Source organism: Halomicrobium sp. HArcel3 (assembly GCF_058933135.1).
On record NZ_JBZYDN010000001.1, the window covers coordinates 996104 to 1107277 of the forward strand.

Annotated in this window: 115 protein-coding genes, 2 tRNA genes and 1 pseudogene (1 of these 118 running past the window's edge); 64 read left to right on the forward strand and 54 right to left on the reverse strand. The window is 65.0% G+C overall.

What is annotated here, in order from left to right; all coding sequences use genetic code 11:
* Window positions 1–105: 105 nt before the first annotated feature.
* Both AC5FRV_RS05105 and AC5FRV_RS05110 read left to right on the forward strand, forming a co-directional pair.
* Window positions 106–240, forward strand: coding sequence for a DUF8066 domain-containing protein (locus AC5FRV_RS05105; RefSeq protein ID WP_493560155.1), 135 nt, complete (start codon window positions 106–108; stop codon window positions 238–240).
* A 66-nt stretch (window positions 241–306) separates the two neighbouring features.
* A complete protein-coding gene (locus AC5FRV_RS05110) occupies window positions 307–1296 on the forward strand; it encodes a J domain-containing protein (protein ID WP_493560011.1) in 990 nt (329 codons plus the stop codon).
* A gap of 24 nt (window positions 1297–1320) precedes the next feature.
* Here AC5FRV_RS05110 and menD read toward each other — a convergent pair whose 3' ends face one another.
* A complete protein-coding gene (gene menD / locus AC5FRV_RS05115; RefSeq protein WP_493560012.1) occupies window positions 1321–3102 on the reverse strand; it encodes a 2-succinyl-5-enolpyruvyl-6-hydroxy-3-cyclohexene-1-carboxylic-acid synthase in 1782 nt (593 codons plus the stop codon).
* Window positions 3099–4433 (reverse strand): isochorismate synthase, encoded by a 1335-nt coding sequence (locus AC5FRV_RS05120; protein ID WP_493560013.1) that lies wholly within the window; start codon window positions 4431–4433, stop codon window positions 3099–3101. Before AC5FRV_RS05120 ends, menD begins: the two co-directional genes overlap by 4 nt.
* 283 nt (window positions 4434–4716) lie before the next feature.
* On the opposite strand from AC5FRV_RS05120, the gene AC5FRV_RS05125 reads away from it, so the two are divergent.
* Together AC5FRV_RS05125 and AC5FRV_RS05130 are read left to right on the forward strand one after the other, a co-directional pair.
* Entirely contained in the window at window positions 4717–4932 is a 216-nt protein-coding gene (locus AC5FRV_RS05125; RefSeq protein ID WP_089817548.1) for a ribbon-helix-helix domain-containing protein, read from the forward strand.
* An 87-nt stretch (window positions 4933–5019) separates the two neighbouring features.
* On the forward strand, window positions 5020–5301 hold the full coding sequence (locus AC5FRV_RS05130) for a UPF0058 family protein (protein ID WP_089817549.1): 282 nt from the start codon (window positions 5020–5022) through the stop codon (window positions 5299–5301).
* Between the two features lie 17 nt (window positions 5302–5318).
* Here the strand turns inward: AC5FRV_RS05130 and AC5FRV_RS05135 are convergent, their stop codons facing one another.
* Together AC5FRV_RS05135 and AC5FRV_RS05140 are read right to left on the reverse strand one after the other, a co-directional pair.
* On the reverse strand, window positions 5319–5831 hold the full coding sequence (locus tag AC5FRV_RS05135; RefSeq protein ID WP_493560014.1) for an Lrp/AsnC family transcriptional regulator: 513 nt from the start codon (window positions 5829–5831) through the stop codon (window positions 5319–5321).
* Window positions 5832–5918: 87 nt separating this feature from the next.
* The gene (locus AC5FRV_RS05140) at window positions 5919–6710 is read right to left on the reverse strand and encodes an enoyl-CoA hydratase/isomerase family protein (protein ID WP_493560015.1); all 792 of its coding nucleotides are present in this window, start codon (window positions 6708–6710) and stop codon (window positions 5919–5921) included.
* 96 nt (window positions 6711–6806) lie between these two features.
* Here AC5FRV_RS05140 and AC5FRV_RS05145 point away from each other — a divergent pair, with 96 nt between their 5' ends.
* The 4 genes from AC5FRV_RS05145 (at window position 6807) to AC5FRV_RS05160 (ending at window position 10107) form a co-directional block, all read left to right on the forward strand.
* The gene (locus AC5FRV_RS05145; protein ID WP_493560016.1) at window positions 6807–8213 is read left to right on the forward strand and encodes a cryptochrome/photolyase family protein; all 1407 of its coding nucleotides are present in this window, start codon (window positions 6807–6809) and stop codon (window positions 8211–8213) included.
* 113 nt (window positions 8214–8326) lie between these two features.
* Entirely contained in the window at window positions 8327–8938 is a 612-nt protein-coding gene (sod, locus tag AC5FRV_RS05150) for a superoxide dismutase [Mn] (protein ID WP_493560017.1), read from the forward strand.
* 95 nt (window positions 8939–9033) lie between these two features.
* Window positions 9034–9297, forward strand: coding sequence for a DUF5827 family protein (locus AC5FRV_RS05155; protein ID WP_493560018.1), 264 nt, complete (start codon window positions 9034–9036; stop codon window positions 9295–9297).
* Window positions 9298–10107, forward strand: coding sequence for an ATPase (locus AC5FRV_RS05160; protein WP_493560019.1), 810 nt, complete (start codon window positions 9298–9300; stop codon window positions 10105–10107).
* 31 nt (window positions 10108–10138) lie between these two features.
* Here AC5FRV_RS05160 and AC5FRV_RS05165 read toward each other — a convergent pair whose 3' ends face one another.
* From AC5FRV_RS05165 to cyaB, 5 genes are all read right to left on the reverse strand, one after another.
* Entirely contained in the window at window positions 10139–10615 is a 477-nt protein-coding gene (locus AC5FRV_RS05165) for a DUF5804 family protein (protein WP_493560020.1), read from the reverse strand.
* Between the two features lie 48 nt (window positions 10616–10663).
* Window positions 10664–11854, reverse strand: coding sequence for a tRNA sulfurtransferase (locus AC5FRV_RS05170; protein ID WP_493560021.1), 1191 nt, complete (start codon window positions 11852–11854; stop codon window positions 10664–10666).
* 65 nt (window positions 11855–11919) lie between these two features.
* Window positions 11920–12390 carry a hypothetical protein gene (locus AC5FRV_RS05175; RefSeq protein WP_493560022.1) on the reverse strand — a complete coding sequence of 157 codons (471 nt, stop codon included), beginning with the start codon at window positions 12388–12390 and terminating at the stop codon, window positions 11920–11922.
* A gap of 145 nt (window positions 12391–12535) precedes the next feature.
* Entirely contained in the window at window positions 12536–13738 is a 1203-nt protein-coding gene (locus tag AC5FRV_RS05180) for a methionine adenosyltransferase (RefSeq protein ID WP_493560023.1), read from the reverse strand.
* A gap of 59 nt (window positions 13739–13797) precedes the next feature.
* Window positions 13798–14337 carry a class IV adenylate cyclase gene (gene cyaB / locus AC5FRV_RS05185; RefSeq protein WP_493560024.1) on the reverse strand — a complete coding sequence of 180 codons (540 nt, stop codon included), beginning with the start codon at window positions 14335–14337 and terminating at the stop codon, window positions 13798–13800.
* A 260-nt stretch (window positions 14338–14597) separates the two neighbouring features.
* Here cyaB and AC5FRV_RS05190 point away from each other — a divergent pair, with 260 nt between their 5' ends.
* Window positions 14598–14840: a hypothetical protein gene (locus tag AC5FRV_RS05190; RefSeq protein ID WP_493560025.1), complete on the forward strand. Its 243-nt coding sequence runs from the start codon at window positions 14598–14600 to the stop codon at window positions 14838–14840.
* A 105-nt stretch (window positions 14841–14945) separates the two neighbouring features.
* Entirely contained in the window at window positions 14946–15962 is a 1017-nt protein-coding gene (locus AC5FRV_RS05195; protein ID WP_493560026.1) for an FKBP-type peptidyl-prolyl cis-trans isomerase, read from the forward strand.
* 263 nt (window positions 15963–16225) lie between these two features.
* Here AC5FRV_RS05195 and AC5FRV_RS05200 read toward each other — a convergent pair whose 3' ends face one another.
* Together AC5FRV_RS05200 and AC5FRV_RS05205 are read right to left on the reverse strand one after the other, a co-directional pair.
* A complete protein-coding gene (locus AC5FRV_RS05200) occupies window positions 16226–16855 on the reverse strand; it encodes an RAD55 family ATPase (RefSeq protein ID WP_089817579.1) in 630 nt (209 codons plus the stop codon).
* 29 nt (window positions 16856–16884) lie between these two features.
* Window positions 16885–17511 carry a MinD/ParA family ATP-binding protein gene (locus tag AC5FRV_RS05205; protein WP_493560027.1) on the reverse strand — a complete coding sequence of 209 codons (627 nt, stop codon included), beginning with the start codon at window positions 17509–17511 and terminating at the stop codon, window positions 16885–16887.
* Between the two features lie 82 nt (window positions 17512–17593).
* Between AC5FRV_RS05205 and pyrB the strand changes: the two genes are divergently transcribed.
* The 5 genes from pyrB to AC5FRV_RS05230 all read left to right on the forward strand — a co-directional run bounded on the left by pyrB (window position 17594) and on the right by AC5FRV_RS05230 (window position 22261).
* Complete coding sequence (pyrB, locus tag AC5FRV_RS05210) at window positions 17594–18508, forward strand: aspartate carbamoyltransferase (RefSeq protein WP_493560028.1); 915 nt, start codon at window positions 17594–17596, stop codon at window positions 18506–18508.
* Window positions 18505–18966, forward strand: coding sequence for an aspartate carbamoyltransferase regulatory subunit (gene pyrI, locus AC5FRV_RS05215; RefSeq protein ID WP_089817574.1), 462 nt, complete (start codon window positions 18505–18507; stop codon window positions 18964–18966). The genes pyrB and pyrI overlap by 4 nt, the downstream gene beginning before the upstream one ends.
* Window positions 18967–19263: 297 nt before the next feature.
* A complete protein-coding gene (gene thiC, locus AC5FRV_RS05220; protein ID WP_493560029.1) occupies window positions 19264–20754 on the forward strand; it encodes a phosphomethylpyrimidine synthase ThiC in 1491 nt (496 codons plus the stop codon).
* Window positions 20755–21217: 463 nt separating this feature from the next.
* Window positions 21218–22042: a hypothetical protein gene (locus tag AC5FRV_RS05225; RefSeq protein ID WP_493560030.1), complete on the forward strand. Its 825-nt coding sequence runs from the start codon at window positions 21218–21220 to the stop codon at window positions 22040–22042.
* A gap of 63 nt (window positions 22043–22105) precedes the next feature.
* On the forward strand, window positions 22106–22261 hold the full coding sequence (locus AC5FRV_RS05230; protein WP_493560031.1) for a hypothetical protein: 156 nt from the start codon (window positions 22106–22108) through the stop codon (window positions 22259–22261).
* A 49-nt stretch (window positions 22262–22310) separates the two neighbouring features.
* On the opposite strand, the gene AC5FRV_RS05235 is transcribed toward AC5FRV_RS05230, so the two are convergent.
* Complete coding sequence (locus AC5FRV_RS05235) at window positions 22311–22874, reverse strand: NUDIX hydrolase (RefSeq protein ID WP_493560032.1); 564 nt, start codon at window positions 22872–22874, stop codon at window positions 22311–22313.
* 179 nt (window positions 22875–23053) lie between these two features.
* Between AC5FRV_RS05235 and AC5FRV_RS05240 the strand changes: the two genes are divergently transcribed.
* The 8 genes from AC5FRV_RS05240 to AC5FRV_RS05275 all read left to right on the forward strand — a co-directional run bounded on the left by AC5FRV_RS05240 (window position 23054) and on the right by AC5FRV_RS05275 (window position 27285).
* Window positions 23054–23239 carry a DUF1918 domain-containing protein gene (locus AC5FRV_RS05240; RefSeq protein WP_493560033.1) on the forward strand — a complete coding sequence of 62 codons (186 nt, stop codon included), beginning with the start codon at window positions 23054–23056 and terminating at the stop codon, window positions 23237–23239.
* Window positions 23240–23250: 11 nt separating this feature from the next.
* Complete coding sequence (locus AC5FRV_RS05245) at window positions 23251–23676, forward strand: RNA-binding protein (protein WP_493560034.1); 426 nt, start codon at window positions 23251–23253, stop codon at window positions 23674–23676.
* Complete coding sequence (locus AC5FRV_RS05250; protein WP_493560035.1) at window positions 23673–24401, forward strand: RNase P subunit p30 family protein; 729 nt, start codon at window positions 23673–23675, stop codon at window positions 24399–24401. Before AC5FRV_RS05245 ends, AC5FRV_RS05250 begins: the two co-directional genes overlap by 4 nt.
* A gap of 68 nt (window positions 24402–24469) precedes the next feature.
* Complete coding sequence (locus AC5FRV_RS05255) at window positions 24470–24889, forward strand: hypothetical protein (RefSeq protein ID WP_493560036.1); 420 nt, start codon at window positions 24470–24472, stop codon at window positions 24887–24889.
* 115 nt (window positions 24890–25004) lie between these two features.
* On the forward strand, window positions 25005–25643 hold the full coding sequence (locus AC5FRV_RS05260) for a class I SAM-dependent methyltransferase (RefSeq protein WP_493560037.1): 639 nt from the start codon (window positions 25005–25007) through the stop codon (window positions 25641–25643).
* Window positions 25640–26119 carry an Rpp14/Pop5 family protein gene (locus AC5FRV_RS05265; RefSeq protein ID WP_493560038.1) on the forward strand — a complete coding sequence of 160 codons (480 nt, stop codon included), beginning with the start codon at window positions 25640–25642 and terminating at the stop codon, window positions 26117–26119. Before AC5FRV_RS05260 ends, AC5FRV_RS05265 begins: the two co-directional genes overlap by 4 nt.
* Window positions 26120–26121: 2 nt before the next feature.
* Complete coding sequence (psmA, locus tag AC5FRV_RS05270) at window positions 26122–26934, forward strand: archaeal proteasome endopeptidase complex subunit alpha (RefSeq protein ID WP_493560039.1); 813 nt, start codon at window positions 26122–26124, stop codon at window positions 26932–26934.
* A gap of 156 nt (window positions 26935–27090) precedes the next feature.
* Window positions 27091–27285: a hypothetical protein gene (locus AC5FRV_RS05275; protein WP_493560040.1), complete on the forward strand. Its 195-nt coding sequence runs from the start codon at window positions 27091–27093 to the stop codon at window positions 27283–27285.
* 13 nt (window positions 27286–27298) lie between these two features.
* On the opposite strand, the gene AC5FRV_RS05280 is transcribed toward AC5FRV_RS05275, so the two are convergent.
* The 3 genes from AC5FRV_RS05280 to AC5FRV_RS05290 form a co-directional block, all read right to left on the reverse strand.
* On the reverse strand, window positions 27299–28369 hold the full coding sequence (locus AC5FRV_RS05280; RefSeq protein WP_089817603.1) for a disk-shape morphogenesis protein volactin: 1071 nt from the start codon (window positions 28367–28369) through the stop codon (window positions 27299–27301).
* Between the two features lie 95 nt (window positions 28370–28464).
* Entirely contained in the window at window positions 28465–29349 is an 885-nt protein-coding gene (locus AC5FRV_RS05285; protein WP_493560041.1) for a cell division protein CdpA domain-containing protein, read from the reverse strand.
* Between the two features lie 108 nt (window positions 29350–29457).
* The gene (locus AC5FRV_RS05290; protein ID WP_493560042.1) at window positions 29458–30216 is read right to left on the reverse strand and encodes a hypothetical protein; all 759 of its coding nucleotides are present in this window, start codon (window positions 30214–30216) and stop codon (window positions 29458–29460) included.
* Between the two features lie 119 nt (window positions 30217–30335).
* Here AC5FRV_RS05290 and AC5FRV_RS05295 point away from each other — a divergent pair, with 119 nt between their 5' ends.
* The gene (locus AC5FRV_RS05295; RefSeq protein WP_493560043.1) at window positions 30336–31061 is read left to right on the forward strand and encodes a ribosome assembly factor SBDS; all 726 of its coding nucleotides are present in this window, start codon (window positions 30336–30338) and stop codon (window positions 31059–31061) included.
* A gap of 30 nt (window positions 31062–31091) precedes the next feature.
* Here AC5FRV_RS05295 and AC5FRV_RS05300 read toward each other — a convergent pair whose 3' ends face one another.
* Entirely contained in the window at window positions 31092–31418 is a 327-nt protein-coding gene (locus tag AC5FRV_RS05300; RefSeq protein WP_493560044.1) for an FUN14 domain-containing protein, read from the reverse strand.
* A 172-nt stretch (window positions 31419–31590) separates the two neighbouring features.
* Between AC5FRV_RS05300 and hflX the strand changes: the two genes are divergently transcribed.
* Window positions 31591–32841, forward strand: coding sequence for a GTPase HflX (gene hflX, locus AC5FRV_RS05305; RefSeq protein WP_493560156.1), 1251 nt, complete (start codon window positions 31591–31593; stop codon window positions 32839–32841).
* A gap of 15 nt (window positions 32842–32856) precedes the next feature.
* Here the strand turns inward: hflX and AC5FRV_RS05310 are convergent, their stop codons facing one another.
* The 3 genes from AC5FRV_RS05310 to AC5FRV_RS05320 are packed head-to-tail and all read right to left on the reverse strand — an operon-like array spanning window position 32857 to window position 35562.
* On the reverse strand, window positions 32857–34284 hold the full coding sequence (locus AC5FRV_RS05310) for an NAD(P)H-hydrate dehydratase (protein WP_493560045.1): 1428 nt from the start codon (window positions 34282–34284) through the stop codon (window positions 32857–32859).
* A gap of 60 nt (window positions 34285–34344) precedes the next feature.
* Complete coding sequence (locus tag AC5FRV_RS05315; RefSeq protein ID WP_493560046.1) at window positions 34345–34620, reverse strand: acylphosphatase; 276 nt, start codon at window positions 34618–34620, stop codon at window positions 34345–34347.
* A 33-nt stretch (window positions 34621–34653) separates the two neighbouring features.
* A complete protein-coding gene (locus AC5FRV_RS05320) occupies window positions 34654–35562 on the reverse strand; it encodes a DNA-3-methyladenine glycosylase family protein (protein ID WP_493560047.1) in 909 nt (302 codons plus the stop codon).
* An 86-nt stretch (window positions 35563–35648) separates the two neighbouring features.
* Here AC5FRV_RS05320 and AC5FRV_RS05325 point away from each other — a divergent pair, with 86 nt between their 5' ends.
* Window positions 35649–36161 carry a DUF555 domain-containing protein gene (locus AC5FRV_RS05325; RefSeq protein ID WP_493560048.1) on the forward strand — a complete coding sequence of 171 codons (513 nt, stop codon included), beginning with the start codon at window positions 35649–35651 and terminating at the stop codon, window positions 36159–36161.
* Window positions 36162–36260: 99 nt separating this feature from the next.
* Here the strand turns inward: AC5FRV_RS05325 and AC5FRV_RS05330 are convergent, their stop codons facing one another.
* The gene (locus AC5FRV_RS05330) at window positions 36261–36497 is read right to left on the reverse strand and encodes a UPF0058 family protein (protein ID WP_089817623.1); all 237 of its coding nucleotides are present in this window, start codon (window positions 36495–36497) and stop codon (window positions 36261–36263) included.
* 144 nt (window positions 36498–36641) lie between these two features.
* Here AC5FRV_RS05330 and AC5FRV_RS05335 point away from each other — a divergent pair, with 144 nt between their 5' ends.
* Window positions 36642–37046, forward strand: a complete 405-nt coding sequence (locus AC5FRV_RS05335) for a translation initiation factor IF-2 subunit beta (protein ID WP_493560049.1) — start codon at window positions 36642–36644, stop codon at window positions 37044–37046.
* Between the two features lie 21 nt (window positions 37047–37067).
* Here the strand turns inward: AC5FRV_RS05335 and AC5FRV_RS05340 are convergent, their stop codons facing one another.
* The 3 genes from AC5FRV_RS05340 to AC5FRV_RS05350 all read right to left on the reverse strand — a co-directional run bounded on the left by AC5FRV_RS05340 (window position 37068) and on the right by AC5FRV_RS05350 (window position 38957).
* Entirely contained in the window at window positions 37068–37247 is a 180-nt protein-coding gene (locus tag AC5FRV_RS05340; protein WP_089817627.1) for a DUF7836 family putative zinc-binding protein, read from the reverse strand.
* A 92-nt stretch (window positions 37248–37339) separates the two neighbouring features.
* Window positions 37340–38320, reverse strand: a complete 981-nt coding sequence (locus tag AC5FRV_RS05345; protein WP_493560050.1) for a transcription initiation factor IIB — start codon at window positions 38318–38320, stop codon at window positions 37340–37342.
* A gap of 352 nt (window positions 38321–38672) precedes the next feature.
* Window positions 38673–38957: a DUF357 domain-containing protein gene (locus AC5FRV_RS05350; protein ID WP_493560051.1), complete on the reverse strand. Its 285-nt coding sequence runs from the start codon at window positions 38955–38957 to the stop codon at window positions 38673–38675.
* A gap of 108 nt (window positions 38958–39065) precedes the next feature.
* Here AC5FRV_RS05350 and AC5FRV_RS05355 point away from each other — a divergent pair, with 108 nt between their 5' ends.
* The gene (locus AC5FRV_RS05355; protein ID WP_493560052.1) at window positions 39066–40115 is read left to right on the forward strand and encodes an NAD(P)/FAD-dependent oxidoreductase; all 1050 of its coding nucleotides are present in this window, start codon (window positions 39066–39068) and stop codon (window positions 40113–40115) included.
* Window positions 40116–40187: 72 nt separating this feature from the next.
* Window positions 40188–40475 (forward strand): DUF7545 family protein, encoded by a 288-nt coding sequence (locus AC5FRV_RS05360; RefSeq protein ID WP_493560053.1) that lies wholly within the window; start codon window positions 40188–40190, stop codon window positions 40473–40475.
* 62 nt (window positions 40476–40537) lie between these two features.
* Here AC5FRV_RS05360 and AC5FRV_RS05365 read toward each other — a convergent pair whose 3' ends face one another.
* Entirely contained in the window at window positions 40538–41200 is a 663-nt protein-coding gene (locus AC5FRV_RS05365) for a 2,5-diamino-6-(ribosylamino)-4(3H)-pyrimidinone 5'-phosphate reductase (RefSeq protein WP_493560054.1), read from the reverse strand.
* Window positions 41201–41278: 78 nt separating this feature from the next.
* A complete protein-coding gene (locus AC5FRV_RS05370) occupies window positions 41279–41764 on the reverse strand; it encodes a hypothetical protein (RefSeq protein WP_493560055.1) in 486 nt (161 codons plus the stop codon).
* A gap of 272 nt (window positions 41765–42036) precedes the next feature.
* Here AC5FRV_RS05370 and AC5FRV_RS05375 point away from each other — a divergent pair, with 272 nt between their 5' ends.
* The 3 genes from AC5FRV_RS05375 to AC5FRV_RS05385 are packed head-to-tail and all read left to right on the forward strand — an operon-like array spanning window position 42037 to window position 45784.
* The gene (locus AC5FRV_RS05375) at window positions 42037–43308 is read left to right on the forward strand and encodes a Single-stranded DNA binding protein (protein ID WP_493560056.1); all 1272 of its coding nucleotides are present in this window, start codon (window positions 42037–42039) and stop codon (window positions 43306–43308) included.
* The gene (locus AC5FRV_RS05380; RefSeq protein ID WP_493560057.1) at window positions 43305–45023 is read left to right on the forward strand and encodes an RPA family protein; all 1719 of its coding nucleotides are present in this window, start codon (window positions 43305–43307) and stop codon (window positions 45021–45023) included. The genes AC5FRV_RS05375 and AC5FRV_RS05380 overlap by 4 nt, the downstream gene beginning before the upstream one ends.
* Window positions 45023–45784 carry a metallophosphoesterase gene (locus tag AC5FRV_RS05385; protein ID WP_493560058.1) on the forward strand — a complete coding sequence of 254 codons (762 nt, stop codon included), beginning with the start codon at window positions 45023–45025 and terminating at the stop codon, window positions 45782–45784. Before AC5FRV_RS05380 ends, AC5FRV_RS05385 begins: the two co-directional genes overlap by 1 nt.
* On the opposite strand, the gene AC5FRV_RS05390 is transcribed toward AC5FRV_RS05385, so the two are convergent.
* The 3 genes from AC5FRV_RS05390 to AC5FRV_RS05400 all read right to left on the reverse strand — a co-directional run bounded on the left by AC5FRV_RS05390 (window position 45781) and on the right by AC5FRV_RS05400 (window position 46684).
* Window positions 45781–46044 carry a hypothetical protein gene (locus AC5FRV_RS05390; RefSeq protein ID WP_493560059.1) on the reverse strand — a complete coding sequence of 88 codons (264 nt, stop codon included), beginning with the start codon at window positions 46042–46044 and terminating at the stop codon, window positions 45781–45783. The genes AC5FRV_RS05385 and AC5FRV_RS05390 overlap by 4 nt on opposite strands.
* A 53-nt stretch (window positions 46045–46097) precedes the next feature.
* Complete coding sequence (locus tag AC5FRV_RS05395; RefSeq protein ID WP_493560060.1) at window positions 46098–46361, reverse strand: hypothetical protein; 264 nt, start codon at window positions 46359–46361, stop codon at window positions 46098–46100.
* A 65-nt stretch (window positions 46362–46426) separates the two neighbouring features.
* Entirely contained in the window at window positions 46427–46684 is a 258-nt protein-coding gene (locus tag AC5FRV_RS05400) for a hypothetical protein (RefSeq protein WP_493560061.1), read from the reverse strand.
* Window positions 46685–46760: 76 nt separating this feature from the next.
* Here AC5FRV_RS05400 and AC5FRV_RS05405 point away from each other — a divergent pair, with 76 nt between their 5' ends.
* The 5 genes from AC5FRV_RS05405 (at window position 46761) to AC5FRV_RS05425 (ending at window position 53732) form a co-directional block, all read left to right on the forward strand.
* Complete coding sequence (locus tag AC5FRV_RS05405; RefSeq protein ID WP_493560062.1) at window positions 46761–49592, forward strand: DEAD/DEAH box helicase; 2832 nt, start codon at window positions 46761–46763, stop codon at window positions 49590–49592.
* Window positions 49593–49688: 96 nt separating this feature from the next.
* Complete coding sequence (locus AC5FRV_RS05410; RefSeq protein WP_493560063.1) at window positions 49689–50507, forward strand: hypothetical protein; 819 nt, start codon at window positions 49689–49691, stop codon at window positions 50505–50507.
* Window positions 50508–50577: 70 nt separating this feature from the next.
* Entirely contained in the window at window positions 50578–52692 is a 2115-nt protein-coding gene (locus AC5FRV_RS05415) for a pentapeptide repeat-containing protein (RefSeq protein ID WP_493560064.1), read from the forward strand.
* A gap of 158 nt (window positions 52693–52850) precedes the next feature.
* On the forward strand, window positions 52851–53120 hold the full coding sequence (locus AC5FRV_RS05420; protein ID WP_493560065.1) for a hypothetical protein: 270 nt from the start codon (window positions 52851–52853) through the stop codon (window positions 53118–53120).
* A gap of 3 nt (window positions 53121–53123) precedes the next feature.
* Window positions 53124–53732: a DUF8108 domain-containing protein gene (locus tag AC5FRV_RS05425; protein WP_493560066.1), complete on the forward strand. Its 609-nt coding sequence runs from the start codon at window positions 53124–53126 to the stop codon at window positions 53730–53732.
* Here the strand turns inward: AC5FRV_RS05425 and AC5FRV_RS05430 are convergent, their stop codons facing one another.
* The 3 genes from AC5FRV_RS05430 to AC5FRV_RS05440 are packed head-to-tail and all read right to left on the reverse strand — an operon-like array spanning window position 53733 to window position 56478.
* Window positions 53733–54179, reverse strand: coding sequence for a DUF2617 family protein (locus AC5FRV_RS05430; protein ID WP_493560067.1), 447 nt, complete (start codon window positions 54177–54179; stop codon window positions 53733–53735).
* A gap of 1 nt (window position 54180) precedes the next feature.
* A complete protein-coding gene (locus AC5FRV_RS05435) occupies window positions 54181–55773 on the reverse strand; it encodes a spermidine synthase (protein WP_493560068.1) in 1593 nt (530 codons plus the stop codon).
* Window positions 55774–55779: 6 nt separating this feature from the next.
* Window positions 55780–56478: a hypothetical protein gene (locus AC5FRV_RS05440; RefSeq protein WP_493560069.1), complete on the reverse strand. Its 699-nt coding sequence runs from the start codon at window positions 56476–56478 to the stop codon at window positions 55780–55782.
* 143 nt (window positions 56479–56621) lie between these two features.
* On the opposite strand from AC5FRV_RS05440, the gene AC5FRV_RS05445 reads away from it, so the two are divergent.
* Window positions 56622–58376, forward strand: coding sequence for a MutS-related protein (locus AC5FRV_RS05445; RefSeq protein ID WP_493560070.1), 1755 nt, complete (start codon window positions 56622–56624; stop codon window positions 58374–58376).
* Window positions 58377–58964: 588 nt separating this feature from the next.
* On the opposite strand, the gene AC5FRV_RS05450 is transcribed toward AC5FRV_RS05445, so the two are convergent.
* The gene (locus AC5FRV_RS05450) at window positions 58965–59279 is read right to left on the reverse strand and encodes a hypothetical protein (protein ID WP_493560071.1); all 315 of its coding nucleotides are present in this window, start codon (window positions 59277–59279) and stop codon (window positions 58965–58967) included.
* Between the two features lie 207 nt (window positions 59280–59486).
* Window positions 59487–59579 (reverse strand) — tRNA-OTHER (locus tag AC5FRV_RS05455).
* Window positions 59580–60077: 498 nt separating this feature from the next.
* Between AC5FRV_RS05455 and AC5FRV_RS05460 the strand changes: the two genes are divergently transcribed.
* From AC5FRV_RS05460 to AC5FRV_RS05470, 3 genes are all read left to right on the forward strand, one after another.
* Entirely contained in the window at window positions 60078–60488 is a 411-nt protein-coding gene (locus AC5FRV_RS05460) for an archease (protein WP_493560072.1), read from the forward strand.
* A gap of 140 nt (window positions 60489–60628) precedes the next feature.
* Entirely contained in the window at window positions 60629–63061 is a 2433-nt protein-coding gene (locus AC5FRV_RS05465) for a heavy metal translocating P-type ATPase (RefSeq protein WP_493560073.1), read from the forward strand.
* 37 nt (window positions 63062–63098) lie between these two features.
* Window positions 63099–64364: an HAD family hydrolase gene (locus AC5FRV_RS05470; RefSeq protein WP_493560074.1), complete on the forward strand. Its 1266-nt coding sequence runs from the start codon at window positions 63099–63101 to the stop codon at window positions 64362–64364.
* A gap of 189 nt (window positions 64365–64553) precedes the next feature.
* Here AC5FRV_RS05470 and AC5FRV_RS05475 read toward each other — a convergent pair whose 3' ends face one another.
* Together AC5FRV_RS05475 and AC5FRV_RS05480 are read right to left on the reverse strand one after the other, a co-directional pair.
* A complete protein-coding gene (locus AC5FRV_RS05475; RefSeq protein ID WP_493560075.1) occupies window positions 64554–64832 on the reverse strand; it encodes a winged helix-turn-helix domain-containing protein in 279 nt (92 codons plus the stop codon).
* Between the two features lie 490 nt (window positions 64833–65322).
* Complete coding sequence (locus tag AC5FRV_RS05480; protein ID WP_493560076.1) at window positions 65323–66330, reverse strand: threonine aldolase family protein; 1008 nt, start codon at window positions 66328–66330, stop codon at window positions 65323–65325.
* 181 nt (window positions 66331–66511) lie between these two features.
* Between AC5FRV_RS05480 and AC5FRV_RS05485 the strand changes: the two genes are divergently transcribed.
* Window positions 66512–66964: a TRAM domain-containing protein gene (locus tag AC5FRV_RS05485; RefSeq protein WP_493560077.1), complete on the forward strand. Its 453-nt coding sequence runs from the start codon at window positions 66512–66514 to the stop codon at window positions 66962–66964.
* A gap of 134 nt (window positions 66965–67098) precedes the next feature.
* Here AC5FRV_RS05485 and nirK read toward each other — a convergent pair whose 3' ends face one another.
* A complete protein-coding gene (gene nirK, locus AC5FRV_RS05490) occupies window positions 67099–68196 on the reverse strand; it encodes a copper-containing nitrite reductase (RefSeq protein WP_493560078.1) in 1098 nt (365 codons plus the stop codon).
* Between the two features lie 448 nt (window positions 68197–68644).
* On the opposite strand from nirK, the gene AC5FRV_RS05495 reads away from it, so the two are divergent.
* The 4 genes from AC5FRV_RS05495 to AC5FRV_RS05510 all read left to right on the forward strand — a co-directional run bounded on the left by AC5FRV_RS05495 (window position 68645) and on the right by AC5FRV_RS05510 (window position 72638).
* Window positions 68645–69886 (forward strand): 4Fe-4S ferredoxin N-terminal domain-containing protein, encoded by a 1242-nt coding sequence (locus AC5FRV_RS05495; RefSeq protein WP_493560079.1) that lies wholly within the window; start codon window positions 68645–68647, stop codon window positions 69884–69886.
* On the forward strand, window positions 69883–71208 hold the full coding sequence (gene nrfD / locus AC5FRV_RS05500) for an NrfD/PsrC family molybdoenzyme membrane anchor subunit (RefSeq protein ID WP_493560080.1): 1326 nt from the start codon (window positions 69883–69885) through the stop codon (window positions 71206–71208). The genes AC5FRV_RS05495 and nrfD overlap by 4 nt, the downstream gene beginning before the upstream one ends.
* The gene (locus AC5FRV_RS05505; protein WP_493560081.1) at window positions 71208–71444 is read left to right on the forward strand and encodes a hypothetical protein; all 237 of its coding nucleotides are present in this window, start codon (window positions 71208–71210) and stop codon (window positions 71442–71444) included. The genes nrfD and AC5FRV_RS05505 overlap by 1 nt, the downstream gene beginning before the upstream one ends.
* Before the next feature lie 87 nt (window positions 71445–71531).
* Complete coding sequence (locus tag AC5FRV_RS05510) at window positions 71532–72638, forward strand: Mrp/NBP35 family ATP-binding protein (RefSeq protein ID WP_493560082.1); 1107 nt, start codon at window positions 71532–71534, stop codon at window positions 72636–72638.
* Between the two features lie 28 nt (window positions 72639–72666).
* On the opposite strand, the gene AC5FRV_RS05515 is transcribed toward AC5FRV_RS05510, so the two are convergent.
* Both AC5FRV_RS05515 and AC5FRV_RS05520 read right to left on the reverse strand, forming a co-directional pair.
* Window positions 72667–72948, reverse strand: coding sequence for a hypothetical protein (locus tag AC5FRV_RS05515; RefSeq protein WP_493560083.1), 282 nt, complete (start codon window positions 72946–72948; stop codon window positions 72667–72669).
* A gap of 101 nt (window positions 72949–73049) precedes the next feature.
* On the reverse strand, window positions 73050–75332 hold the full coding sequence (locus tag AC5FRV_RS05520; protein ID WP_493560084.1) for a nitric-oxide reductase large subunit: 2283 nt from the start codon (window positions 75330–75332) through the stop codon (window positions 73050–73052).
* 190 nt (window positions 75333–75522) lie between these two features.
* On the opposite strand from AC5FRV_RS05520, the gene AC5FRV_RS05525 reads away from it, so the two are divergent.
* The gene (locus AC5FRV_RS05525; RefSeq protein WP_493560085.1) at window positions 75523–75732 is read left to right on the forward strand and encodes a glycine zipper 2TM domain-containing protein; all 210 of its coding nucleotides are present in this window, start codon (window positions 75523–75525) and stop codon (window positions 75730–75732) included.
* Between the two features lies 1 nt (window position 75733).
* Here the strand turns inward: AC5FRV_RS05525 and AC5FRV_RS05530 are convergent, their stop codons facing one another.
* Window positions 75734–75997, reverse strand: a complete 264-nt coding sequence (locus AC5FRV_RS05530; protein ID WP_493560086.1) for a DUF7521 family protein — start codon at window positions 75995–75997, stop codon at window positions 75734–75736.
* Window positions 75997–76239, reverse strand: a pseudogene (locus AC5FRV_RS05535) (transcriptional regulator); the annotation flags it as partial. The pseudogene AC5FRV_RS05535 and the gene AC5FRV_RS05530, both read right to left, overlap by 1 nt.
* A 143-nt stretch (window positions 76240–76382) precedes the next feature.
* Between AC5FRV_RS05535 and AC5FRV_RS05540 the strand changes: the two are divergent.
* From AC5FRV_RS05540 to AC5FRV_RS05560, 5 genes are all read left to right on the forward strand, one after another.
* Window positions 76383–78320, forward strand: coding sequence for a polysaccharide deacetylase family protein (locus AC5FRV_RS05540; RefSeq protein WP_493560087.1), 1938 nt, complete (start codon window positions 76383–76385; stop codon window positions 78318–78320).
* Between the two features lie 355 nt (window positions 78321–78675).
* Window positions 78676–79827, forward strand: a complete 1152-nt coding sequence (locus AC5FRV_RS05545) for a site-specific integrase (protein ID WP_493560088.1) — start codon at window positions 78676–78678, stop codon at window positions 79825–79827.
* 460 nt (window positions 79828–80287) lie between these two features.
* On the forward strand, window positions 80288–82237 hold the full coding sequence (locus tag AC5FRV_RS05550) for a hypothetical protein (RefSeq protein ID WP_493560089.1): 1950 nt from the start codon (window positions 80288–80290) through the stop codon (window positions 82235–82237).
* Between the two features lie 537 nt (window positions 82238–82774).
* Complete coding sequence (locus tag AC5FRV_RS05555) at window positions 82775–83086, forward strand: hypothetical protein (RefSeq protein ID WP_493560090.1); 312 nt, start codon at window positions 82775–82777, stop codon at window positions 83084–83086.
* Window positions 83087–83254: 168 nt separating this feature from the next.
* Window positions 83255–83782 (forward strand): hypothetical protein, encoded by a 528-nt coding sequence (locus AC5FRV_RS05560; RefSeq protein ID WP_493560091.1) that lies wholly within the window; start codon window positions 83255–83257, stop codon window positions 83780–83782.
* A gap of 1114 nt (window positions 83783–84896) precedes the next feature.
* Here the strand turns inward: AC5FRV_RS05560 and AC5FRV_RS05565 are convergent.
* Both AC5FRV_RS05565 and AC5FRV_RS05570 read right to left on the reverse strand, forming a co-directional pair.
* On the reverse strand, window positions 84897–85046 hold the full coding sequence (locus AC5FRV_RS05565; protein ID WP_493560092.1) for a DUF7563 family protein: 150 nt from the start codon (window positions 85044–85046) through the stop codon (window positions 84897–84899).
* Window positions 85046–85222, reverse strand: coding sequence for a hypothetical protein (locus AC5FRV_RS05570; protein WP_493560093.1), 177 nt, complete (start codon window positions 85220–85222; stop codon window positions 85046–85048). The genes AC5FRV_RS05565 and AC5FRV_RS05570 overlap by 1 nt, the downstream gene beginning before the upstream one ends.
* A gap of 795 nt (window positions 85223–86017) precedes the next feature.
* Here AC5FRV_RS05570 and AC5FRV_RS05575 point away from each other — a divergent pair.
* Together AC5FRV_RS05575 and AC5FRV_RS05580 are read left to right on the forward strand one after the other, a co-directional pair.
* Window positions 86018–86143: a hypothetical protein gene (locus AC5FRV_RS05575; RefSeq protein ID WP_493560094.1), complete on the forward strand. Its 126-nt coding sequence runs from the start codon at window positions 86018–86020 to the stop codon at window positions 86141–86143.
* Window positions 86144–86548: 405 nt separating this feature from the next.
* On the forward strand, window positions 86549–89272 hold the full coding sequence (locus AC5FRV_RS05580; protein ID WP_493560095.1) for a phage/plasmid primase, P4 family: 2724 nt from the start codon (window positions 86549–86551) through the stop codon (window positions 89270–89272).
* Between the two features lie 532 nt (window positions 89273–89804).
* Here the strand turns inward: AC5FRV_RS05580 and AC5FRV_RS05585 are convergent.
* Complete coding sequence (locus tag AC5FRV_RS05585; RefSeq protein WP_493560096.1) at window positions 89805–90113, reverse strand: hypothetical protein; 309 nt, start codon at window positions 90111–90113, stop codon at window positions 89805–89807.
* A gap of 357 nt (window positions 90114–90470) precedes the next feature.
* On the opposite strand from AC5FRV_RS05585, the gene AC5FRV_RS05590 reads away from it, so the two are divergent.
* The 3 genes from AC5FRV_RS05590 (at window position 90471) to AC5FRV_RS05600 (ending at window position 91882) form a co-directional block, all read left to right on the forward strand.
* Complete coding sequence (locus tag AC5FRV_RS05590; protein ID WP_493560097.1) at window positions 90471–90905, forward strand: hypothetical protein; 435 nt, start codon at window positions 90471–90473, stop codon at window positions 90903–90905.
* A 55-nt stretch (window positions 90906–90960) separates the two neighbouring features.
* Window positions 90961–91119, forward strand: a complete 159-nt coding sequence (locus tag AC5FRV_RS05595) for a hypothetical protein (RefSeq protein WP_493560098.1) — start codon at window positions 90961–90963, stop codon at window positions 91117–91119.
* A gap of 157 nt (window positions 91120–91276) precedes the next feature.
* The gene (locus tag AC5FRV_RS05600) at window positions 91277–91882 is read left to right on the forward strand and encodes a site-specific integrase (RefSeq protein ID WP_493560099.1); all 606 of its coding nucleotides are present in this window, start codon (window positions 91277–91279) and stop codon (window positions 91880–91882) included.
* A gap of 50 nt (window positions 91883–91932) precedes the next feature.
* Here AC5FRV_RS05600 and AC5FRV_RS05605 read toward each other — a convergent pair.
* The 6 genes from AC5FRV_RS05605 to AC5FRV_RS05630 all read right to left on the reverse strand — a co-directional run bounded on the left by AC5FRV_RS05605 (window position 91933) and on the right by AC5FRV_RS05630 (window position 98571).
* Window positions 91933–92007: transfer RNA gene (locus AC5FRV_RS05605), tRNA-Glu, on the reverse strand.
* 65 nt (window positions 92008–92072) lie between these two features.
* Window positions 92073–93227, reverse strand: a complete 1155-nt coding sequence (locus AC5FRV_RS05610; RefSeq protein ID WP_493560100.1) for a helix-turn-helix transcriptional regulator — start codon at window positions 93225–93227, stop codon at window positions 92073–92075.
* A gap of 59 nt (window positions 93228–93286) precedes the next feature.
* Entirely contained in the window at window positions 93287–96367 is a 3081-nt protein-coding gene (locus AC5FRV_RS05615) for an FAD-binding and (Fe-S)-binding domain-containing protein (RefSeq protein WP_493560101.1), read from the reverse strand.
* Between the two features lie 108 nt (window positions 96368–96475).
* The gene (thyX, locus tag AC5FRV_RS05620) at window positions 96476–97219 is read right to left on the reverse strand and encodes an FAD-dependent thymidylate synthase (protein WP_493560102.1); all 744 of its coding nucleotides are present in this window, start codon (window positions 97217–97219) and stop codon (window positions 96476–96478) included.
* Between the two features lie 97 nt (window positions 97220–97316).
* The gene (locus tag AC5FRV_RS05625; RefSeq protein ID WP_493560103.1) at window positions 97317–97973 is read right to left on the reverse strand and encodes an RAD55 family ATPase; all 657 of its coding nucleotides are present in this window, start codon (window positions 97971–97973) and stop codon (window positions 97317–97319) included.
* Window positions 97974–97986: 13 nt separating this feature from the next.
* The gene (locus AC5FRV_RS05630) at window positions 97987–98571 is read right to left on the reverse strand and encodes a response regulator (protein WP_493560104.1); all 585 of its coding nucleotides are present in this window, start codon (window positions 98569–98571) and stop codon (window positions 97987–97989) included.
* A gap of 120 nt (window positions 98572–98691) precedes the next feature.
* Here AC5FRV_RS05630 and AC5FRV_RS05635 point away from each other — a divergent pair, with 120 nt between their 5' ends.
* Window positions 98692–99267, forward strand: coding sequence for an MBL fold metallo-hydrolase (locus AC5FRV_RS05635; RefSeq protein ID WP_493560105.1), 576 nt, complete (start codon window positions 98692–98694; stop codon window positions 99265–99267).
* 52 nt (window positions 99268–99319) lie between these two features.
* Here AC5FRV_RS05635 and AC5FRV_RS05640 read toward each other — a convergent pair whose 3' ends face one another.
* The gene (locus tag AC5FRV_RS05640) at window positions 99320–100231 is read right to left on the reverse strand and encodes a PLP-dependent cysteine synthase family protein (protein WP_493560106.1); all 912 of its coding nucleotides are present in this window, start codon (window positions 100229–100231) and stop codon (window positions 99320–99322) included.
* Window positions 100232–100375: 144 nt separating this feature from the next.
* Between AC5FRV_RS05640 and AC5FRV_RS05645 the strand changes: the two genes are divergently transcribed.
* Both AC5FRV_RS05645 and AC5FRV_RS05650 read left to right on the forward strand, forming a co-directional pair.
* Window positions 100376–100759 (forward strand): thioredoxin family protein, encoded by a 384-nt coding sequence (locus AC5FRV_RS05645; protein ID WP_493560107.1) that lies wholly within the window; start codon window positions 100376–100378, stop codon window positions 100757–100759.
* A 77-nt stretch (window positions 100760–100836) separates the two neighbouring features.
* Window positions 100837–101133 (forward strand): hypothetical protein, encoded by a 297-nt coding sequence (locus tag AC5FRV_RS05650; protein ID WP_493560108.1) that lies wholly within the window; start codon window positions 100837–100839, stop codon window positions 101131–101133.
* Window positions 101134–101144: 11 nt separating this feature from the next.
* Here the strand turns inward: AC5FRV_RS05650 and AC5FRV_RS05655 are convergent, their stop codons facing one another.
* Window positions 101145–103292 (reverse strand): thioredoxin domain-containing protein, encoded by a 2148-nt coding sequence (locus tag AC5FRV_RS05655; RefSeq protein ID WP_493560109.1) that lies wholly within the window; start codon window positions 103290–103292, stop codon window positions 101145–101147.
* 238 nt (window positions 103293–103530) lie between these two features.
* Here AC5FRV_RS05655 and AC5FRV_RS05660 point away from each other — a divergent pair, with 238 nt between their 5' ends.
* The gene (locus AC5FRV_RS05660; protein ID WP_493560110.1) at window positions 103531–104238 is read left to right on the forward strand and encodes a hypothetical protein; all 708 of its coding nucleotides are present in this window, start codon (window positions 103531–103533) and stop codon (window positions 104236–104238) included.
* 281 nt (window positions 104239–104519) lie between these two features.
* Here the strand turns inward: AC5FRV_RS05660 and AC5FRV_RS05665 are convergent, their stop codons facing one another.
* Window positions 104520–105881 (reverse strand): NAD-dependent succinate-semialdehyde dehydrogenase, encoded by a 1362-nt coding sequence (locus AC5FRV_RS05665; protein ID WP_493560111.1) that lies wholly within the window; start codon window positions 105879–105881, stop codon window positions 104520–104522.
* Window positions 105882–106004: 123 nt separating this feature from the next.
* On the opposite strand from AC5FRV_RS05665, the gene AC5FRV_RS05670 reads away from it, so the two are divergent.
* A complete protein-coding gene (locus AC5FRV_RS05670) occupies window positions 106005–107183 on the forward strand; it encodes a M24 family metallopeptidase (protein ID WP_493560112.1) in 1179 nt (392 codons plus the stop codon).
* Between the two features lie 50 nt (window positions 107184–107233).
* On the opposite strand, the gene AC5FRV_RS05675 is transcribed toward AC5FRV_RS05670, so the two are convergent.
* On the reverse strand, window positions 107234–108202 hold the full coding sequence (locus AC5FRV_RS05675; protein WP_493560113.1) for a D-2-hydroxyacid dehydrogenase: 969 nt from the start codon (window positions 108200–108202) through the stop codon (window positions 107234–107236).
* A gap of 105 nt (window positions 108203–108307) precedes the next feature.
* Between AC5FRV_RS05675 and AC5FRV_RS05680 the strand changes: the two genes are divergently transcribed.
* Window positions 108308–109612 carry an amidohydrolase gene (locus AC5FRV_RS05680; protein ID WP_493560114.1) on the forward strand — a complete coding sequence of 435 codons (1305 nt, stop codon included), beginning with the start codon at window positions 108308–108310 and terminating at the stop codon, window positions 109610–109612.
* Between the two features lie 101 nt (window positions 109613–109713).
* A complete protein-coding gene (gene ilvA / locus AC5FRV_RS05685; RefSeq protein WP_493560115.1) occupies window positions 109714–110931 on the forward strand; it encodes a threonine ammonia-lyase in 1218 nt (405 codons plus the stop codon).
* A 31-nt stretch (window positions 110932–110962) separates the two neighbouring features.
* Here the strand turns inward: ilvA and AC5FRV_RS05690 are convergent, their stop codons facing one another.
* Window positions 110963–111174 carry the end of an aminotransferase class III-fold pyridoxal phosphate-dependent enzyme gene (locus AC5FRV_RS05690; RefSeq protein ID WP_493560116.1) on the reverse strand. Its footprint extends 1150 nt past the window's final position, so the window shows 212 of its 1362 coding nt (coding positions 1151–1362); the start codon falls outside the window, past its right edge; its stop codon occupies window positions 110963–110965.

Genomic DNA, 111174 nt, shown 5'->3' on the forward strand with positions numbered 1-111174 from the left:
TTCCGGTCGGGTCACGGTACGTCCTTGCCGCCCCAGATAGACCACGAACGGCTCCTCCTCACGCTCGGTATTCTCGCGGTGCTCGTGATGGCCTAAAGCCTCCTCATCGTCCAGCAGATCCTCCTCGGGCTCTTCGTCGTCCTCGTGCTCGGGATGGTGTACCTGTTCTTCGTACTGCTCCAGCTCCTGGACCGCATCGCGACGGCTCTCGAAGCCATCGCCGAGCAGCGCCGCGAGTAACCCCGGTGATAATCGGCGAGAGGGTTTATTAGCCAGTCGCGTGCAATTCCGGGCAACAGGCCCGCTATGACGCAGACGTTCTACGACGTACTCGGCGTCCCGCCCGACGCCTCGACGGACCGGATCAGGGCCGCCTATCGCGAACGGCTGAAGGAGTCCCATCCGGACCTGAACGACGACGAGGACGCGAACGAGGCGACGCGGCGGATTATCCGTGCCAGGGACGTCCTCACCGACGAGTCCGAGCGCGAGCGCTACGACGAGGTGGGCCACGAGGAGTACGTCGGCGAGGACGCCTCGCCCGTGGACGACGACGACGTCAGCGACGCGGCGGCCGCTGCCCGGCGCGCAGGCTGGGGAGACGGGACGGGGGGCGAATCGGCATCGTCGCGTTCGGCCACCGACGAGCACCGGGACCGAGCGGGCCGCTCGGCCGCTGACCGAAGACGACGGGCCCGGGATAGACGGCGACGGGAGCGTGCAGCCAGGGAACGCGTCGACCGTGAGACCGACCGGACCGGTGACGGCTCGTCACGGAACACGGCGTCACGGGACACGTCGTCGCAGGACTGGGCCACCCGGGACGCGACGTCACAGGACACGGCGACGACCGATGGCGGATCGACCACCGCGGACGTCGCGAGTGTGGGTGGCGTCGGGGAAGCAGCGCGGTCCTGGAACGGGAGCGGCGGTTTCAGCGTCCGCCAGGGGCACGACGTCGGCCACCGACGCCGGCTGATTCCCACCGGGAAGTCGCTGACCCTCCTGGCCGTCTCGTTCGTCCTCTATCCGCTGATGCTGTTCAGCGCGCTGTTCCCGCCGTTCCCGCTCCCCGTCAACGTTATCGTCGGCTGCTGTACCGTCTTCCTGGTCGGGTACCTCCAGTCCCAGCCCGAAGTCGGGGTCATCGTCTTCGGGAGCTGGAGTCTGCTAACGCCCGTCGGCTTCGCCGCCGTTGGCGTCCCACTGACCGGCCTCGTCGGCATCGCTGCCCTCACCGGAACGTGGCTGCCGCTCGGACTCTCCGTCGCGACGCTGGTGCTCGTCCGGCCCTGACGGCCAAACTTGACCGATCGCCGATCAGATCTCTTCGCACACGCGCTCGTGCAACCGCTCCCGGTGCCGATGACTCTCCGCCGCGTCCGTGATCACCTCGATGACCTGCGTTCCGGCCGAACCGACGGACGACGACAGCGCGTCGACGAGCGCGTCGCCGTCCGCGACGCGTTCGAAGTCCACGTCGTACAGTTCTCCGGTCGGCTCGAAGTCCAGCCCATGGGGCGTCTTGAACTGGTCGGTAAAGGGCGGGTCGAAGGACTCGATGGGAAGCTTGTGGAAGATGCCGCCGCCGTCGTTGTTGACCAGGACGACGGTGGCGTCGACGCCACAGCGCGCGACGGCCAGCAGACCGTTCATGTCGTGGTAGTACGCCAGGTCACCGAGGAGCAGGACGAGCGGGTCCTCGGTTCCGCTGGCGGCGCCGAGCGCGCTCGACGTGATGCCATCGATACCGCTGGCTCCCCGGTTGCCCAGTATCGAAAGGTCCGCCGTTCGCGGGCGACCGAACCGGTCCACGTCCCGGACGGGCATGCTGTTGGAGACGTAGAGCGTCGCCGGGTCCGGGAGGGCCCCGACGACGCGTCCGGCGACGCTCCCTTCGAACAGCGTGCTATCAAGTTCAGGGTCGACCAGGTCCCAGTAAGCCCGTTCTGCGCGCGCGAACCGTTCGGTCCAGTCGGTTTCGGTGGCGTCGGCGGCATCGATGGCGTCGGTGGAGACGCGACTGGTGATTCCCTCTGCGAAGCCGGTGGGGTCCGCGGTCACGAGATCCGTCGCGGTGAACTCGGCCTCGCGCCACGCGCCCGCCGGGTCGACGACGAACTGCCGCGGGTCGGTGTCACGCAGGTAGCGACGCAGCGTCTTCGACGTCGGCGAGGCGCCGAACCGGAGGACGACGTCCGGGTCGGGCCAGTCGCCCGCGGTGCCGAGGTAGGAGTCGTAACCCCCGCAGACGGTGACGTCGGACACGTGGTCGCCGAACCGGACGCCCGAGAGCGGGTCCGCGAGCACGGGAAAACCGGTCGCCCCGGCAAGCGCGCCCAGGGCGTCCCGCGCGGGCGTCGGCCGGTTGGCCGGGCCAGCGACGATCAGGCCGCGGTCGGCGCCGTCTATCTCGCCCGCGACGCGGGCCAGCTCCGCGTCGCTCAGGCGTGGCTGGCCCTGCGACGTCGCGACGAACGGGCCGTCGCGGCCGGTGACCCCCAGCGAGTCGGACGCTGCGAACGACTCGGGAATCGAACCGACACCCTCGGGCGTCTCCGTCGGTTCCAGCGGTTTCGCGACGGGGACGTTGAGGTGGACTGGCCCCGGCGGCGTCCCGGTCGACGTCGCGACGGCACGGCAGACGGTCGTCCGCAGGGAGCGAAGGCGGCGGTCCTCCGCTGCTGGCTCCGGGAGGCTCTGGAAGGACCTGACCGCGTCGCCGTAGAGCTTCGTCTGGTCGACGGTCTGGTTCGCGCCGCTGTCGCGCAGTTCGGCTGGTCGGTCCGCCGTCAGCACGACCAGTGGGACCCGTGAGCGGTCGGCCTCGATGACCGCCGGGTGGAAGTTCGCGGCCGCGGTCCCGGACGTGCAGACCAGTGCAGTCGGCTCGCCAGTTCGCCGGGCGCGACCGAGGGCGAAGAAGGCCGCCGAGCGCTCGTCGAGGTGTGAGAAGACCCTGACGTCGGGGTGGTCGGCGAAGGCGACCGTCAGCGGCGTCGAGCGACTGCCGGGCGCGACGCAGACGGCGTCGAGGCCGCTCTCGGCCAGTTCGTCGACGATGGTCTCGCCCCACAGCGTCGCCAGGTTCGGTGCAGTCATTCGAGTTCGTCCAGCATCGGCCGGTACTTGAGCTGTACCTCGTCCCACTCCCGGTCGGGGTCGCTGTCGGCGACGATGCCCGCGCCGGCGAACACAGTCGCGGCGTCCCCGCGTGCGAGCGCGGACCGGATGGCGACGGCGAAGGTCCCGTTGCCCGAGGCGTCGAACCAGCCGACTGGCGCGGCGTACCAGCCCCGGTCGAACGTCTCCGTCTCGCGGATGGTCTCCAGGGCGGCGTCCGGCGGGAGGCCGCCGACCGCCGGCGTCGGGTGGAGCGCCTCGACGAGCGAGAGGACGTGTTCGTCTTCGGCGAGTTCGGCCGTTATCGGCGTCCGGAGGTGCTGGACCGTCGCCAGTCGGCGGATGCTTCGGTCCCCGGTGCCGACCGAAGAGGCGAACGGCTCCAGTTGCTCGCGGACCGCGTCGGCGACGACCTCGTGTTCGTAGCCGTCCTTCTCGCTCTCGAGGAGTTCCGTCGCCAGCCACTCGTCCTCGGCCGGCGTGTCACCGCGTCCGGTCGATCCCGCGAGCGCCTCAGTGCTGACCGTCCGCCCGGTGAGCGAGACGAGCCGTTCCGGCGTCGCGCCGAAGAACGTGGCGTCCTCGGTGGGCGAGAAGGCAAAGCGGTAGCAGTCCGGATACGTCCGGCCGAGCCGTTCGAGAGCGTCCGGTACGGAGAGCCGGTTCGAGAGCGAGAGGGTCATCGCCTGGGCGAGGACGACCTTCTCCAGGGCACCCTCGGAGACGCTCTGCAGTGCCGCCTCGACCTGTTCGCGCCACCCGCTTCGCGAGGGTGTGCGGGTCCGATCGGCGACGCCTGGCGGACCGGTCGGTTCGGGGTTGGTCTCGTCGGCGAGCCGGTCGCGCCAGACGCCGAGTTTCGAATCGGCCTCGCTGTCGGCGTCCGGGCCGGTGGCCGTCACCGTGAGCCACCAGTCGTCGCCGTCGGCGGTCAGCTGAACTTCGGGGAGCACGAACCGCGCGTCGCCGAAACCGTCCCAGGGTCCGGCCTGTCCGTCGTCGTGGAAGGCGAAGCCGCCGAACAGCCGGGGCCGCGCGGCGCTCGGGATGCCATCCGGGACAGAACAGGATTCGAGGAGACGGGCACCGTCGGCGCGCACGTCGGCGAACCGGTCCGACCCGTCGCCGGTCACCGTCGCCGTCGCTCCCCTGACAGCAACGGACTCGGTCGGGGTCTGCCAGACGAACCGTGGGCGGTCATTCGTCGCCAGAAAGGCCCTCGTCGGCGGTTTCGACACCGAACAGCCGCGCGTGACGACCGGCGCGTCGACTGTCCGAACCGTCGCCTCGTCACCGCGAGGTACATCCATCGCAGGCGAGTTAGGTCCGGGGGCCTTTGAGCCTAACTATACGGTTAGCCTCACGCGCCGAACACGTCTACGTGGTGACGAGAGCCGTCGTTCAGAGCGGTCCCACCGCCGTCGGTCGATGGGGAGCACCGAACGGAGCGCAATTCAGTTGTTTTTAATCGAGTTCGAATAAACTCTTGGAGTTTGGAAAGTAAAACGGGTGTATCAGTAGCTCTCTTTCGCAACAGCCCCAACTTCCCCCGTCAGATTTAAATAAACCTCTGTCGAACCGACGTACAGTGCGATGCCCAAGGTAGAGATTACAATCCCGGAACACCTCGAGATGCAGATCGCCCAGCTCGTCGAAGAAGGCGAGTTTCTCAACCGCGAGGAAGCGATCGAAGACCTGCTCTCGACCGGGCTGAAGGCGTACAAGACCAGCGGGCCCATGGACGACGAGGAAGAACCGGGTCTCGAGGACGACGGGATGATGGGTCACGACGACGAATACGTGTTCTAGGCAGTCTCGGCCCGTCTGGCCCGTGGACCTGCCTGTGACGCGTTATCAAGCAATTCTTATGCTGTTTGCGCCGGCTAGTACTGTCAAATGCACAAAGACGAACTCCTCGAGCTACACGAGCAGATGGTGTACATCATGCGTTTCTTCCGCGACGAGATGGACAGCGTCGACCCGGAGCTGTTCGACGCCTACCAGGAACTCGACGTCGAGCCGTCCGACGTACACAAATCGAAGAGCGAACACAAACACGCCGTCTTCGTGCTCGGGAACTCGCTGGCGACGGCGATGAGCGAGGACGAGTTCTCCGACGCCGGCCGCGTCGGCAAGCGGATGAAGGAACTCGCCGAGGACGCCGAGAGTCGCATCTGACCGACCGCTCCGTCGCGTTACTGTTCTAGCTCGGTGAACATCTCGGGATCCGTCCGAAACTTGAGGACGTTGTGGACGACGGAGTTGCGCACGTTGTCGATGACGTCGCCGTGGTCCTTGTAGAAGTCGTGAATCCAGCGCGACTCGGCTTTCCTGCTGGGGAACATCATCACCGACTTCCACTGGTACTCCCCGTCCGAGAGGAAGTACAGGAGCGTGTGGCGGTCGTGTCGGATGGCGTTCATCGCGTCGTTCCAGCCCTGGGCGAAGTGGGCCGGATTGAACTTGAACTCGAACAGCGCGAAGTTGAAGTACGCCTCGTTGGGCACGATTGTCTCCCGGAAGACGCCCTCTTCGCGCATCTTCCGGATGGACTCGCTCACGGTGACGTGCGAGACGCAGATGTCGTGTTCCTCTTCGAGTATCGTCGCGAGTTCACGCGAGGACAGTTGCGGGTCGTCAGAGAGTTCGCTGAGGATGAGCACGTCGCGTTCCTTGAACTCCCAGTCGGGACAAGCGTCAGTCGACATGAATGTTGCTCTGGACTGAGTAAACCTCTTTCTTTCGACTCTATCCTGCGTTGATATCGGTTCCCAGTGATCGTACTTTTCGCAGATTCACCTCCCCTCGAACTCGGGCGACCGCCCGTCGACGAACGCAGCAGCCCCTTCGGCGTGGTCGCGGGTGCCAAACGCGACGCCCTGGGCCATCGCTTCCGAGCCCGACGCGCTCTCGAAGGAGTCGGGACGCTGGTTCAACAGCCGCTTCGACGCGGTGAGCGCGACGGTCGGCCCCTTCGCGATCGTCTCGACCAGATTCGCCACGCCCTCCTCGAAGGAGTCGGACTCGAACACGCGCGTGAAGACGCCCAGTTCCCGTGCCCGGTCGGCCGACACGAGCTCGCCGGTGAAAACCAGCTCCTTGGCCGTGTTGAGTCCGACGAGTCGGGGGAGCAGGAACGAGACGCCCGAGTCCAGCGCGAGCCCGACGCGGCGGAACCCGAAGCTGATCTTGGCCGCGGGACTGGCCAGCTGGACGTCGCAGGCGATGGCCAGCCCGGCGCCCGCGCCGAAGGCCGGCCCGTCTATCTTGGCGACCGTCGGGAGCGAACACTCGTAGACGCGACCGACGGCGCGGTTCACCGATCGAATGACCAGGTCGACTCGCTCGGCCGCCGGGACGTCACCCTCGATGCCGTCCAGCATGGCCTGGACGTCACCGCCCGCGCAGAACGAGGTTCCTGCCCCTTCCAGGACGACGCACCGGGCGTCGCTGTCGGCGATGGTATCGAAGGCCGCGACGATCTCGTCGGCGAGCGCGGCGGAGATTGCGTTGCGAGCGTCCGGCCGGTTCAGCGTCACCCGCGCGACGCCGTCCGAGACGTCGAGCAGTACGAGGTCTGAAGCCATAGCGGTCCGACGAACGCGAGCGCCAAAGTCGTGTGGGCACGGAGCTGTCCGTTCGTGAGGGGATAGTTTGAGGGACGCCCCGCCGGAACGTCCACTGTGCAGATCCACTGGCACCGTCGCGACCTGCGCGCCGTGGACAACGCCGGGCTCGCAGCGGCTGCGACGGCTGGGACCGACGACGAAGTCGTCCCCGTGTTCGTCTTCGACGACGACGTCCTCACCCACGCAGCGCCGCCACGAGTCGCGTTCATGCTCGACGCGCTGGCCTCGCTACGCGCGTGGTATCGCGACAGGGAGAGCGACCTGGTCGTCGTTCGCGGTGACCCGGCCGAGGTCCTTCCAGACCTGGCCGACCGCTACGACGCGACGGCCGTCACCTGGGGTGAGGACTACTCCGGGCTGGCGAACGAGCGCGACGCGCGCGTCCGCCTGGCGCTCGACGAGGTGGACGTGGACCGACGCGTCGTCACCGACAGCGTCCTCCACGAGCCGGGGTCGATCACGACGAACGCCGGCGAGCCGTACTCGGTGTTCACCTACTACGGACGAAAGTGGCAGGACCGGCCGAAAGACGACCCCTACGAGCCGCCCGAGGGATCCACCCTCGCCGACGTGAGCGGGGACCCACTCCCCTCACTGGAAGCACTGGGCTTCGACGAACCTGTGGCCGAGATTCCGACGGCGGACCCGGCCGCCGCGCGCGAGCGACTGATGGCGTTCTGCGACGGACCGATCTACGAGTACGAGGACCTGCGGGACGTCCCCGCGACAGAGAACACGTCTCGGCTCTCGCCCCACCTGAAGTTCGGGACGCTCGGGATTCGCGAGGTGTACGCGGCGACGGAAGCCGCGAAGGACGGCGCGACCGAGGAACAGGTCGAATCGGTCGAGACGTACCAGTCCGAACTCGCCTGGCGGGAGTTCTACCTCCAGGTGCTGGCGACGAACCCGGAGACGGTGGCTCAAAATTTCAAAGAGTACGAGCGTCCGATAGACTGGCGGAACGACCCCCAGGAGTTCGAAGCGTGGAAGGCGGGCGAGACGGGCTACCCCTTCGTCGACGCCGGGATGCGACAGCTTCGGCAGGAGGCGTTCGTCCACAACCGGCTCCGGATGGTCGTCGCCTCGTTCCTGACGAAGGACCTGCTGATCGACTGGCGTCGCGGGTACGAGTGGTTCCACGCGCGCCTCGTCGACCACGACACCGCGAGCGACGTCGGCGGCTGGCAGTGGGCGGCCTCGACGGGCACGGACGCCCAGCCGTACTTCCGGGTGTTCAACCCGACGACGCAGGGTGAGCGATACGACCCGGACGCGGAGTACATCACTGAGTACGTTCCCGAACTCCGGGGCGTCGAGCCAGCGACGATCCACCAGTGGCCCGGCCTGTCGGCAACCCAGCGGCGAAATGTCGCGCCCGAATACCCAGACCCGATCGTCGACCACGGGAAGCGCCGCGAAGCGGCCATCGCCGCGTTCGAGGCCGCCCGTGGTGATTCCTGACGCAGCGGCGAGTCGGACGACGCGCCACGGCCCGCTAGTGCTAGAAGTTACCGTACACCTCCTAAACGTTTAACAGGCGTCCGGCCGACGATTCGCGTTGGAGGGTTTACATTATGCCAGAAGAATCCGAACCGGAGCTGCCACCGCTTCCGTACGACTACGACGCGCTCGAACCACACATCTCCGAGCAGGTGCTGACCTGGCACCACGATACGCACCACCAGGGCTACGTCAACGGCCTGCAGTCGGCCGAGGAGACCCTGGCCGAGAACCGCTCGTCGGGCGACTTCGGCGGCTCCGCCGGCGCGCTCGGCAACGTCACCCACAACGGGTGTGGCCACTATCTCCACACGCTGTTCTGGGAGAACATGTCCCCCAACGGCGGCGGCGATCCCGAGGGAGACCTCGCGAGTCGGATCGAGGAGGACTTCGGCTCCTACGAGGGCTGGAAGGGCGAGTTCGAGGCCGCCGCCAGTGCCGCAGGCGGCTGGGCGCTGCTCGTGTACGACCCCGTCGCCAAGCAGCTGCGCAACGTCGCCGTCGACAAACACGACCAGGGCGCGCTCTGGGGCGCCCACCCCATCCTCGCGCTCGACGTCTGGGAGCACTCCTACTACTACGACTACGGTCCCGACCGCGGCAGCTTCATCGACGCCTTCTTCGAAGTCGTCGAGTGGGACAAGGCCGCCGAGGAGTATCAGAAGTGCCTCGACCACTTCGAATAGGTCGGTAACCACCGCGCTTTTTTCGCACTGGTAACCGGGAGGGAGCCGCCTCGACGTTTCGAGAGTTTTAGGCGTCGAGGGACGAACTGATGAGTATGCCAAAACCGAAGGCCGAGTTCGACGACCTGCGGAGCCTGGAGTTTCGCGACCCCGACGAAGTGCTCGACGACGACAAACTGTACACCATCTACGAGATCGGACGGCTCCTCCAGGGCCTCGACCCCGAGGCCGAACTCGACGTGGAGACGGAGAACGTCCTGATGGACTGGGCCATTCCGTGGATGCTGAACAACGCCGAGGCGTTCGTCTTCGCGGAACCGAACGCCGACGACGAACCGGGGTACTACGGGCTCGCGTAGATGACGCTCCTCGTCGCCGGGTCCGAACGCGTCGACGCCGGCAAGACCACGTTCTCCGTGGGCCTGCTCGAACGCACCGGCGCCGTCGGCTACAAGCCCCGCGCGGGCAACGACTACTGGCACGACCACGACGACTGGGAGCGCGCCAGCGCGGACGGCCGCCTCTACGGCAAGGACGCGAAGCGACTCGTCGGCGCGAGTCCGGGCGACGCCGACCCCGAGGACGTCAACCCCATCCACCGGCTGTGGCACCCGTCACCAGGCAGCGGGGCCGGCATCCTGGGGAGCGAAGACAGGGAGTTCCTCGTCGACCGCGTCGGCGACCAATTCGTGGTCAACGAAACGGTCTCGCTGCCAGATGATGTCCGGAACAGGCTCCCGCTGGTGAACGCGCACACCGTCTCCTCACTCGACGAGTTCAACGAGGCGATGGCCCGGCTTCACGTGCCCGCGCTCCACTCGCTGGCAAGCGAAATCGAAGCCGCACAGCGTGCCGTCGTCGAATCGTACGGCGACGTCGCGCGGCCGCTCGCCGACCTGGCACCGGACGCCGTCGCCGTCGTCGAACCGACGCGGGCGAGAATCTACGACGGCGACCGATACGCGAAGGCCTGCGAAGTGGCCACCGGCGGTCCGGGGACCGGACAGCTCGAAGAGCGCGTCGGCTCCGTCGTCGACCTCGTCGAGTCGGCGGCGACGGTCCAGTTGCCAGCGCTCGCCGCCGACCAGCGCAGCGACTCCGAAGCGGTCGCCGACGCCTACGAGCCGGCCTACGACGCGCTGCTGGGTACTGCCTTCGACGGCGAATAGTGCCCGTCGTCGAAGATCCGCATCCCCGTTCTCAGGCGCCGAACTCCTCCTGCGTCACGCGCACGACGAGCGTGTCGTCCACGTCCCGCAAGTCGTACTCCGGAATCGTGTCCCCGGTCCGGGTGACGAGCATCGGTTCGACGAGCCGGGGAGGAGAATCGAACTCCTCGTCACCTTCCTCGATGCCGTATACCTGGAGGAATCGGTCCGTCTCGGTCGGCTCGACCTCGTCGTCGCGGACCGCGGCGGCCAGGTCCCGCGAGAGCCACTCCGTCTCGCTGATAGAGGGTTCGAGGACGAACGCCGTCTCGGTGAAGCGGACCAGGTACCAGTTGAGGTCGTTGAGCAGCGAGACGGCGGCGCCGAGGCTCACCGTCTCCAACGTGAGCGTGTTCTCGAACGGTTCCCGGAGGTCGTAGGTCGCGAGCGCGTTTCGCGCCGTCTCGCGCGAGAGGAGTTCGTACCGGAGGTTCGCGTCCTCCGTCCCGACGAGACAGACCCGGGTCATCGTCCGAGGTGAGTCCCGCGGGCGGGAAAGTGGTTTCGTTCCGCCCGGTCACTCGGTGTCGATCGGGACGATCTCGGCCTCGGCAACGACGTCACGCGCACGCGAGAAGAGGTCGGCCGGTTCGATCGCCCGAACTTCGTCGAGGTCCGCGTTCGTCTCGGGGAACGAGGGCGCGACCCGGTTGCAGCCCGCGTCGATGGTCGACTCCTCGTACGTGCCGATATCACGGGCGAGCGCGATGACGTCGGTCTTGTCCATCGTGAGGCAGGGTCGGTGGACTGGAAGATCGACCGCAGCGTCGGTGACGGCCAGGTTCGCGCTCGTCTGGCTGGACTTCTGACCGATGGCCTCGCCCGTGACGACGCCGACCGCACCGGTCTCGCGGGCGACGGCCTCCCCCACGGCGACGACGAACCGGCGGAGGTGGAGCATCCGGGTGTCGGTCGTCTCCTCGGCCAGTTCGGCGACGACGTCGCCCCCTGGAACGATCCGGAGGTCCAGGTCGTAGCTCGGCGCGTAGCGGGCCAGGTCGGCGACGGTCGCGGCCGCGCGGGCCTGGTGGTCGGGCCCCCCGTAGTCGCCGAGGTCGACGTACACCGGAACGATCGGGCAGCCGCGGCGCATCGTCTGCCAGGCGGCGACCGGCGAGTCGATACCCCCGCTGATCATCGCGACGACGGGTCGCTGAGAGCCGAGCGGCATCCCGCCCGGTCCGTCGCGTTTCTCCAGGAAGACGTAGGCCTCGTCCTCGCGGCACTCGACGAACAGTTCGAAGCCCGGGTCGTCGAGGTCCACCTCGGCTTCGCCGCCCATCGACTCGATCGTCTCCCAGACCGCGCTCCCGCCCTCCGATTCGATGTCAGTACTGGCGAAGGGGTGGGCGTCTTGCTCGCCGGCGCGGCGAGCGCTGACGGCGAAGGTGCCGCCCTCGTAGTGTGCTTCGGTCGCGTCTCGGAGCGCGGCGGAGATAGCGTCGAGCGTTGGTTCGACCGTCATCGCGGGGCTCGCCGAGACGACGCCGAAGGCGTCCGTCGCGGCCGCGGTCGCCGCTTCGGGCTCGTCAGTGTGAATGAAAATCCGATTCCGGTGTCGGTCGACCTCGCCGGAGACGCCGCGGTCGGCCAGCAGCGAGTTTAGGTTGCCCGCGAGCCGGGTCTCCATCTTGCGGCGAACCTGGTCGCTCTTGACGCCGATTTCGCCGTGGCGGACGAGGACGACGTCGGATCCCGGCGGGTGCATACCTGCGATATCGGACGGGAGAATAAACGCGTGTCGTCATTCGCTCACCGGCCGGGGACCGGTTCTCAGTCGCGAACCCGCTTCCACCGAAGGTTGGTCGACAGCAAGCGCTCAACGACCGCGTCCGTCACCGAAGCGAACCAGAGACCGCCGCCCAGCAGGAAGGTCGCCATCCCGAGGATCGGTGTGTTGAGGTACATACTGCACGCGCCACCCGGAGTAGTAACGACGAGGACCAGACCGTCCCAGACCAGGCCGGGAAACGCGGACGACGAGCCAGCTCCGCGACCGACACCACACCCGCCGTTCAGGATCGTGAACGGTTCGACGGCGAACAGGAGTAGGCCCACGCCCAGCGCGAGGGTAGATGGGTCCGCCCGTCTCGCGACACTGACGGCCAGAAGTGCGAGCAAGCCGACGTAGGAACCGAGAACCAGCCACGGAACGATCGGGGCGAGACCGCGATACGTGACCGAGCCAAAGAGGTGAAGGTGGAGGTAACGGACGGCGACGTGGACGAGGAGGAGATCGATCACCGCAGTGATTACGATCACACTACGAAGAACCGGAACCCGTCGGGCAGGCCGATTCGACATACCGACCACTTCCGGTCCGTCCACGTAAACGTTCGCAGAAACGACGGCTCGAGCCATGCTCCCCCTCGCGGCGAGGTCGGCAGCCTCAGAACGTGGAGAGTTCGCCGTCGATGACCCGCTTCGTGATGCCGGTCACGTCGGCGAGTTCGTCGTCGACGGCAGCACGGACCTCCGCTTCGATGTCTTCGATGGCGACGCCGGGTTCGGTGACGAGTTCCGCGTCGGCGACGTGCGGGTCGTCGATGGGCGAGCCGATCTGGGAGAGCAAGCGGACCTGGAGCTGCTTGATGCCGTCGACCTCACTCACGACGGACTCGGCGATTTCGGTGGAGAGGAGGTTGTAGATCTTCCCGATGTGGTTGACGGGGTTCTTGCCGGAGGTCGCCTCCATGCTCATCGGCCGGTTCGGGGTGATGAGGCCGTTGGCACGGTTGCCCCGGCCGACGGAGCCGTCGTCGCCCTGTTCGGCGGAGGTGCCGGTCGTCGTCAGGTAGATAGAGCCCTCCTCGTAGTCGTCGGCGGTGTTGACGTGGACGGTGACCTCGCGGTCGGTGTACTCCGTCGCGAGGTCGGCGACGTACTCGCGCACGGCTTCGACGGCGTCCCGGTAGGCGTCCATGTCCGGGACGTGTCGGTCGACCATCGCGACGGCGACGGTGACGTCGACGTGGTCGCCCTCGCGCTTGCCCATGACCTTGACGTCCTGGCCGACGACGGGGTTGTCCGCGGCGTACTCTTCGTTGAGACGGCGTTCGGTCTCGTGGACGATCTGTTCGGTCTCGGTGAGCGGCGCGTGTCCGACGCCGTAACTCGTGTCGTTGGCCATCGGGACGGTCGCTTCCTCGCCGAAGACATCCTGGAGGTCGCCGCTGCCCTCGCCGAGGCGGACGTCGACGATGACGTCCTTGCCGACGTCGAGGAAGGGGAACTGCTCGTCGAGGAACTCGCGGGCGGCCTCCAGCGCGATAGTCTCGGTCGGGATGCGCTCGCCGTCGAACGTCTTGGTCGCGCGACCGACGATGAGGAGGTAGATCGGTTCCAGTACTTCGCCGCCGCCGAAGGCGGGCGCGGCCGTGCCGGCGACGAGCTGGGTCTCGTCGGTGTTGTAGTGCAGCACCTTGCCGAAGCGGTCGATGTACTCCTGTGCCAGCGCGCGTGAGACGGTTTCGGCGATCCCGTCGCAGATAGAGTCGGGATGACCGATGCCTTTCCGCTCGACGATCTCCACCGACTGGTCCTCGACCGCGTGCCCGGTGGCGGGCTGAACGTGTATATTCCGGTCCGTCATTGGCCGTAGTTGGGAGTCCCGGGTTCTATAACTTGCGGAAACCTTTCTACCCGTTCTGATTACTCCTCTGCATCACCGAGGCGGAGACCCAGGTAGGACGTCCGGATCTGCTCGTTGTGGTCGAGACCGAGTTCATTCATTACCTCCTTCGCGCCCTCGCGCGCGTCCTCGACTTCCTCGGCCTCGATTTCGACCTCGACGAACTCGCCGAGGCCGTCCACGGTATCGAGCGTGACGGTGTAGCCGTCCAGGTGATAGCGGTCCCGGTCCTTCTCCACGACGGCGGCCGCCTCGAACCCCAGTGCACGGAATATCGCGTCGGCGTCCGAACCGCTCTCGACGGCCGTTTCGATCTCTTCCCGGGTCTTCGACGCCGCGTCAACCTTCGGTCCTTTGTATGTCAACTCCACGATGGCTTCGTCGCCGTGGGACTCCCGGCGGATGCGAAACGCCTCGTCGGTCTCTGCGAAGTCGCGGTGGGGAGCGTCGTAGTACGTGTCTTCCTGGGTCACGGCGCCCAGGCGATCGGCTCCCAGTGCTTCGAGTCGGTCGCGAACGGTGTCGTGGTCCGCCTCTACCTTCAGTTCGACCTCGTACATGCGCATGTGGTCGGCGAGGCCGGACAAAAGCAACCCGAATCGGGTCCCCCAGCGGAATATTCCAGCTGGCAAAAGCGAGAAGAAAGCACTTATACGCCATCTGTAAACCGGATGACGTGCTCCGTCGAGAATACGTCGCATCCCTCGGCGTCGGCTGTTCGTCCCTCATCGCCGGCTGTCCAGCCGGCGGTCCGAACTACCGACTGGAGTCGTTCCAACTTCCGGAATCGGTCACTTCGGGGGACACTGCGACGGCCAGCGTGAGCCTCGTAAGCGACGACAGGGCAGACATCAACACCGCCGTTATCGTCGAGATTGGTGATCTCAGAGAGAAACATCGCACCACAGTCGACAGCGGAGAGACCAGGACAGTCGATATCGACGTCGACGTAGATATAGATCCAGGGCCCTACGAAGCCACCGTCGAGGCAGTCGGGGCAAACAACGAATTATCCCAACAGGTGGAGGTCGTCGAACCAGAGACGGCGGAAACCGAACAGTGACCCGCTGAATCGGCCAGTCACACCGACTGATGCAGTCAGATTCAGATCTATCACTCGGCGGGGCGAAACGTTGTCCTTAAGAGCGCGACGACTGACGATTCGGGTATGAGCAACGACTCCGAGGCCGAGGAGGCCGACGTCGAAGAACAGGAAGTCGACGAGACCGAAGCACAGGACACCGAGGCCGATGAGGAGACCGCCCAGGAAGAAGCAACCGAAGAAGAAACCCCCGAAGGAGGGCTCCAGGAGGGCGACTTCGTCGAACTGGACTACACGGCACGGACCGCCGAGGGCGACGACCTGGTCGACACGACCCACCCCGAAGTGGCCGAAGAGGAAGGCGTCGGCGAGGACCAGGAGTTCGCCCCGCGCACCATCGTCCTCGGCCAGGGCCACCTCTTCGAGGCCGTCGAGGCGGACATCTACGGCAAGGAAGCCGACGACAGCGGTACCGTGACCGTCTCTGCCGAGGAGGCCTTCGGCGAGTACGACGAGAGCGAAGTGCGCACTATCTCGAAGGACAAGATTCCGGAAGACGACCGCTACCCCGGTGCCCACGTCGACGTCGGCGGCGAGCACGGTCACGTCGAGACTATCATCGGCGGCCGCGCGCGCGTCGACTTCAACCACCCGCTGGCCGGCGAGGACATCGAGTACGAGTACGACATCCTCCGCGAGGTCGAGGACCGAGAGGAGAAGGCCCAGGGCCTCATCAGCATGTTCCTCGACATGGAACTCGACGTCTGGTTCGACACCGACACCGTCGAGGAAGAACAGATGGTCGAACCCGACGAGGACGACGACGAAGACACCGAGCCCGAGTTCGAGACCGTCGAAGTCGAGAAGGAGACGCTCTACATCGAGGCGACCCCGCAGCTCACCATGAACCAGCAGTGGATGATGGGCAAACAGCAGATCGCTCAGCAGCTCACCCAGATCCTCGACATCGACCGCATCATCGTCCAGGAGGAGATCGGCGGCGGTATGGGCGGTATGATGGGCGGCATGGGCGGGATGATGGGCGGCGGCGCAGGCGGCGAAGACATCGAGGCTGCACTCGAAGACGCCGACGTCGACGCCGACGAGATCATGGAAGAGATCGAAGGCGCTCAGGAAGAGTAGTCGGTTAGCCCGTTCGTCTTTTCACCAGTTCAGTTACTCGAAGAACGAGCGACAGCAAGCATACGGCGAGCGAAGCGAGCCGTTTCACCGGACGCGAGCGAACGAAGTGAGCGAGACGTCCGGGACTTTTTCCCCGACGTTCGTCAGAGCGAAGCTCTGACGCAGCCCATCAGAAGTGCGAAGCACTTCTGAGGACGTTTTTCGAGGAGCCTTCCCGCAGCGAGCCGAAGGCTCGCGAGGAAAGGCGACGACGAAAAAGGTCGTCACGCGATGTCGCGGGAGGTGTCGATGCTGACCTCTTCGACGAGGTTCAGCTTGATGACGTCGCCGGGCGCGCGGCCGCCCCGGAATTTCGGGATCGAGAGCTTGTTCACGATCTCGTCGCCCGTCACGCCGGTATCGAGCTGGAAGACGACGTCTGCGAAGTGTTCGGTCGTGTCTCGCAGCGGTGGAACCTCGTGACCGTCGAGGCTGTGAAGAATGGCGAGACTGCCCGTATTGAAGATGTGGTTCTGGAGGTCGTTCATGAACGCGCGGTACCGCGAGTGGGGCTCCTGGGCCTCGAGGACGTCGACCGGGTCCAGAATGAGGTTCGAGGTCTCTGGGAGCGCACTGACGAGTTTACCCGCGTTGTCGAGCGGGGCCTCGCCGGAGATGTGGCGCACCGTCGGGTCGCCCGTGTTGGCAGGCGTGTTCTCGATGCTGTACTGGACCGCCTCGGCGGTGCGATCCAGCGAGAGCCACAGGGTTCCGCGCGTCGCGGTGAGTTCGTAGAGGAACAGTTCCGCCTGGCTGGCCGGCGACGCGCTGAGAGCGACGATGCTACCAGCTGGTATCCCACCGTCGAGTTTCCTGTCGAGGACGTCGATCCCAGTCCGCAGCCGATTAGCCATCCCGTGGAGACTCACTATTCTGCAACTGATTAAATATTCCGCTTGGGGAGACACTCACAAACATCCGCGTACGCGGCCCGAACACGTTCGTCGGCGAGGGGTTCAGAGACGGACGGAACGTGGCCGAGGGTCGGGCAATCCAGGAGCCGCCCCGGATCCACGGAGCCGTCGCTCCTCGTGACGACGCTACCCACGACCGGCGCGTCGAGCGTCCGAGCCATCGCCGCGGTCTTGGCCGCATCTTCCAGGCTCTGGGTCGTCGGCGTCGAGACTACGATAGTGGCGTCGGCGGCCCGCAGGGGTGTCGCCACGGCCGGCGACGCGCCGGCGGCGGTGTCGACCAGAACCGGGTCGGCAAGCGTCTGCAGGCGGTCGAGGGCTGTGGCCAGGTCGTCCGACGGTTCGGGGCTATTCGCGACGAGACGCACGCCCGGAAGTTCGAGCGTCGACTGGACCGCCTCACTGATGGGAGCCCCGCTCGCGAGGGCAGCGAGTCCGGCGTCGAGACGGGCGCCCGCGACGACGTGCAGGTCGGGCATTCCCACGTCGGCGTCGACCACGACAGGGTTCGTACCCGCGGTCGCGAGCGCGCGGGCGAGGCACGCCGTCGTGGTGGTCTTACCACAGCCGCCTTTGCCACCGGCCACAGCGATCATGGGCGCTCTGGCCCCGTCTTCCCCTTTGAATGTTCGTGGCGTGTCGGGAGATTCAAGGCCATCGGGGGCGGGACTCTACCCAATGCGCCAGGACCACATTATCAGCGCCAAACAGCTCTCTCGATCGGACATCGAAGAGGTGCTGGACCGCGCTGCCGACATCGCCGCCGACCCGGGCGCGTTCGCGGACCGCCACGACGACGCCTTGCTGGGGCTGCTCTTCTTTGAGCCGAGTACGCGAACGAAGATGAGTTTCACCGCCGCGATGAAGCGCCTCGGCGGCGACGTCGTCGACATGGGTACCGTCGAGTCCTCGTCTGTGAAGAAGGGCGAGTCCCTGGCCGACACCGTTCGCGTCGTCGAGGGGTACGCCGACGCGCTCGTCCTGCGCCACCCCAGCGAGGGGTCGGCGAAGATGGCCAGCGACTACGTCGACGTGCCGCTCATCAACGCCGGCGACGGCGCCGGCCAGCACCCGACCCAGACGCTGCTCGACCTCTACACCATCCGGGAGAACGCCGGCTTCGACGACCTGAAGATCGGTATCATGGGCGACCTGAAGTACGGCCGAACCGTCCACTCGCTCGCCCACGCGCTCACGGAATTCGACGCGCGCCAGCACTTCGTGAGCCCGGAGAGCCTGGAACTCCCCCGGTCGGTCCGCTACGACCTGCACGAGGCCGGTGCGGACGTACGCGAGCATACCTCGCTGGAGCCAGTCCTCTCGGAACTCGACGTCCTCTACGTGACTCGCATCCAGGCCGAGCGGTTCCCCGACGAGAGTGAATACCGGGAAGTGGCCGGCGAGTATCAAATCGACGCCGGCACGCTCGCGGACGCGAAAGACGACCTCACCGTGATGCACCCGCTCCCGCGCGTCGACGAGATCGACCACGAGATCGACGCCACCGAGCACGCGAAGTACTTCCAGCAGGCCCACAACGGCGTCCCGGTCCGCATGGCGATACTCGACATGGTCCTGGAGGGAGAACGATGACAGACCGAAAGCTCCGCGTCAGCAAGATCGAGAACGGCACCGTCATCGACCACATCACCGGCGGCCAGGCGCTGAACGTCCTGGCCATCCTCGGCATCGACGGGACCGAGGGTGAAACCGTCTCCGTGGTCATGAACGTCCCCTCGGACCAGCTCGGCCACAAGGACATCGTCAAAGTCGAGGGCCGGGAACTTTCCGAGGAGGAACTCGACGTCCTCTCGCTCATCGCACCCGCCGCCTCGATCAACATCGTCCGCGACTTCGACGTCGTCGAGAAGAAGCACGTCAACCACCCCGACCGCGTCGTCGGCGTGCTACAGTGTCCCAACCACAACTGCATCACGACCGAGGACGAACCGGTGGAGTCCGCGTTCACCGTCCTCGACGACGGCGTCCGATGTGAGTACTGTGACACCATCATCCGTGAGGACCTCCCGGCGCACATCCTGGCCAACTAGCGACTAAACTTTTCTGTCGTTCGAAAATCGCGAAGCGATTTTCGTGATGACGAGAGAGCTTGGCTCTCTCGAACCACGTCGGGTTTCCTCGCTCACTTCGTTCGCTGGGGGAACCACTCCTCGCAAACGTTAGTCTCCAAACTTCCTTCTCGCTCGACGCTCCGCGTCTCGCGAGAAATGAAACCGCTACTCGCTCCGCTCGTAGCGGTATGCTCACGCACTCCGCAGAGAAGTCTCCAGCTACGTCGCCACTGCTTTGACGTAGTTTTATAACCCACTAATACAACAGACTAATCGATGACGCAACTCGAACGTGCGCGAGCGGGCGAGGTCACCGAGGCCATGGAGCGCGTCGCTGAGCGGGAAAATGAGAACCCGGAGTTCGTCCGTGAACAGGTCGCGGACGGCCAGGCGGTCATCCCGGCGAACGACCATCACGACGCGCTGGACCCGATGATCATCGGGCGGGAGTTCGCCACGAAGGTGAACGCCAACATCGGGAACAGCGACGAGACGAGCGATCTAGAGGGGGAACTCCGGAAACTCCACACGGCGGTCCACTACGGCGCGGACACGGTGATGGACCTGTCGACCGGTGAGGGACTGGATCCGATCCGTGAAGCCAACGTCGAGCACTCACCGGTGCCGGTGGGGACAGTCCCGATATACGAGGCGGTCAAGCGGGCGGGAAGTCCCGAGGACATCACCCACGAACTGCTGCTAGAGGTCATCGAGAAGCAGGCCGAGCAGGGCGTCGACTACATGACCATCCACGCCGGCGTGCTGATGGACCACCTGCCGCTCACCGACGGCCGGAAGACGGGCATCGTCTCGCGAGGTGGGTCCATCCTGGCGAAGTGGATGGAGGAGAACGGCATGCAGAATCCACTCTATACGAAGTTCGATGAGATCTGCGAGATCTTCTGCGAGCACGACGTCACCTTCAGCCTCGGTGACGGCCTGCGACCGGGGTGTCTCGCCGACGCCAGCGACGAGGCGCAGTTCGCCGAACTGGAGACGCTGGGGGAACTGACGCGGACGGCCTGGGACCACGGCGTCCAGGTGATGGTCGAGGGGCCGGGCCACGTGCCGATGGACCAGATCGCCGACAACGTCGAGCGCCAGCAGGACGTCTGCGACGGCGCGCCGTTCTACGTCCTCGGCCCGCTCGTGACCGACGTCGCACCGGGCTACGATCACATCACCAGCGCCATCGGCGCGACGGAAGCGGGCCGGGCGGGCGCGGCGATGCTCTGCTACGTCACGCCGAAGGAACACCTGGGACTGCCCGAGGAAGAGGACGTCCGCGAGGGCCTGGCCGCCTATCGGATCGCGGCCCACGCCGCGGACGTGGCGAACGGGCACGAAGGCGCGCGCGACTGGGACGACGCACTGTCGGAGGCTCGCTACGCGTTCGACTGGAACGAACAGTTCGACCTGGCACTCGACCCGGAACGCGCCCGGTCCTACCACGACCAGACGCTTCCAGGAGACAACTACAAGGAGGCCCGCTTCTGCTCGATGTGCGGCGTCGAGTTCTGCTCGATGCGGATCGACCAGGACGTTCGAGAATCGCGGCGTGATTCTGGAAGCAGCCAGAGCCCGGAGGGATCTGGCCACCCGAGGGAGGCAGGGGAGATGAGCGACATCGCCGACGAGACGGACCTGGCTGGCTCGGTGGCCGCCGAAGTGAACCGGCCACCGACGGGGACCCACGACGGCGGGCGCGCAATCCGCGAGGCCATCGACGACCAGTGGGAACCGCCGGAGCAGTCGGCGGACGACTGAGAACCGATACGCGCGACCGCCGAGAGGGAGGAGTAGGCGCTCCATTCCGCCGAACGCCTCGTGCTTATGCAATCGATAGTTCGTGGCCGTCCGAGTGGAATATCGTCGCAGAACCACTGAGGCGTCCATCAGTGTCACCTACTCTTTTCTCGATCACCGGGCGGCCGACCGCCGCCGCGCGTGGTTCCCCACCGCAGCCCTCCTGGTTTTGCTACCAACGGGACAGCAGTCGGATCGGTACCGATCGGCGCATAGTCACCTGGTAAGGAGTGTTACATGCAGAAAAACTATACCCGAGAGTACCTTACAGTTGAGTGATGTCTCGTAAGATTATCCTCGTCGCCTTCCTGGTGGCTGCGGCGGCCGCCTACAAGCTGACGCGGTAACAAGGGGTCTGGCTGTATCGCCCTCCAACCACACTTTCTCCCGAACGACTTACCCCCGTGGAGCCGTAGCCGCAGGTATGTACGGCGTCGTCACGCGCAACGAAGAGGAGCTGGCCTGGGAGGAGTTCGATCGCGGGTTCTACGAAGTGAAAGACGTGACCGGTCGCGCCGCGGAACCGGTCGCCGACGCCGTCAACATGATCTCCTGTTTCGGCGACAACGCCGCGGAAGACCAGGACGGCCTCGTCCCGGTCGACGACGAAGGGAACAGAGCGACCCGTGAGCGTCCCTACTTCGACTGGTCGTACGTCTGCCCCACGCACGACCGGTACCGGGAGGGGTTACTGGGGATAATCGAGGACGCCGCCGCCGTGAACGAGGACGTCCGCCTCGACGACGTCGGGTTCCCCCGCGAGGAGTACTGCCACTGCGAGCGCTGTGAGGAGCGCTTCGCCGATAGCGACTACGAGGAGTGGTCGACGTGGCGCGAGCACGTCATCACGGAGTTCGTCGCTGCCGCTCGCGATCGCGTCCCCGGACGACTCTACCTCACGCTCTATCCGGACCCCTACCCGGGACACCTCTCGGAGCGGTCCGGAATCGACGTCGAATCCCTCGAGGAGTACGTCGACGAATTCGTCGTCCCCATCTACGACATGGCCTACACCACGACCTACTGGCTGGAGATTCTCGCGAGCGGGTTCCGGGACCGGCTCTCGACGCCCTTCAGCGTCGAGTTGTACGCGGTCGACGTCGACGTGGACGACCTGATTCACGCGGCTGAGGTCGCCGGGGAGTACGGCGAGGACGTCTTCTTCGGCTACGACGCGAGCAACGCCCGCGCGACGGTTCGCCGGATGCAGGCCGACGCCCGGCAGGGCGAGACGTTCACGCCCGAGTGAGAGACCGCCGTCGTTGCATCGACGGGCAACGGAGTTATCCGCGGCCGCGTGCTATATGTCCGCATGGTACAGTGTCCTCGATGTGGCGACGTCGTCGAACAGCTCCACCCCTTGCCCGGCGAGGCGTTGCAGACGAGCGGGACGGGGCAACGCCCGGAGAGTGACGTACCCGCGGGCCGAGCGTGTTCCTGGTGTCGCCACGAGCTACTGGAAGGCTAGGTAGCACTCGCGGACCGGCGCTCCCGGGTCACGCCGCCTCCGAGGAGGACTACTGCTCCAGCGTCTCCGCTCGCCACCGAACGAGCTGGTCGCGGTCGCGCGCGTCCTCGGGCAGTTCGTCGAACCATCGCGCATCGGTTATCTCACCGTCCGGGTCGTCGACGGTCAGTGCGGTCGTCTCGGCGCGAGCCTGGTAGATCGGCAGGACGCCCCACGTGTTGTAGTCACCACACCGGAACTCCACCCGGGCGAGCAGCGCCAGCCCCTCGAACGCCGCGTCGACGCCGGCTTCCTCCATCAGTTCGCGACGTGCGGCCGCCCGGAACGACTCGTCGCCGTCCACTTCCCCGCCAGGAAGGACCCACATGTCCACGTCGTCGTGGCGGACCAGCAGGAGTTCACCGGACTCGCGGTACGTTATCGCGTGGGCACCGTAGGGGAGGCCGTTGTCGCGGATGCGGTCAGCCACGGTCCTGAACCGCGGCCGAGAGACACTGCGGTGACGGGTGCACTCGAGGAAGTCCTCGTGGCGGTCCGCGACGGAGTGATACGTCTGTTCTGCCGACTGGCGCGCGACGTCGCCGAGGTACCAGAGGTCGTCGACCGTCGTCATCGATGCCGTCTGGTAATCGCACCGTGTCTCGGTCTCGGAACCGATCCGTCCAGGGGCGAAGATGGTGACATGCCACCCGTTTCGCGCGTCACTGTGATAAGTGTTCGACCCGGGCCAGCGGCGGCCGCCGAGCAGGTCAAATCAGACCCTTTTTGCCGTCCACCCCTGTACCGATCGATATGGCATTCGAAGAGGACGACGCGGTCATCTTGCACGACGAACACAGCGAGTACGACGAGGAGGAGGGGACGGTCACACAGGTCGTCGAGACGATGTTCGGGGACGCGAACTACACCGTCTCCTTCGAGGACGGTCAGGAGCAGGGCATCCCGGAGGACTCCCTCGAACCCGTCGACGAGGAGTAACGACGATTTCGATGGCCTCGGTCCCGTTTCACTACGTCGAACTGCGCACATTCTCCTACGCCACCGAGGACGAGAAGCGAGTCGAACAGGCCCTACGGACGTTTCTTCCAGAGGACGTCGAACTCCAGCGGCACACGTCCGAGGGTCACTACGGCGACCGTATCGTCGTCCTATCAGCGCGCGTCGAACTGGCGGACGAGGTCCGTCACGTCCTCTCCCAGGTCGCGACCCTGGACGACGTCGACGACGTCGTCGCCGAACTCGACGACCGGGTGGACGACAACTGCTCGTTCTTCCTGACGTTCGACAAGCAGGCCGCCTTCGGTGGCGACGTCCGGCGCGGCGACGGGATCACGCTCCGGGCGAAAGTCGAGGCGTATCCGGCCAAGCGGGAGAAGGCCGTCACCAACGCCCGTGAAGTGCTGGAAGCCCTATGACGTACGAGGCAGTCCGCGCCCGGCCGGACGGCGACAGCACCGTCGCACGGCTGGCGCTGACCGCGAGCGACTACGGCTTCGACGGCGTCGTCGTCCGGAACCACGGTGACGCCCTCGCGGACTACGACCCAGAAGCGGTCAGCGAGATGTACGACGTCGACGTCGTCCCGGCCGTGGAGGTCAGAGCGGACGACCCGTCACAGGCCAGTGGCTACGTGGGGAACCACCGACCCGACACCGTCGTCCTCGCAGTCCACGGCGGGACCGTCGCGATGAACCGGTTCGCCGTCGAACAGGCCGCCGTAGACGTCCTGGCACACCCGATGCGCGGCGACGGCGATTTCAACCACGTACTGGCGAAGGAAGCCGCGGCGAACGGCGTCCGCGTGGAGTTCTCGCTCCGCGACGTCCTCGATTGCACCGGTGGCCGACGCGTCCGCCGCCTCCAGTCTCTCCGGAAGCTCCGCGAACTCGTCGACTACTACGACGTCCCCTACGTCGTCAGCGCGGACCCCGCGAGCCACCTGCAACTCCGGGCCCCGCGCGAACTCGTCTCCGTCGGCGAGGCCATCGGCTTCTCCGGCGAACAGGTCGAAACCGGCCTCGCGGAGTGGGGTCGAATCGCCTCACGCAACCGGGAACGACTCTCGGATTCCTTCGTCGAACCCGGCGTCCGTCGCGTCGACGAACGGGACCCGTCCGCTACCGGAGACAGTCACGACTGAACGTTACATACATCGTTCCGCGTGGGACGACCGGTGATTTTATGTTGTAGTTGGTACTCTAACAAGACATGGGGTCAGAGAACGTAAGCTTCGAAGCAGCGGTCATCGCCGCTGTCGGGGTGGTGCTCGGGGTCGCCCACCTCTTCGGCGCGATGCTCGCACTGCTATCGCAGGGGGTGAACAGCGTGTTACTGCTGGCGGACTCGGTGCCAGTGACGACGACGACCGCTATCGCGTTGATGCTGACAGCCGGATTCCTGGGAACGGGGAGTCGGCAAGGCCGGTACGTGGGGGTGCTGGCCTTCGGCGCGGTCGCGGTGTTCGGCCGACCGTCGCTCGTGGCTCCGGAGCCGTTTCCCGTCGCACACGCGGGACTCGCACTGCTCGTCGTGCTGTACCTGGCGCTCCGGAACCCGATCACCGAACCGGAACGGTCGAACGTCGACGAGTCGACCAGCGCGACCAGGCTCGGGTCGACGATCCGGTGAGGCAGATCCGGTGAGACGGAATTGACGAGACGGCACCGGCGTAACGGTCGCCGTCCGACGAGCCAGGCCTCCGCGAGCCGTATGCTTCATTGGCCTCGCCCGCGACGGGTGTGACATGAAGAAGTCCCTCGACGAGCACGCCGACCGGTTTTCCGAGCAATCCGCCGAGTACGACGAGCAGCAGGACTCCGCGGCCTACCGAGAGTGTGCCGACCTCGTCGTCCGCTACGCGGATCCGCGCGCGGACGACGTCGTCCTGGACCTGGGGACCGGGACCGGAGCCATCGCCCTGCCGCTGGCCGAGCGATGCGAGTTCGTGGTCGGCCGGGACATCAGCGAGGGGATGCTCTCCGAAGCACGGGCGAAGGCCGCCGACCGCGCCGTCGAGAACGTCGAGTTCGCCGAGGGCCGTTTTCGCGAGCCGAACGTCGACCGAAACATCGACGTCGTCACCTCGAACTTCGCGATGCACCACCTCAGCGACGAGGAGAAGGCCGAGGCCATCGGCGTCATCGCCGCCCTCGAACCCCGGCGGTTCGTCCTCGGGGACGTCATGTTCTTCGGCGACCCGGACCCCGACGAGACCTTCTATAGCCCGGAAGTCGACGATCCAGCGACGGTCGGCGTGCTGGCAGACGCCTTCACGGACGCGGGATTCGCCCTCACGGCGGTCGAGAGCGTCCACGATCAGGTTGGCGTTCTGGTCGGGGAGCGGGTCCCCGACGGCGACGAAATCGAGGAGGCACCGCGGTGAAACACCTCCCGAAACACCTCCGCCAGCGCTGGCGATACCTGGGGGTGGCAATCGAGACCTGGCCCGACGCCGCGTTCGGCCGGCGCGACTTCCAGCGGGAGCTGTGGTACGCCGCCCAGAATCTCTTCGGTGACGCCGGCAGCGCGGACCTCGACATGACGATACTCCGATTCGATCTGGCCGACGGAGACGGCGCCGCAGTGGTCCGGACGCGGCGGGGCGAGGAACCGCGAGCGAGAGCGGCACTTGCCTGCGTGGCAGCGGTCGACGGAGACCCGGTGGGAATCCGCGTGAGGGGAGTAAGCGGCACCGTGCGAGCCTGTGAAGAAAACTATATACATCGCCGACGGGAACCACCGGACCAGAGACACGTCGCGTTCGAGGACGCGGAGGAACCCGCCGTCGCCCGTGACGGCAAGGTCGACGTGCGGACCCCCGAGGGCTACTCGGGCGCGACCACACTCGATTTCCAGTAACTATGCAGGGCCAAAACCAACAGCAGGCGTACGACCGGGGGATCACCATCTTCTCGCCGGACGGGCGTCTCTACCAGGTCGAGTACGCACGCGAGGCCGTCAAGCGCGGCACCGCAAGTATCGGCATTCGGACCAGTGACGGCGTCGTCCTCGCAGTGGACAAACGGATACGGTCGCCGCTGATGGAGCGGTCGTCCGTCGAGAAGATTCACAAGGCCGACGACCACATCGGCATCGCCAGCGCCGGCCACGTCGCCGACGCCCGCCAGCTCATCGACTTCGCCCGCCGCCAGGCGCAGGTCAATCAGCTCCGGTACGGCGAACCGATCGGCATCGAGACGCTGACCAAGGAGGTCACCGACTACATCCAGCAGTACACCCAGGTCGGCGGCGCCCGACCGTTCGGCGTCGCGCTCATCATCGGCGGCATCGCGAACGGCAAACCCCGCCTCTACGAGACCGACCCATCGGGGACGCCCTACGAGTGGAAAGCCCTCGCGGTCGGCGCCGACCGCGGCGACATCCGGGAGTACCTCGAAGCGAACTACTCCGAAGAGATGGTCCTCGACGACGGCATCGACCTCGCGCTGGAAGCGCTCGCGTCCGTCAACGACGACGAACTCGCTCCCGAGGGAATCGGCATCGCCACCATCGACGTCGAGACGGAACAGTTCCGTGAACTCAGCGACGCCGACAAAGAGACACACCTCAGCGACCTGGGCATCCTGGGGTCCCCCGACGAGGAGGGAACAGACGACGAATCCGCAGACGAGTCCGCCGAGACGTCCGACGACGAGCCCGACGACGAATCCTGACGACGGGTCGGCTCACGGATTTTCGGCGTCGCGTGATCTCCGGATCCCACGCTTGGAGAACGTTTGTGCCGGCGAAACCGTACCGATCTAGCCGCTAGAGTTATTACCGTCCGAACTAAGGGGAAAATTATGGGCTGTGTACGATGTGGGGGCTCGATGGCGGAGTTCGAACTGGGGGAGAACGTCTCGCGACGGTGCGAGGAGTGTGGATTCGTCGACGTCTCAGTGTCCCACGTTCGCGAGGAACCGCCGCGTGAATCGTGGGAAGACGCTATCGACCGGTTCAACGCGCGACAGTACGGCGTGAAAAGAGACGTCACCAACTACCGACCGGGAACCGCGGACGACTGAGAAACGACCGGTATCAGTCGTCGCTCGCCGCTTCGATCTCCTCGTCAGGTTCCGACTCGCTCTCGTCGTCCTCGGAAGCGGATCCCGCCGTGTCACGGTCCTGATCTTCTTCCTCAGAGCGGCCGGCGACGAGGGCGCCGCGGGAGACGCTGTACATCGGTTCCTCGGCGTGCCTGACGTCGCTGATGGAGAACGGGATGTCGGCGTCTTCGAGGTGCTGTTCGAACAGCTTCGAGAACCCGTTCGGCGAGGAAGTGCCGCCCGTGACGACGACCGGCACGTCGAGGCCTTCTTCGATGTCCTCCTCGTCGACCTCCTTTCGGATCTTCTCGATCACGTAGTCCAGGAGATTCTCGTAGTAGATCGACAGCGCGCCCTCGACGCCACCGACGTCGGTCGTGAAGTCGAGTTCGAAGCCGTCCTCCTTGATGGAGGTGACCTTGTCGACCTGGGTACCAGTCGCCTGGGCCGCCTGCTCGTCGATCCAGTCGCCGCCGCGGGCGACGGAGAACTTCATCACCGGAACTGCGTAGTAGGCCAGGCACACGTTCGTCATACCGGCCCCGAAGCTGATCCCCAGGCCGGTGAAGTCGTTGTCGGCGAGTTCCGAGTAGATGACCGACATCCCCTCGTTGATCGGTTCGGCGTCGTACCCCATGTCGTTCAGGAACGACTCGATCGTCTTCTGGTGGTAGAGCGTGCTGAGGTCCGAATCGATCGGGTCCGCGGGCGAGGAGAAGTACAGTTTCTCGTCGGGACGGTCGGGGGACCCGACGACCTGTTCGATGATGAGCTTCATCATCGGAATCGCCGACTTCTCGTCCGAGGAGAGGATCCCCTGGGACATCGGTCGCCGCGTCTCGCGGTTGAAGATGTTCGCGAAGTTCAGCGCGTCGTCCCCGAGGACGTACACGTCGTCGTCCTTCCGGATGTGAAGGACGTCTGACCGAGAGAGCATCTGCTCGGCCATGTCGCTGTACTCAATCTCCACGAAGGAGTTCCGTTGCTGGACGAACACGGTGTCAGTACCCTCCTGTTTCGCCGACAGGATGTTCATCGTACCCACGTCAAGTCCTTTAGCCATGGTTACAGAGTCGAAAATTAAACCCCGTCGTATTAAATCTATGTTTGTGCATGTTATGGAGTAATTATTCCCGAATGAACAATCTTAGTGAGTGACTAGCGTCCGAACGTCGCGGCGACCCGTGCGAGGAGACGCGCGAGGAACGTCTCGTCGTCGCTGGAGGAAGCCTCCTCCCTGCGCCGGCGACGTAACTCGCGTAGCTGATCGGTCTGATCGTCGACGGTGGTCTCCGAGCGAGCGGTCGTCTGTTCGCCGCCCTTGACCGTTCGGAGGCCACTCACCTGCTCGTCGACCCCGGTGCTGTGTACCTCCGTCGTGGCCGCCTGCAGACCGGAGGTATCGAACTCACTCTCGTCGGACGTGAGCGTCAGGGCCGTCCCCTCGTGACGTTCGACGCCACCCCACGTGAGTTCGACGTCAGCCATGGCCTCGTCGATGTCCTGACGGATCTCGTCGTCGCTGATCTGCGCGTCGTCCTCGGTCTCCTCGGGGGCGAAATCGGCGGGCGCGGGCCTCGCCCGGTCGATGTGGTACGCAACCATCGCGGCGCCGGTCGACGCGAGGACGGCCGTCAGCCCCACGCCGTAGACGGCGAGGACGTGAATGCTGTACTGGGGACCACTCCCCTCGGCCCACATGTACGGATATGCGTAGGTGAACAGCCCGATAGCGACGAGACAGACGACGACACCCGAAGCGCCACCGACCAGGCCCCGCCGGTCGACCGGGAGCAACACGATGACCGACGAGAGCGCCGTCGGAACGGCGAGCATGCCGAGCGCGAAGGCCACCTCGCGCGCGACGTAATCGGTCAGTTCCACCCACTGCCCGGCGGCGCCTGCGCCGAACGCGCCCAGTCCGAGTCCGACTGCGCCGAAGAACAGCGCGAACCCGAGGTAGACGTCGACGTTACTGTCTGGCTCGCCGATTATCCGCCGATACCACTCGAACAGTCGTCCGTCTGTCTCAGTCCCCGTCATAGCCACCCCGCTCGGTAACCCGCCTCATTACGTGAACCGTTCAGCTTAATCCGCCATTAGTTTTTCGCGGATTACGTTACGGACTCAATAATCGAACGCGTAGTATTTTCAGAAGTCGTCGGAGAACGAAATGCGAGTCACCCGACCCGGCGTCGTCCTGTATCGCCAGACGTGAGCGCCGTCTCTGGCCGGTTCGACGCGGGATATCTGACGAAGTCCCGTCTTGATACAGCCCCACCAGGCGTCTTCGCTCCCGTACCCGGCGGGAAGCTCCTCGTACAGTTCGTCGACGAAGTCGCCCCGCTTGGCCTCGGTCTGCTCTCTGAGGAGACACAGCGCGGCGCCGACCGCCCACCGTCGTCGGTCGCAGAGTTCCTCGTCGTGCCCGGGCACGTCGATGGACGCGACGTCGGCGACGTCGTCTCCGGGGAACCCCTCCTCACGTGTCGACTGGGGATCGTAGTCGATAGCCGTCCAACCGCGCTCACCGAGCCTGTCGCTCGTCTGTGCGACCGCCCGCCGCGCGAACGCGTCGACCCGTTCGCGCTCTACGTCGGCGAGGCTCTCGACGACGTTCGTGAGTTCCTCGTCTTCGATCCTGGCGACGGCGTCCTCCGCACCGCCGATCGAGAGGTCGACGTCGTCCGCGGTCGATTCGTCGGAGCGGACGTCCCGCGAGCGCTCGCGACGAACTTCGCTGGCAAATGCAGCGAGACGGCCGTAGCGCATCCCTTCCCCCTCCAGCGAGAACCGCTGTTCGACGACCCAGGCCAGGTACGACTCGACCGTCTCGAACTCGAGGAGGTCTGCCTCGATCGCGAGCGACCGCGCGGTCCCGTCGTCTATCGAAACCTCGAAACTCCGCATTCGGCGCGGTGATTCCGCCTACACTGCTATAAATCCATACCCATCACCGTCGCGAGAGAAGGCAGGGTCGGACGGCTCGCTGAGAAAGGCCTTTAAGCCATCCACGGATACCGACAGGTATGATATCTCTTGACGAGGCGGTGGCGGCGAGGCTCGAATCGCACGGCCAGCGATTCGAAGTGCTGGTCGATCCGGACGCGGCACTGGCGATCAAGCGCGACGAGTTCGACGGGGACCTGGAGGACGTCATCGCGGCGGAGGACGTCTTCGAGGACGCGTCGTCGGGTGACAGACCGCCCGAGACGTCCCTCGAGGAGGTCTTCGAGACGACCGACCCCCTCGAGATCATTCCCGAGGTCATCAAACAGGGAGAGATCCAGATAACGGCCGAACAGCGCCGCGAGATGCAGGAACAGAAGTACAAACAGCTCGTCCAGACCATCACGCGCAACGCCGTCAATCCCCAGATGGACGACGCGCCCCATCCGCCGGAGCGCATCGAGTCCGCCCTCGAAGAGACCGACTTCCGGATCGATCCGATGGAACCGGTCGAGAACCAGGTCGACGACGCCCTCGAGGCGCTCCGGCCAGTCATCCCCATCCGGTTCGACGAGGTGACCGTCGCCGTGCAGGTCCCTGCGGACTACGCCGGCAGTGCACAGTCACGGATCCGTCAGTTCGGTGACCTGGACCGGGAAGAGTGGCAGAACGACGGTTCCTGGGTCGGTGTCCTGACGTTCCCGGCGGGGATGCAAAACGAGTTCTACGACCTGGTGAACGAGCACACGAGCGGCGAGGCCGAAACACAGATCGTCAAGGACGAAGACGACCTCAGGACGCGGTAAACGGCCGGCAAAAGCGGCGGCGACTGACAGTTATCCCTTCCGGAAACCGAGCAGGAAGCCGCCGGTGAATCCGGCGCTGACGGGCAGTGCCGAGATCAGGCTCATCATCCAGGAGGGTGGCTGGGAGCCCGCGGCGTCGCCGGCTGCTCTCGTCGCGTTCGAGGCCGTTCCGGTTATCGCTCCCCAGTCGACGGAGAGGACGCCGCGCGTTTCGAGGAACTTGAAGAGGGCGAGCTGGATGCCCACGAGGACGGCGATTATCTTGGCCACCTTCTTGGCGGCGAAGCCGATGACGCCGCCGATGACCGCGCCCCCGCCAAGTTCCAGACCGAGCTGTTGCGGGTTTAAGTCGACCATACCCGACACGTTACAGTCGTGGCTTAAGTCTTTTGTGCCCCTTCGCGAGCGGCGAGCGGCCGGCCGGGGCCCGGACTGGATTTAAATACGGTGGCGGCGTAATCCACGGTGAGTGACGCCAAGCCAGCCAACCGAACGAGCGGTCGTCGCAAAGCGCGTCGACGCGGGAACGATGGACACGGAGGAGATATCCGACCTCGCGCGCGCTGCAGGGTACGAAGTCGTCGGCGAACTGACCCAGACGCGAACCGAGGACCCAGCCTACCACCTCGGGGAGGGGAAGGTCGACCGCCTCGCGAACGTCGTCGCCCGCGAACGGGCGACCGCAGTCATCTTCGACAACCAGCTTGGCCCCTACCAGACGTACAACATCGGGAACAAACTCCCCGACGGAACGAGCGTCATCGACCGGTTCCGGCTCATTCTGGAGATATTCGGCCAGCGCGCCCAGACGCGGAAGGCCCAGCTCCAGGTCGAACTCGCCGAACTGCGCTACGAACTCCCGCGCGCGGAAGCGAAGGCCAGCCTGGCCAAACGCGACGAGCGCCCCGGGTTCATGGGGCTGGGTGAGTACGACGAGAGCCGCGAGCAGGACATCAAGAACCGGATCTCCCGTATCCGTGACGAACTCGACTCCATCCAGAACACGGAGGAACACCGCCGCGAACAGCGCCGGGAGTCCGGATTCGACCTGGTCGCGCTCGCCGGCTACACGAACGCCGGTAAGTCGACCTTACTCCGGCGACTCGCCGAGGACGTCGACGTCGACGCCAACGAGGACCTACACGCCGACCTGGACCCGACGGCCGAGAGCGAGGACCGCCTGTTCACGACCCTGGGGACCACGACCCGCCGGGCCGATATGGACCGCCGGGACGTTCTGGTGACCGACACAGTCGGGTTCATCTCGGACCTGCCCCACTGGCTCGTCGAGTCGTTCAAGTCGACGCTCGACGCCGTCTACCGGGCGGATCTCGTTTTGCTCGTCGTCGACGTCAGCGAACCCGTCGAGGAGATACGCGAGAAACTGGTCACGAGCCACGACACGCTGTACGAGCGCAACGAGGCCCCCATCGTCACGGTCCTGAACAAGACCGACCTCGTCGACGACGAGGAGGTCCAGCGCAAGAAAGAAGCGCTGTCCGCGCTCGCCCCGAACCCGGTCACCGTCAGTGCCAGGGAGGGGAAGAACGTCGACGCACTGCTCTCTCGCATCGACCGCGAACTCCCCGACTACGAGCGCGAGCGCCTCGTCCTGCCGATGACCGACGAGACGATGAGCGTCGTCTCGTGGATCCACGACCACGCCCGCGTCGACGACGTCGACTACGGCGACCAGGTCGTCATCGAGTTCGAGGCTCGCCCGTCCGTCGTGGAGCGCTCGCGCGCGAAGGCCGGCGAGATCGCCGAAGCATCGGCGTAGCGTCCCTTTTCCGCGTTATCCGTCGGCCTGGTCGCCGAGCACCGCCGGTATCCGTTCGAGGACGTCAGAGGCGACGTAGCCCGTCCCGTGTTCGTCGTACAGCGAATCTCCCGCAGTACCAGAGGTGTAGGAGGCCATACAGGCGGCGTCGTAGGGGTCCTGGCTGTCGAGGTACGTCGCGACGACGCCCGAGAGCAGGTCGCCGGTGCCGCCGACAGCCATCCCCGGATTGCCAGCGCGGCACAGCCGAGTACGGTCCCCGTCGGATATCACGTCGACCGCCCCCTTCGCGAGCACGACGTGACCGAGTTCGTCGGCGACGCGCTCGACTTGGTCGGCGTTCTCGGCGAGGTCGTCGACTTCCGGACCGCCCAGGGCAGCCAGTTCTCTGCTGTTGGGCGTACAGACCACCTCGGCATCGGTGTCGACGTCCGGGACGACCGAGAGCGCGTCGGCGTCGGCGACCACCGGGCCCTCGAACGATTCGAGGAGCCGCCGCGCTGCCGCCAGCGTCTCGTCGGCCGTCCCGAGGCCCGGACCCAGGACGACCACGTCGTCGTGTTTCGTGGCCGTCTCGACGAGGCCGTCGACCTGGTCGGGCGTGAGGCGATCCCCCTCGTAGGGCTGGACGATGAGGTCAGGTTCGTACCCCTGAATCTCGCCGGCGACGGAATCGGGGGCGGCGACGAAGGACAGCTCCGCGCCGGACCGAAGGGCGGACTGGGCGCTCAGCGCCGGCGCGCCGGTGTAGGGACCGCCGCCGACGACGAACACGCGGGCGCTGCGGTCCCTGCTCTTCAGTCGGCGGAGGTCGCCCGGACCCACGTACAACTCGGCCGCGGGCGGGATGCCGATGTCCGCGACGGTGACCGTCGCGTCGAGGTTTTCGAGTCCTGGCTTCGCGTCGTGGAAAGTGACGACGTGGTCGGCGTCGACGGCGCTCTCGGGGAGCGTTCCGATGTCGGCGTCGAAGCCCGAGGGGACGTCGACCGAGACGACAGTCGCGTCGCTGTCGTTCATCACTTCGGCCGCGGTCGCCGCGGGTTCCCTGAGATCTCCGGAGATGCCCGTCCCCAGCATCGCGTCGACCACCACGTCCGGGGCACCGAGTGAGAGAGAACGCGAGTCGCGCACCTCGTGGGTGTCGTAGGTCGCTTCCTGGAGCGCGTCCCAGTTCTCCCGGGCGATGTCGGTCGTGATAGTCTCTGCGCGGCCGAGCAGGAGCACCGTCAGGTCGTAGTCGTCGAGGAACCGCGCCGCGACGAACGCGTCACCGCCGTTGTTCCCGCGGCCGGCGACGACCGTGACGGTCGCACCGGAGTCGGCGACCTGGCGGACGACGCGGGCGACGGCGTTGCCTGAGGACTCCATCAACTGCTTTCTCGGGACGCCGAGGGCGTCCGCGTTCTCGTCGACGACGGCCATCCTGCTGCCCGTGATCATGGATCTGCCTTCGACCGTCCGCGTAGTAACTGTGGTGGACCGAACGCCCCCTTCGTCGGGTCAGCGGCGGATCTCGAACGAATCGAACCCCGCCGGCTCGCCGTACTCCACCTCGACGTCCTCGACGTGGGCCCGGTCGCTTCCCTCGTGGCACCACTCGACCATCTCCGCGACGGCGTCCTCGGGTCCCTCGAAGACGGCCTCCACGCGTCCATCGGCCAGGTTCTTCACCCAGCCGTCGACGTCTCGCTTGCGGGCCTCTTCCCGCGTCGTCGCCCGGTAGAAGACGCCCTGGACCTTCCCGGAGACGAACACGTGTGCGCGAGTGTCGGTCATGGGCGGTCGTACTCACGAGCGCGGCAAAAATCCCTAGCGACTGTCGCCGCCGCTGCGGAGGTAGTGGAAGATGTACGTCTGGACGTACCCGGCGTACTCCCCGCCCAGCGACTCCCGGATAGCTCGCGACGTATCGGCGTACGAGCCGCGGTCGCAGTCGGGGAAGTAGTCGGCGATAGTCGTCCGGAGCCAGGTGTCGAGCGGGACCGCCTCCAGAAAGTCCAGCGAGAAGAGGAGGACGCAGTCTGCGACCTTGTCCCCGACGCCGACGAAGCGAGTGAGGTGCTCGCGGGCGTCCTCGTACGCCATGTCCCGCGCTGCCGCCGGGTCCGCTTCGCCGCTGGCTACCATCTCGGCAGTCTGCTGGACGTATGGGGCGCGATAGCCGAGGCCCAGGTCACGGAGTTCCGTTTCCGTCGCGCCTGCGAGGGCGTCAGGCGTGGGGTACGTCCGATAGGTCACCCCGTCGAACTCGACTGGTTCACCGTACGCTCGGCGGAGCGCGGTCTGCATCGCGTGGATCCGCTCGACGCGCATCTGGGCCGAGCAGATGAACGAAATCAGGCAGCCGAACGGCGGGTCGCGGACGAGTCGCAGTCCCCAGTAGGCGTCGTAGGCGTCCTGGACGACGTCGTCGTCCGGAGAGGCGGCTCGTATCGCGTCCAGGTCGTCGTCGAGCCGAAGCAACCGGCGGAGGTGCGGGTCAGCGTCGATTGACGACTCCCACTCCAGCGTTCCGCCGACCTGACGCGTCCGGACGAACTCCGGGGCCCCGTCAACCTGTATCGTCGTCCAGTACCAGGCGTCGCCGCCGTGGGCGCCGGAGCCGTCGTACATCCGGCCGTCCTCGCGGTCCCAGAGGTACGACTGACCGCTCTCGACGGTCGATTGCAGGTCGAATCCACCCGGCAGCGAACTGACGTCGACGTGCCCGCGTTCCATCTACCGGTCCCTGTCGGTCAGGCGGCTTTGGCCTTTCGAGTCAACCGGCCGAACCTTCTTGGTAGTGGGTGTCGAACCGCTCACATATGGACTGCAGAGTCGTCGTCGAGGCGGCCGTCCCCGTATACGACGTCGAAACGGCCGACGAGGCGGTCAGGATAGCCATTTCGAAGACGGGCGAGATGCTCAACCCCGACCTCAACTACGTCGAGATCAACATGGGCGAACGGGCCTGCCCGCACTGCCACGAGGAACTGGAACCGGCGTTCGTCGCCGCCGACGAGAGCCTGGTCGCGCTCGAACTGGAGATGACCGTCTTCAACGTCGAACGCGACGAACACGCCGCCCGGATCGCCCGCAAAGAGATCGGCCAGCGCCTCGAGAACATCCCGCTCGAAGTCCTGGAGATCGAGGAGACTCCGGACGAAGACGATGACGGCGATGCGCCCGAGACAGAGACGGAGGGCGAGGGAGAGACGGATAGCGAAGCGTCGAACGCGATCAGTGACGCCGACCAGGCTGTCGATGGCGACGAAGCCGCACCGGGGGACGACGACGAGGACGTGCTGCCGGAGTTCGAGGAACTGATCGACGAGTAACGCCCGAATCGCGACGGTAGGGGCGCTGGAGTCCGTTCACGCGCGGGAGAGCGAGAAGCGAACCGCTAGATGCGTAGGGAAACCGAAAGGAACGAAACCTCAGTCTGCCGCAGCGGAAACGGGTTCTTTCTCTTCGGCGAGCATCTCCGACGTGATGCCCTTCGCAAGCGCGAAGACGGCGGCCTTGTGGTCCGTCTTCGACTTGTGGATGGACGTCGGCTGAACGCCAAGTTCCGCGTACTCGTCGTGTTCGACGTCGTCACCAGTCTCTTTCTCGTAGTGAGTCTGTACCTGTGCAAGCAGGCCGTGAAGATGGATGAGTTCCTGCTTTTTCATATTCAACCGTTCCTAATAACTCGAGGGTTATAGTAGTACTCTGAGTGTAGTTAACACACTCCCTTCACTTGTGGTACGGACTGTCTACCGGTAGCGTCTCATGACCGTGAAACACTTTAGGAATCGGACAACCTACCGTCTCGTATGGACTACGACGACATGCTCGACAGGGCCGTCGACGAGACGCCCGACATCGAGGGGAGCAGCGAACGCTTCGAGGTGCCGACGCCGGAGGTTCGTCAGGAAGGCAACGCGACCGTCTTCGAGAACTTCCAGTCGGTCTGTGACACGCTGGGTCGGGAAGACGAACACGTTATGAAGTTCCTACAGAACGAGCTCGGGACGAACGGTCACATCGACGAGAGTGGTCGGGCGCGCCTCACCGGCGAATTCGGTCAGCGGCGCATCGAGTCGGCTATCGACGAGTACACAGAGACGTTCGTCATCTGTCCCGAGTGCGGCCTGCCGGATACGCGACTCGAACAGGACCAGGGCGTCCCGATACTGCGATGTGAAGCCTGCGGGGCGCGCTCCTCGACCAGTTCCTGATCACTGAAACGCCAGTCCCGACTACTGGAGCCCCTTCAGCGTCTGCAGGTCGCGGTCTGTCCGCGCGAACTCGGCGAGCCGTCGGCTCGCGTGGCAGTTCGGACAGTGAAAGGTCCCGTCGTGGCGAGGGAGGTCGCTCGGCGTCGACTCCCAGTCCTTGGTACACTCCGGACACAGTAAACGGACGTATGCCTCGACCATGTGTGTAGTTGGCACGCAGCACGCCATGAAAAAGGTGTCGTCCCGGCGGTCGTGTCGTCCTGGCAGTCGAGTCGTCCCAGTGCTGGCGGCGATCAGGCGGGCATCCCTTCCGCTTCGAGCAGCTCCTTGTACCGGTTCCGGATGGTAACCTCGGAGATGCTCGCCACCTCGCTGACCTGGCTCTGGGTGACCTTCTCGTTGCTCAGCAGCGAGCCGGCGTACACCGCGGCGGCGGCCAGTCCGACGGGGGACTTCCCGCTGAGGACGCCGTCCTCGCGGGCGGCCTCGATGAGCTCACGGGAGCGTCGCTCGGACTCGTCCGAGAGGTCCAGGTCGCTGATGAACCGCGGGACGTAGCTCTCGGGCTTCGCGGGGGCCACTTCCAGGCCCAGTTCGCGGACGATGTAGCGGTACGTCCGGGTCAACTCCATCTTCTCGACGCGGGAGACACGTGCGATCTCGTCGAGCGACCGGGGCGTCCCGGCCTGGCGCGCGGCGGCGTAGACGGAGGCCGTCGCGACGCCCTCGATGGACCGGCCAGGGAGCAGGTCCTCGCTGAGGGCGCGTCGGTAGATGACAGACGCCGTCTCGCGGACGTTCTGGGGGAGCCCAAGCGCGCTGGCCATGCGGTCGATTTCGCCGAGGGCCTGCTTGAGGTTGCGCTCCTTGGAGTCGCGGGTCCGGAACCGCTCGTTCCAGGTCCGGAGGCGCTTCATCTTCGAACGCTGCTTGCTCGACAGGGAGTTGCCGTAGGCGTCCTTGTCCTGCCAGCCGATGTTGGTCGACAGGCCCTTGTCGTGCATCATGTTCGTCGTGGGCGCACCGACCCGGGACTTGTTGTCGCGTTCGCTGGAGTCGAAGGCGCGCCACTCGGGGCCGCGGTCGATCTCGTCTTCCTCGACGACGAGGCCGCAGTCCTCACACACGGTCTCGCCGTGTTCGGTGTCGGCCACGACGTCGCCGCCGCACTCCGGACAGACCTCCTCGGACTCCTGCTCTTCCGTCTGCTCGCTCCTCACCGCCTGTTCGTCGACCTGTTCGCCTGCGTTGGTTCGGACTGGGGATTCACTCATGATGGGGGAACTCTCGTGACTGCCGCGGACGCAATCCTTAAGAAATCGGTGCGATCCGCCTAACTCTTTGTAAGTGCGAAAAGCATATAAATGTTTCGTTAGTTGTGGTACCTAATCGCACGACGGGAACCGGCTTGCGGAACGTGGTAGTCTGTTCCAAACGGCGGGTCGGCGCCGCCTGTCTCCGGGTCGACGTCCGGCGTCTGTCGACGAGTCGATCCGACGCACGGGTGAACCGCGATACGCGAGCCGCGAGAAGAGAGCGATTACCGACGTTTCAGGGACCGGTTTCGAGTGGACATGTGCGTCGACCGGGGTACGGATAGCATCGGAGAGACGTCGGTGAGAGATCTCAGACCGTGAACAGGTGGCCCTCGCGCGGGACGTCGAACAGGCCGATCCGAGCGCCGGCGTCCAGCCACGCGTGGCCGTAGGAGAACGACGCCAGCGCGTTGACCGGGTCGTCCTCGGCCCGGAAGTGGCGGCCGTCTTCGAGATACGATTCGGCCATCTCGGCACACTCGAGGGCCGCGTCGTGCATCGGCGTCCCCTCCGACGGTGCAATCTCGGCGGCGTCGACGGCCTCGGCGAGCAACCCCTCGTAACGGTCGGTCTTCTCCTCTAGATCGGCGGCCATGGTCGCCCCTCCACGGCCGAGCGACAAATCGCTTGGCTTGCAGTGCCGGGCTCGTGCGGACTCCGCGACAGCGCAACCTACAAAACCCGCTGTACAGTACATCATCCCATGACCGAGGACGTCGCGGAACACCGAGAGCTCATCGTCGCGGGGACGGGCATCGCGGGGCTGACGGCCGCCATCTACGGCGGACGGGCCAACCTCGATCCGCTGGTACTGGAAGGGGACGAACCAGGCGGGCAGCTCACCCTCACAACCGACGTGGCGAACTACCCAGGATTCCCGGAGGGAATCAGTGGTCCCGACCTGGTGAACAACATGAAAGAGCAGGCGAGCCAGTTCGGAGCCGACCTGGAACACGGCATCGTCGAGAACGTGGACGATAGCGACCGACCCTTCCGCGTCGAGGTGAACGACGGCACCGTCTACACCTGCGACGCCTTCGTCGCCGCCTCGGGTGCCAGCGCGCGGACACTCGGCGTCCCCGGCGAGGACGAACTGATGGGCTACGGCATCTCGACGTGTGCCACCTGCGACGGCGCGTTCTTCCGCGACGAGGACATGCTGGTCGTCGGCGGCGGCGACGCCGCGATGGAGGAGGCCAGCTTCCTCACCAAGTTCGCCGACACCGTCTACGTCGTCCACCGCCGCGACGAGTTCCGCGCGGAGGATTACTGGGTCGAGCGCGTCGAGGAACACGTCGAAGAGGACGATATCGAAGTCCTGCGCAACACCGAACTGCTGGAAGTCGAGGGGTCGGCCGAAGCGGGCGTCGACCAGGTGGTCCTCGCCGAGCACCCCGAGGGGCACCCAACCGACAAACTCGACCACGAGGAGACGGAGACGTTCGAGTTCGACGTCGGCGCTGTCTTCCTCGCCATCGGACACACCCCGAACACGTCGTACCTCGAAGGGACCGGCGTGGAACTCGACGACGAAGGGTACATCCGGACGAAGGGCGGCGACGGCGGGGACCAGACCGCAACCGACGTCGAGGGCCTCTTCGGCGCGGGCGACGTCGTCGACTACCATTACCAGCAGGCCATCACCGCCGGCGGAATGGGATGCAAGGCCGCCATCGACGCCGACCAGTACCTGGAGAGTCTGGACCAGACCGGGACGGCCGCCGCCGAGTCCGCCGCCGAAGCGGACGACTGATCGCGGACGCGGCACCGGGTGGCCGCTCCCGATACCCACAGGCCCTTTTACCGGGAGCCCCGAATCGATAGCATGGCAAGTGATACTGTCACGCTGACGCTCGAATCCGAGGAAGACACCGACGAACTCGAACTGCCCCGCGAACTGGTCGACATGCTCCGGGAGTCCGAAGACGAGACGGCCCCCGAGGTCGTCGGCGACATCGCGATGATGGGCTTCGCCCAGCGCATCCACGGCGCTGCCCACCACGCCGAGGGCGAACCGGACCAGCAGATCGCCGACCTGAACGACCTGACGATGGATCTGTTCGAGGACCGCTTCGGCGCGACGTTCGGTGAACTCACCGGTCACAATCACTGAATCGCCGAGTCCGAAATCTCCTTCTCTCGCCGTCTCGCAACGGACAGCGTCCCGCTCGCCGTTCAGGCGACGGTCCAGGTCAGCAGGACGCCGTCGTCAATCCGCTCGACGTCGGCGAGTTCCAGTTCCGGAAAGGAGTCGAGAAACCCGTCGCCGTCGGCCAGCGTCGGCGCGTCGCGGCCACCGATGACGGAGGAGCCCACGTACACGGACAGTTCGTCGACGAGGCCGGCCTCGAACAGCGAGAAGATGAGTTCGCCGCCGCCCTCGACCATCAACTGGTCGATGCCGTCGCCCTCGAGTTTGGCCAGCGCCGTCACGAGTTCGACCTGGTCCTCGCCCGTTGCGATGACCGTCGCGCCCGCGTCCTCCATCTGCTCGACGAAGTCCGGCGGCGCGGCCTGACTGACGAGGAGGTAGGTGTGCGCCCGGTCGTCGAGGACGGTGGCGTCCGGCGGCGTCCGGACGCGGGAGTCGGCGACGACGCGGGCGGGATTGGCGGGCGCGCCGCGCTCCTCGCGTTCGGCGCGCCTGTCTGCGTCGTCGACCGTCAACGACGGGTCGTCGGCGATGACAGTGCCGACGCCGACCATGACCGCGTCGCTCTCCGCGCGCAGTCTATCGACCCGGTCGAAGTCGTCCGGGCCGGAGATGGCCACCTGCTCGCGTTCGCGCGTGGAGAGCTTCCCGTCCGCGCTCATCGCGGCGTTGACGACGACGTGCATGTCAGTTCGCACGGTACTGGCGTGAAAACCCCTTACGGTCCCGGCCGCCCCCGCGCTACGTTTCGACGGTCCCGGCGACTACGCGCCCGACTGCGCGTCGTTCGCGCCGTCCGACGGCTGGTTCTTCGCGAGTAACTTGCGCGTGTCGAGCGTCTTGTTCCCGTGATTTGCCGTCCTGATTCGCAACTCGGGCCCGTCTATCCACAGTTCCCGGACGTCGAGGACGGCCTCGTGCTTCCAGCTCTTCAGTCTGGCCATCCCCGTCTCGTCTATCTCGACGAACGTTCTGGGCGTCTCGTTGCCGCCGAGTTCCCACGTCGTATCGCCCATCTCGACGGTTTCGCGTTTCGCCGTCGACCACTCGAAGACGACTAGATGCTGCTCGCGCGGTTCGTCCCCGCGGTCGTGGTCGACCCTGGTCCGAGTCTCGTAATCGATACCGAAGTGGGCCGCCCACAGCTCCAGGTACTCGAAGTCGAACCGTTTCTTCCCTTTCCCCTCGCCGGCTCTGTTGGTCCAGACGACGTGCGAATTCGTCGGCTTCTGTCCGAACGTTCCAACCACGTGTATCACCCCTCCTGTCCGGCCGTTCCGGGCGATCGACCGTGGTCGCCGTCGCCGTGCCCAGCCTGGCCGGATCCAGCGCCTGCTCGTCCGTTCGGCAGTCCGTCCTCGGTGCCGGGCCGACGTACATTCACGATGTCCAGAGTAGTGTGGCTATCACTAATAAAAATATACGCCCGTGATCGGCCGTTATTCTTATACCCCAGGCGGATTTCACGACCGTCCAATCCGCCACAGAACCCTTTTCAGCACCCACTCCGAACCACCAAGCGATGACGCTCGAAGACCATGCCGAGGAGCTCGCCTCCGACCTCGGCGTTGACAAAGCGGAGGTCACACGCGACCTGGAGAACCTGGTGAATTACTCGGTGCCGATGGACGAAGCGAAGCAGAGCCTCCGCCGCAAGTACGGCGACGGCGGGGGTGGTGGCGGCGGCCCGACGAGCAAGGACATCGCCGACGTCTCGCCCGACGACGGCAACGTGACCGTCACGGCGCGAGTGCTCACCGTCGGCCAGCGCTCCATCCAGTACCAGGGCGACGAACACGTGATATTCGAAGGTGAACTGGCCGACGAGTCCGGGAAGATATCCTACACGGCCTGGGAAGACTTCGGCCTCTCGCCGGGCGACACCATCGAGGCCGGCAACGCCGGCGTCCGGGAGTGGGACGGCCGCCCCGAACTCAACCTCGGCGAGTCGACGTCGCTGTCGATTCAGGACGAGGCCCTCGACGTTCCTTACGAGATCGGCGGCGACAGTGAACTCACCGACCTCGTCCCCGGCGACCGCGGCATCAACGTCGAGGTCACCGTCCTCGAGATGGAGGAGAAGACCATCGACGGCCGCAACGGCGAGACGGACATCCTCAGCGGCGTCTTCGGCGACGAGAGCGGCCGCCTGCCCTTCACCGATTGGGATCCCCATCCCGAAATCGAGGAAGGCGCGTCGATCCGCATCGAGGACGTCTTCGTCCGCGAGTTCCGCGGCGCGCCCTCGGTCAACGTCTCGGAGTTCTCGACCGTCCGACTGCTCGACCGCACCGTCGAGGCCAGCGAGAGCGCCCAGTCGATGCGCGTCCGCGAGGCCGTCGAATCGGGCGGCCTGTTCGACGTCGAACTGACGGGCAATATCATCGACGTGCGTGACGGCTCCGGGCTCATCGAGCGCTGCCCCGACTGCGGCCGCGTCGTCCAGAACGGCCAGTGTCGTAGCCACGGCGCCGTCGACGGCGTCGACGACCTGCGGACCAAGGCCATCCTCGACGACGGCACCGGGACCGTGACCGTCGTCCTCGACGACGAACTCACCGCCGAAGTGTACGGTGGCGACCTCGAGGACGCGACCGAGCACGCCCGCGACGCGATGAACAAGGAGGTCGTCGCCGAGCGCATCGCCGACCGTATCGTCGGCCTGGAGTACACGGTCCGCGGGTCGCTGTCCGTCGACGACTACGGCGCGAACCTCGACGCGACGGAGTTCGCTGTCACCGACGACGACCCGGCAGAGCGTGCGAAGGCCTTCCTCGCGGAGGTGGGCGCATGAGCGAATCGCAAGGCGGTGCAGGACGACGCGAAGTCGCCTGGCGCCTGTTCGCCGCGGAGTTCGACGACGCCGATTTCTCGTACTCCCAGAGCGACGAGGAGCGCGCCCCGAACTACGTCGTGACGCCGACCGGCGCGCGCGTCAATCGCCTCTTCGTCGTGGGCGTGCTGACCGAGATCGAGACCGTCAGCGAGGACTACCTGCGCGCCCGCGTCGTCGATCCGACCGGCCCCTTCGTCATCTACGCGGGGCAGTACCAGCCGGACGCGCTGGCGTTCCTCGAACGCGCCGAACCCCCGACGTTCGTCGCCGTCACGGGCAAGGCCCGGACCTACCAGCCAGACGACTCAGACCAGGTGTTCACCTCCGTCCGGCCGGAGTCGATCAGCGAAGTCGAAGGGGAGACGCGCGACCGCTGGGTCGTCCAGACCGCCAAGCAGACGTCGAACCGCGTCGCGCGAATGGCCGAGGCCAAACAGTCCGGCCTCGCCGGCGACGAACTGCGAAGCGCCCTCGAAGCCCACGGCGTCGAGGAGGGCCTCGCAGCGGGCATCCCACTCGCGCTCAACCACTACGGGACCACCGGTGATTACCTGGCCGCTGTCCGCCAGACGGCGCTGGACTCGGCCCGCGTCGTCGCCGACGAGGTCGACGAGGCCGAATCGCTGGACGTGATGCCGGGCCAGGGCGGTGACGACGCCATCGCCGACCTGGTCGAACGGCCCATCGACGTCGGCGCCCTGGGCGTCGGCGACGCGGGAGCCGAGGCCGTCGACGCGGAACCGACCACCTCGGAATCCGACGGGAACGTCGCCGAGGCCGGTGCCGGCAACGGGTCAGCCATCGGGACGGCGGAGTCGAGTAGCCAGGCCGAGAACGAGTCGGTCGACACAACGGCGAGCGAATCGGCAGACGAGACGGTCACCGAAGCACCGGACGAAACCACCAGCCAGTCGTCGGACGAACCTGATACGGGATCCGCGAACGAGGACCCGGCCGACGAGCCGGCCGACACCGCGCCCGAAACCGGGGGCACGTCGACAGGCGGAGACATGGTCACGAATGACCCCTCAGACGCGGCAGCTGGAGCGGACGAGGCGTCGGCAGGGGCGACCACGGACTCGCCTGACGCGACGGCGGACCCCGACACCGCCTCCTCGGGCGACGACGACCTGGAAGACTTCGAACCGGAGTTCGACCTCGACGAGGACGAACGCGAGGAACTCGAAGAGGAGTTCGGCACCGAGTTCCAGAGCGGGACCGAGGTCTCAGAGCCAGGCGAGGCAGGGATCGAGACCCCCGACCCCGACGAGGTCGAGGCCGACGCTGCCGAAGCCGACGACGACGCCGACGAGCAGGCCTCGGGGACCGCGGAGGCGACCGGTGCCGAGCCGACGACGGAGATCGACGACGTCGAGGAGACGGAACCGGCGGACGACGACGCAATCGAAGACGAGGAGGCGACCGAAGCGGAAGCCGCCGAAGGCGACGAGTCCGCGGAGGACGTCGACCTGGACGAAGTCGACCTCGAAGATGCAGTCATGGACGCGATGGCGGACCTCGACGACGGCGACGGCGCCCAGCGCGACGACGTGCTCGCGGCGGTCGTCGACCGCACCGGCGCCGACCCCGGCGACGTCGAGGACGCAATCCAGGACGCGCTGATGGGCGGACGGTGTTACGAACCCGACGACGCCACCCTCAAGCCGATCTGATGGGCGTCGAACCGGTCCCCGACGTGCCCGCAGCCGTCGCGGACGGGGGCGACGAGCGATTACTTCTGGTGGCGGATTTCCACGCCGGTATCGAGTGGGAACTCCGGCGCGACGGCGTCGAACTCGCGAGTCAGGCCGAAAGCCGACGCGACCGCTTGCTCGGCCTCGTCGGCGAGACTGGCCCTGATCGACTCGTCGTTCTGGGGGACCTGGGGCACAAGATCGGTCAGTCGAAGGGCGTCGAGCGCGAGGAACTGACCGACCTCTTCGCGGCGCTGGACGTCCCCGTCACCGTCGCCAAGGGGAACCACGACGGCGACGTCGAGGAACTCGTTCCAGAGGTGGACGCCGACGTGACGATAACGCCGACCGACGGCGCCCGCATCGGCGACGTGGGCGTCGTCCACGGCCACACCTGGCCGAGCGAGGACGTCCTTTCGGCCGACGTGGTCTGCGTCGGCCACGAGCATCCCGTCGTTCGCCTGGAAGACGAGGTGGGTGGTCGCCGCGTCGAGCGCGTCTGGCTCCGCGGCGAACTCGATCCGATAACCTTCGAAGCTCACTACGACTGGGATCTGGACGAGGCGCCGGCCATCGACGGCGATCTCGTCGTCTTCCCCGCGTTCAACGACCTCTCCAGCGGGACGTGGGTCAACGTCGAAGGCCAGGAGTTCCTCTCGCCGTTCCTCCCCGAGGGCCTGACCGGCGGCGAGGCGTACATGCTCGACGGGACGCGACTGGGACCGTACGACCTGGTCTAGCCCCACATGAGGTATCCAAAAACCACAGTGCCGGCGAGCGCGAGTAACTGTGAGACCAGCAGCCAGTCGGGGACGTCGTCCGGCATGAACCGGTCAGGGTCGACGACGCCGACGAGTCCGCCAGCCATCGCGAGCGCGCAACAGGCTAGGTATAAAGCGCCCTGCCCGTCGGTGTAGTCGACCGACTTCACCCACGCCCAGTACAGTTGCGTCGCTCCGTAGAGAACCCAGACCAGTGAGACCAGCCGTGCGCGGTTCACGACCGAACGATTTCGTGACGACCGTATAACAGTTTCTGGATAGTGTGATTCCGTCACGTCAGCGATACGGCGACACCGATCCCGAACAGCACGACGCCGATACCGAGCAAGACGATCTTCCAGGTCGCCGGTTCGTCAGTGGAGACCAGATCGGGCCGGAGCAGCGCGGCAGCGCCCGTGACCAGCATACCCAGACCGACGACGACGAACAGGCCGGCCGTCAGCGTGAGCGACGACGCGAGTTCGTTCACGCCGAGGACCAGGGCCAGGGCGCCGAAGGTCGCAGAGAGCGCGTGATAGAGCTGCGTCTTGTCCATGCGAACGGGAGACGTGTGAGGACGAAAAGGGCTGTGAATGGGGTCTGACGACGTCGCGTCGGCGGTCACGCGAGGAGCACGACCACGATCAGCGTCAGACAGAACAGCGCGAGGAGGCCGGAGAGTACCGGGGACGCCCGGTCGTCGGAGATAGTCGTCGGTCGAACCATCGCGACGAGGCCCGGCAAGAGCATCCCGACGCCGGTGAGAACGAGGACCCAGGTCACGAGGCCCGTGTCCGGACCGACGTCGTCGACCAGAGTGAGAAGCCAGAGCGCCCCGGCCGCCGCGAGGAGACCCGCGTTTACTCGGCGAACGTCCATAGCGGGAGTGGCAGGACAGTTGACAAAAAGGTGGTGAACCACGCCGCTTAATCCGATCAAGCCCATACTCCTGCTGATGACTGACGGGGTGACGGCGGGGGAGGCAGCCTTCACCGCGCTCGGCGAGGACGTCCGCTCGGCGCTGTCCGAGCGGGGCTTCTCGACGCCGACCGAGCCACAGCGGCTCGCAATTCCGCCGCTGGCGTCGGGCAAGGACGGCCTCGTCATCGCCCCCACGGGGACTGGGAAGACGGAGACGGCGATGTTGCCAGTGTTCGATCAACTGGCCCGGGAGGAGCGGTTCGGCATCGGTGCGCTGTACGTCACGCCGCTGCGGGCGCTCAACCGCGACATGCGCCAGCGGCTGGACTGGTGGGGCGAGACGCTCGACCTGCGAATCGACGTGCGCCACGGTGACACGACGGACTACCAGCGCCAGAAACAGGCCAACAATCCGCCGGACGTGCTCGTGACGACGCCGGAGACCATCCAGGCGATGCTGACCGGGTCGAAGCTCCGGGTGGCCCTGGAAGACGTCGAACACGTGATAATCGACGAGGTACACGAACTGGCGGCCTCCAAGCGCGGCGCGCAGTTGACCGTCGCGATGGAGCGGGTGCAGGAACTCAGCGGGCCGTTCCAGCGCATCGGGCTCTCGGCGACGGTCGGCGACCCGAAGGAAGTCGGTAAGTTCCTCACCGGCGGCGATGTCTGCGAGATAATCGAGGTCGACGTGGGGAGTCGACTGGACGTCGACGTCGTCCAGCCCAGCGTCACCGAGGCGGACCAGCGACTGGCGAGCGAACTCGTGACCGACGCCGAGGTGGCGAGCCACGTCCGCTACATCGCGGACCTCATCGAGGCCAACGAGTCCGTCCTGCTGTTCGTCAACACCCGACAGACAGCCGAAGCACTCGGCTCGCGATTCAAGGAACTCGGGACGAACATCGGCGTCCACCACGGCTCGCTCTCGAAAGAAGCCCGAATCGACGTCGAGGACGCGTTCAAGGACGGCGAACTCGACGGGCTGCTCTGTACCTCCTCGATGGAACTGGGCATCGACGTCGGGCACGTCGACCACGTGATCCAGTACGGGAGCCCCCGACAGGTGTCGCGCCTGCTCCAGCGAGTGGGACGGGCGGGTCACCGGCGCGACCTGGTGTCGTCGGGCACCGTCGTGACGACCCACGCCGACGACACGCTGGAGGGCCTCGCCATCACCCGGCAGGCGATGGACGGCGACGTCGAACCCGCGGGCATCCACGACGGGAGCCTCGACACGGTCGCAAACCAGGTCGCGGGGCTGATCATGGACAACGGCGAGATTCCCGCGATGGAGGCCTACGAGATAATCACGCGGGCCTACCCCTTCCGCGACCTCTCCGTCGACCAGTTCGAACAGGTGGTGCGGGAGATGGGATCGAATCGCGTTATCTGGATCGACGAGGAGGAGGACACCCTGGAGAAGCGACAGGGTACCTGGCAGTACTTCTACCAGAACCTCTCGATGATCCCCGACGAGGCCACCTACGACGTCGAGGACGTGGCCTCGGGCAACCAGATCGGCACCCTCGACGAGAAGTTCGTCGTCAACTTCGCCACGCCGGGCGAGGTGTTCATCCAGCGCGGCGAGATGTGGCGCATCACCGAAATCAACGAAGAGGAGGAGACGGTGACGGTCTCGCCCATCGAGGACCCCGCCGGCGAGGTTCCCTCCTGGGTCGGCCAGGAGATTCCCGTGCCGCCGGACGTGGCCCGTGAAGTCGGCGAACTTCGTCGGGTCGCGGGCAGCCAGTTACAGGGCGGGGCCTCAACGGAACGCGTCGCGAAGGACCTGGAGGGCCGCTACGACGCCGAAGCGCCGACGATCACCGCGGGGCTCGAACAGCTCGAAAAACACGAAGACGCGCTCCCCACGGACGAGGACGTCGTCGTCGAGATGCGCGGCCGGGAAGCGGTGGTCAACGCATGCTTCGGCCACAAGATCAACGAGACGCTCGGCCGGATGCTATCGGCGCTGCTCGGTCAACGCGCCGGGTCGACCGTCGCGATGGAGGTCGACCCGTACCGCATCGAACTCGAACTCCCGAAGGGCCTCAGCGGTGCCGACGCCGTCGAGATTCTCGAAACTACGGACCCCGACCACGTCGAGGCGATCATCGAACTCAGCCTCAAGAACTCCGACGCGCTGAAGTTCAAGCTGGCGCAGGTCGCCGCCAAGTTCGGGACGCTCAAGCGCTGGCGCGGCAAGGGGTCGACGAGCTTCGGTCGCGACAGGCTGGCCTCGGCGCTCGAAGACACGCCCATCTACGACGAGGCCGTCCGCGAGGTGTTCCACGAGGACCTGGCCGTCGAGGCGACGAAGGACGTGCTCCGGGATATCCAGGACGGCACTATCGGGCTGGAGACCGTCGGCGACCGGACGCCCATCGGACTGGGCGGGAAATCCGCCAGCCGGGAACTCCTCTCGCCGGAACACGCCGACGCCAGCGTCATCCAGACCGTTCGCGAGCGCATTCAGGACGACCGCGTCATCCTGTTCTGTCTCCACTGCCAGGACTGGCAGCGCACGACGAAGGTCAGCCGAGTGCGCGACCAGCCGGACTGTCCCGACTGCGGGTCGACCCGCATCGCCGCACTGAATCCCTGGGCCGACGAAGTGGTCTCGGCCGTCAAGTCGGGTGACAAAGACGAAGAGCAGGAGAAGATGACTCGGCGGGCGTACCGCTCGGCGTCCCTCGTCCAGACTCACGGGAAGAAGGCAGTCGTCGCACTGGCCGCCCGCGGGGTCGGGCCGCACAACGCAGCCCGGATCATCAACAAGCTCCGCGAGGACGAGGACGAGTTCTACCGCGACATCCTCGCTCAGGAGCGCGAGTACGCGCGGACGAAGTCCTTCTGGGGCTGACTGGGCCCTGACTCGCAGGGCCCGACCGCGAGGCGGTCGGTATCGACCGCTGATCCGGCCCGAGACGTTATCCCGGGGGCCGAGAGAGGAGGGGCCATGGACGGGGAGAGACGACGGCTACTGGTGGGGACCGCCGGCGGACTGGCCGCGCTCGCGGGCTGTTCGTCGCCGTTCGAGTTCGGATCGAGCGACTCGGACGCGTCTGGGGGCGGCGATAGTCAGAACCTCGGCGACGGCTATCACGCGCCGTCGCTGGACGAGCGCCCCGACGGCTGGGAGGTGACCGACACCCGGCGAGCGACCTTCGAGCGCGAGAAGTACGGCCTGGGCGTGAAAGGGTACGCGTCGACGAAGGTGTACGAGGAGACCGCGCTCCGCGACGCGGTGTCGAAGAAGACGCGCGGACAGTTCGACGGGCGCCTGGCGACCTTCTTCGCGACGAAGATCAACCTCACCGGCGAGGCGACCGCGGCGGCCGGCGTCGACCGCATATCCGAGTTCGCGAAGGACCGGTTCGAGGGCGAACTCGACAACCAGAACCTGGGGAACGTCAGGGAAGTCGAACCCAGCGGAGCGACGCCGGACGTCGGCGGCGAAGTGTACGAGTACCGCGGCGAGTACGAGACACCGGAGATCAGTCGGACGGTCGACGTCCCCGACGTCGGGACGCGGGAACTCGTCATCCCGGCCGACACCCTCCCGGTTGCCGGTCTCGTCAGCGTCTGGAAGCCCAGCAACGGCGTCGCCTACGTCGGTGGCGGGGCCTTCCCGGCGGCGAACTACCAGCAGGAGGACACCATCTCGATCACCAGCGAGGCCGGTGACGGCATCGACCTGGTCGTCAGAGTGGATCTCGGCATCGATCCGGGGGCGCTCCGCAGCGACGTCGTCGCGATGACTGAACAGATGGAGTGAGCGCACGCCCAGATAATCGTACGGGCCGGAAGTCCGAAATTTTTTGTTCTCGTCCCGAACAGACCAGTCTATGTCAGATTCGGTGGTGTCGAGCGACGGGTCGATACTCGAGTTGACGCGGCGGGAACGCGAGGAAGCGGGAGTGTCCGACGACGACGTGACGGCGGCGCTCGTGGCGGTCGTCGAGCGCGGCGACGCCGACGAGAAAGTCCTCGAGGGGTGTGAGTTCCCCGCCCTCGAGTTCGATTACGAAACCCTGTCGAGCGAGAACAATCATCCGGTTGTCTTCCGGAACTGCACGTTCGAAGGCGGTATCAGCGCCGTCCACGCCCACGTGAAGCTGCCGCTGCGTTTCGAGGAGTGTACGATCGCGGGCCTCGACCTGGAGGAGTGCTGGTTCGAGACGAACCTGACCGTCAGCGACTCCGAGATAACTGGCGACGTGGACACCTTCGAGGCCCAGTTCGACAGCGACGTCGACTTCACGGGGACGACCGTGGACGCACCGGTCCGGTTCGACGAGACGGCGTTCGGTGACGACACGTACTTCGACGACGCGAAGTTCGAATCGACCGTGTCGGTTCGCGGGGCGACCTTCGCGGGCACGTCGAACGAGCTCGACGACAACGCGAGTTTCACTGATACGACATTCGCCGGCGAGACTGACTTTCGTCAGTCGACCTTCCAGAGCGCGGCGTTCACGAACGTCGCGTTCGAGAGCCAGGTCCGATTCCAGTCCACCGCGTTCGAACGAGATGCCGCGTTCGACGGCGCGCAGTTCGCCGGCGAGGCTGTCTTCGACGAGGCCGATTTCCTGCGGGACGTCGCGTTCGACGGCGCCACCTTCGAAGCCGTCGCCGTGTTCCGGGGTGCGGAGTTCGAGGGCGGCGCCAGGTCGCTAGAGGACGACGCGCGGTTCGCGGCCGTCCAGTTCCGCGACGACGTGAACTTCCGGGACGCGAAGTTCAGGGACGCCAACTTCGAGGAGGCCGAGATCGACGGCCGGGCGATGTTCGAACGCGTGCAGTTCACCGGGGACAGCGCGTTCACGGCCGTCACGTTCGGCGGGGAGGCCGACTTCGACGAGGCGCGCTTCGTCGGCGATTCGACCTTCGCCGACGCCCGATTCGAATCGGCCGCGGTGTTCCGGGGTGCGGAGTTCAGCGGCGACTCCAACCACCTCGGTGAGGCGGCCTCGTTCGCAAACGTCCGGTTCGAGAACGAAGTCGACTTCGACGACGCCACCTTCACGTCCGCGTCGTTCGACGGGAGCGAGTTCGCGACACGCGCCGACTTCTCGGGGGCGTCGTTCGACCACGTCACCTTCTACGTGCTCCCGGTGACGAACGAGACGTACGTAGACCTGACCGACGCCGTCCTCAAATCGGGTCGCGTCCGCCAGCCCGATTCGGGCTGGGTCCGGTACGACCTCACGACGGCGAGCGTCGGCGACGTCACCCTGGACGCGGACGTCGACGACGACCACCGCCAGTTGCTCGACTACTTCCGGTTCTGTAACACGGAGTTCAACGAGTTCGACGGATACAAGTTCGACTTCTCCGCGCACACGGACTACCTCGACCGCAACGACTGGAACCTCCACGAGTTCGACGAGAACTTCGCCGACGCGTCGCACGCGACGGCGATGACGCCGGAGACCATCGAACGAACCTACCTCAAGGCCAAGACCGCGGCGTCGGCCGCCGGCCAGATGAAAGCGGCCGGGGAGTTCCGGGTGAAACGCCAGCAGTTCGCCAGGAAGAAGTACGTCGACATCGCGCGCGACGGGTCGACCGACCTTCGCACGCGGCTGAAAAACCTCGGCCGCGCCGCCGAGAACGCCTTCCTCGGTGTCACCTGCGGCTACGGGATGCGTCTCTATCGCATCGCCGTCGTCTTCCTGCTCGCGCCGCTGATCCCGGCACTCCTCTACTCGTTCGGTGGCCAGCGGTTTCTCACCGGCGCCGGTCAACCCGAGTCGGTTGCCGCGCTGGCGACGCCGGTGGGACAGGCCATCTTCTACGAGAATCTCCACTTCAGCTACATCACCTTCCTCACCATCGGATACGGCGGTATCGGGCCCCAGGGCGCGCTCGCACGCATGCTCGCGGGCCTGGAAGTGTACGGCAGCGTCGTCCTGTCCGGCCTCGTGCTCTACTGCCTGATCAAGCGCTCGGAGATCTGATAGTGGTGGTTGTAACCATTTTCGTCGGGCACACGCTATCGAGCGTGTATCCGGGCTGAACCGACCGTCGGCGGAGAACCACCGGGAAAGAAGTACAACCACCACTATGAGACCGCAGACCCGAAACGCCTATTCACCCGGTGGAACACGTCACCAGCATGACCGAACGTGTCAGCGGTGGAGACGTGTACGTCGAGAACGCGACCGAGGACGTCGTCGTCGAGGGAGCGGAGGACGTGGTCGTCGAGGCGGACGCAGTCGGTGGAAAACTCGTCATCGAGAGCGCCCAGGACGTCGTGGTGAAGGGCGGCGCCGTCACCGTCGAGCAATCCGAAGACGTCAACGTCGAGTCCGGCGCCGTCGAGAGCGGCGACGTCACCGTCGAGAACGCACAGGACGTCGTCGAGGACGACGGTAGTCTGCTCTGAGCGATGGACGAGTACGACGTCCGCGTCGTCGGCGACCAGAAGTCACGGACCATCGACGAACCAGTCGAGAGCGTCGCGGTCGCGAGCACCCGCGGTTCCGTCGACGTCACCGACGCCTCCGACAGCCTCGTGCTCGCCGTGGAAGGCGACCGGAACTCCGTCGTCGTCGGCGGATCCGGTGGAACGGTGACGCTCCGCATCGACGGCCAGCGCAACTCCATCACGGTCGCCGAGGCACTGGAACTCGTCGTCGAGCGGGACGACGGCTCGGCGAACTCCATCGCACGGCAGTCGTTCGAAACCGACGAGGACGGCGCCGCCGCTGAACTGATCCGCCAGGACCGGGAGGAAGCATACGCGTCGCTGGGCTGGTTCGGCTACTCGCTGGTCTCCTACCAGACGAAGGCCACAGAGCAGGAGTTCTGCCAGAACTGCGGCCGGGAGACAGACGCCGTCGTCCAGCGCCACAGCGAGCGCGTGCTCACGGTGCTCGGCCTCTCGGTGTCCGTCGGCGAGTCGACGACGGCCGACGAGTGCGAGTACTGCACCCTCCAGGTCCCCGACGCCGACGTGACACTGTCGGACGCCGAGCGACGCGACATCTACGGGTGATCAGCGGAGTCGGTCGAACTCGGTCACCGTGTAGACGGCGCAGTCGTGCTCGGTGTAGGTGTGCCAGGTCTCGAACGACCGGTCGCCGACGTCGATGGCCGTGACGGCACCCGGTTCGAACGCGTGTTCGAGGTCGTACGAGGCGTCCGGGAACGCGTCGATCGGTCGGACGTCTATCTCCGTCCTGCAGGAAACGGCGTCCGATTCGTAGTCGAACGCCGTCGATCCGAACTCGTCGAGCGCGACGGTCCGGGCGTCGGCGACGGTCGCTTCCTCGCAAGAGGCGATCTCCTCGAAGCCGAGACTCGGCGCACGGACGTAGTGTGAACTGCCGATTATCCGGAACCGGAACTCGTGGCCCGCAATCGGGACCGTCCCGCGAGCGTAGACCTGTAGCGCGTCGGGGTCCGGGACGTCGTGGCCGAAGCAGAGTACGTCGTAGTTCATGTCAGAAGTCGACGATGACGTCGTAGTTCGGGTCGAAGACGCTGTTCGGTTCGACGCCGCGGTACTCGGGGATCGGGCGCCACTCACGGGACTCGTAGGCCGTCCGTTCGCGCTGGCTGTCGATGACCGGGGCGCTCTCGAACTGGACCGGGCGAGTCGGCTCCGGGGCGAGGACGTAGAACCCCTCGGCTCGCTCGAGGCCTGCGTCGCCGTCCAGGTCGTCGTACGAGTGGTAGGGTAGGTAGCTCTCGAAGCCGGCCGCACGGACGGTGCTGAGATAGGCCTTGTGGTGGTCGGGGAACGCGTACTTCGAGTACGACCAGGCGACGACGACGCCGTCGTCGGTCAGGTGCTGGCGCAACTGCGAGTAGAACTCCGTCGAGTACAGCGGCAGCATCTCGTCGGAACGGGCGCCCGGCAGGTCGACCAGTATCAGGTCGTACCGTTCGTCCGTCGTGCGGAGGTAGGAAGCGGCGTCGCCGACGGTCGTGTCGAGGCGGTCGTACTCGTAGGCGTCGTCGTGGTACTGCTCGAAGAACGAGTGGTTCTTCGTCCGGTTCATGAACTCCCGGTCCACGTCGACCTGATCCACCGTCACGCCGTACTTCCGGAGGTGGTCGACCGCTATCCAGTCGCCGCCACCGATCAGGAGCACCTTCGTCTCCGACCCGTTGGGATACATCGTCATCGGCACGTCGACGAGCCCCTCGTGGTACGAGTCCACCCACCGGTCGCACAGCTGGAGCGCCATGTCGAGCCGGAGGCACGTCTCCTGGCCGGGAACGTCGTCGAGGCGGCGTTCGTACACGACGGCGTCCTGGTGTCGGGTCGTGAACTGGTCGGTCACCGTGGCCGAGGCGGCGCCCGGCGGATATTCGCTCTCGATCTGGGCCTCGACGTACGTCGTCGTCAGTTCACGTTCGACCGCGTCCGCCTGGACGAGGACGCCGCCGTAGAGACCCGTCACGAGGAGCGCCACCGCGAACAGCGCCCGACTCCCGCTCGGAAATTTGACCGAGAACGCCAGCGCCGCCACGGCGTTCAGTAATCCCAGCGTGAAGATAGCCGAGACGAGTCCCAGGGTCGGATAGAGGACGAGCGCGTACACCACCGTCCCGACGAGACTCCCGAAGTAATCCACGCCGAGGACCTCGCTGAACGCCGAGCGCTCGGTCTCGACGAGTTCGGAGAGGAACGGTATCTCCAGGCCGGACAGCACGCCGACGACGACGATCGGGAGGTGCGAGGCCACCAGCAGGACGGACGATTTGAACGGGAACTCGACGCCGGGCGCGCTGTTGACGAGTATCATCCCGACGAGCCCGAACGGTCCCGCGAGCGCCAGCAGAACCTCGATACGGAAGAAGTTCGGCGCCACGTCGTCGACGTAGTTGTAGAGGAAGGCGCCGATACCCAGCGAGAACAGGAACAGTCCGATCGTGATCGAGTACCGGAGCACCGTCCCGCCGAAGATGACCCGCAGCATCTCCGAGTAGATGAGTTCGTAGACGATGCTACAGAAGGCGACGACGAGCGTCAGCCCCAGCAGGAGTACCCGATCTGACCGCAGCGACGGGACGCGAAGATCGGACACGGCCACTTACAGGCGCGGGGAGACCTTCCAGGGGTTCTCTATCCGGTAGTTCCCCTCGGACCCGGTGACCTCGAAGTCGACGACCTCCCACCCGAAGTCGTGCGACGCGTTCTCGGCCGTCAGGTGCGAACCGGCGCGATACCAGCCTCTCTGGAGGTTACTGTACGTCAACGTCTTCGGGTCGGGATTCTCCCAGGTCTCGTCCCACTCGACGGGGCCGGGGCCGGGCGGGTCCTCCGAGTACGACGCCGTCGGCCCGAGGAACGCGATGGCGGCCGTCCGGTGGGTGGCCTGGTATCTGTCGAGGTCGTCAACGTGGTCCGCGCGCCACTCGTCGTCGTCATCGTCGGGGTGGCCGTGATAGATGGCGCGGCCGTGTCGGCCCTTCGGCGCCGAACTGTAGCCGCCGGCCCCTCGGCCTTGCGCACCGGCTCCCCGCCCGCCGCGGCCGCCGCGGCCGCCGGCACGGGCGTTACCGACCGGTGCGACGTCGTCGAGTCCGACCGACGGACTCGTGTCCGCCTGGCTCGCACTGATCTGTGCCTGGTTCGGTGAGATGTCGGCCCGGGATTCGACCGTCGGGTCCGCGACGAGGGGAATCTCGATGGCCTCACCGGAGACGGCCAGTTCACCGAAGACTTTCGACTGTCGCGGCGGCGACTGCTGTTGACCGCTCGAACAGCCCGCGAGGAACCCGAGTGCCACTATCCCACCAGCGCTAGCGCGAATGAACGACCGGCGGCGCATATCTCCGAATTTCGATGGACTGTAATTAAGTTGACGATGACCAGCGGCGCCCCGACAGCGGTTGAGAAACGCCTAAACCGGCCGACGGTCAGGGTGCGTACATGCGACTGGAGGAGTACTGGGGCATCGGCCCGAAGACGTCCGATCTGCTGACCGAGGAGCTGGGGATAGAGCGGGCCGTCGACGCCATCGAGTCGACGGACACGCGCGCGCTGACCGAGGCTGGCCTCTCACGCGGGCGGGCGACCAGGATCCTCCGGCGAGCGACGGGGAAGGAGGCGATGGACCTCCTGGCGACGCGTGACACCCGCGACGTGTACAAGGAGTTGCTCCAGATGGCCGAGGAACACGCCGTCACCGAACGGGCCGCGGACGACATCCGCGTCCTCACGCCGCTCCCGACGCAGGAAGCGATGGAGGAGCGCCTGGACGAGGTCGAGGCGGCCTGCGAGGCCTGGGTCGCGCTCGACGACGAGACCCAGCGAACCGTGCTGGCGGCCTTCACGAAGTACGACAGCGGTGGCGGCGAACTCGCCGCCGTCCGGACCGCCATCGCGCTGAAGGAAACGGGCGTCGAGTCGGGCGTGTTCGCGCCACTGGCCGAACTTGACGCCGAGGCGCTGGCGGACGCAGCCCGCGCGCTCGCCGGACTGCGTGGCGAGAGCGACCGAGTGGGCGAGGGCGCCGACGACGAACTGGACCGGCTCCGGGAGCAACTGGGCCGCGTCGAAGACCTGGCGGCGGACTCGATGACCGTGGTCGAGGAACTTCAGGAGAGCGCGCGCCGACCCGACGAGTTCCAGGACGCGTTCGTCCGCCACGTCACCGACGAGAGCGAGGTGGACGTCGGCCGCGTCCGTGAGGCCACACCGACGGAAGCGACCGACGCGCAGGACTTCGTCGACGCCGCGCTTCGCTCGCTCGTCCAGAACCTCCGCTCGGCCGTCGAGGAGCGCGAGGAGACGGTCGCCGCGACGCTGGAGGACGACCTCGCCGACGCGCGCAAATCGGTCGACGCCGCTGTGACGGCGGTCGACGACGTCGCGCTGTACGTCTCGCTGGCGCGCTTCGCCGTCGACTTCGACCTCACGCGGCCGACGTTCGTCGCGGACCGACAGGTCGTCGCCATCCAGAACGCGACGAACCTCTTCCTCGTCGACGGCGGCCTGTCGGTGCAGCCGATCAGCTACGCCGTCGGCGACCACCGGCTCGACGCGGGCCGGGACCTGCCCTCGGGCGACCGCGTCGCCGTCCTCACCGGGGCGAACTCCGGCGGGAAGACGACGCTGCTGGAGACGCTCTGCCAGGTCCAGTTGCTCGCCCAGATGGGGCTGCCCGTGCCGGCCGATCAGGCAGAGGTTAGCGTCGTCGACACCGTCGTCTTCCACCGCCGCCACGCGAGTTTCAACGCGGGGGTCCTGGAGTCGACGCTCCGATCGGTCGTCCCGCCGGTGACCAGCGGCGGGCGCACGCTGATGCTCGTCGACGAGTTCGAGGCCATCACCGAGCCCGGCAGCGCCGCGAATCTGCTCCACGGCCTCGTCACGCTCACGGTCGAACGCGACGCGCTGGGCGTGTTCGTCACGCACCTCGCCGACGACCTGGAGCCCCTTCCCGAGGCGGCCCGCACCGACGGCATCTTCGCCGAGGGGCTGAGCCAGGACCTGGAACTACAGGTGGACTACCAGCCGCGCTTCCGGACCGTCGGCAAGTCGACGCCGGAGTTCATCGTCTCGCGGCTGGTCGCCAACGCCGCGGACCCGACCGAGCGGTCCGGCTTCGAGACGCTGGCCCAGGCCGTCGGCGAGGAGGCCGTCCAGCGGACGCTCTCGGACGCGCGCTGGACCGGCGAGTGAGCGGTTTTCTCGCGGCGAGGTAACTCTCAGTTGCTATCGTTCGCTTGGCCCAGGAAAGGGGTTTTCGGCGTCGCGTGGCACGCGGCGCCGAAAGAGGACAGACGGTCCGTCGCGTGGCAAGCGCGACGGTCCGCGGATACCACGACTGGACGATTGCTGGGGAACGGCGCGGGTCGTCACGCGCCCGCCGGGTCCGGTGTGAGGGGTATCCGCCGATACGGGTTGACTTGCTTGTGAACGGCCGGGGGGACCGGCCGCGGGAGCGGGTGGGGTTCGGACACTCGGACCGGACGGCATCCGTTCCGCTCGTCGACGGGACGCGGTGTCGACGGGCGGGCACGATTCCGCGTCGGATGCACGTCCGCTCCAGTTCGGGAGAGGCGCGACGTGGGTATTGTTACTCCCTCGATACCGGCACTGTCAGCGGTCGCTACTGCCCGCCAGTCGGCTCGCAGGCGATGCCTGCGCGCTCTCTGCACCCGGAAGGCAGTCCCTGAGTCGAGAGTGGATGCTCCACGCCGGGAGTCGAACCCGGAAGACGGCGCGGAGTCGATAACGGATGGTGGGAGTTTGCGAGCGATGCGCCGGTCATTCGCCCCCGTCGACGACGAGGCCGTTCACGTCGGTGATGCCGAAGCCGTCTTCCAGACGGGCCTCGACGGTGGCCGGCCGGTCGTCCGCGTCGGTGGAGACCTCGGCCGTGAGTCGGGCGTCGGCGTCGACGCGGATGTCCGTCCACGTCGGCCGGACCGACGTGACGCGCTCGACGGTCACCGCGGTGACGCCGTCGACGTTCGCGAGGACGTCGGCGACGCCCGATTCGAGGTTGCCGGCCTCGCCGCGCGGAACGCGCAGCGAGACGTCGACCGATGCGTCGACAGGGGTTGTCGCTTGTAGCGACATAGGTTCCCGCCGCGAGTCGAACGCGGGCGCGGCCTGCGAGGCCGCGTCGTGCCTGTCACGCGGGAGTGTGCCGCCGCGAGTCCCCCGCGAGCGCCAGTGATGCCTCTGGCGAGCGGGAGACCCGCGGCTGTCAGCGCCGCGGTCCGGCTGGACCGCGGTAGATGCCCGACGACCGGGCGCTGCGGACACCCGAAGGGGTGCCACCACGGCTCGGTGCCGTGGATTCGACCGTCCCACCGGGAATCGAACCCGGGCCTCGGGGCGGACGCCCCGCGTGCTAGCCAGTTACACCGTGGGACTGTTCGGGAGAACGGGCCTGGACCGGTCACGCCACGCACGCGCCGAATGCTGGCGCGTCGTGACGTGAGCGACCCGGTGACGGACGGACCGCACCGTGGCCACCAGTGGGAGACGACGTGAGAAATCGCCGGCGGCCCGCGTCCCGAAGCTGTCTACGCGGCGAGGGACGCGAACCGGCGATAGCTGGTGTCCACCAGACCATTCCAGCCGTCACCGAGTGCGCGACCCGCCACGGTGTCGAGAATACCGTGGCGTGCCGCGGGCCCTCCGCCGATCGCGTGGCGAATGGCCGTCGGTGACGGAACTGTCATGATCATTTCGTGGAGCACCTCGTTACACAGGTCGACAGGTGGCAATATATTAAACCTTTTTCACGAATGTGAACGTACCACACGCTTCGGCCGGAGCAGGGCGGGTCGCGACGGAGATGACGCAGCCTTTTGGCGTTCGTCCACGCAGGTCTGGATATGGACACACCGACGGGAACGGAGGAAGAACGTGGGTTTCGAACTCCGTGACCACACCGCGGACGTCGCCGTCGCGGCGACGGGCGAGACGCTCGGTGACGTCTTCGCCGCCGTCGCCGACGGCCTGACGGCCGCAATGTGTGAGAACGTGCCCGATCGCGGGGAGCGGTTCGACCTGTCCGTCGACGCGGAGAATCGCGAGGCGCTCCTGTTCGACTTCCTCGACGAACTCATCTACGTTCGCGACGTCGAGAGCGTCCTGCCGACCGACCACGAGGCCACGGTGGAGCGTGAGGGTGACCGCTGGCACGTCGACGCGAGCGCTCGCGGCGTCCCGCTCTCCGCCGTCACGGCGCGCGAGGTGAAGGCTGTGACGTACTCCGAGATGGACCTCTCTGAGACGGCCGACGGCTGGCAGGCCTACGTCGTCTTCGACGTGTGAGGGTGCCGTTCGGCACCGGACCGATCGCGCCGAGTTACCTTCGAGTTAATAATTCATCATAGCAACAATGCCAATTTCTGTTGTTTGGGCCGCTTTCGCTAACAGCCGAATTAATAACCCGTGGCTGCCTAGTCCCGACAATGACAGATGCGAACGCCGACGGAACGGGTGACGCCGTCCCACCGGACGATACCGTCGAAGCGACCGGTTCGTCCGACGAGGCGGTCTTCGACATGGACGTGCCCGACATGGACTGTGCGTCCTGTGCGGGCAAGGTGACGAGCGCCCTCGAAGGGACCGAGGGTGTGGAGGGCATCGACGCCCGCCCAGCCACCGGCACCGTCAGCGTCGCGTACGACGACGGGCGTGCCGAAGGAGACGACCTCACGCGGGCCGTCGAGTCGGCCGGCTACGAGGTGACCGGCACGAGCGGTGACGGCGCCGACGAAGACGCGCAGGATGGGGACGGAACCCGGAACGTCTGGACGAGTCCGCGCGCGATCAAGACCTGGGTCGGTGCGGTGCTCCTCGCCGTGGGCATCGTCTTCGAGCCCGCACTCCTCGGACTCGCCGACGACCCCGTCGTCGCGACCGTCCTCGCGACCGAGTTCTCGCTCGCGGACGTGCTCTTCCTCGGCGCCGTCGCCACGGCGGGACAGGAGATCCTGCGGGGCGGCTACTACTCGGCGAAGAACACCGCACTCGACATCGACTTCCTGATGAGCGTCGCGATGGTGAGCGCCGTCGCCGCGTCGGTCATCTCGGCTTCGGCTAACTTCTACTTCGAGGCGGCGACGCTCGCGGTGCTCTTTAGCGTCGCAGAACTGCTGGAGCGGTACTCGATGGACCAGGCCAGGTCCTCCTTGCGCGAACTGATGGACCTCTCGCCCGACGAGGCGACCGTCCGTCGCGACGGTTCGGAGGTGACCGTCCCGGTCGAGGAGGTTCGCATCGGCGACAGCGTACTCGTCCAGCCGGGCGAGAAGATTCCCCTCGACGGCGTCGTCCTGAAGGGAGAAAGTGCCGTCAACGAGGCGCCGATCACCGGCGAGAGCGTCCCCGTCGACAAGGCAGACGGCGACGAGGTGTACGCCGGCACGATCAACCAGGCCGGCTTCCTGGAAGTCGAGGTCACCGCCGCGGCGGGCGAGGACACCCTCTCGCGCATCGTCGAGCTCGTCGAGGACGCCCAGGCCAACAGGACAGAGCGCGAGCAGTTCGTCGACCGCTTCGCCGGCTACTACACGCCCGTGATGGTCGCACTCGCGATTCTGGTCGCGACAGTCCCGCCGCTGGTGCTGGAGGGGCCGGTGACCGCCGGCGTCGCCGGTTACGCAGTCACGTTCCCGGCAGGGTGGATGCCCTGGTTCGTCAACGGCATCACCTTGCTCGTGCTGGCCTGCCCCTGCGCGTTCGTCATCTCGACGCCGGTGACTGTGGTCTCGGGTATCACCAGCGCCGCGAAAAACGGCGTCCTCATCAAGGGCGGAAGGTACCTCGAATCGATGGGGCAGGTCGACGCCGTCGCGATGGACAAGACCGGCACGCTCACGCGCGGTGAACTGGCCGTCACCGACGTCGTACCCATCGGCAACCGCACCGAAGACGACGTCCTCGCGTGCGCACGCGGGCTCGAACAGCGCTCCGAGCACCCCATCGGCGAGGCCATCGTCGCCCACGCGAGCGACGCCGGCGTCGAAACCGTCGAGGTCAGCGAGTTCGAGAGCCTCACCGGCAAGGGCGTCCAGGCGACCCTCGGCGGAGAGGCCCACTACGCCGGCAAGCCCGGCCTGTTCGACTCGCTGGGCTTCGACCTCGAACACGTCCACGTCGTCGAGAGCGACGACGGCGTCGCGGACGAGGTCCGCGACCTCTGTGACCGCCAGGGCTGTCTCAACCTCGCCGAGGACACCATCCCGCGACTCCAGAGCGAAGGGAAGACCGTCGTCCTCGTCGGAACGGAGGACGACCTGGAAGGGGTCGTCGCCGTCGCCGACGACGTCCGGCCCGAGGCCGCCTGGACCGTCGAGCGTCTCCAGAATCTGGGCGTCGAGGTGGTGATGCTCACCGGCGACAACGAGCGGACGGCACGCGCCATCGCCGACCGCGTCGGCGTCGACGACGTCAGGGCGGGACTGCTCCCCGAGGAGAAAGTCGAAGCCATCGAGGAACTCGACGCCGAGTACGAGGGGGGCGTCGCCATGGTGGGTGACGGCATCAACGACGCACCAGCGCTTGCGACGGCGACCGTGGGCGTGGCGATGGGTGCCGCGGGGACCGACACCGCTATCGAGACGGCCGACGTCGCGCTGATGAGCGACGACCTCTCGAAGCTTCCCTACCTCTACGACGTGGCCCACCAGGGCAACGGCGTGATCCGGCAAAACATCTGGGCGAGTCTCGGGCTGAAGGCGATGCTGGCCGTCGGCGTCCCACTCGGCGTGGTGAACCTCGCCATCGCCGTGCTGCTCGGCGACGCCGGGATGACGCTGGGCGTGACGGGCAACGCGATGCGGCTCTCGCGCGTGACGCCGGAGACGCCCGACGCGGACGAGACGGACGCGGCCGCGTGACCCCACCGTTATCACCCAGCGTCCCTACGCGGCAGGTATGGAACGGTACGACCAGATCTACCGGCTCTACCGGGACTACGACACGGAGACCCTGGAGGCGTACCAGGACTTCGTCGACCTGTTTCCCCCCGTCGATTCGCGGGTAGCGCTGGACCACTGGGAGGAGGCGACCGACGAACGTGAGCGGCGCAAGGCGGAGATTCGTGACGGGTTCGACGAGGAAGGGGACGTGTACGCCGAACTCGCGGCCACGCTGAGTCGCGACCAGGCCTTTACGGCGCTCGACCTGGCCACCGAGTACGAGCGACCGGTCAACGCGCTCGTCCTCGACGTCGACGAGACGTTGCGGACCGCCGGCCGGACGGACAACGAGATTCCACGGGACGTACTCCACCGCCTCCACCAGTTACACGAGGACGGCGTGCCCATCGTCGTCTGTACTGGCCAGACGCTGGAGAACGTCAAGGGCTTCCTCATCCAGGGGCTGGGGAACGAACTCGTCCACTCCGGCGATCTGAGCATCGTCTACGAGTCGGGCAACGGCGTGTTCACGCCAGGACACGGTCCGGACACCAAGCGACTCCTCTACGAGGATCTCGACGACGAGATCACTGACGTGTTCGCGGCCGTGCGCTCGCGTATCGTCACCGAGGCCCCCGACGAGATCCGCCGGGGCTGTCACCTCCAGGGCAACGAGTTCAACGTGACGCTGAAGCCCAACGCCGAGACCGGGACGCCGGCCGCACGGGACGTCATCGACCACGCGCTGGTGTACGTCATCGACTTGCTGGCCGACGCCGTCGGCGAACAGATCGGGGACGTCGGCGGGTCGAATGAGGCGGAGACTGACCCCGCGTCGTGGGCGAGAGCGCTCTACAGCAGGGACCCCGAGATAGAACAGGTGCTGCGATCGCGGGACGCGCTCCCCGAAGTCGACGCCGACGACGCACCGGCGGACCTCGCGGCGATCCTCGAACGGATCGACGTCGCGTACTACGAGGCCGACGCCGCCGAGATCGTCAGTCTCGAACTCGACAAGGCGGCCGGCGTCGAGGCGGCGTTCGACGTGCTCGGCGTCGAGGACCCCTTCGCGCTGGTTATGGGCGACAGCAAGAGCGACCTTCGCGTGATGCGGTGGCTCGAAGAACAGGAGGCGGGACTCGCCGCGGCTCCCAAACACGCCTCACGGGACGTCCTGGACCACGTCATCAGGACGGACGAGCTGCTGTTCGACGAGGGCGACGCCGCCTCCGTCCTCGAACTCGTCGCCGGCACGAACCTGTTCGCGGAACTCGACGGGTGAGCGACGGACCGTTCGATCCGTCCACGGGCTGACGGTCGGCGACTCGGTCCACGAGCCGACCGGCGAATCGATCGATGGATTCGACCGACAGAATGGGTTCTCGATCCACCCGGCTGTGGCGAACCGCCAGGCGAACGTGTCCCGGCAGTCGGACGGGCAGTCGACGTACAGCAGTGCCAGCGTCCCGGTCTAGATCATGTTCTCCGCCTCGATCGTCTCCCAGACGGCCCCGCCGTGGTCTGTGATACCGTAGACGCGGCCCTTCTTCCGGTCCTCCGATACGAGGAGCTCCGTGAGTTCGTGGTCGCGGAGTTCCTGCAGCGCGCGCGAGACGTGAGCCACGCTCAGGTCCGTGTCTTCGGCGATCCGTGAGGGCGTGGCGGGGCTGTCACTGAGGCGTTTGAGCGTCGCGATCCTGTACCGTGAACTGATGACGTAGCTGACGTCGTCCCATTCTGATGCAACCATAGTTTTGATCTGGACGCGGTGGCGAGCCGGCCGACCACCGCGTCGTCGAACGGTCGGGGTGGGCTCGGTCCCTGTCCCTGTCAACCGTTTGGGACGAACTCCGGATAACTATCACGTCAGTTCTAGAAGGGCAATCGCAAGTAAGAGTGGGTTTACTGGACTATAGATACGGTTTCTCGGAGTAACAACGGCCATACTCTCACGTCGACCCGCCCCTGTTCGGGGGCAGCGACCCCTCACACCCGCGCCCAACCGGTAATCTACGGGGGGTACTCCGCTGTCACGAGTGGCCTACTGTCGCCGAGTTACTGAGATGAAGCCGGATTCCCCGATAACGTCGACATAATCCGACTCATATCGCAACAGGAGCGGTTCAGGCGGGTCACCCGGGAGTAACTGGCCGACTGTTCGGTGTGACGACGCAATCGATTGAGTCACCCCATCGATAGTCGCCACGCGTGCGCCGGCGATTCGTCCAAGCCGGGAGTCGCTACGTCGCGCGCGTCACGGCGTCGATGGCCCGGTCGACGTCCCCGTCGTCGACGTCCCAGTGGGTGCAAAAGCGCACGACGTGGTCGTCGAAGGGAACGCCGAGGAGCCCTTCGGACTCGCAGTCGTCGAGGAACGCCTCGGCCGACCGGTCCGTCTCGACGAGGACGATGTTCGTCTCTGGCGGGGTGACGGAGAGACCGTCGACCCGGTCGATACCGTCGGCGAGTCGCGCCGCGCGCCGGTGGTCCTCGTCGAGTCGGTCCCGATTCTCCAGCGCGCGCAGTCCCGGCGCGGCTATCATCCCCGCCTGGCGCATCCCGCCGCCCAGGAGTTTCCGGTTGCGTCGCGCCGCGTCGACGAACGACGACGAGCCGGCGAGAATCGATCCCACGGGCGCGCCGAGCCCCTTCGAGAGACAGCACATCACCGAGTCGACGTGGTCGACGAAGACCGACGCCCCGACGTCGTGGGCCGTCGCCGCGTTGAACAGCCGCGCCCCGTCGAGGTGGACCGGGATCCCCAGGTCGTGTGCGGCCGCGGCGGCCGCGGCGACGTCGTCGGGGGAGTGGGCCGCCCCGCCCTTGCTGTTGTGGGTGTTCTCGAGCGAGAGGAGCCCCGTCCCGGGCCGGTGACCGTCGGCCTCGACGTAGCCGGCGTGCACCTGCGTCGAGGTTATCACGCCCCGCTCGCCGCCTTCGAGCGTGCGTGGCTGGAGGGCTGCGTGCTGGGCCAGGCCGGCGAGTTCCCACTTGTAGATATGGCTCTCGCGCTCGCAGAGCAGTTCCTGGCCCCGTTCGGTGTGGGTCCGGGCGGCCACCTGGTTGCCCATCGTCCCCGAGGGGACGAACAGCGCCGCCTCGGTGCCGAGTATCTCGGCGGCGCGCTGCTGCAGTTCGTTGACCGAGGGGTCTTCACCGTAGACGTCGTCGCCCACGCTCGCGTCCCGGGCGGCGTCCCGCATCGCCTCGCTCGGCCGGGTGACTGTGTCGCTCCGCAGGTCGATCATGTCCCCACCGTAGCGGCCGGACACGCAAAACTCCGCGGGTGAGTCCGTCACCGCGTCGGCGCACTCGCCCCCGCCCACGAAAATCGCAGTCCACACCTGTCGCAGGACTGTCTCGTTGGCGGTCTGATAGTCGGTAGATTCATGGTACGGTTCCCCCGATTTTGTCGGGACTAGCGAAACCATGGAGATTTCAGACAATCTTGCCTGTCTCTACAGCGGACAGGTGGAGCGGCGTGACGGCAGTTACGTCATCGAAGTGCCTGAAACCGAGGTATCAGTCGGCGACGTCGCGCCCGGGGACGTGTATCGTATCGCGTTACTCGCCACCGACGAGGCGGAAGACGACGAGGGGACGTCCTCGCAGTCCAACTCCCGCTCTGGGTCACCTGACCAGTCCAGGTCCCGGAACGGGTCGCGGGCTCACCAGGGACCGCCAGTCGACGAGGGCGAGCGGCGCACTGTCGACATCGAGGACATCGGCGAGAAGGGCGACGGCATCGCCCGGGTCGAACGCGGCTACGTCGTCATCGTCCCCGACACGGAACAGGGCGAACGCGTCACCATCGAGATAACGGACGTGAAGGAGAACCTCGGGTTCGCGGAAGTCGTCGAACGCAAGGCGTACTACGAGTAAGGACGGTCCGGTACCGCGGACTGAAGTCCGGGACGGATCGGGCCAGCCGTTGCGTCGTTACGTCCGGAGTGTTCCCACGTAATGGAACGCAAGAAAAGGGAGCGCTGGGCCCCCGCGTCGCGACGACGGGACCGCTACGGGTTGGGGTTGTAGATATCCGGTTCGCCCTCGCCCTCGACCTGCACGACGCCCAGCATGCCCTTGCGGACGACCCGCGTCAGCGCGTGGTCGACGAGTTTGATCGGCCCCGGAACCGGCGTGTCTATCTCCGCGGCGGCGACGGTCCCGGGGGCGACCGGTGCCGTCTCGACGAACCGGTCGGGCTCGGAGACCAGGTCACCGTCGCGGTAGAACGTCTCCCAGACGTTCCCGATGCCGTGCCAGGAACTGATGTGGTTCGGACCGCCGTTGGAGTGGAAGATGCGGACGCGGTCCCCTTTCTCGACCGTGACCGGTCCGTAGCCGTCCTCGGTGAACGCGTACGCCTCGCCGTTGATACAGACGTACGTGGAGTCCTGGGACTTCGCCGCCCCGAGGTCGAACTCGTGGTGGCCTTTCTCGCCGGGCGCGCCGTTCGTGTAGATCTCGTGCTGGCCGAAGAACAGTTCGTGGTCCACCTCCGGGAGCCCCTCCTCGGGTTCGACCAGGATGGCACCGAACATCCCCGCGCTGATGTGGTGGTCCATGTTCGGGACCGCACAGTGGTAGATGAAGACGCCGGGGTACGTCGCTCTGTACTCGATTTCGGCGCTCTCTCCAGGTGCGATGGTCGTGTCGCTCGCACCGCCGCCCGGCCCGTAGACGGCGTGGAAGTCGATGTTGTGAGGCAGCTGACTGTCCTCTGGATTGTTCAACTGGAACGTGACTGTGTCGCCGCGGCGCACGCGGACCATCGGCCCCGGAACCCGGCCGTCGAAGGTCATGTAGTCGAACGTGACGCCGGGCTCTATCTCCGCCGTCACCTCCTGGGTCGTCATCTCGATCTCGTGGTGGCGCGGCTCGTCCCAGTCGACCGGATCCGGAATGTCTCGCGGATCCGCCGCGATCCGGTCGACGTCGACGTCCTTGGCCGGGTCGAGTCCGTCCTCCGTCGCCGGTTCGGTCTCGTCCTGGTTCGTGCTGGTGGCCGCCTCCTCCTCACCGTCTCCGGTACAGCCAGCGACGAACGCCGCCCCGCCCACACCGATCGTCGAGAGGAACGCGCGTCGGTCCGTGAATGGTATTTCTTTCATCTGTCTACAGACCGAGAGAACGATGGAGGTTCCATTCAATGGCCGAGCGGGTTCCAGATTCGTGAGAACTGTTCCCGTGGCCCGGGACGTCCGACGCAGATGTTCGGTCGTTCGTTTATATTTCAGCGCCGGATCCCCGTATTTTGACGGTCCTTTTGTTCGCGTTTCGACGAGCGTGAATCGAGGGATCCTCGCGTGTAGGGTGCTCGCGTGTATCCAGTGACGGGCGCATGTGCGGGAGAACAACGATTCGAACAGTCCCCTGGCCGGAGCAGATGCGGCTCTCGATCACTTAAAAGGGCGAGTGAACATCTTCACCCACGTTCTCAGGGCCTGAGAGGCGGGTGACCGAGTGAAGGGGTTGTGAGCAGCAATTTCGCCCGAACGTGACGATGATGGAGGATAGCTATCGGCGAAATCGCACCGTAGTAACGGAGGGGAATCGTCCGTGACCGACGATGGGCCAGTCTCGTTCGACGACGACGAGGAAGCCCGGATGGAACGCGCGCTGGCGGAGGCCGGGTACGACACCGAACTCGGCATGGAGATGGCGAAAGACGCCCAGCGCGTCGCGGCGGGCGAACTGTCCGAGGCCGCCTTCTTCGACCGGTACCACGAAGACGTCCTCGACGAGTTCGGCCGGGACGCGCGCGAACTGCCGGAACTCCGCGACGACGTCGACGGCGAGGTCGTCGCCGACGCCGACGACCCCGACGGGATCCGCGAGAGTCTCGCGGCCATCGCCGACGACGAGGGCGTCTCCCGGCGAGAGGTGATGAAGAAGGGCGGCGCGGCCGCGATGGCCCTGAGCGTCTTTGCCGGGGGCGGCGGCGCGGCGGCGACCGGCGAAGACGACGAGTCCTACGACGGAACGCGCTACGGGATGGTCATCAACCTGAACAACTGCGACGGCTGCCTCGCCTGCGTGAAGGCCTGCGAGCAGGAACACGGCACCTCGCGGGGCGCTAACTGGATGTACGTCTTCACGTACGAGGACGAGAACCAGGACGGCGAGAACTTCCTCGTCCGGCCCTGCCAGCACTGCACCGACTCGCCGTGTACGAAGGTGTGCCCCATCGGCGCGCGCCACACCCGCGAGCAGGACGGGCTCGTGCTGACGGACTACGACATCTGTATCGGCTGTCGGTACTGCGAGGTGTCCTGTCCCTACGGGGTCAACTACTTCCAGTGGGGCGAGCCCGACGTGCCGGACGCGGAGATCGACGACGACCACCAGATCGACGAGCGCGGCCGGTGGGTCGGCTCGCGCCCGCCGAAGGGCGTGATGGGCAAGTGCACGTTCTGCGTCGACCGCCAGGACGGCCAGATGGGCGAGGAGAAGATCGGTACCACCGCTTGCGAGGAGGCCTGTGCGATGGACGCCATCCACTTCGGCGACCTCAACGACGAGGAGAGCGCGCCGAACCAGCATCTTGAGGCGTACAAACAGGCCCACCAGAACGACCACTCCGAGTGGGAGAACCGCACGGACGACATCGTGTCGACGTTCGAGCTGATGGAGGAACGGGGCACGAACCCCAACGTCCAGTACATCGGTAACGAACCGTCCGAGCACGCCCGCCAGGTCGAGGGGCCCGTCGCCTACGAGGACATGGGCCTGGTCGACGACCGCAAGCAGGAGGTACTGGACAACGGCGCCATGGCAACCGACGGAGGTGAAGAGGCGTGAGCGCCGACGTCTCGGGCGTCAGTCGCGAGGTGCTCGTCCGGCCGATCCAGTCACGGTCGAAGGGGTACCTCCTCGCGCTGGCGGCGTCGCTGGGCGCCATCGGCGTCTGGGTGTTCTTCTACACGCAGCAACTCGAACACGGAATGATCGTCACCAGCCTCGCCGACTGGGGCTCCGGCGGTGGCGTCCCGTGGGGGCTGTACATCGGCGCGTTCATCTGGTGGGTCGGCATCGCCCACGGCGGGATCATCCTGTCTGCGGCCGTCCGGCTCATCGGACTCGACACCTACCAGCCGGTCGCGCGGATGGCGGAACTGCTGACCATCGCCGCGCTGACCTGCGCTGGGCTGTTCATCCTCATCCACGTCGGCCGGCCGGACAGGCTGGTGACGAGCGTCCTGCCCGCGTGGCCGACGCGCGTCCAGTGGTCACCGCTGATGTGGGACGTCACCGTCATCACCGCGTACTTCGTGCTGACGGCGACGTACCTCATGTTGACCATCAGGTACGACATCCACCGACTCAGGGACCAGCTCCCGGACGTCCTGGAACCGGTCTACAAGGCCCTGATGATCGGGTACACGGAGAAGGAAGACGCGGTCGTCGAGCGGATGGTCTGGTGGGTGGCTTTCGCCATCATCATCATGGCGCCGCTGTTGCTCCACGGGGGCGTCATCCCGTGGCTGTTCGCGTTGCTGCCGTCGATGGCCGGCTGGAGTGGCGGCGTCCAGGGACCATCCTTCCTCTCCATCGCGCTCACCTCGGCCGTCAGCGGCATCATCATCATCGCCGCGGCCTTCCGGTGGGCCTACGACTGGAAGGAACTCATCCCGGACGCCGTGTTCCGGGGCCTGGCGAAGTGGCTGGGCTTTTTCAGCCTGCTCTTCCTCTGGCTCCAGCTCCAGCAGGTCGTGACCGGCATCTTCGCCGCGCCGACCACGCTCCAGCACGCGACCGAGGTGAAGCTCTCGACGCCGGTGTACTGGGTCGCCATCGGGCTCGTCGGCGTGACGCTGGCGTACGTCTTCGCCTCGGCGCTGAAGCCGGCGCTGTTCAGCATCCCCGCGTTGGTCGTGGCCTCCTTCGCTGTGCTGGTCGGCACGCTCGTCGAGAAGACGCTCTTCGTCGTCGAGGGGCTCCAGCACGCCCACTTCCAGCTGTACGACGGGGTCCCGGGCGCGTACGTTCCCTCGGCGGTCGAACTATCGGCGTTGCTCGGCACCGCCGGCATCGCGGTGCTGTTCTTCCTGGTCGTCTCGAAGGTCATCCCGGTGGTCGAACTCCACGCCATCGAGGCGGACCACGAGGAGGTGAACCAGTGATGATCCCGCTCGCCTCGTCGGTGCCGCATACGCTGCCGTTCGTCGGCCCCGGGACGTACCTCATCTTCGGCATCGTCCTCGCGCCGGTGTACCTGATGCTCGTCGCGTGGTTCCTCGGCGAACCGAGCGACCGGCAGTCGGCGCTGCTCGGCGTCGGCTACGTCGCCGGGCTGACGACGGCCATCTGGGGCGGCCTGTTCGTGGTGACGATGGTCATCGAGTTCGCGTTCTTCTGAGAGCGACGCCCCGCCGGTATCGCCCGCCGACCGCTTCCGGCGAACCGACGCTGACCGCGACCCGCGACTACGAACTCAACGAACCTCATGACCGAAACCGAAAGCGAACTGACCGAGCGACTCGAGACCGTCCAGGACCCGGCGAACGACGAGGACATCGTCTCGATGGGCCTGGTGAACGACGTCACCGTCCGCGACGGGACTGCGGAGGTGTCGCTGGCGTTCAACGCGCCCTACGCGCCCGAAGAGATAGAGATAGGTAACGCCATCAGGGACGAAATCGAGGAGGCCGGCCTCGAACCGGACCTCCGGGCGAACGTCGGCGAGGAACACGGCTTCGACGAGGACGTCCTGCCGGGCGTCCGCAACGTCGTCGCCGTCGCCTCCGGCAAGGGCGGCGTCGGCAAGACCACCGTCGCCGCGAACCTCGCGGCCGGACTCAAGGACATGGGTGCGCGCGTCGGTATCCTCGACGCCGACGTGCACGGACCGAACGTCCCCCGAATCCTGCCCACGGAGAACGAACCGGGCATTACGCCGGACGAGGAGATCGTCCCGCCCCGGTCGGACGGCGTCATGGTGATGAGCACCCACCACATGATGCCCGACGACGAGGACGAGCCGGCGGTCATGCGCGGGCCGATGGTGAACAACGTGATGATGAAGTTCGTCAACGAGGTCCAGTGGGGCCGGCTAGACTACCTCGTCGTCGACCTGCCGCCGGGGACCGGCGACGCCTCGCTGAACCTCCTGCAGACGCTGCCCGTCGCCGGCGTCGTCATCGTCACGACGCCCCAGGAGATGGCGGTCGCGGACGCTCGCAAGGGACTGCGCCTGTTCGCGGACCACGACGCCCCCGTCCTCGGCGTCGTCGAGAACATGAGCACCTTCCGGTGTCCCGGCTGCGGCGACGACCACTCGGTGTTCGGCGAGGGCGGTGGCGACGAGATACGCGAGGACTACGACGTCCCGGTCCTGTCACGTCTGCCCATCCACCCCGACTTCGACAGCCAGGGCGGCGACGGCCCGACGGTCCGGGACGACGAGAGTCCAGTTCAGGAGGACCTGTTCGACATGGTCGACACCGTCGCCGACCGCATCGGCGAGGAGAACCGGCGGCAGGTCGCCGAGCACGTTGACGCGGCAGGCGAGCACGCGGGCGACGACGTTCCCGCGGCGGTCGAGTCGCGCTGAATCGACGAGCCTCGTCCGTCTGCCACGCTCACGCTTCGTCGCGAAGCGCCTCCGCGACCGCCTGCAGTTCGCCTTTCCTGAACGCGTTCTCCGTCTCCGACGGATCGTCGTCGTCCATTTCACCGATCTTCCAGAGGATTCCCGCCCGCATCCGTGGCTTCGACGGGAGGCGGTTCGCGTCGACGTCGTAGCCCACGGCCTCGCAGATAGCGGCCAGCGCCTCCTTCGTGAACGCAGTGGAATACTCTCGCTCGTACCGCCCGACCGAGACGCGGATTTCGTTCCGGAGGGCGTCGACTGTCGGTGACATTGACAGCAGTGTGAACGGGGCGCGTTGTGTACGTTCCGGTCACCGGGTGAGGTCGGAACCGGAACGGTATCCGCCGTCCGAACAAAAAACAGCGACGGCCGTCAGTCGTCGCTCAGCACGCCTTCCGCCACCGCGACGTCGTCGACGCCCGGGTCCTCCTCGGACGCCCGGAGGACGAAGCGCTTCCTGACGAGGTCGGCGGCGTAGATGACCGTGCCGAGGATGATGAGCGTGTCACCCGGGAGCCGGGCCCAGAACAGATTCTGGACGATCGGCTGGTTGTAGAACGCCACGCTTCTGGCCGCGGCGTAGCTCTCGGTGAAGGCCGCCTCAAGCTGGAGGAAGCCGACCGGGAGGACGGAGACGAACACCATCAGCGCCAGGCCGACGTTCCAGCACCAGAACGCCGCCCGGAGCCAGCGACCGTCCCAGCGGTCCGGTTCGATGGCTATCTGGAGCATGTAGGTCACCATCCCCAGCGCGAGGAAGCCGAAGGCGCCGAACATCGCGGCGTGGGCGTGGCCGACGGTGAGGTAGGTGCCGTGCTCGTAGTAGTTGATCAGCGGCAGGTTGATGAAGAACCCGAGCACGCCGGCGCCGACGAAGTTCCAGACGCCGCTGGCCACGATGAACATGAACGGGAGCTTGTACGGGAAGTCCGCCGTCTCGGACATCGCCGTGTACTGCCCGAGCGCCTCGTAGAGGATGAAAACCAGCGGGATCAGTTCCAGCGTCGAGAAGACGCTCCCGATGGGAATCCACATATCCGGCATCCCGACCCACCAGTAGTGGTGGGAGACGCCGATGACGCCCGTGCTCATCACCAGCAGGGCCTGGAGCATGACCGCCTTCTCCGCGCTGCGCCGTTTGAGCAGGTTCATCGACACCAGCGTCAGCCCGACGATGGCGACGATGAAGAACTCGAAGGCGCCCTCGACCCACATGTGGACGACCCACCAGCGCCAGAACTCCGTGACGGCGATGTTCGTCTCCGGGGTGAAGAAAAAGCCGGCGGTGAACAGCAGCGCGATAGAGCCGCCGGCGTACAGGATCATGTGCGCGAGGCCGTACACCGGCTCACGGTCGAGCAGCGGCTTCAGCCCGCGGATCGAGAGGACGGCCCAGAGGCCGAACCCGGCGAGCAGGCCGAACTGCCAGAGCTTGCCGACTTCGAGGTACTCCAGGCCCTCGTTCCCGACGAGCCACCAGAGATCGCCGAAGTAGCCGTTCGAGCCGAGCCAGATGCCACCGAGACCGCCGACGGTGACGACCACGATGGCGGCCAGCAGCCCGTCGATGTACGTCGACTGGCGCTTCGGTTCGTGACCGGTCAGCAGCGGCGGGAGGAAGAGCCCAGCCCCCAGCCACGTCGCGGCGATCCAGAGGATCCCCAGGTCGATGTGCCAGGTCTTGGCCATCGCGAAGGGGAGGATCTGCAGGATGTGCACCCCGAATATCTCCTCGATGCCGAAGAAGCCGGCTCGCTCTATGTAGAAGTGGGCGAGCAGTCCGCCGAGCAACACCTGTGCGAGGAACAGTCCCGCGGCGACCGGGACGAAGCGCAGCGCGGACCGTTGGCTCGGAAACACGCTCACGTCACCAGGTTCTGGCACGGAGAGTCCGTCCGCGGACGGCTCCGGCAGTTCGACGGACCTGTAGAGCCAGATGCCGAAGCCCGCACCGGCGACGAGCAACACCATCGCGACGACGCTCCAGGTCATCGCCGCTCCAGTGGCGTCGTTGCCCGCACCCGGCGCGTACGGCCACTCGTTCGTGTACGAGTGGTCACCGTCGGGTCGGTCGGTGTGGGAGAACCACGCCGTCCACATGGCGAAGTCGGCGAACTCCTCGGCCTCGGCCTCGGAGCCGATCATCCCCTCGGGGACGCCGCGCTCGTGACTTCCCTCGTGGTACCGCTCGACGTACTCCTCGCGCACCTGCTGGTGGGCGTACAGTTCGGCCGCCGAGTACTGGATGTCACCGCCCTCGTACTGGTCGTCGAGGTCCTGCTTCACGACGTCGTCCACCGCCGCCCGCTCCTCGGACGCCAGGCTATCGTACTCCCCGCCGTACCGATCCTCGGCGTAGTACGAGCGCATGTACCGGGTCTTCAACTCCAGCGCGTCGGCCGTGTAGTCCGCGCCGTAGTACGCGCCGTTGCCCAGGATCGACCCGTGGTTCATCAGTCCGTTCTTCTGGAACGCCTTCTTCCCGTCCCTGATCTGTTCGTCGGTGACCACCGTCTCGCCGTCGGGCCCGACCACCTGATCGGGTATCGGCGGCGCTTCCTGGTAGGCGAACCACGCACCAGCGCCCATGACGACGAGGTTGAACACGAACGCGACGGCGATCACCTTCGCGATAGTTTTGCGTCGTAACTCCATCAGCCAACCATTCTACACCCTGACAAAAGAAACGGGGGCCAGTTCTCAGTCACCGGGTCCGTGGCCGAACGTGTTCGCCAATCGACTCAGTTTCATCGTGTCCCGGCACGTGCTCGGCCAGCCGTCCCTCGTGAGCTCGTCGGTGGACCGACCGCATACTTTTATGGGCGTTCTGTGCGTCTCCCTACACGTGAAATCACGGATCCTCTTCCTCGTCAACCGCGCGAAGTACGCAGCCATCGGTGCCGCCGTCGGCGCCGCCATCGGCGGCCTGTTCAGCCGAAACGCCGCGAGCACCGGCGGCGCCATCGGCGGCCTGGCCGGCGCCGTCGTGGCCGAGACGCGAGCCAGCGCCGGGAGCGCCATCTCGGACGTGAAAGAGCGAGTTCGGCAGGAATAGCTCACTTCGTCAGCGAGACGAGGATGAGCACCGTTCCACTCGAGACGACTGCCGCCTGGACGAGCGCGGCGGACACGATCGTCGTCCGAAACACGAGATAGATCAGGCCCTCACAGATCGCCCCGACGCCGATAAATACGAAGCCCGCGGCGACGTACAGCATCGTCGTCTGGCCGTCTCGCCGGTAGCCGTGATACGCCAGATACGCCACGACGAGGCTCAACACGAGCGTGATCAGTTTGGCGACGACGAACGAGGGTTCCATCAGTCCTCACCCCGAATATCGTCCCAGAGCGACGTGAAATTGTCAGCGAGTTCGTCGCGCGTCTCGAGCGTCAGCGACAGTTCGCCATCAGTGAGGTCGACCGTGAGCCCCTCGAGTGTCGTTTCGAACTCGCTCCGGTGGGCGCCGTCATCGTCGACTGTATCCCGTTCTTCGAGGAGGTCGAGGTTCTGAAGTGTCGAGGCGCGTCGATAGACCGTCGTGAGGGAGGCGTCGCACTCCTCCCTGGTCGCGTCACGCGGAACCATCAGGCTGAAAAGTTGCAGTGATGGTCGAAATGCCTGACTCCGATTTGCCGAGTCAGCAAATCTCTGGCCCCGTTTATCCACTCAATAATGAGGGCCCTACCGCGACACTGTCCGGGTGAATGGTATCCGAACGCGATTCGGACGACGGCTCGTCTCGCCGACAACTACTGGCCGCACTCGGTGCAGGCGCTGTATCGACGACGCTCGCGGGCTGTATGGGCGTATTTTCGGACGGCACCCCCAGCGGGGAGGAAATTGCGGACGGCGCAGCCGGCGAGAACCAAACTGGTACCGCCACGGAAACTGGTACCGCCACGGAGGACGTGACCACTGGCCCCACGAACTGGCCTGCCATCGAGACCGGCGAGGTCCTCTTCGACTTCGAGTCGCTCGAGGATTTGACCGCCCAGACCGGTGAAATCTCGGCCGCCCCCGACGAGGCGCGATTCGGATCGCAGGCGGCGGTTATCGAGAGCGACGAGGGAACGGCCGGCGTGGAGCTCCGCTTCCCGGACGGGCTCGATCTCGAGGGGTGGGACGTCTCGATGGCAGTCAAGCCGGAGTCTGCCGATCGGATCAAAGTGGAGTTCCTCGCCCCGACGCGGGACGAGCGCCTCTCGAGCATACGCGTGGTGCCGGACGAGTACGACGGCTGGTTCCGGTTGGACTGTGGCTACCAGCAAAAACCCGGTGGCGAGCCGGATCTCTCGAACGTCACCGGCATCAACATCGTCGTGGACGGGCCAGAGGGCGGGCCGAGCAAACTGCTGGTCGACGACCTCCGGCGAACCGAATCGGGAAGCAACGGCGCGGTGGTCCTCGCGTTCTACGGAGGCCACGACTCGCACTACGAGATCGCCGCCGAGATGCTCGCGGAACGCGACTGGAGCGGGGCGGTCCCGGTCAGCCCCGAGCAAATCGGCGACAGCGGCCACATGGGGCTCGACGAACTCCGCGAGGTCAGCGACCGCGGCTGGGACGTCTGTTCGCTCCCGGCGGTGTCGACACCCTTGCCGGAGCAGTCCGAAGACCAGCAGCGATCGGTCCTCGAGACCGCCCGCGACACGCTCGCGAGCGACGGCTTCGAGGACGGGGCGCGCCACCTGTTCGTTCCCGACGGGGGAATGGATTCGACGACCTACGACGTCGCCAGGGACGTCCACGAGTCGACGTTCCTCTACAGTTCCGGGACGACCAGCGTGCCACCGACCGATATGCACATGATCCCGTACATCTGGGGGCCCGCGATCGACGACGGCGTTCGCCGCTACCTCAACCACTCCGACCAGTACGAACTGCTCACCGTGTTGCGGATTCCGCGGATCGTCGACGCGGACGACGTGGAGAGCGGGAACAGGATGTCGCTCGACGACTTCGGACTGTTGCTCGATCACATCGAACACCGCAACCTCGACGTCGTCACCCCCTCCGACCTCGTCGACGATACGCTCGACCTCGATGGCGACGAACCCCCGGTCGGAAACCGGCCGAGCGGAACCATCCTCGAGGAGGGCCAGTCCCACACGTTCGAAGGGACTGGCTCGGGCGAGTCGTCGACGTTCGAGCTCGACGACGGCGTCGTCGTCGCGACCGTCTCCCACGACGGCGAGGATATCACCGTCGACGTGACGAAACCCGATGGACTCGGACGGAACGAGAACCTGCTGACCACGTCCGGGAACGCGAACGGCGAATCGATCATGGCCGTCGACGACGACACCTACCGGCTCGAGGTCGAGGCCGACGGCGCGTGGTCGATCGACCTCTCCCAGCCCGCAGTCCACGCCGACGACCTCGAGGACCTCCCCGTCGAGGCGTCCGGTACGGGCTCGGAATTCATCGGCCCGCTGTGGACGGAAGGTACCGTCAGGATCGTCGGGACACACGACGGCGACGGGACGTTCATCGTCGACGGCTACGGTGCTGACGGCAGTCACGAGATTATCGTCCGCCGCAACGGCGAGTTCTCGAATTCGCGGTCGTACAAGGCCGGCGGCCCCGTCTGGATCAACGTCGAGGCAGACGGTAACTGGACGCTGGATATATTCCACCCGTAACCCGTTAGCTCCGCAGGCCGACTGACTCGGCTCGCCCTCCTACATTGTTTGAGTTCATCTGTGTGCACGAGAGAAACTGCTAGGAGGCGGCAGGGTGGGAGTGCTCTACCAGGGACTCGAACGACGCGGAGACGACGGCCTCACTCCGTTCGGCCGCTGCGACTCCTCTCATTCGAATCCCCTCGGTGCGCGCTTCGCGTAGTTCGAACACCGCTCGCTGTCGCTCACGGGTTCGAGTTGGGAGAAGTGCTCCGTCAGAGCATCATACCATATGGTTCAAAGCACTTATTGATAAAGGGGTCCTGTACTGGTACATATGCCGACAGCAGATTTTGGGCGACGTGTCGAAAGTACGATGGAAAGGATCGAGGAGTCGGAGGACATTCACGACGAGAACAAGGAGCTACTGGAGGACTTCAAACGCGACCTGACGCTTGAGGGAAAGTCAGATGCTCGCGTTCAGAAACTCACGTCGCACCTGAAGGTTATCGCTGAGGAAGTGGACCAGCCGTTTTCGGACATGGACAAGGCGGACGTGAAAGACCTCGTAGAATGGGTATACGGGCGGGACATTGCCGAAGCGACTGAAGTTGATTACAAGAAAGTCATTAAGCAGTTTTTCAAATGGCTCGATGGCGAGGAGGGAGAATACCCTGATAGCGTTGACTGGATAACGACCACTGCCCCGAACAGTAACGGCACTCTCCCCAAGGATCTGCTGACGCGAGACGACATAGACGACCTCAAGGCAGGCTGTCGAAACCCGCGTGATCGGGCGTTCATTGCATTGCTGTATGAGACGGGAGCGCGTATCGGTGAAGTGATCGACCTGACTGTGGGCGACATTGAAGACCACAAGCACGGCAAGAAGGTGGTCGTAGACGGAAAGACCGGGCAACGGCGGTTGCCCTTAGTCGAGTCCACGCCTGCTATCAATACGTGGCTCAATCAGCATCCGAGTGGACAGTCCGACGATCCCCTGTGGTGCCAGCTTCAGAACGCGGACGAACAGTTGAGTTACAATTACATCCGTCAGAAGCTCTTAGACCGGGCGAGAGAACGCGCGGACATAGACAAACCGATCAATCCCCACCATTTCAGACACTCGCGGGCTACGGACCTTGCCACGGAGTTCAAAGAAGCGCAACTGTGTCAGTGGTTCGGATGGGTTCAGGGTTCGAGTGTGCCGGGCAAGTACGTCCACCTGTCGGGCCGTGACCTGGACAAGACCTATGAGCAACTGCATGGGTTAGAGCCGGAGGAAGAGGAGGAGGATGAAGAGCCTGTTAGGAAGTGTGGGCGGTGTGAGGAGCTTAACGAGAAAGACGACAAGTTCTGTTCCCGGTGTGGATTTGCACTCGACACAGATGCGGCCAGTGACGTTGAAGTCACGCAACAAGAGGCCGAGGAGAGGATCCCAGAAATCGAAAACGAGCAAGAAGCGAGAGTAGTTCAGGCTATGCTCAAGCAAATCAGGGAGAACCCCGGCGACATGCTGGACGGGTAGAGTCTCAGATTAGGGGGTTGGTCGTCTCTTTTATGCTAGTCCATGACGTATCTAGAACTAGACAATGTCCCCCGTCCCCGGACCGAGAGAACGAGCACGTGCGAGGCGTGAAGCCCAACGACTACGCGAAGAGGCAGACAATAACGGTAGTTCGGACAGTGGCTCTAGCGGCACTGACGACAGTTCTCCTAGTGAAGGTATCATTGGTTCGCCCGGCCCGCGTGAGAGGGAACAGGCGCGTCGAGAGGCCCAAGAGCAAATGGATGATGAGCCTGAGCCAAGCCCCGAACCCTCCCCAGGCGAGCAGCGAGCCATTGACGATCTGAATGGTGTGTCTGACCCGATTGGCTCACCGGGACCGAGAGAACGCGAACAGGCACGACAGGAGGCAGAGGAACAGATTGAAGATAGCGAACCGGAACGAACCGTTGGTTCTCCTGGCCCGCGTGAACGTGAGCGTGTGGCCAACCAGCCTTCGGAGGCTGAACGGCAACTAGAACAGCAACTCGAAGAGCAGTTGGGGACGGAGGTAGAGGCGGGCGAGGACTTCACGACTACGGAGAACACGTTTGGAGGCTTCGCACCCTCGGCACGACAGCGACAGCGTGCCCGGCAACTCCGACAGGCAGGGCTTGGCGACGTTGCAACTGACTACCTCGATCAGGCTACGAGAGAAAGCACATTCACGACTGCTACCCTCTCCGACAGTCTACGCGATCAGGCAACGAGCGATACGCGCGGCGACCCGCGAGAAGAGTTTGGTGAGTCTACTGGTCTTGTGAAGGACGCCGAGTTGTTCTTTGAGGACATTTGGACCGACACAGAGAGCGAGCTTCAAAGCCGAGTCACCTACGACGCCTACGCGCGAAAGTACGGCGCTGAGAACTATACGGTTGATGAGGACTTTGAGCCTACTGTTGAACAGGAAGCCTCAGCAAACGCCGCTGTTGGTCTAGCAGGGTCGCCCGCTATGGTCGTCTCCGACCTTGGCACGGCGACTATCGAAGGGAGCGAACTTCTCGGCTACCTCGGAGGGACCTACGAACGCGGAGGCTACGCGCAGCAGTACACCGACGAACAGATCACCGACGATCCGGACGGGCCGACGCCTGCCGAAGAGTTGGCCACTGCTGGAATTGAGCGGACTGTGGCGGCTGCCGAATACTACAGTGAGAACCCCGCCGAAGCCGGGACGTTCGCAGGCGGAGCGGCGGGCGGTGCTATCCTCGGTGGTGGGCTTGGACGACTCGCAGGGACCACGCGCCTTGGACAAGGCGCGACGGGCAAAGCGATGCGTGTGACTGACCCAGACCCTACGCGCGTTGCCCATGGCGCGAAGCGTGCAGGTGGGGCCGTTCGCAATAGACTTCGACGTGGCTCCGGCGAGGCCGAAGCCGATGCGAGCGCGACTGGCGCACCGGATCAGTTCCGAACGGGCCGTGAAGGTGACTCCCCGGACTCAACTTCTTTCGGTAGCGATCAACAGCTCCTCGGTGGCGAAGGCGAACAGTCGAACCTGATCACTGGTTCGGACCTCGCAGAAGCACAGGACAGCCCCATGCAGTACGTCCCTGGACGCGACGGGACAGGCGAAGGTGGTTCGGGTGGGCCGACTGGCTTCGGTGGCGGTGGTTCGGCACAACCAGTAGGCTTCGGATCTAGCGACACGTTCGACGCGAGTTCGAGGCCGTCGACCGGGACAGGGACGGCAGGCACGTCAGGCCCGACCGGTGCGAGTGGCGCTATCGGTGGTGGCATCGTTGGTGGCGTAACAGAGCGACAGCAACAAGCACAAACGCCACAGGCCACGGCAGACACATCAGGCCCGAGTGGGACCGGCGGACTGTTCGGCACGGTGAGCGACGGCGCTTCGGACACGTCGGTAATGGATGAAATGCTAGGCGGTGGGACTGGCCTCCCGACTGGCCAGCAAACGGCACCGACGTTCGGGACTGACGACATGCTAGGGCCGGGGACGCGCACCGACAGCGACACCAGGACCGGGACGATGGACGACACTCGGACGGACGTGGATACCGGCACGGGCCTGTTCACTGGCGGACGAACGGACACGGAGACGGACACCGACGTTACCACCACGCCCGAACAGCGTTTGACGCCCGACCCGACTGCTACGCCCGAACAAACCGGCAGGCCGTGGCTCACTCCCGACCCGGACCCAGATCCGGATCCAGATCCTGATCCTGGCCCCGATCCCGACCCTGACCCCGACCCCTCTCTTTGGCCACAGCCTGACGACTCCAACGGGAAGGACAAAGAAGAGGAACTCCCTCCGTTTGGAGTTGCCACGACGGACATATTCACGGACTTTGCTGATCCGCTTACTGGCGACCATCGGCAGACCTCCGGCGGTTCAAGCAACGACGGTGGCTCACCTTTCCCCTGGTAATGATGACGGGGAACTGTCCCGTGTGTGGTTCGGTCTACACTGGAGTATGGAAGTTCGAGGCGGGTGAGCGACTTGATGGAAGCCACCGCCCGCCCGGTAAAGCGTATATTCACGAAAGTGCGAGCCTGTTCACAGAACAGGATCTTGATTCGGTAGATCAAGATTCGTTTGACGGCGAGGCGTGTTATGAGTTCCAGGATGGAACGACCGAAAGCGGCGGACACCCACCGCAGCCTATCATGCGGAGCTTCGACTAATGTTCAACGAATTTACCGAAGACACGCGCGGCCAACCAATCGGTATCGGGAGATACTTTCTGTCGCTCCTGGTTGGTGCCATTCTTGTCATGGCCGTTCTGACGCCCGTTGCTACGCCACTACTGAATGACTCAATGAATGCGACGGACCACGAAAAGACGAACCAGGCGACCATGTGGTTTCAGGAGTGGGTAGAGTACACGCCGCTCATATTTCTCTTTGTGGCTACCTTCGGCGTCGTAATCGTAGGAGTGTATCAGAGGAATCGGGTTTAGCCTCAATGGTGAACACAGAACAAGAGAACGCGAACCAATACCTACTGACGGCAAGCGCGTTGATCGAGGGAGAAATTGAAACCGAAACGTGGGCCGGGGATCTATTTCTGACGGCCGAAGCGGACAGTTGGCAGGTGCACAAGCGAGAGTCCAAGGGCACAGACGAGCTGATCATCTACCTGGATACGATACAACCAGAGGCCTTCCCAAGCGCGCGTGTGCTCGCTGCATACTTCCAGAAGCTGGCCAGCCTTGACGGAACGACTGTCGACCTCCCCAACGACGTAGAAAACCACACTGGCGCGGTTCTGGAGTAGCATTCTCTCCGCTCGCACCCTACCTTTGACGGACAAGGATCGGGTTGCTCGCCTGTCTCTTCTGGCGTATATCGTAGAAAGCACATAGCCCAGAGCAAACTTGTTTCACAACCTAGAAAACACATAAGTTGGTAACGTTTGATTACCAGATACGTTCAGGGTTTCTCCATGATGGGTGGAAACAGACAGTTGTTCGAGGAAGTATTGGACTTGGTAGAATACTGGGTGCCTGAGAAGGCATACGGTGATGAACGAAAGTTCCAATCCGAGTTGCAGGAATTTCTAGACTACCAACTCAACGAAACAGGTGGAAACGATCCTCTGGGAATGGACATGGATGGCGGCGATGAAAATTCCGTTTCAAGAGAACATGGGACGGCCAAAGCTGACGTTGCAATTGATGAAATCGTGGGGATAGAAATGAAGCGCGATCTCTCGAATAGTCAAACAAAGAAGCTCCGTGGCCAGATTGAGGAATACCTAGATAGCTATCCTTACGTCATCGCTTGTGCGTGTGGGATTGACGACATGGACGGATGGCGTAGGCTCAAGAACAAATATCAAGGAAACAATGGTCTCGGCTTCGAGGGTGGAGAAGTTGCATTTGTCCACAAGAAAAAGGAGAACTACGGCAAGGATCCTGACGACCTCCGTGGTGGCGGTGGCGGGTTGTTCGGTGGAGGAGGCTTGCTCTAGATGCCCATCGAGGAACTTGTACGGACTGTGTTTGTCGCTATCGTTGGTATCTACGTAGTGCTGAAGCTTCTCGAAGTGCTCTTTGAGGTACCGATACCGATTGTCTGAATCGGATTTTTGATCCTTTCCATAGTACGTTAGATCACTACACCCGTGTGTGTACCCACCCCTTCGCTTTACGTGTCGATGAGCACAAACCGATGATCAATGATTGACCTGCTTCGAGGCCTACCGGAGCGAGCGAAAACCATAGTCGGAATAATTGTGATCTGCTTTCTGCTGTTCTGGTTCGCCTTGATGCTAGTCGTCAATGGCGTAGTCTAGAACGCGCGTGAGTGGTGCCAGGAGCGATTCTTTTCTCAACTAGGTAGATAGTGGCATCTGTTCCTATGTTGCTGACGAGAGAGCAAACAGAGACGTTGTATGATTAGCAGGCGAATGAATACACCACCGATCACTTTGCATTCCAAGGCCACACTCATCTTTGACTTTGGATTTCTGGCCTTGCGCACGTTTCTAATCTAATTGTATTCCCTCGAACCGTATCTATACGAACGAACGGCCAACCTCACCACGTCTTGCGATCTGCTTCTCTCTTTTATATAGGGCACAAGCGACGGCATAGACCAGGACCGGTGTGTTATCAAAAGCAGTCGAGATCTCCCTTCCCGTGTTTAGTAATAATGGTAGTGTATGGGTGGTAATGAATGAGTCAAAGTATCCGCCCATCCAGACTTAGCAATCCAAAGTAGAATTGGCGTTTGACTTTGTCTTCGCGCGTTAGTAACGTACAGTACATAGACTATGTGTGGGGGGCTGTGTGTCTACCCATTCATACCGCCTACGTCATGCGATTCGCAGTCTTTCTTTATATGTGACTTTGCTCACCTGCCTGACTTCGACTCGTAAGCCAACCAACCAACAAGAACCACGATCACTATTACCGGCACAGCAAAGAGCGCATAGGTGAGTATCCCTGGTTCCATGGCCACTGGCCCGCTGCGGAGAGGAGAGTTTGGCCCCAGTAGAACCCACACGATAGCGCACACGACGACTGCAATACCAATTACTGAGCCTGTAAGGAGGTAGGTTCCGAAGTCACCGTTTCTCCCCGTCATGTCCGTCGTTCCCTAATTGTGTTGTCTGGTTCCCGTAGCAGGTCGGGACAGTTCGGACAGCAGCGCGGAGCCTCAATTCCATCAGGTACGAACACCCGGACGTAGTCTTCGGTGACGTGTCCGCCGCAGTTCTGACACGTGGCCATTAGTCGGCTCTCTTTTGGAGCGCAATGCAGTCCCCGCCGAGGTAGGCCTCAAGCAATTCAGAGACGACCTCATCCTGAGTGACCCGTCCCTGTACGTCACTTTCAATCAGATTATGTGCCTCCTCGAACCTCTCTTTCGTCCCATGTCGAACGTTTAGGGTGGTTTTCCCCTCCATCTATGCTTAGGAATTACACTACTATCCACTTAACCAAAACGACCAGACCCCCTGTTGAGATTCCAGCATTATATGCTCCGAACGCGGGAATGGTCAGAATCTAGACTATGCTTCTATTAGTTGCGTTCTACACACCACATATTACTAACTTCCTTGCAGAACCTTCCAGAAGCCGGAATCCGGCCATTAGGAGGACGTTACTTTCGATAAGGGGTTTCTACCATCTCGGTAAGTGTAAGGAGATGGGTAAAAAATTCCTATATAGGGTCCGGTCCTACATGTATTTGAACGAGCGGCGATGAATCTAGTCGGTCGGTGCGAGGAAGGAATGTACGCCCGGAGGCCAAGTCCGAGCGGTGGAATGCAATTGTGTATTCTCCCGCGTAGGGCATTAAGGCTTTGACCAGACCTACGGCTAAGGGTCTGAGACAAGGGCGCTGTCGTGCTCGTGCGGTATGGAGCGGTGTGACGCTCCATTAACGCGGTTTAAGGTACATGCTCGAAGCACTCCAGGCCCTTATGTGGGCCAACGACCCACGGCATTGTAAGCGTAACGAATCTTCCGACGAAGGGGGTTCTCATGGCCGCTAGCCGCCAATCTGTCCTGAACTCTGGTGGCGAGCGATTCACGTTCAGTCGCCAGAGTTCTGGGGACAAACTGGCTGATCCCCACGCTCTCTTTCTTAGAGAGGTTCAGTTAGCGGACGGCGAACCAGTCTCGACAATTGGGGACGCCTGGGAACCGTGGCTCCGCTGGTCGCGCGATCTCGGTCGGTCTGTTGGCGAGGTGGAGCAATGAGCGAGCTTCGAGAACTCGCCCGCGAAGATCCCGAGGCAGTCCGTTCCGTCGCAGAGATGCGAGACGACTCGGTGCGCGAGCATCTGCTGCGCATCCTCGAAGAAGAGGGCCAAAATCCATGATCGAACGCAGCCCCAGTGCTGGTTGGAGACTCAGCCAGCAAATCATGGCCCGCGTTCGTCCGACCGGCCAAGAGCGGACGGTTCTCCGTCAGTTGCGCGAGAGTGGCACCGAGTCCATCGAAAGCCTCCGCGAGTGTATTAACACCGAACAAGAGGACCTGTATCGGTCAATTTCTCGGTTAGAAGACAAGGGGTTCGTATTCGCTCGTAGCCACCGACACGTCGAGATTACCGACGATGGACTAGCCGCCCTCGAACTGCTGGCGACGGAGGCAAGCCGATGATCTCCGGGCCGAACACGATGAATGAGTCGCAGGAGTGTCCCAATTGCGAGCGGAGCATTAGCGAGCGGTCCGCTAGCCTGCTCTCAGACGATGGCTGCTTGTTCTGTCGGGGTGACGACAAGTGACCCGGAATTGTCCACTCTGTCAGGGACACGGTGTTGGGCCATGTCCCGACGAGTTCAAACGGTTCATCGATCTGCTACTCGAAGGTGCCCCAGAGGGCTACGAACCGTGGCTATTCCGGTGCGCAGAGGAGAGCAAAGCCCCCGCTACGGAGTTCGGATCGTGGAAAGACGAGTCCAACCGACTCACGCCAGAGGAGGCCGTAGAAGCCATCCAGCAGGGGTATAACATCGGTATCGCTGGCATGGAAGACGACAGGTTCGTTCCAGTCGACATTGACGACGACGACGCCACGAACCCCGACGACATGAAGCCGACCCTGCGAAACCGTAGCCGCACGCGGTACGGTCGACATGGGTGTTACTTTGAGGCAGAGGGCGAAGACATACCGAATATTCCCACTAACGACAAGGGAGAGGTTCGAGCACAAGGCGAATACGTTCTTGCCCCAGGCTCCTACGTCCCTACAGGCAATGAGGAAGTGCCAGACGGACAGGAGGAATACGCCGGATTCTACACCGTAGAGGTTGAACGCTCTCCGGCGAAGATTACTCTAGACGAGCTTCCCGATGTCTTTCAGCAGCAACTTCGGAAGGCTCAGCAGGAACAAAGCGAGGAACCCGCCGATTACGAAGTGCCCGACGTGAAGGGGAAGAGCGCACTCTTCGACGTTACGGCGAGTGACGTAGCCCACAAGGAGGGCGCATCAACTGATCCGTCCGACCGATGGGAGAGTGCCTTTCACGGAAGCACAACCGGCGAGAACATGTCCCTCTCGAACGAGGGGCGTATACAGTGCTGGCGTCACGGTGTGGCTCACGGTGGCCTACAGGCGCTTGTTGCACTGTCAGACTACTCCCAAGGTTGCCAGGCCGTTGGGACTGCGCATAAGAATAGCAATGCTGGTAGCAGTTGTATCACAGGCGACGACTCGGCCATATGGCACGCCTGGAAATTCGCAAAGGAGAACGGATACATCCCCGACGGCGATCCCGTTCCATACCGTGCGTTGAAGCATCTGTGCCGAACGCGCGACCTCTGCGCCGTCACGGAACTACCGGAGACCTACGATCCGGAGAACGGTGAGACAATCCCGGACTATGCTTACGACCTTGCGCTGACGACCATTCGAGAGACGGACGGTCTTAATCCAGGGCGTGAGCAAACGAAGGAATTAGACGACGGTAAAGCGGAGACGGACGGTGGTGCAACAGTAGCGACTCCTACGCCTCAGACTACGGACAATGGCCCCAAGCACACGGAACCGGAATACAATCTGACGGCTCCCGAACTAATCGCACTGTTGGACTACGATCCTGAAGAAACCAGACTCAAAGACATTACGACTCACGAGCTGGCAAATGGTATCGAGCACATCCTTCAGTCACGTGACGACGTGAACCTTCATTTGCTCGATACCGTTGACAGCAAAAACCAGCCCATCTACGCGATGGATGAGGAAACGAAGGTTTGGGAAAACAAAGGAGAGACGCGGTTAGCGCAACTCGCACGAACGATTCTCGGTTTCCAGAACCGAAAGAAGATCCAAAGCGAACTAGCGAACGCGCTACGGTCAAACCCTGACAGTTACTGGATTATGGACCGTGACGAGTTAGGCGTAGAAGTGGGGAAGGTGGCTCTCAAGGATCGTGTGTTAGACTTAGGGACGCGTGAGGATCGTAAGGCACGGCCCGAGGATTACCTCCTAGGCCGTCTCCCAGTCGAATACGATCCGGATGCAACGATTGAGGGAACACGGTTTGAAGAGTTCCTTCTACAGTCGGTGAATCCAGAGGATCGGGACAAACTCCAAGAATACGCTGGCTATTGCCTGCTGAAAAACGCACAGCCCTACAAGAAGGCCCTGTTCTTAGTCGGACCTACGGATTCGGGCAAAGGTACGTTCCTGAAAACCATTGAGTCCATCCTAGGTGACGAGAACGTTGCCAGTGAAACCTTGCACAACCTCGTAAACACTCGTTGGGGTACTCACAGCATCTACGGAAAAATGGCAAACGTCAGCAACGAGGTTTCACCAAAGGGAGTGAGCAACGTCGGCCAGTTCAAAATGCTCACTGGCGGTGAAGACAAGGTGCCAGCAGAGGACAAGGGCGTAAGCAAATACCGTTTCACGGTAACTCAGAAGTTCCTCTTCGCCACTAACGAGTTTCCTGAGGTTGAGAACGCTGACGAAGCGTTTTTCAATCGTCTGCTGTTCGTCGAGTTTCCCAACTCATTCAGCGACGACAAGGACGAAGACCTGAAAGACGACCTCAGAGAGGAGCAGAGTGCAATTCTCAACTGGATGCTCGATGGGCTGGATAGCCTCCGTGAAGATGGCACATTCACTAACGAACGGTCGATTGACGATAAGAAGAGCCTCACCAAAGCGTTCGGTTCGACTATCGATCAATTCGCCCATAACGCGCTACAGGCGACTAACGAGAACGAACACGTTATTCACAAAAAGGAGCTTTACGCTGCGTTCACACGCTATTGCGACTTCTTGAATGCGGACACACCGACGCAAACGAAATTCACGAAAGACCTGAAGGAACACGGTGGAATCACTGACGGGCAGAGTTCGCGTGTCAGTGACGACGGTAAAACGAAGGACGTGTTCAAAGGGGCGAAACTGAATGAAGACTTCTTCGCGAAGATCCAGGCGGACATACCCAGCCACAGTTACGAAAGCAACAGTGGCGGGCAAACCCGGCTGTAGTCACAACCCCCTCTTTTCTAGTCGGCGTACCAACATTACTGTATTTAAACCCACCTGTAGCAGTGTCTATAATCGCATGACGGAAGCAATTTAAGCTATTTCAGTGGTTTGTGTGAAGTCTTGCGCGTGTCCTGTGCGTGCGCAAGTCGCGCGTGAGAGCCGAGACAAATGCCTGAAATAGGTGAAGTTGCCACTGTCTTGTGGTTCGACTTTCGCCAAGGACTAGGCTGGCGTTTTCTGTGCATCCAGTCGGACGGCAACTATGAGCGTCTACAATGGTCTGGAGAAGCCACCGAACGACGGAGAGGGTGAAATACGCAAAGTCGAACCGTTCTATCACAACACAGTCGGACTGAGTCGATCATCTCCTGATAGAACCTGCCAGGAGTGCGGTGGTCCGGTTCCACCGCTCGAAGTACACGCCAGAGCCTGGGTGAGAGTTCAGAAAGCGGATCGAACCAAGCGGTACACGTTGATATTTTGCGACAAGGACTGTTTGAACGACTGGGTTAGTAAGAACCCGAATTAGTCGCTACTCATCGACGCTCTCTCTAATGGTCTGTGTTCGTGAGAAATCACAGTTTGGACAACGGATTGTGGCTTCGTCATTTTCTACGTCTGACCCGAAGTGAGCATGAAGTTCTACATCTCCCTCCTCGTTACAATCCGGGCATACGAACAACGGGCGTTCTAATTTTGCCGGGCCAAATTCGAATTCCGGAACCTCAGACTCAAGGATAGTTTGCCCTACTTCATCCAGAACGTACCGTTCTGGTGATGGTGAAAAACTATTGATATTGGACTTATACTCATCCGATGATGGTAGTGGATCTTCACTCATTCTCACAAACTACCTCCCGGAGTTCGCTTAGAAGTTCCGGGTGATGCTCTTTGAGTATTTCAACGTCGGTGGTCAACTCCTCTCGGATGCGTGTTCTAACCCGAGAGGCGGCTTCATAGGCACGTTGCTCTTCGTCGCTCTCGCCTGAAATGTGTCGCCGTTCTCCGTCTGTCAGCATTGCTCTCGTCATGTTAGGCCCTGGCCAGTCTGGCTACAAATAGGGATGTGATTATCTGCAACGTTGCAAGTAACCACCAACCTTATTGCAATGGGGTATAGAGTGGCTACTATGCATGGAAACGGCCCGTCAGAAAGTGGCCGGGGTGTTGGAGCGCCCTCGACCGTGCTGACACAGCAATGAATGCAACTCAATCCGAGGGTAAAACCTCAACGAAAACGAGCACCGACAACGAATCAATTGAAGCCGCGTTCTGGGATCTGATCGCAGAGCGAATCCGCGCGACGGAGAGCGACGTTCAGGGTTGCTACTCTGTGGAACTCACGGACGGCGACGAACCAGAGACGTTCCCTGTGGCGGACTGCTACGCGGAGAACGTCGAAGGGACGGACGCACTCGTTCTGGTCTTTCCCACGGCGAAGACCGACCCCACGGCTGTTGAGGATGTCGCAGTGGGGGTGAACGTCGGTCCACTCACACTCACCGCTGGCGTGGCGAAGCGAGAGAAGAGCGAGGGTCTGTTGACTGTGTGGCTGGCCGATCCGGACCTGGGACAGGTGAGCCTTCCGGGCGGCGAACCGACGAGAGAACACCTCGAACTCATGAACGCGTAGTCGACTACCGAAATTCCACTAGTTTTCATATCAGGTGACACCGATAACAGCAATGATGGAATCCACAGACGACCTTACGCACACAGAAAAAGCGGTAAAGAAATATCCAGAGGCGGCAAAGACAGTTGCAGAGCGTTCTAGAGAAAGCGGCGGAGATGAATTGGCGAACTTCCTCTTCCGTGTGCTCGAAGAGCACGCGCCAGAGAAACTATAGGAACTTCCCTTTCTGTCCTTAGCCGCGCGTCAGTCCGAACGTTTGGATTGCGCGTTTGAACACAAACGTGCAAGAATGCCGCTGGCAGAGTGCTATATCGGTGTGAAACAGGGGGCTGGTCGGATTCATTATTGCGTGTTCGTCCGTACAAACGCGTATGCGAACAGAGCGGAACAAGGACGGCACCTGGAACGTTTGGATGACGCGCGACGAATACAGCGAACTGCCAGGGGCGGCAGATACCTTTCAGCAGGAAATTGCGCTCAGGCTCATGGGCGACTGTGGCTTACGCGTGGCTGAAGTTCTCGACGTGAAGCCTAAGCATATCTCGCGCCGGTCGGACGGACACAACTGGGAGCTTGAGGTAGTCGCTGGAAAGGATACGACGGGCGAATACTCCGGGGGCAAGCACCGGGAAACGTGGCTCCCGCGAGACTTCGAGGCGTTGATCAACCGCTACACTCAGGAGAAGGGCATAGGAGACGATGAGAGGCTAGTAGACAAAGCGAAGCGGACGGTGCAGGATTGGGTAGACCGAGCGAGCGAAAGCGCGTCAGAGGCTACAGGCGACTCAGATTACGAACGTGTGAGTAGTCACGACCTCCGGCGTTGCTGGGCGAATCATCTACTGGTAGAGGAGAACGTTAGTCCGAGGATCGTCATGGCGCTTGGCGGGTGGTCGAGTTACGACGCTATCGAACCTTATCTAGCAGCACCGACAGAAGAGAACATAAATCAAACAATGTCAGAAGTCATGCTATAGAATGGTACGTAATTGAGAAATAGCCCAGAGAACTGAACCATTAGTAAGTATGCTCCGTCAGGGATTCGAACCCTGGTCCTTGCCGTGAGAGGGCAAGATGATTGGCCGGACTACACCAACGGAGCGTACTAATTTGTACCCCAGAGTAAGGTATAACGGTTGCGCTTTAGCGGCTCCCTGGGTGTGGTTCTCACTCCTCGTCGTCGAACGGCGATCCGGCGGCCTCGGGTTCGTGACCCGAGAGGCTGATGATGTTCTCACGGCCGACGCGGAGTTTGCTGATGTCGCCCTCGTCCTCCATCTCCGAGAGGAGCATGCTGACCTTGGACTTCGACCACTCGGTCTCGTCGACGATGTTGACCTGTTTCATCCGACCGCCGTTGTCCTCCAGTAGCTTGAGGACGCGGTCGTTATCGGAGAGGAGTTCCTCGTCCGGAATCGGGGCCGGTTCGGTGTCGGTCGTCGCAGGCTCGGCAGCGGCGCCGGCGGCCTCGGCCGCGTCGTCGGGGGGTGTGTCGTCACGGCTGGAGAACGCGCCGGACTGCCACACCGCGGCGCCGGCCAGCCCGATGACGACGACGAGCGCGCCGACGAGGACGAGCATATCGCCGCTGCTCGCGTTGCCGGGATCCGTCGACGAATCGGTCGTCTCGCCAGCGGAGTCACCGTTTCCGCCACCGAGCGCGGACTCGTCGACGAGTTCCACGCGCGGGCGCCTGTCGGTGAACTGCTTCTCGCCGACCCAGGTGACGGTGTCGCTCGATTCCAGGGTGTCGCCCGACTGCGAGTAGGAGTCCGGGTCGGCGTTCCTGAAGGCGAGCGACGGCCCCGCCTCGAACACGAGCCGCTGGTTCTGTCCGATGTAGAGTCCACCCTCGAACACGTCGCCGGCCCGGACGGTGTCACCGTCGGTCACGCCGAAGTTCGACCACGTGAACGACATCGTCACGACGCCCCGCTCGTCCGCCAGCGTCGTCTCGTCCACCGACGCACTCCGCGAGAACGACGAGGCGTTCATCTCCCGACCGGTGACCTCCGAGCCCGCCGTCGTCAGTTTCCTCGACCGGTTGACGAAGTCACGGTACATCCCGGACTCGTTCGCCTCGAACTCCGCGGCGAAGGTCTCGAACTGCTCGCGTTCGGATTGATTCGCAAGCGGGCGAGAGTACTCGAACGTCCACTGTGCGCTCCCGTTTTCGTACATCTGGATGTTGAACACGGTCTGGGAGAACCCCTCCGGCGCCCCGAGGCGCGTGGGGCCCGCGTCCGACGCACCGAGTGCAGGAGCCACAGCGACGCTGGCAAACAGGAGAACGGCGAGACCGACGGCGACCGAGCGAGTCATCTAGGGTATATCAGCCGAGGATGGAATAAAAGCGCTATGACTAACAGAGGGGAACAGACTCATCGCACCGGCACGGCAGCGGCGAGTCGTTCGACCGGGTGGAACGAGGGTTGCCCGCCGGGTCGACCCTCGAGTTGCGTCCGACAGGACGCGCCTGGTGCGACGACGCGGTCGCCGGCGCTGTCGTCGACCTGCTCGAAGAGTATCCGGGCGATAGACTGGCTCATGGAGTAGTGTTCGGCTTCGTAGCCGAAGCTCCCGGCCATGCCGCAACAGCCCGAATCGAGCGCGTCGACGTCGTAGCCGGCCCGTCGGAGCACCCCTACGGCGTAGTGGTCCTTCCTGGTCGCCTTCTGATGACAGTGGCCGTGATACGTCAGCGACTCCGAGGGCGAGTTCCAGTCGACGTGCTCGTCGAGGCCGAACCAGCTGAGGTACTCACACAGCCCGTAGGCGTTCGCAGCGACCGTCTCGGCCGCGGGCGTGGCCAGCAGGTCGAGGGAGTCCGACTGGAACATCACCGCGTCGGACGGCTCGACGGCGACGACGTCCCACCCCTCCGCGACGAGTGGCGCGAGCGCGTTCGTGTTGTGCCGTGCGCGCTCCCGGGACGTGTCGAGGAACCCTTTCGAGTGGGCGGCGCGCCCGCTGGCTCGCAGGTTCGCCGGCACGCGAACGTGGACGCCGGCCGCTTCCAGCACGTCCACGGCTGCTTTCAACACCGCCGGGTCGCTGTAGTTGTGGTACGTATCGGGGAACAGGACGACCTTCCGGGCCGCCTCGTCGGCCGAAACCGCCGGGCCGCGGTCGGCGTACCACTCGACGAAGGACTCCCGCTGGAACGTCGGCAAGTCCCGCTCGCGGGCGATGCCGACGACCTTCTCGGCGACGACGTCGCTCCCCGGGAGCGAGGCGAGCCAGTTGGAGACGGGCGCCAGCGCGCTCCCGAGCTTGCTGAGTCGCTCGACGTCGGCGAACAGCCGGTCCCGCAGGCCGGCGCCGTTCTCCTGGTGCTCGGCGTGTTGCACCTCTGCCTTGAGTTTGGCCATGTCGACCTCGCTCGGACAGTCGCGGGCACAGCCCTTGCAGCCGATACACAGGTCCATAATCTCGGTCGTGAAGGCCTCACTGGTCGGGTCCTCCGGGAGGTCGCCGCTCATCGCCTGCCGGAGCGCGTTGGCTCGCCCGCGCGTCGCCGTCGACTCCTCCTCGCTCGCGCGATACGTCGGACACATCACGCCGCCGGTCGTCTCCTGGTGGCCGCGACAGCCGCCACAGCCGTGGCAGAGTTCGACCATGCCCTGGAAGCCGTTGTCGTTGTCCCATCGAAGTTCCGGGTCGAAGCCGGCGTCGAACTCGTAGTCCGCGTCGTATCGCAGGTTCTCGGTCATGTCCACGTCGCCACAGACCTGCCCCGGGTTCAGTAGCCAGTCCGGGTCGAACGCTGTCTTGAGATCGCCGAACAGGTCCCAGACGTGATCGCCGTACAGCTTCCGGTTCCACTGCGTGCGGGCGCGGCCGTCGCCGTGCTCGCCGGAGACGCTGCCGCCGTACTCGAGGACCAGGTCCGTGGCCGCGTCGGCGATGGCTTCCATCTGCTCGACGCCGTCGAGGGACTTCGTATCGATGAGCGGCCGGATGTGGAGACACCCCGGGCCGGCGTGGGCGTAGAAACTCGCGAACGTGCCGTTTTCCTCGAGGACCGCCCGGAAGTCGGCGACGTACTCGGCCAGATTCGCCGGCGGGACCGCCGTGTCCTCGATGAAGCTGACGTGTTTCTCGTCGGAGGTCCGGCCCAGGAGGATGGGGAGGCCGCTCTTGCGAAGCTTCCAGAACCGGCCCCGTTCCGCGTCGCTGTGGGCCTCCCGTCCCGCGAAGGCGTGCAGCGGCTCCGCCGTCAGTTCCTCGGCGCGTTCCTGCGGAACCGCCTCCGGCGAGACGTCGCCGACGCGGTCCGCGAGTAGGTCGGCCACGTACTCTTTCCCCTCGTTGTCGGTCTCCGCGTAGAACTCGACGAGGAGTAGCGCGCCCGCCTGCTCGGGCACGATTTCGTTGACGAGCTTGCCGAACTCCTCGGTCGGTCGAGCGAGGTCGAGCAGGACGTCGTCGAGCACCTCGAGTGCCGACGGGTCGTGTTCGAGGATCGGAGGCACGTCCCGCATGGCGTCCACGAGGTCCTCGTAGGCCAGCAGGGCGAGTGCCTTCGTCTCGGGGACGGGTTCCAGCGAGACGGTCGCCTCGGTGACGACGGCCAGCGTCCCCTCGCTGCCCGCGAGCAAACGCGCCAGGTTGACGCTGCCCGACTCGGCCTCCTCGACCAGGCGGTCGAGGTTGTAGCCCGAGACGTTGCGCTTCAGGTCCGGGAACGCCTCGGCGACGGCGTCCGCTTCCTCGTCGACGATTCGGGCGACCGCGGCGTAGATTCGCGCCTCCAGGTCTGTGGATTCCACAGAATCGTCGGATTCGACGGAGTCGTCGGACTCTCCGGGAACGTCCGCGGCACGCTCCCGGAGTTCGTCGAGCGTCACCTCACCGAAGCTGGTGACCGTGCCGTCGGCGAGGACGACCTCGCACTCCTCGACGTAGGCGTCGGTCTTCCCGTACTTCAGCGAGTGCGAGCCCGTGGAGTTGTTGCCGATAGCGCCGCCGAGAACGCTCTTTGCGCCCCAGGCGGGGTCCGGCGCGAACTTCAGGTCGTGCTCGGCGAGGCGCTGGTTCAGGTCCGCGAGGATGACGCCTGGCTCCGCGCGAGCGGTCCGGCCCTCGGGGTCGACTGCCTGGACCGAGTCCATGTACCGCGAGAAGTCGATGACTACCGCCTCGTTGACCGCCTGTCCGGCGAGGCTCGTCCCGCCGCCACGTGGGAGGACCGGCGTCCCGCGCTCGGCGCAGTAGGAGACGACCGCCGAGACGTCAGCCGTCGACCGCGGGAAGACGACGCCGATGGGCGTCACCTCGTAGGCACTGGCGTCTGTCGCGTACAGCTGTCGCGTGAGGTCGTCGAACCGGACGTCGCCGTCGACTCGCTCCCGGAGGTCCCTGACGAAGCCGGGCCGTTCGACGTGGCCGGCCTGGTAGTCGTAGTCGGCCCGTTCGTCGTTCTCGGGGCCGCCGGCCGGTCCCTCCGTACTCGTTCCCATAGCCCACTGTTCGGCGGGCGAGTGGATTAAAACACCGGCGCTCGGGAGCTGGTGGCTCGGTACTCGATGGAGTAGTCGAAGCGTTCAGTCGTGAGCAGAGAACCCGTCTCAGGGAGCGAGTCTGTTCTTCCGGTTCTTCATGTTCTCTTCGTAGTACTCGAACGTGATCGGACACCACTCCGCGGCGAGATCGAGCAGTTCCTCCGTCATTTGCCGTATCTCCCACTGACTGTCCGCCGCCGCGCGCATATCTGCTATATGCATCAACATTCTGACATTCATCGACATGACCATGTTGACCTCCGTCCCGATGGGGAGGACGAACCGGGCGTCCTCCGGGGGCATGCCGAGGTCGAGTAGATCCTGGTAGGATTCGACGGCGTCGGCGACGGCGTCCCGGAAGATCTCGTCGCGCTCGGCGACGGTCTCTTCGTCGACCTGGCCGGTCTTCTGGTTGCGCCCGACCCAGTCGGGGTCGGTGGCCGACGGCGGGACGACGACCATCTCGCCCTCGCGCACGTCCGCCGGGTCGACGTCGTCGAAGGAGACGTAGCGCATGCTCTGGACGTCGAAGGAGACGTGGCGGTGACGGGTGATCTGGGCCATGCAGGACCGGCTGACGCCCTCGACGGCGAAGGTAACCTGCGGGTGTTCGAAGGGGCCGTAGTGGCCGTGGCTCAGCAGGTGGCCGATGAGCGTCTCCTTCTTCTCCTCGAGGGAGTCACCCTCGACCGTCTCCATCGTCTCCTCGAAGGTCTGGTCGCCGACGAAGGGTTCGCTGTAGTCGTTTCGCGCGCCGGTGCAGATGAGTTCCTCGGGGTCCTCGGTCGCCTCGAGTAGCCGGACTTCCATATCTGTTGACCCACGCGGAGCGTGATAATTCTACTCAATAGGCGAAGGGACAATCAGCGGTTAGAACGGAAAGTGGACGAAGTGAGCCGGTGTTCGACTACAGGTCCTGCCAGTCGCTCGGGTCGCTGGAGAGGCCGAGGACGCGGGCCTGTCGGGTGCCGTCGTCTTCCCGGACCTCGACGAGGCCGTCGAAGGCCTGCTTGATGACCTGGAGCGTCTGGTCGTCGTGAGCCCCGGAGTCGATGGTGAACACGCCGACGTAGCCCGCGGCGTCCAGGCGCGAGGAGAGGATGTGACAGAGTTTGAAGACGGTCTTCTTGTCCGTGTAGGTGAGCATCGTCGAGAGCGAGAACAGGGCGAGTCGACCCTGGTCGCGGCCGCTGTTGTGGAGCCCTTCGAGCGCCTTCGTGATGCCGATACCGATGCCGGTCAGGTCGCCCGGTGAAGAGACGTGGTGGACGTAGACGCCCTCGGTCCCTTCGCCGTCGCCCCCGGAATCGCCCCGGCAGTCGATGACGCCCAGCTGGGAGTCCTCCAGGTCCGGCACCGATTCGCGGAAGTCCGCGGCGATGTCGGCGGCGTCGTCGTTCGTCGTGACGACGACGGCGCCTTCGCCCTCGCGGGCGCCGTCCCTGAGCAGCTCCAGGGCGAGTTCGTCCTTGCCAGTCATCGCGGGTCCGGCGACGAGGAGACTGGTGCCGGGCCGGACCGACGAGAGCGCGTCGAAGTCGAGTACTCGTGAGAGATCGTACATTGTCTCTTGGGGCTCACTCCGCTTCGTCATTGCTCAACCCGCGAAGGGTAGCGATAAAGTCTGCGTCATCTTCGATACCTCCAAGGCTATCTGACAGGTCGTCTTGAAGTTCGGCAATCTCCTCCTTAAGTTCGTCGTATTCCTCGCTCTCGGCGAGTTCCGCGTTGCTCTTGGTCGCCTCGAGCGTCGCGCGCTTCTCGACCAGTGAGTAGTAGTCCTGCAAGAGCCCGTCGTACGCCGATCGGTCGAGGAGATTCTCCACCGTCTCGTGGAGTTCCTCGCTCCTGATCGGTTTCGAGAGGTAGGCGTCGAAGCCCATCTCCAGGATGTCGAAGTCGGGTTCGACCGCGGTGACCATCGAGACGCGGCAGTCAAGGTCACGCTCGCGGATCTGTTCGAGGACTTCGTCACCCGAAAGTCCCGGCATCATTCGGTCCAACAACACGACGTCCACGTCGGCGTCGAGTTTCGACAGTCCCTCGTCGCCATCGTGTGCCATCTCGACCTCGTAATCCTCGCGTAGCCAGAGCCTGTAAGTCTCCGCTACGTCGGGTTCGTCCTCGACGATGAGCACCACGGGTCGGTCCGAGTCTGACATTCTATTCTCTATCGGCTGATTTAATCAGCATCATACATAGCCCTGTGGGTAGTCGCGGCGGGCGATCCGTCGGCCAGCGAACGGCAATAGCCAATAGCCTGGCACGACCAGAATGTGACGATGATCGCAAACCTCGCGCTGGACCGCGACGCCTTCACGAGTAACGTCTTCCTCGTGACCGGCGAGCGGACCGCGCTCGTCGACGTGGGCAACGAGTTCGACGTCGTCGAAGCTATCAGGAGCCACGTGGACGATCTCGACGTCGTCGTCCTGACCCACACCCACTACGACCACGTCGCGAACCTGGAGTCCGTCCTCGACGCGTTCGACGTCGACGTCGTGGCCTTCGACGGGTCGGCGAACGGTGTCTCCCAGACCCTCGGCGACGGAGAGACGGTCCAGATCGGCGATCACGAGTACGTCGCGCTCCACACACCTGGGCACAAGGACGACCACCTCTGTCTGTACAGTGAGGACGCCGACGTGCTCTTCGCAGGAGACCTCGTCTTCGCCGGCGGCAGTTTCGGCCGCACCGACCTGGACGAGGGTGACCGACCCACTTTGATCGAGAGCATCGAGCACGCGCTCGACGTCGTCGACGAGGACCTCCGCGGGATGCACACTGGCCACGGCCCGAGCGTGGAGTCGAACCCGTACCAGACAATCCAGATGGCCCACCAGGCCGCGCAGTTCTGACCGGAGCGATCGCGCTGTTTCAGCAGAAAGTCCAGCTGTCTCCGGGAGGTCGTCAGTCGAACAGGCCGGTGGACATGTACCGTTCGCCGCTGTCCCAGAACACCGTCACGACGAGCGGGTCCTCGACGCCGTCCTCGACGAGTCGCTCGGCCACGTCTCTGGCAGCGAGGTTCGACGCGCCCGACGACTGGCCGACCAGAATCCCCCCTTCCTCGGCGAGGCGACGGCACTCGTCCTCGGCGTCGGGAAGCGTCACCGTCGCCACGTCGTCGAGCAGGTCCACGTCGAGGTTGTCGCTGACGAATCCGGGGCCCATCCCCTGGAAACTATCCTCGCCAGTGCCGGGCTCCATCCCCGAGAGGACAGCGTTGTCGGCGGGTTCGACCGCGACGATGTCGACGTCGGGGAACACCTCGCGGAGTCGCCGGCCGATACCGGTGACGGTGCCGCCTGTGCCGACGCCCGCTACGAACGCGTCGACGGTCCGGTCGCCGACCTGGTCGACGATTTCCGGTCCGGTCGTCTCGTAGTGGGCCTCCGGGTTGGCGGGGTTCTCGAACTGGCGCAGCTGGACGAACTCGCCGGTCGCTTCGAGTTCGTCCGCACGCTCGCGCGCGGCCGAGATGTCACCATCGACGAGGTCTATCTCCGCCCCGTAGGCCTTCATGATCTGGCGTCGCTCGGGCGACTTCGAGGACGGCATGATCAGGCGGACGTCGTACCCCTTCGCGGCGCCGACCATCGCCAGGCCGATGCCGGTGTTGCCGCTCGTCGGTTCGACGAGGGTGTCGTCCGGGTCGAGTCGGCCCTCGGCCTCAGCGGATTCGACCATGAACCGTGCCGGTCGGTCCTTCGCGGACCCGCCGGGGTTGAACGACTCCACCTTCGCCGCGACGGTCGCGCCCGCTGGCGAGTTGACCTCGACGAGGGGCGAACCGATAGTCTCGAGGATACTGGAGTTCACTGCGTCGGGATACGCCCTCACCCACTATACGATGTCGGCCACCGGCAGCGTGTGCCGTGAGCGGTGACAGTCGCCCAGCATTCGTCGCGAAACGGCACCGATCCGGGCGGGAGCTTAATATCGGAGGGTGCCAAAACGTGGGGCATGACCCTCGAAACCATGGAACCGAACCCCGTGTGGGTGGCCGACGCCTACTCGGACACCGTCGACACCCTCGCGGAACATTCCGACGAACTCGTCTACAAAGTCTGGGGCGGCGACTGGTGCAAGGACTGCCGATCACAGCTTCCCGACTTCGGGGCTGCGCTCGACGCCGCCGACGTCCCTGACGAGAACGTCGAACACTACGCCGTCGAGAAGGCAGACGACGGCAGCAAGGTTGGGCCGAAGGTCGAGGAGTACGACGTCGAACTCATTCCGACGGTCGTAGTAGAACACGACGGCCAGGAGATCGCCCGGTTCGTCGAGGAAGAACCCGTCGCCATCGCCATCTACCTCGCCAACGAGATCGAGGCGGCACTCGCCTGAACGGCTGTCGCCGGACGGCCGTCGTCCCTGCATTGTCAAGTCGACCGCCTAACTCTTCGCGGGCCGTTGCTGCAGGCATGGCTCGCAACGACGAGTACTCCGACGACCGCTCCGCCAGCAGCGACGTGAACGAGGGAGCGTTCGACGACGCGCGCGCTGGAGACGACGTAGCGCGCGCGACGGCCCAGTCCGACGACGAGATGGTGTACGCCGGTGGCCGAGAGACGACCGACTCCTGGCTCACCCGCGGGCTCGCGTGGGCGCTCCTCCTGGCCGGGTTCGCCCTGTTCCTGTTTCCCGAACCCGCGACGTCGATGCTCGGCATCGGTCTGATCACTGCCGGGCTCGTCGTCTGGGTCCTCAGCGCCGAGTGAGAGGGACGCCGCTACTCCTCGCCCGGCGACCACGACAGCGCCGCCCCCAGGTCGTGGCGCGGCGGCGAGCAGGCGAAGTTCCGACACGCGTACACGGTCGGCTCGCCGTCGCGCTGGCTCCGGTCGGCCCAGATAGGGGGCGCCTCGTCCAGCCCCAGCGTCTCCAGCCAGCGTTCGAGCCCGTCGGCCGTCGCGGGCCGCCAGGCCAGCAACCGGTCGGGGAGGTACGTCTCGGCGAGCGTTTCGCGCCACGGTTCGGGCGTTTCGTCTGCCGCGAGCGTCAGTTCCAGCGCGCCGCGCGAGTACTGGTCCGCCGCGAGGACGAGCGATGCGTGCTCCATCGGATTGGCCTCGATGCGGTTCGAGTGCGTCTCCAGTACGCGCTCGGCCACCGTCTCGAAGCGGTCGTGGGCGACGAAGTGGTCGGCCGAGAGCAGTAACTGCACCGCGACGCCCGCGCTCGACGGCGTGGACCGGTCGGTGAGCTCCTGGGGCCGCGCCACGAGCGACTCGCCGCTGGACGGCGTGAAGTAGAGCGTCCCGGCGTCCTCGTCCCAGAACTCCCGCTCGATGGCCCGGGCCAGGTCGAGCGCGAACGCGAGGTGGTCGACGTCGCCCGTCGCCTGGAACAGGTCCAGCGCGCCGCGGCCGAGGAAGGCGTAGTCCTCCAGGTAGCCCCGGATGCTCACGTCGTCGTCTTTGTACCGCCGACTGAGCGATCGACTCCCTTCGTCCCAGAGGCGATCACGAACGATGGCGAGCGCGTCCGCGGCCGGTTCGACGTACGCCTCGTCCAGAACGATGGCCCCGTCCGCGAACGCGGAGATCATCAGCCCGTTCCAGCCCGCGAGGACCTTCTCGTCCCTGGCCGGCCGGGGACGCCCCTCGCGCGCGACGAAGACTTGCTCCCGGGCAGTCTCCAGCATCGATTCGGCCTCGCTCCCGCTCATCCCGTACTCCTCGGCCAGGTCCTCGACGGACGCCGCGAGCGTCAGCACCGTCGCCCCTTCGAAGTTACCCCGGTCGGTGACGCCGTAGCGGTCGCAGAACAGGTCCGCCGCCGTCTCGTCCTCGACCGCCTCGCGTACCTCCTCGGGCGTCCAGACGAAGAAGGCGCCCTCCTCGTCCTCGCCCGACTCCCCCTCACTCTGGGCGTCGAGCGTGCTGAAGAAACCGCCCTCGTCGTGGGTCAGTTCGCGTTCGACGAACTCCAGTGTCCAGCGGGAGACGTCCGCATACCGCTCCTCGCCCGTCAACTGGTAGCCGGCGAGGAACGCGCGGGGGATCTCGGCGTTGTCGTACAGCATCTTCTCGAAGTGGGGCACCACCCACTCGCGGTCGGTGCAGTAGCGGTGGAACCCGCCGCCGACGTGGTCGAACAGGCCGCCGCTGGCCATCGCGTCCAGCGTCTCCGTCGCGACCTCGCGATAGGGATCCGTGCCGTCGCCCGTTCCACGGCGATCGGACGCACGCATGAGCGCGTGAAGCCGCCCCGGCTGTGGGAACTTGGGACCGCTGCCGCCCCCGCCCCAGCCGCCGTACTCGCGGTCGGCGCCGCGGACGGCGGTGTCGGCGGCGAGTTCGAGCGCGCTCTCGTCGGGCGCGTCGCCGGGCTGGTCGGGCGTCGACGCGAGGTCGTTCTCGATAGCGTCGGTCCACTGCTCGGCGCGTTCCTCCATGTCCTCGCGCTGTTCCTCCCAGGAGTGGGCGATTCGTTCGAGGAGGTCGGGGAACGCCGGCATCCCGCGCTTCTCCTCGTTCGGGAAGTAGGTCCCGACGTAGAACGGCTTCCCGTCAGGGGTGAGCCAGGCCGACAGCGGCCACCCGCCGTGGCCGGTCACCTGCTGGCAGATGCTCATGTACACCGAATCGAGGTCCGGGCGCTCCTCCCGGTCGACCTTGACGGGGACGAAATGCTCGTTGAGGAGTTCGGCGACGTCCTCGTCGGCGAAGCTCTCGTCGGCCATGACGTGACACCAGTGACACGCCGAGTAGCCGATGGAGAGGAAGATGGGTTTCTCCTCCTCGCGGGCTTTTTCGAGGGCCGCCTCGTCCCACGGCTGCCAGTTGACGGGATTGTCCGCGTGCTGGCGGAGGTAGGGGCTCTCCTCCTCGTCGAGGCGGTTCCGCGCCGTCGGGTCGGTGTCGACGTCAGTCATACCACGACGTAGGCGAGCGACGCCTTTAGAAAGCCCGACTCTGGGACAGGAGAGCGCGAACGGCCCAGATACGTCGCGGCCCGAACGACACTTTCGCTCCGGGAGATTTACTTCCGGAACGGTAGTTGTCGAATGTATGACTGGCGCGGGGATATCGGAGCTGCTTATCAACGTGGTACTGCCCGCGTGTCTCGTCGCGTTCGTGCTGGCCGCCGCGGCCCTCGTCTACCAGCGAGCGATGGCGCTCGACGATCCGACCCCGCTGGCCGCCGTACTGCTCGTGCTTCGTGGAAATTCGTGGCACGATGACCGGTGGAAACTACGGCTGGCCGCCGAGTGGGGTGCGTTCTCTGCGACGACTAGCGTGGCTCTCGTTCTGATCGTGGTGACAGAGACCGACCTCTTCGACGGGATGATCCCACTGGTTCTGATCGGTGGGCAGCTGTTGGCCGCAGTCGTCAGATTCCAATCTCACACCACGGGCCCCAGTGCGTTCCCATGGCGCAGTCTCGTCGGTCAGACCGTCGTGTTGTACCTCTCCTGGCAGATTCTCTGGGCCGGCCTCTGGGCTGGGACCGTCCCTATCCACGGATCCGGCCTCGTCCACGCAGTACCGACACCCGGACGTCTCTCCATCTTTCTCGTTCTCCCAGCGGGCGGCCTGTACCTCGTCACGGGACTCCTTGCCGTCGGAACGGTTGTGAACTGGTCCGTCGAATTACCACGTTTCCCGAACGAAGTGATCGCGGCAACCGCATCGATGGCGGCGATCGTGGCATATGGTCTCCTGGGAACCGGCCTCGTCCCCCATCCCGCTTCCACCGCTGTTGACGACTGGTTCGCTATCGCTCTCGTCGTCGCGCTCGTCGCGATCGGACGGGCCGTCGTCTCCGGCAGCCTTCAGTCGAAGAACGGGTCGTCGGCGTCCGACCTCATTCTCCGCTGACTAACGATCACGATGGCGGGAACGGGTACTTCCCGAGACGTCGGCACCCCCTGTCTGCCGGTGCGTGGCGCAAAACTGCGGTGACCCGTGAGCCGAGTATCAGTTTCACTCTGTGGATAACGTTTATCTAGTAGTTTACTAGATGTTCGCAACTTCACCTCCGAGAGGTGGCGAATCGAGACCGTCGGTGATCTGACGTTCGGCGCACGGTACCAGAACAGTGAAGCGAGGTATCGCGACGAAACTGTCGTCCAGCAGCCGTCGCGTCGCTACCCGGTTCGTCACTCGATCCAGACGGTCTTCCGGTTGACGAACTCCTTCATCCCGATTTCGGAGAGTTCCCGGCCGTAGCCGGACTCCTTGACGCCGCCGAAGGGGACGCGGGGATCCGACTTGGTGAGCTGGTTGACGTAGACGCAACCGGCGTCGATGCGCCTGGCGATCCGTTCGCCGCGGTCCCGGTCCTCCGTCCAGACACTCGCGCCCAGTCCGAACTCCGTCTCGTTCGCCGTCGTCACCGCGGCGTCGGCGTTCTCGACCTCGTACAGCGTCGCGACCGGGCCGAACAGCTCCTCGGTGTCCGCCGGGCAGCCGGCCGGCACGTCGGTGAGGACCGTCGGCGGGTAGTACGCGCCCTCGCGGTCCATGGGCTCGCCGCCGGTGACGACGTCCGCCCCCGCATCGACACTCGCCTGGACCTGGTCGTGGAGGTCGTCCAGGAGGTCCTGGCGCGCCTGGGGCCCGACGTCGGTGTCCTCGTCGAAGGGGTCGCCGATGGTCAGCGACTCGAACTCGTCGACGAGCCGGTCGGTGTACTCGTCGTACACGTCGGTGTGGACGACGAACCGCTTGGCGGCGATGCAGGACTGGCCGCCGTTCTGGTTCCGGGCCAGGGCGCCCGTCTCCGCGGCGGCGTCCAGGTCGGCGTCGTCGAGGACGACGAACGGGTCGCTGCCGCCGAGTTCGAGGACGGTCTTCTTCAGCCGGTCACCGGCGGCCGAGGCGACGGCGCGTCCCGCGGGACCGCTCCCGGTCAGCGTCGCCGCCTTGACGCGGTCGTCGTCGACGACGTCGTCGACGAGGTCCGACGGCGCCAGCAGCGACTGGAAGACGCCCTCCGGGTAGCCCGCCTCGCGGAGAACGTCCTCGATGGCCTCCGCACAGCCGGGCACGTTCGAGGCGTGTTTCAGGACGCCGACGTTGCCCGCAGTGATGTACGGGGCGATGAACCGGAACACCTGCCAGAACGGGAAGTTCCACGGCATGACGGCGAGGACGATGCCCAGCGGTTCGTAGACGGTCTTCACCTCGGTGCCGGCCGGACTCGGGTAGTGTTCGTCTTCGAGGTAGGCGTGCGCGTTCTGGGCGTAGTGGTCACACGCCCAGGCGCACTTCTCGACCTCTGCGATGGCCTGGGTGACTGGTTTGCCCATCTCCTCGGTCATCAGTTCGGCGTACTCGCGCTTGTTCTCCCGGAGCACCTCGCCGGCTGCCTCGATCAGTTCCTCGCGGTCGGCGAGGGGCCGGTCGCGCCAGTCCTGAAAGGCATCCCAGCCGTCGTCGAGCGACCGTTCGACGTCCGCCAGGTCGGCCTCCTCGTACGTGTCGATGCGTTCGCCAGTGGCCGGGTTGACAGCCTCCATAATGGTCTACATGTCGGAGCCCGAGGACTTAGGTCTTCTCGTTAGTATACAATATTCGTTTCTAACGTCCACAGAAACTTTTTGACACCACGTGCCGAGGTACCACACACCGGTGTCGGGATCATGCCACAGGAAATCTTCAGTGAACGGGAGTACGAGCGCCGGGTCGAGCGAGCCAAAGAGCGGATGCGCGCCGAAGACCTCGACGCGGTCGTCGTCGCCGACCCCGCGAACATGAACTACCTGACGGGCTACGACGGGTGGTCGTTCTACGTCCACCAGGCCGTGATCGTCTCGACGCGACGGGACGAACCGGTCTGGATCGGCCGCGCGATGGACGCCAACGGCGCCCGGGCCACCGCGTACCTCTCCGAGGAGAGCATCCGGTCCTACAGCGACGACCACGTCCACTCGCCCCACGACCTCCACCCGATGGATTACGTCGCCGGCGTCCTCGCTGACCTCGACGTCGACGAGGGCCGCGTCGGCCTCGAGATGGACGCGAGCTACTTCACCGCAAAGTCCTACGTCCGTCTCGAACAGCAGCTACCAGACGCCGAACTTGTCGATGCCGACCTGCTGGTCAACTGGGTCCGGGTGAAGAAGTCCGAGCGCGAACTCGAGTACATGCGCCAGGCCGCCCGGATCTCCGAGAACGCGATGCGGGCGGGCCTCGACGCTATCGAGGCGGGCGTCCCGGAGTACGAGGTGGCCGCCGAGATATACGACGCGCTGATCCGGGGCACGGACGAGTACGGCGGCGACTACCCGGCCATCGTCCCGCTGATGCCCTCCGGCGAACACACCGACACGCCACACCTCACCTGGGCCGACAGAGAGTTCGCCGAGGGGGATCCAGTCATCATCGAACTCTCGGGCTGTCGCCACCGGTACCACTCGCCGCTCGCCCGGACGACGTTCGTCGGCGACCCGCCCGAGAAGATGCGACGGACCGCCGAGATAGTCGTGGAAGGGATCGACGCGGCACTCGACGCCGCCGAACCCGGCGTCACCTGCGAAGCCGTCGAGAGAGCCTGGCGCGAGACGATAGCGGAACACGACATCGAGAAGGAAGACCGCATCGGCTACTCGATGGGGCTGGGCTACCCGCCGGACTGGGGCGAACACACCGCGAGCCTGCGCCCCGGCGACGAGACGGTGCTAGAGGAGGACATGACGTTCCACATGATTCCGGGCATCTGGACGGGCGACGTCGGCGTCGAGATAAGCGAGACGTTCCACGTAACCGGCGACGGCGCCGAGACGCTGGCCGACTTCCCCCGGCGACTCTTCTCGGCCTGATTCGGCGGTCGGCGGCGGTTTTCCCGCCGGATTCTCTGCTCGGGGGCGACTCAGTCGGCCGCCGGGTCGAGGACGACGTTTTCGAGGGCTCCACCGCTATCGAGCGCCGCGACGTTTTCGGCGACGATGTCCGCCAGCCGATCCCAGTGTTTCGGCGTGTGGCCGCCCGTGTGGGGCGTGATGAGACAGTTCTCCAGGTCCCAGAGGGGATGGTCGTTCGGCAGCGGTTCCGGGTCGGTGACGTCGAGGGCAGCGCCCCGGATCGCGTTCGACTGCAGGGCCGCGACGAGTGCGTCGGTGTCGACGATGCCGCCGCGGGCGGCGTTGACGAGGACGGCGTTCGGCGGCAGCGTCGCGAACTCGGACTCGCCGACGAGTCCCCGAGTGAGGTCGTTCAGCGGACACGCGAGCACGACGTAGTCGCTGCGGGCGAACGCCTCGTGGACGTCGTCCTCGTCGAAGCCCAGCACCTCGTCGGTCGGGCCGCCCTTCTCCGGCGAATACCGGATACCGATAGTCTCCACCTCGAAGCTGTCGAGGCGGCCGGCTATCGCCTGTCCGATGGATCCCAGGCCGACGATGGTGACGGTCGATCCGGTGAACTCGTGAGACTGGAAGTGGCGCCACTCGTTGGTTTGCTTCCGACGCCACGCCTCGTGGAGGTTCCGCGCGAACACGAGCATGTTCCCGATTGACTGCTCGGCGATGCCGGGCGCGTGGATTCCGCCCGCGTTCGTGACCGTGACGCCGTGGTCGGCGAGGGCGTCCATCGGAACGTGGTCCGTCCCGGCGAACGTACAGGCGAACAGTTCGAGGCGTTCGGCCGCGTCGAGGAGGTCCGCATCGATCGTTATCCCGGTCACGACTCTCGCCTGGGGAACGAGTTCGCGTTCCTCGCGGGGAGTCCGCGCGAGTGCGACCGTGAGGTCCGGAAGCCGCTCCCGGAGGGTTTCGGCGTACGATTCCATCGACAGGCCTTCCGTCCCCTCGCGGAGGACGACGACGTCCGGTAGAGTCATGTGAGCGTTGGCGGAGAGTCGGCCGCCGCCGACTTATCTCTTAATGTACCCAGTGTACACGTATACTGTGTATATTTATGTCCGTGGAGTGTGATATCTGCCCACATGAGCGAACCCGTACGGGACCGCCTCGTCTCGCTGCGCCGGAGCCTCCACCGGTACCCCGAACCGGGATGGCGCGAGTTCCACACCACCGCGAGGCTGGTCGAGGAGATACGGGCCATCGGCGTCGACGAACTGGCGGTCGGCCCCGACGCGTACGACCCGGCCGACCGGATGGCCGTTCTCGACGACGACGTCATCCAGCCGTGGTTCGAGCGGGCACGTGAGCGGGGCGCGGACCCGGACCTCCTCGAACAGATGGCCGGCGGCAACACGGGCGCGGTGGCCGTCCTCGACAGCGGCGACGGACCGGCCATCGGGCTCCGCGTCGACATCGACGGACTGTTCGTCGACGAGTCGACAGAGGAAGGCCACGTCCCTGCCGACGAGGGGTTTCGGTCGGAGGGGGACGGCACGATGCACGCCTGCGGGCACGACACCCACATGACCTGGGGGCTGGCGGTCCTCGACGCCATCGCGTCGAGCGAGTTCGCCGGCCGGCTCGTCGTCTTCTTCCAGCCCGCCGAGGAGCTCGGCGGTGGCGCCCACGCGATGGCGAACAGCGACTACGTCGCCGACCTGGACTACCTGCTGGCTGCCCACGTGGGGCTGGACCACCCGACGGGGGAGGTCGTCGCCGGCATCGAGAAGCCGCTGGCCATGGCCCACGTCGACGTGACCATCGAGGGTACCTCCGCACACGCAGGCAAGGCGCCCAACGAGGGCGACAACGCCATGCACGCGATGGGCACGGCCATCGAGAACGCCTACGGCATCCCCCGCCACGGCGACGGGATGACGCGCGTCAACGTCGGCCGCGCCGAAGCGGGGACGGCGAGCAACGTCATCGCCGAACGGGCCCTCATGGAGGCCGAGGTCCGCGGGGAGACGACCGAACTGATGGAGTACGTGAAGGCGAGACTCGAACGGGTGAGCCGGAGTGCCGCCCGGATGCACGGCTGCGAGATGGAGTTCGACGTGATCAGCGAGTGCCCGCGGGCCGACAGCGACCCGGAGCTCGTGGACGTCGTCTCGGCGGTGGCAGAGGGCGTTGCTGGCGTCGACCGCGTCGTCCCCACTGCCGACTTCGGCGCGAGCGAGGACGCGACCTTCCTGATGGAGCGCGTCCAGGAGGATGGTGGGCTCGCGGGGTACCTGATCGTCGGCACCGACCACCCGACGAGCCACCACACGCCGACGTTCGACGTCGACGAGCGGAGCCTCGAACACGGCGTCGACGTCCTCGTCGAGACGATACGGGAACTTGAGCGCCGTCACCCACTGCCGCGGGACGGCGGAGACCAGTGAGCGACCGACCAGAAAGGGAGCCGTCAGAGAGTGACCGACCTGAGAACGACCGACCGGAGAGCGAACGGCCAGCGAGCGACCAGTCGCCGAGTGAGCGACCAGTGACAGTCACCGACGTCGAGGACGCCCAGGAGCGCCTCGATGGCGTCGTTCACCGGACGCCGCTCGACACGTCCCGGACCTTCGCCGAGCTGTCAGGGGCGGCCTCGGTCGGGCTCAAATTCGAGAACGTCCAGCGAACTGGGTCGTTCAAGATCCGCGGAGCGTACAACGCGATGAGCCAGCTCTCGGGTGAGGAACGGGAACGCGGCGTCGTCACAGCCAGCGCCGGCAACCACGCCCAGGGCGTCGCGCTCGCGGGGGATCTGCTCGATATCGACGCGACCGTCGTCGTCCCCGAGATAACCCCGGCGGCGAAGATCGCGGCGACCCGCGGCTACGGCGCCGAGGTCGTCGTCGAGGGCGACATCTACGAGCGGTCCTACGAGTACGCCCGCGAGCGCGCAAGCGAGACCGGCGAGACGTTCGTCCACCCGTTCGACGACGAATCAGTCGTCGCCGGGCAGGGAACCGTCGGCCTGGAGCTACTGGACCAGTACCCCGACCTCGACGCGGTCTTCGTCGCCATCGGCGGCGGCGGGCTGATATCCGGTATCGGGACCGCAGTGAAGGCCCACGACCCGGCCGTCCGGGTCGTCGGCGTCCAGCCCGAGGGCGCGTTCCACGCGAAGCCCTCGCTCGACGCCGGCGAGATACGCGAACTCGCGGACGTCGACACAGTCGCCGACGGGATAGCCGACACGCGCATGCTCGAGACCACGTTCTCGGTCGCTCGCGAGGTGGTAGACGACGTCGTGCGCGTCACCGACCGGGAGATAGCCACGGCGGTCACGCTGCTAGCCGAGCGTGCGAAGACCGTCGCCGAGAGCGCGGGCGCCGCGCCGCTCGCGGGCCTCCTGTCGGCGAAGACCGACGTCGCCGGCGACGACGTCGGGGTCGTGGTCTCGGGCGGGAACGTCGACCTCACCGAGCACGGCGAACTCTGCCGGACCGGCCTCCACGACCTCGGTCGTTACGCAGACGCCAGGCTGGCACTCGATCGGTGGCCCGCGACCCTCGCCGACGTCGTCGACGCCATCGAGTCCCAGGGGGCCGAACTCGACCACGTGAACCGGGTCTGCCCCGGCGGGGGCGACCGACCGAACCGAACGCCGGTCGCGGTCGGTGTGGAGGGGAGCGGCGCCGACCATCTCAGAGGCGTGCTGGCGGACCTCGCCAGCCTGGACGGGGTGTCCGTCGTCGAACACTCGCTCGAATAGACGGGCCGAACGATCGAGAGCTGGGGGCGCGCTAGATACCTTTCGCGACCGCGCTGGCGGCCTCGACGGCGTCGACGAAGATGCCGACCCCGAGGTCGACCTCCCGGGGCGTGGAGTCCAGCGGCGGCAGAAGTCGGATCGTCCGCTTCCCGCAGCCGAGGGTCAGCAGGCCGCGCTGGAGCGACTCGCGGACGACGGCGTCCCGACGGTCGGCAGTGTCGAACGTCACCGCCAGCATCAGGC

Bases quoted from the DNA above. Each gene is read 5' to 3' on its own strand.
- AC5FRV_RS05110 (WP_493560011.1), top strand. From the start codon at position 307: ATGACGCAGACGTTCTACGACGTACTCGGCGTCCCGCCCGACGCCTCG.
- menD (WP_493560012.1), bottom strand. From the start codon at position 3,102: ATGACTGCACCGAACCTGGCGACGCTGTGGGGCGAGACCATCGTCGAC.
- AC5FRV_RS05120 (WP_493560013.1), bottom strand. From the start codon at position 4,433: ATGGATGTACCTCGCGGTGACGAGGCGACGGTTCGGACAGTCGACGCG.
- AC5FRV_RS05125 (WP_089817548.1), top strand. From the start codon at position 4,717: ATGCCCAAGGTAGAGATTACAATCCCGGAACACCTCGAGATGCAGATC.
- AC5FRV_RS05130 (WP_089817549.1), top strand. From the start codon at position 5,020: ATGCACAAAGACGAACTCCTCGAGCTACACGAGCAGATGGTGTACATC.
- AC5FRV_RS05135 (WP_493560014.1), bottom strand. From the start codon at position 5,831: ATGTCGACTGACGCTTGTCCCGACTGGGAGTTCAAGGAACGCGACGTG.
- AC5FRV_RS05140 (WP_493560015.1), bottom strand. From the start codon at position 6,710: ATGGCTTCAGACCTCGTACTGCTCGACGTCTCGGACGGCGTCGCGCGG.
- sod (WP_493560017.1), top strand. From the start codon at position 8,327: ATGCCAGAAGAATCCGAACCGGAGCTGCCACCGCTTCCGTACGACTAC.
- AC5FRV_RS05155 (WP_493560018.1), top strand. From the start codon at position 9,034: ATGCCAAAACCGAAGGCCGAGTTCGACGACCTGCGGAGCCTGGAGTTT.
- AC5FRV_RS05160 (WP_493560019.1), top strand. From the start codon at position 9,298: ATGACGCTCCTCGTCGCCGGGTCCGAACGCGTCGACGCCGGCAAGACC.
- AC5FRV_RS05165 (WP_493560020.1), bottom strand. From the start codon at position 10,615: ATGACCCGGGTCTGTCTCGTCGGGACGGAGGACGCGAACCTCCGGTAC.
- AC5FRV_RS05170 (WP_493560021.1), bottom strand. From the start codon at position 11,854: ATGCACCCGCCGGGATCCGACGTCGTCCTCGTCCGCCACGGCGAAATC.
- AC5FRV_RS05180 (WP_493560023.1), bottom strand. From the start codon at position 13,738: ATGACGGACCGGAATATACACGTTCAGCCCGCCACCGGGCACGCGGTC.
- cyaB (WP_493560024.1), bottom strand. From the start codon at position 14,337: ATGTACGAGGTCGAACTGAAGGTAGAGGCGGACCACGACACCGTTCGC.
- AC5FRV_RS05195 (WP_493560026.1), top strand. From the start codon at position 14,946: ATGAGCAACGACTCCGAGGCCGAGGAGGCCGACGTCGAAGAACAGGAA.
- AC5FRV_RS05200 (WP_089817579.1), bottom strand. From the start codon at position 16,855: ATGGCTAATCGGCTGCGGACTGGGATCGACGTCCTCGACAGGAAACTC.
- AC5FRV_RS05205 (WP_493560027.1), bottom strand. From the start codon at position 17,511: ATGATCGCTGTGGCCGGTGGCAAAGGCGGCTGTGGTAAGACCACCACG.
- pyrB (WP_493560028.1), top strand. From the start codon at position 17,594: ATGCGCCAGGACCACATTATCAGCGCCAAACAGCTCTCTCGATCGGAC.
- pyrI (WP_089817574.1), top strand. From the start codon at position 18,505: ATGACAGACCGAAAGCTCCGCGTCAGCAAGATCGAGAACGGCACCGTC.
- thiC (WP_493560029.1), top strand. From the start codon at position 19,264: ATGACGCAACTCGAACGTGCGCGAGCGGGCGAGGTCACCGAGGCCATG.
- AC5FRV_RS05225 (WP_493560030.1), top strand. From the start codon at position 21,218: ATGTACGGCGTCGTCACGCGCAACGAAGAGGAGCTGGCCTGGGAGGAG.
- AC5FRV_RS05230 (WP_493560031.1), top strand. From the start codon at position 22,106: ATGGTACAGTGTCCTCGATGTGGCGACGTCGTCGAACAGCTCCACCCC.
- AC5FRV_RS05235 (WP_493560032.1), bottom strand. From the start codon at position 22,874: ATGACGACGGTCGACGACCTCTGGTACCTCGGCGACGTCGCGCGCCAG.
- AC5FRV_RS05240 (WP_493560033.1), top strand. From the start codon at position 23,054: ATGGCATTCGAAGAGGACGACGCGGTCATCTTGCACGACGAACACAGC.
- AC5FRV_RS05245 (WP_493560034.1), top strand. From the start codon at position 23,251: ATGGCCTCGGTCCCGTTTCACTACGTCGAACTGCGCACATTCTCCTAC.
- AC5FRV_RS05250 (WP_493560035.1), top strand. From the start codon at position 23,673: ATGACGTACGAGGCAGTCCGCGCCCGGCCGGACGGCGACAGCACCGTC.
- AC5FRV_RS05255 (WP_493560036.1), top strand. From the start codon at position 24,470: ATGGGGTCAGAGAACGTAAGCTTCGAAGCAGCGGTCATCGCCGCTGTC.
- AC5FRV_RS05260 (WP_493560037.1), top strand. From the start codon at position 25,005: ATGAAGAAGTCCCTCGACGAGCACGCCGACCGGTTTTCCGAGCAATCC.
- psmA (WP_493560039.1), top strand. From the start codon at position 26,122: ATGCAGGGCCAAAACCAACAGCAGGCGTACGACCGGGGGATCACCATC.
- AC5FRV_RS05275 (WP_493560040.1), top strand. From the start codon at position 27,091: ATGGCGGAGTTCGAACTGGGGGAGAACGTCTCGCGACGGTGCGAGGAG.
- AC5FRV_RS05280 (WP_089817603.1), bottom strand. From the start codon at position 28,369: ATGGCTAAAGGACTTGACGTGGGTACGATGAACATCCTGTCGGCGAAA.
- AC5FRV_RS05285 (WP_493560041.1), bottom strand. From the start codon at position 29,349: ATGACGGGGACTGAGACAGACGGACGACTGTTCGAGTGGTATCGGCGG.
- AC5FRV_RS05290 (WP_493560042.1), bottom strand. From the start codon at position 30,216: ATGCGGAGTTTCGAGGTTTCGATAGACGACGGGACCGCGCGGTCGCTC.
- AC5FRV_RS05295 (WP_493560043.1), top strand. From the start codon at position 30,336: ATGATATCTCTTGACGAGGCGGTGGCGGCGAGGCTCGAATCGCACGGC.
- AC5FRV_RS05300 (WP_493560044.1), bottom strand. From the start codon at position 31,418: ATGGTCGACTTAAACCCGCAACAGCTCGGTCTGGAACTTGGCGGGGGC.
- hflX (WP_493560156.1), top strand. From the start codon at position 31,591: ATGGACACGGAGGAGATATCCGACCTCGCGCGCGCTGCAGGGTACGAA.
- AC5FRV_RS05310 (WP_493560045.1), bottom strand. From the start codon at position 34,284: ATGATCACGGGCAGCAGGATGGCCGTCGTCGACGAGAACGCGGACGCC.
- AC5FRV_RS05315 (WP_493560046.1), bottom strand. From the start codon at position 34,620: ATGACCGACACTCGCGCACACGTGTTCGTCTCCGGGAAGGTCCAGGGC.
- AC5FRV_RS05320 (WP_493560047.1), bottom strand. From the start codon at position 35,562: ATGGAACGCGGGCACGTCGACGTCAGTTCGCTGCCGGGTGGATTCGAC.
- AC5FRV_RS05325 (WP_493560048.1), top strand. From the start codon at position 35,649: ATGGACTGCAGAGTCGTCGTCGAGGCGGCCGTCCCCGTATACGACGTC.
- AC5FRV_RS05330 (WP_089817623.1), bottom strand. From the start codon at position 36,497: ATGAAAAAGCAGGAACTCATCCATCTTCACGGCCTGCTTGCACAGGTA.
- AC5FRV_RS05335 (WP_493560049.1), top strand. From the start codon at position 36,642: ATGGACTACGACGACATGCTCGACAGGGCCGTCGACGAGACGCCCGAC.
- AC5FRV_RS05340 (WP_089817627.1), bottom strand. From the start codon at position 37,247: ATGGTCGAGGCATACGTCCGTTTACTGTGTCCGGAGTGTACCAAGGAC.
- AC5FRV_RS05345 (WP_493560050.1), bottom strand. From the start codon at position 38,320: ATGAGTGAATCCCCAGTCCGAACCAACGCAGGCGAACAGGTCGACGAA.
- AC5FRV_RS05350 (WP_493560051.1), bottom strand. From the start codon at position 38,957: ATGGCCGCCGATCTAGAGGAGAAGACCGACCGTTACGAGGGGTTGCTC.
- AC5FRV_RS05355 (WP_493560052.1), top strand. From the start codon at position 39,066: ATGACCGAGGACGTCGCGGAACACCGAGAGCTCATCGTCGCGGGGACG.
- AC5FRV_RS05360 (WP_493560053.1), top strand. From the start codon at position 40,188: ATGGCAAGTGATACTGTCACGCTGACGCTCGAATCCGAGGAAGACACC.
- AC5FRV_RS05365 (WP_493560054.1), bottom strand. From the start codon at position 41,200: ATGCACGTCGTCGTCAACGCCGCGATGAGCGCGGACGGGAAGCTCTCC.
- AC5FRV_RS05375 (WP_493560056.1), top strand. From the start codon at position 42,037: ATGACGCTCGAAGACCATGCCGAGGAGCTCGCCTCCGACCTCGGCGTT.
- AC5FRV_RS05380 (WP_493560057.1), top strand. From the start codon at position 43,305: ATGAGCGAATCGCAAGGCGGTGCAGGACGACGCGAAGTCGCCTGGCGC.
- AC5FRV_RS05385 (WP_493560058.1), top strand. From the start codon at position 45,023: ATGGGCGTCGAACCGGTCCCCGACGTGCCCGCAGCCGTCGCGGACGGG.
- AC5FRV_RS05395 (WP_493560060.1), bottom strand. From the start codon at position 46,361: ATGGACAAGACGCAGCTCTATCACGCGCTCTCTGCGACCTTCGGCGCC.
- AC5FRV_RS05400 (WP_493560061.1), bottom strand. From the start codon at position 46,684: ATGGACGTTCGCCGAGTAAACGCGGGTCTCCTCGCGGCGGCCGGGGCG.
- AC5FRV_RS05405 (WP_493560062.1), top strand. From the start codon at position 46,761: ATGACTGACGGGGTGACGGCGGGGGAGGCAGCCTTCACCGCGCTCGGC.
- AC5FRV_RS05410 (WP_493560063.1), top strand. From the start codon at position 49,689: ATGGACGGGGAGAGACGACGGCTACTGGTGGGGACCGCCGGCGGACTG.
- AC5FRV_RS05415 (WP_493560064.1), top strand. From the start codon at position 50,578: ATGTCAGATTCGGTGGTGTCGAGCGACGGGTCGATACTCGAGTTGACG.
- AC5FRV_RS05420 (WP_493560065.1), top strand. From the start codon at position 52,851: ATGACCGAACGTGTCAGCGGTGGAGACGTGTACGTCGAGAACGCGACC.
- AC5FRV_RS05425 (WP_493560066.1), top strand. From the start codon at position 53,124: ATGGACGAGTACGACGTCCGCGTCGTCGGCGACCAGAAGTCACGGACC.
- AC5FRV_RS05430 (WP_493560067.1), bottom strand. From the start codon at position 54,179: ATGAACTACGACGTACTCTGCTTCGGCCACGACGTCCCGGACCCCGAC.
- AC5FRV_RS05445 (WP_493560070.1), top strand. From the start codon at position 56,622: ATGCGACTGGAGGAGTACTGGGGCATCGGCCCGAAGACGTCCGATCTG.
- AC5FRV_RS05450 (WP_493560071.1), bottom strand. From the start codon at position 59,279: ATGTCGCTACAAGCGACAACCCCTGTCGACGCATCGGTCGACGTCTCG.
- AC5FRV_RS05465 (WP_493560073.1), top strand. From the start codon at position 60,629: ATGACAGATGCGAACGCCGACGGAACGGGTGACGCCGTCCCACCGGAC.
- AC5FRV_RS05470 (WP_493560074.1), top strand. From the start codon at position 63,099: ATGGAACGGTACGACCAGATCTACCGGCTCTACCGGGACTACGACACG.
- AC5FRV_RS05475 (WP_493560075.1), bottom strand. From the start codon at position 64,832: ATGGTTGCATCAGAATGGGACGACGTCAGCTACGTCATCAGTTCACGG.
- AC5FRV_RS05480 (WP_493560076.1), bottom strand. From the start codon at position 66,330: ATGATCGACCTGCGGAGCGACACAGTCACCCGGCCGAGCGAGGCGATG.
- AC5FRV_RS05485 (WP_493560077.1), top strand. From the start codon at position 66,512: ATGGAGATTTCAGACAATCTTGCCTGTCTCTACAGCGGACAGGTGGAG.
- nirK (WP_493560078.1), bottom strand. From the start codon at position 68,196: ATGAAAGAAATACCATTCACGGACCGACGCGCGTTCCTCTCGACGATC.
- AC5FRV_RS05505 (WP_493560081.1), top strand. From the start codon at position 71,208: ATGATCCCGCTCGCCTCGTCGGTGCCGCATACGCTGCCGTTCGTCGGC.
- AC5FRV_RS05510 (WP_493560082.1), top strand. From the start codon at position 71,532: ATGACCGAAACCGAAAGCGAACTGACCGAGCGACTCGAGACCGTCCAG.
- AC5FRV_RS05515 (WP_493560083.1), bottom strand. From the start codon at position 72,948: ATGTCACCGACAGTCGACGCCCTCCGGAACGAAATCCGCGTCTCGGTC.
- AC5FRV_RS05520 (WP_493560084.1), bottom strand. From the start codon at position 75,332: ATGGAGTTACGACGCAAAACTATCGCGAAGGTGATCGCCGTCGCGTTC.
- AC5FRV_RS05530 (WP_493560086.1), bottom strand. From the start codon at position 75,997: ATGGAACCCTCGTTCGTCGTCGCCAAACTGATCACGCTCGTGTTGAGC.
- AC5FRV_RS05540 (WP_493560087.1), top strand. From the start codon at position 76,383: ATGGTATCCGAACGCGATTCGGACGACGGCTCGTCTCGCCGACAACTA.
- AC5FRV_RS05545 (WP_493560088.1), top strand. From the start codon at position 78,676: ATGGAAAGGATCGAGGAGTCGGAGGACATTCACGACGAGAACAAGGAG.
- AC5FRV_RS05555 (WP_493560090.1), top strand. From the start codon at position 82,775: ATGGTGAACACAGAACAAGAGAACGCGAACCAATACCTACTGACGGCA.
- AC5FRV_RS05560 (WP_493560091.1), top strand. From the start codon at position 83,255: ATGATGGGTGGAAACAGACAGTTGTTCGAGGAAGTATTGGACTTGGTA.
- AC5FRV_RS05565 (WP_493560092.1), bottom strand. From the start codon at position 85,046: ATGGCCACGTGTCAGAACTGCGGCGGACACGTCACCGAAGACTACGTC.
- AC5FRV_RS05570 (WP_493560093.1), bottom strand. From the start codon at position 85,222: ATGGAGGGGAAAACCACCCTAAACGTTCGACATGGGACGAAAGAGAGG.
- AC5FRV_RS05575 (WP_493560094.1), top strand. From the start codon at position 86,018: ATGAGCGAGCTTCGAGAACTCGCCCGCGAAGATCCCGAGGCAGTCCGT.
- AC5FRV_RS05585 (WP_493560096.1), bottom strand. From the start codon at position 90,113: ATGAGTGAAGATCCACTACCATCATCGGATGAGTATAAGTCCAATATC.
- AC5FRV_RS05590 (WP_493560097.1), top strand. From the start codon at position 90,471: ATGAATGCAACTCAATCCGAGGGTAAAACCTCAACGAAAACGAGCACC.
- AC5FRV_RS05595 (WP_493560098.1), top strand. From the start codon at position 90,961: ATGGAATCCACAGACGACCTTACGCACACAGAAAAAGCGGTAAAGAAA.
- AC5FRV_RS05600 (WP_493560099.1), top strand. From the start codon at position 91,277: ATGCGAACAGAGCGGAACAAGGACGGCACCTGGAACGTTTGGATGACG.
- AC5FRV_RS05610 (WP_493560100.1), bottom strand. From the start codon at position 93,227: ATGACTCGCTCGGTCGCCGTCGGTCTCGCCGTTCTCCTGTTTGCCAGC.
- AC5FRV_RS05615 (WP_493560101.1), bottom strand. From the start codon at position 96,367: ATGGGAACGAGTACGGAGGGACCGGCCGGCGGCCCCGAGAACGACGAA.
- thyX (WP_493560102.1), bottom strand. From the start codon at position 97,219: ATGGAAGTCCGGCTACTCGAGGCGACCGAGGACCCCGAGGAACTCATC.
- AC5FRV_RS05625 (WP_493560103.1), bottom strand. From the start codon at position 97,973: ATGTACGATCTCTCACGAGTACTCGACTTCGACGCGCTCTCGTCGGTC.
- AC5FRV_RS05630 (WP_493560104.1), bottom strand. From the start codon at position 98,571: ATGTCAGACTCGGACCGACCCGTGGTGCTCATCGTCGAGGACGAACCC.
- AC5FRV_RS05635 (WP_493560105.1), top strand. From the start codon at position 98,692: ATGATCGCAAACCTCGCGCTGGACCGCGACGCCTTCACGAGTAACGTC.
- AC5FRV_RS05645 (WP_493560107.1), top strand. From the start codon at position 100,376: ATGACCCTCGAAACCATGGAACCGAACCCCGTGTGGGTGGCCGACGCC.
- AC5FRV_RS05650 (WP_493560108.1), top strand. From the start codon at position 100,837: ATGGCTCGCAACGACGAGTACTCCGACGACCGCTCCGCCAGCAGCGAC.
- AC5FRV_RS05655 (WP_493560109.1), bottom strand. From the start codon at position 103,292: ATGACTGACGTCGACACCGACCCGACGGCGCGGAACCGCCTCGACGAG.
- AC5FRV_RS05660 (WP_493560110.1), top strand. From the start codon at position 103,531: ATGGCGCTCGACGATCCGACCCCGCTGGCCGCCGTACTGCTCGTGCTT.
- AC5FRV_RS05665 (WP_493560111.1), bottom strand. From the start codon at position 105,881: ATGGAGGCTGTCAACCCGGCCACTGGCGAACGCATCGACACGTACGAG.
- AC5FRV_RS05670 (WP_493560112.1), top strand. From the start codon at position 106,005: ATGCCACAGGAAATCTTCAGTGAACGGGAGTACGAGCGCCGGGTCGAG.
- AC5FRV_RS05675 (WP_493560113.1), bottom strand. From the start codon at position 108,202: ATGACTCTACCGGACGTCGTCGTCCTCCGCGAGGGGACGGAAGGCCTG.
- AC5FRV_RS05680 (WP_493560114.1), top strand. From the start codon at position 108,308: ATGAGCGAACCCGTACGGGACCGCCTCGTCTCGCTGCGCCGGAGCCTC.